Raw genomic sequence first — 115,343 nt, 5'->3', positions numbered from 1 at the left:
GGAACTGACGCGGGTGGTCGAATCCGGCCTCTCCATCTACGGTCACCCCACCTCGACCGCTCCCATGGGTGCCGCCGACTCGCCTCGGGCCGTCGTCGACTCCCGCGGCGCCGTGCACGGACTCGCCGCCCTGCGGGTCGTGGACGCCTCGATCATCCCGTACGTGCCGTCCAGCGTCACGAACCTCACCACGATCATGCTCGCCGAACGCATATCCCACCTCGTCTACAACCACTGACGGCCAGAGGTCGCCGAGAGGCCGCCGCTTCCCCTGGCTGAACTCGGCGGGAGTTCAGCCAGGGAGCCCGCGTCAGGCCGAGTTGATGCGTCTGGGGCTGCTGTGCAGGAACGGACTACAGGTCTTCAGGGTCCTCTGGACCGGACTCGTTTCGAGCATGCGGATGGCGTCCAGAGCGCTGAGCCGGTCGGCCAGGTAGTCGTGCAGTTCGCTGGGACTCTTGCACAGGACGAGGGCCACCAGGTTGGTCGGGCCGGTGGTCGAAGCCAGGAAGGCCAGTTCCCTGTGCTGGATCAGGGTGTTCGCCACCTGGTTCAGGTGCGCGGGGGCGACGGACATCCACAACAGGGCTTGCGTGGTGATGCCGTACACCTCCGCACTGATCTCGACGTCGAAGGTGAGCATGCCGCCCGCCTGCAAGGCCGCGAGCCGGCGCGTGATGGTCGAGGAGGACTGACCGGTCTCGGCGGCGAGGTCCGTGTAGCTGATGCGGCCGTTGTTCTGCAACGCGGCCAGCAGCTGCCAGTCCGCCTGGGTCAGGGCCGAACGGAGCTTGGGCTCGTCGGCCTCATCCGACGAGTCGAGTCCACGGCGCAGTTGTTCCTGCTGCTCGTCGGTGAGCGCGGTGGTGTGCCCCTGCCATGCGGTGGGACCGCCCAAATAGGTGTGCAGCAGGCGGTGCGCCGACACCTCGGCGATGTTGCCCACACGAGGGATCTCGCGGAACAGCAGCGTATGGTGCGCCGCGGAGCTCATGACGAAGCATATTTCGGTCCCCCCGGACACGAGCCGCACCCAGGTGGTGTCGTCCCGCCGGGCCAGGCTGTGCGCGACGCTCTGAGCGGTGTTCGGGCTGGCCGTGAGCCTCAGAATCCATTTGCCGCCCGACGGTTGACGCGGATTCACCACCCCGACGACGCGAAGCGACAGCTCGCTGCTCAGCCGCCCGTAGCGACGGGCGACCGTTTGCGTGGAGACGCCCAGAACCTCGGCGATCCGACTGAACGGCGCCCGGCCGTCAATACGCAGGGCATGAATGATACAGTGATCTAATTCATCGACTGCGGGGACCGTCGGCTCGGAAAAATCGCCTACTGCCCGTCTCGGGCCATGGACGCTCAGCAAGGCTTGCTCAGCAAGGTTTGCAGCACTGGTTTCCCCCGGATAGCCTAGGACAGGACCTGGTCAATGGACTTGACTGTCGGCGACGGCGTTTTTATCACCAGGGCCCCGGCAAGTTCCGTTCCATGGTGATGGTCAGTCAGTTGTCGTGATGAGTCATGCTTTGCCGGACTTGGCGCGCGGGCCTGGAGTCCACCATCGCGGTTCAAGGAAGACGAGTTCGGTATCGAGGCCGAACGATTCGGCAATATCGCATGCAGTCGCTGCCATCACACCAGCCCCCCGACCAGCTCCTGAGCCACGGACCATGACCGTCACCACGAAGTGGATATCAGTAGGTCAAGAGGAGCTCGCCGGACCCTGACTCATCGTCAGGGTTTGTTCGGCGGAATCCACTTGGTCCAATCTTCGGACGAGTGTACATGTTCCCGCTCTTCGTGGGTATGGCGGTCCGTCACAGGGACCGTACCGAACGTGAGCAGTGTGTCCTCGCAGCTCAGGCAAGGTGTCGGGGGTGCCGGGACGGGCCGGGACCCTCGGGTTGTCCCGTCGCTCGAGGGGCCGGCCGAGCCCGCGCGGACGGACTGTCAGGAGTGGCTGAATCGCGCGGCAGCGCGCGGTCCGGGACGGAGGGGAGCAGGGGGCCCGGGCCGACCAGGACGTCGCTGTGCGGGGAGCGGGGCTTGACGGACGGGGACACCGCCCGTGCCGGGGTGTCGGCGGCGGACGGGTAGAGCAGGCCGTGGCGTCCGCGGGCCTCGGCCGCGGCCTCGGCGCGCGGCACCAGGGTGTGCTCGGCCCGGCCGTCCGCACGCAGGGTGGTGACCAGGCACAGACCTTCGAGGAGCCGTGCCGTGCCCAGTTGCCGGGCCGTGCCCCGCGCCCCGGCCGGCACCGCGAGACACACCTCGCCCGCGGTGTCGAACCCGGTGACGGTCAGGCCCTCGGCCCTCAGCCGTCCGGCCACCGAACGGCGTTCCCGGCCCGACCGGAAGCACCACACGTCGCTGTCCTTGCGCACGACGACCGCGGCCGCCGCGGGACCCGTCCCCACGGCCGTCCCGCCCTCGGGTCCCCCGCTCCAGGGAAAGGGCCGGCACAGCACCCGCACCCCCGAGCGCTCCGCCCAGTCCACCGCGCCCTCGTGGACGACCTTGGCGCCGTGACGGGACATCCGGCGCACTCCCTCGTAGCTGATCCGGGTCAGGACACGGGCCTCCGGCACGAGGTGGGGGTCGGCGGTGCACACCCCGGGCACGTCGGAGAAGAGCTCGCACGTGTCCGCGCCGAGGGCCGCGGCCGTCGCCACCGCGGAGAGGTCCGAGCTGTTGCGGCCGAGCATGACGGTCCGCCCGGCCGCGTCGACCGCCTGCCCGCCCGGGACGACCGCGACCGGGCAGTCCGCGAGGGCCCGGCTCAGTGCCCCGGGACTGGCCGAGATCAACTCCGCCCGGTCCCCGGGCCCCTGGGCCAGAAGCCCGGTGGCCGCCGCCGGCACGGGGCACCCGGGGACGCCCTCGGCGTCCAGGGCGGCCGCGAGCAGGGCGACGCTCACCGTCTCGCCCGCGGTGAGGAGCATCGCCGCGGCGCGGGCGGGCGGGTCGGCGGCCAGGGCGTCCAGGGTCTGCTGAAGTCTGCCCGTCGTACCGGACATCGCGCTGACCACGACGACCAGCGGGCGCTTCTCCTCGGCGTGGCGGCGCACCGCGTACCGGGCCACGCGGCGGTAGCCGTCGAGGTCGGCGAAGGCGGAGCCGCCGAACTTCAGCACCAGCGGCCGGCCGTCCGGCGCGGGACGGGCCGTCATCCCAGCCACCCGTTCTTCACCGCGAGCGCGACGATGTCCAGGGCGTTCAGCGCGGCCCCCACCCACAGGTTGTCGGCGACCACCCAGAAGGCGAGGGCCCGGTCGTCCTCCGGCTCGACGCGGACACGGCCGACATGCACCAGCGCGCGGTCCTCGCGCCGGGCGAAGACGCTTCGGGGCATGGGGTACGAGGGGCTGTCGGAGCGGCGGTGGAGGCGCAGGCCGGGGGTCGCGGCCAGCGCCTCCTCGACCGACGCGGTGCTGACGGGCCCGCGCAGCCGCAGGTGAGCGGCCTCGGAGTGGCAGTCGAAGACCGGCACCCGTACCGCGGTGGCGCTCACCCTCAGGTCCGGCAGACCGAGGATCCTGCGGGGCTCACGGACGAGTTTGCGTTCCTCGTGGGTGAACCCGTCCTCGTCCTGGAGGCCGATCTCGGGCACGAGGTTGAAGGCCAGCGGCTGCCCGAAGCGGCCGCCGGAGGCGCCCCGCGTCCGGGGGTCGTCCAGGACGGCCCTCGATCCCTCGGCCAGTTCGCCCAGACCGCGCAGCCCGCCGCCGGACGCCGCCTGATAGGTCGCCACCACGACGCTCTCCAGGCCGGCCAGTTCGTGCACCGGGTGCAGGGCGCGCACCAGTTGGATGGTCGAGCAGTTGGGGTTGGCCACCAGGCCCGACGCCGGCCGGTCGTCGAGTGCGCCGGGATTGACCTGGGGCACCACGAGCGGGACGTCGGGACGCATCCGGAACGCCGAGCTGTTGTCGACGACCAGGACCCCGGCCGAGGCCAGCCGCTCCGCCTCCCGGGCGCTGACCTCCGCACCCGCGGAGAAGACGGCGACGTCCAGACCCCGGGGGTCGAGACCGTCGAGGGTGACCAGGTCCGCCAGGGGCAGGGACAGTCCCAGTTCGGAGCCCAGGTCCCGGCCGACGCTGCGCGCCGATCCCACGGGCACGACCTGTTCCACGGGCACGATCCCGCCGTCGAGCAGGGCCAGGCATTCCCGGCCCACCGCTCCGGTGGCGCCGACTACCGCGATGCGCAGCATTCCCGTCCTCCTGTCGCCCCGTACGGGGCTCAGTACGTGGTCACGTCCGGTGAGCGGCCCCTGAAGGCCCGCCGGTACGCGTGGGGAGTGGTGCCGAGGAAGTGCACGAACTGGTACCGCAGGGCGGCCGCGTTGGCGAATCCCGTACGGGCCGCCACGGCCTCCATCGTCTCGTCGGTGTTCTCCAGCAGCCGCTGGGCGCTCAGCACCCGCTGGGCCAGCAGCCACCGGTAGGGCGTGGTCCCGGTCTCCGCGCGGAAGCGGCGGGCGAACGTGCGCGGTGACATGCAGGCCCGCGCGGACAGCAGCTCGACGCTGATCTCCTGGTCCAGGTTCCGCTCCGCCCAGGTCAGCACCTCGCGCACCCCGTCCTCCCCGTACTGCGCCACCGGCCGTTCGATGTACTGGGCCTGGCCGCCCTCCCGGTGCGGGGGCACCACCATGCGCCGGGCGATGGCGTTGGCGACATCGCTGCCCTGGAGCTTGCGCACGAGGTGGAGACAGGCGTCGATGCCGGCGGAGGTGCCGGCCGAGGTGAGGATCGGGTCCTCGTCGACGTACAGCACTCCGGGTTCGACCCGAGCCTTGGGATAGCGCTCGGTGAGCGCCTCGGCGTACCGCCAGTGGGTGGTGCAGCGGCGTCCGTCGAGGAGCCCCGCGGCCCCCAGGACGAAGGCGCCGACGCAGACACTGACCACCCGGGCGCCGCGGGCCACCGCCTGGCGCAGGGCCTCCAGCAGGGCGGGCGGGAAGTCCCGGGTGTGGAAGTCGTCCCCCACCGGAATGGCGATGAGGTCGGCCTCCTCCAGCCGGTCGAGGCCGTAGGGCGTGCTGATGGTGAACCCGGGCACCGCCCGCACCGACGGGGATTCCGCGGCGACGAGCGCGAAGTCGTAGGCGGGCAGACCCTCTTCGCGGCGGTCGATCCCGAATACCTCACAGACGACACCCAGCTCGAAGGGATGGACGTTGTCGAGCAGGACCGCGGCTACGTTTTTCAGCATGTTTTCCAATGTGGCAGTAATACATGGTGTTCTGACAGTCCCTCCGCTGTCGCATGGCCGGATCGACGCTCATACTCACGGCATGGACCCGGAAGCCGGTGGGATTCACTCATCGGCGCTCAGGGGTGGGACACATCGTCGACGGGCTGGCCGATGGACACGATCCCGCTGCGGATGCCCATGACGACGGCTTGCGTCCGATCGGACGCGCCGACCTTCATGAAGACCGCGGACAGATGGTTCTTCACCGTCTTCTCGGATATCCCGAGCGCCTTGGCCACCCGCCGATTCGAATTCCCCTGGGAGATGAGCACCAGAATCTGACGCTCGCGGGCCGTCAGCACGGCGAGGGCCTGGCGCGTCCCCGGCGCTTCGCCGGCGGCGGGCGGCGGGGCGGCGACGGCCGCGTCGCGGCGGCCGTCGGCCCGTAAGTCCTCGATCAGCTGTTCCTGGGCCTCCAGGGCGTCCCGTGCCTCGCCCAGGGCTTTGTGCACCTTGGCGACACCCTCGGCCAGGGCCGTCACGGGCTGGGCCGGTGCACCGCAGACCGCGCAGCACTGCCGAGTCCTCAGTTCCTCGACCGAACCGCGCACAACAGGCGACATCAGATGAACTCCCTCCACCGAGGTGAATTGACCGAACCGCTCTTCTCCGTAGGGCCGAGGGCGTGTGGAATATCCGGCGTACCGGGTCAGGAAGGAAGCTGGGCGTGGATCGCCACCGTCTTGCACCGCGTGTATTCGCGCAGCGCCTCCAGTCCCTTCTCCACTCCGATTCCCGAGCGGCGGTAACCGCCGAACGGCAGCTCGACTCCCCCGGCCGCGCTGTAGTTGTTCACGAACACCTGCCCCACCCTCAGTCGCTGGGCGAGCCAGTGGGCGCGGGTCACGTCGGAGGTCCACACGCCGGCGGCCAGTCCGTACGTGGTGTGTTCCGCGAGCGCGACGGCCTCCTCCAGCGAGTCGAAGACCGACACGCACAGCACCGGACCGAATATCTCCTCGTTGAAGACCCGGTGCTCCGGGGTGACCTCGTCGAGGACGGTGGGCTCCACGTAGAAGCCGTCGGCGTACGCCTTCCCTCCGGGGACCCCGCCGCCCGTGCGGAGGACGGCGTCACGCCGGCCCCGGGCCAGATGTCCGAGCACCCTGGCGCGCTGTTTCGCGGAGATCAGCGGTCCCATGTCGGGATCGGTCCTGCCCGGCCCGATGGTCAGGGCGCGGAACCGTTCGACGAGCGCGTCCACCAGTTCGCCGTGGACGGAGCGGTGGACGAGCAGCCGGCTGCCGGCCGAGCAGTTCTGTCCCGCGTGCTCGGTGATCGACTCCACGATCTGCGGCACCGCGCGGGCGGCGTCGTAGTCGGGCAGGACGAGGTGCGGGGACTTCCCGCCGAGCTCCAGGGTGACCGGCACGATCGTGCGGGCCGCCGCGGTCATCACGGCCTCGCCCACCTCGCGCGAGCCGGTGAAGGCCAGCCGGTCGAGGCCGGGGTGCGCGGCGAGCGCGGCGCCCGCCTCCGCTCCGAGTCCCGGTACGACGTTCAGGGCTCCCGCCGGAAGGCCCGCCTCCTCGGCGATGGCGGCGAGTCTCAGGGAGGTCAGCGGCGCGTCCTCGGCGGGCTTGAGGACACAGCAGTTTCCGGCCGCGAGGGCGGGGGCAAGGGTTCGGGCGGCGATCTGGAGCGGGTAGTTCCAGGGGATGATGTGCCCGCACACGCCGTACGGTTCGCGCAGCGTGAAGGCAGGGCGGTCCGGCCGCTGCTGGATGGTCTCGCCGCCGAGTCCTTCCACGGCGTTGGCGTAGAAGTCGAAGTAGCGGGCGGCCACGTCGGCGTCGGCCAGCGACTGGCGCAGCGGCTTGCCGGTGTCGAGCGTCTCCAGCGCGGCCAGTTCCTCGCGCCGGGCGCTCAGGATCCCGGCGATGCGGCGGCAGACCCGGGAGCGTTCCTGCGGCGTCGTGAACCGCCAGACGGTCTCGTGGGTGTGCCGGGCCGCTTCCACCGCGGCCCCGACCTCCGCCGGGCCGCACCGGGCCACGCGGGCGACGGTGCGGGCGTCCGAGGGATCGAGGACGTCGATCCACCGGTCCGTGGGAACCTGCTTCCCCGCGATGACGGCCGGGTGTTCCGGTATCGCTGCATCACTCACGGGTGCATCCAGCTCCTTGGCGTGGGGGCGTGCTCGTCCGGTCGGTCAGTGGGTCATGGAGCCGGCGACGACCCGTTCGAGATCGTGTGCGGTGACGTCCCGCGGGCAGCAGACGAGCAGCCGCTGTTGTTTGAGCGCGCCGTCGACGAGGCCGGGGAGGTCCTTGGCTGTGTAGCCGAAGTCCCGTAGCCCGGTGGGTCCTCCGGTGTCGGCCACGATGCTCAGCAGCGTGGCCGGAAGCACGTCCGAACCGTTCGCCGCCGTCACCCCGTTCAGGTTCGCGCCCAGCAACTCGGCGGCGCGCAGATGCCGTTCGGGGGAGGTCGGATAGGTGAACTCGAAGGCGGCGGCGGCCGTGGAGACGACGGCGGCGCCGTGCGGGACCATGGCGTGGTCGACCTCGTACCCGTCCGGCCGGTGGTCCCGCACCATTCCCGCCACGGGATAGGCGCAGGCGTGCGGGATGTGGGTTCCCGCGTTGCCGAATCCCATGCCCGCGAAGCTCGCCGCCCGGCTCATTCCCGTACGGGCCTCCAGGTCAGCGGAGTTGAGCACGGCCCGGCGCAGATAGCGGCCGACAAGGTCCAGGGCCTGTTCCGCCCACACGTCGCTGATCGGATTGGCGCCGATGTACAGCGGCCGGTCCCCGGGCGCGGGGTAGGCGGGGCGCCGGTCGTAGGCGCGGGCCGTGTACGACTCGCAGGCGTGCGTGAGGACGTCGTACCCCGACGATGCGGTGACGGCCGGGGGCAGGGTCAGGGTGTTCACCGGGTCGACGAGCGCGAGCGAGGACATGAGGCGCAGGTCGCTGATGCCGGTCTTCACGTTCAGGTCCGTGACGCCGAGGGCGACCATGGCGGTGCACTCGCTGCCGCTGCCGGCCGTGGTGGGCACGGCCACCAGGGGCCTGAGCGGGCCGGGAACCGGGGCTCCGGCGCCGATCGGGGCGTTCAGGTAGTCGCGTACCTGACGGCCGGGGTGGCTGAGCAGCAGGTTCAGCATCTTGGCGGTGTCGATCGAGCTGCCGCCGCCGAGTCCGACGTAACCGTCCACCCGGAGGGTCTCCAGTTCGCGGGCCGCCTCGGCGACGCTCGTGTCGGTGGGTTCCACCCGGGCCCGGTCGAACACCGTGACCGAGATGCCCTCCTGCTCGATCTGTTTGGCGACCCGGGCGGGCAGGCCGAGGGCCGCCAGGACGGGATCGGTCACCAGCAGCACCGACGCGACGCCGGCCCTGCGCAGCTCGTGTCCGATCTCCCCGGTGGCGCCGACACCGAATTTCAGCGGCGGAGCCTGCCAGGAGATTATTCGTTCCTGCTCCGGAGCCCGACCGCCCCATCCGAGCGATTCCACAGTCCGTCCCCGCCTTCATCGACTTGACTCGGAATTCCGACCGAGAAATTGCATGACGAACGGCGACGCGCACCCAGACGTCTCGGCCTGTTCGGCGAATCGACGTCACCTTCACACAGAATTTCGACCGGGCGTGGGCCACAGTAGCCAGTCGTCCTTCCTCCCGCCATAGGTCCCTTGCCCTATGACAGAAACGGCTCAATCACAACCACCGGCGCATATCGGAAGTCAGCGGATCAACACCCCGCTCCGGCCTCCGCGCCGGCCCGGCCGCGCCCTCGCGTCCAGGGGGTCGGCTGGCAGGAAATCGCGGTTGCGTGTCAGTTCCGCCACTGTCGCCGGAGCCGTCCCGGCCAGCAGAGTTGAGTCATGAAGTCCACTGGGCGGCGGCACGTGATCGTCGTAGACGGCTACCACATCAGGGACGGCGACGACCGGGGCTTCGCCAGCGCCTTCCGGGCCAGGGGCGTGGAGCCGGTCACCGTCATGAGCACCCCACGGCCCCTCGCGAAATTCGTCAAGAAGAACATCTGGTACCCCGACGACTTCGAGGCCGTCCATTATTTCGACGGCGACTTCGAAGCAATGGTAAAGATTGTGGAATCCTATGACCCGGTGGGGATCGTCACCGGCAACGAGAGCGGTGTCGAATTCGCCGCGCGACTCGTGGAACGCCTGATGCCACAGTTCCAGAACGTACCCGGCACCGCCAAATACCAGCGCCACAAAGGGGAGATGGCACGCGCCCTGGAGCGCGCCGGAGTACCCGGTCCGCGCACCCTGTCGACCGCCGACCCCGCCGAGGCCGCGGCCTGGATCGAGTCCAACGGGCTCACCGGCCGGCCGATCATCCTGAAGCCGCCGCACAGCGCCGGGACGGACAACGTGCACTTCGTGCCGGCCGGCGGCGAGTGGCTCGGCCACTTCACCCACATCCTCGGCCGGGTCAACGGGTTCGAGCTGCGCAACGACACCGTGATCGTGCAGGAGTTCCTGGAGGGGCCCGAGTACATCGTCGACCTGTACTCGGTGGACGGGCGGCACGGACTGGTCGACACCTGCGTCTACGCCAAGCACGACCGGGGCCCCCGCTACGGCATCTACGACGTCGCCGACTTCCTGGCCCCCGACCACCCCGACGTGGCCGTCCTCGCCCCGTACGTGATGCGCGCGGCCGACGCCGTCGGCATCCGCAACGGCTCCACCCACGCCGAGGCGATCATGACACCGGACGGGCCGCGCCTGGTGGAGCTGGCCGCCCGCTACTCGGGCAGCTGCATGATGATCTCCGGGTCCCTGGCCACCGGCGACAACCAGATCGAGCGCACCGTACGGCACGTCCTCGACGGGGAGTTCGTGCCGTCGTTCGAACTCGTCAGAGAGGTCCGCACCCTCTGGCTCTGCTCGGACCTGGCGGGCCCCGTGCACCACATGGAGATCCTGGAGGCGATCGCCGACCTCCCCACGACCCACTCCATGGCGATCCCGCCCGAGGGCCGGGACATGCCGCTCACCAACGACGTGACCACCAGCCTGGGCTGGGTCATCCAGGGCGCGGACGACTGGGACGCCATCGAGAAGGACTCGGCCCGCATCCGCGAGCTGGAGAGCGCGTGGAACGCGGCCCGGGCCAAGGACGCGGCCGGCGAACGGGGGACCGCCTGACATGCCGGGCCAGTCGTACGGGGCCCACGTACCCCACCTCCTGCTCATCTGTCCCCGCCACGACGTCCTGGGCAAGTTCGTCGGCCTGCCTGTCGCCCTCACCGTGGTCCACCGCCCCGGCGGGGACCGGGAGTTGGAGGAATCCCTCGCCCTCGCGGTGGTCGACGCCGACTTCACCGACCCCGACGCCCTGCTCGCCGTCGCCCGCGAGGTGCACGTCCGGCGCCCCGTGGACGCGGTGCTCGGGCTCACCGAGCTCTCGCTGCGCCCCGCGAGCGTGGTGGCGAAGGCACTGGGCGCGCGTGGCAACTCACCCGCCACGCTCGCCCTGACCCAGGACAAGGCCGCCATGCGCGCCCGTCTGGCCGACCTGGGCCTGGGCACGGTGGCCCACCGGGTGTGCGCCGACGCGGGCGAGGCCCGCGAGCTGCTCCGCCGCTGTCCGGCCGGTGTGATCCTCAAGCCGGTCGACGGCAACGGCGGCACCGGCGTCCATCTCGTGCGTACGGAGGAGGAGGTGGACCGGGCCTGGGCCTGGACCAGCGGTGCCAGGACCGGCTTCGCCTGGCCGCAGGGCGAGTCGGCCTCCCGGGTGCTGGCCGAGGAGTTCCTGACCGGCCAGGAGTTCAGCGTCGAGTCGCTGTCCGCCGCCGGGCGCCACCGGGTTCTCGCGGTCACCCTCAAACACACCTCGGGCGCACCGCACTTCGTGGAGACCGGGCACGACCTGCCCGCTCCGCTCCCGCCCGGCCCGTACCAAAGGATCGTCGGGGCGGCGCTGGACGCCCTGGGCGCCGTCGGCTACGCCTGGGGTCCCTGTCACACCGAGGTCATGCTCTCCGAGGACGGCGAGCGCGCCACCGTGGTCGAGATCAACGCCCGGCAGGGCGGCGACCAGATCTGGGAGCTGGTCCACCACGTCACCGGCGTCGACATGCTCCAGGGCGCCGTCCTCGCCCTCGCCCACGGCGTCCTGCCGGGGCAGGCCACGGGCCACGCGGGCGGCGCCTCGATCCGCTACCTCACCCCCCGGCCCGGCCGGGTCACCGAGGTGACGGGCCGGGCCGAGGCCCTGGCCATGGAGGGCGTCATCCGCATCGGCGAACTGCCCGCCGTGGGAGCCGAACTGGTCGCGCTCGGCGACTCCTGGAACCGGGCCGGGCACGTCGTCGCCGCGGGCCCCGACCCCAAGGCCGCCGCCGACGCGGCCGACGCCGCGGCCGCCCGGATCGTCGTCCGTACCGACGGGGAGCCCACCCGATGACCTCCGAGAAGGGAGACGGCGTGACGCTCGCCGGGAACTCCGGGGCACGGGCGGAGCGCGACCCCGGGGCGCGCTCCGGCCGGTTCCTCGCGGGCCGGGGTCCGGCGTACGTCGTCATCCTCGGCCGCTTCACCACCAACATCGGCTTCTTCATGGTCGTGCCGTTCCTCGCGGTGCACCTGACCAAGGACGAGGGGCTGAGCAGTTTCCAGACCGGTCTGCTGTTCGCCGTCATGGAGTTCACCCGGCGCGGGCTCGGCATCCCGTCCGGCTGGGTCAGCGACCGCTTCGGCGCCGCCCGGATCCTGACCCTGGGTCTCGCCGTCGAGGCGGGCGCCTACGTCGTGTTCACCGTGGCCGGCGGCAGCTTCGCCTTCTGGGGCGCGGCCGTCGCGCTGCTGGGCGTCGGCGGCTCCCTCAACAACAACGGCGCCCGCAGTGTCCTCGCCTCCAGCAGGTCCGGCGGGGTCGCGGCCAACCTCAGCCGCTACTACGTGTCGATCAACGGGGCCGCCCTGATCGGCCCGTTGATCGGCACCGCGCTGATGGCGGCCGGCGCGATGAAGGCGGGCTTCCTGATCGCGGCCGCGCTGCACCTGGGGTTCGCCGTGACCTCCGCGGTGCTGCTGCGCGGGCTGCACGCCACGAACGCGGCTCCCATCAGGCCCGCCGCCATGGCCGAGGCGCTGCGCGACCGCCCGCTGATGATCTTCTGCTCACTGGCGGTGGGCGGCTGGTTCCTCATCACCCAGTACCGGGTCGCGCTGCCGCTGACCGTCGTCCACCAGAAGCTCTCCTCCGACCTGGTCGGTGTGTTCACCGCGGGCAACGCCGTCGTGGTGATGCTGACCGTGTGGCTGATCGGCGCACGCGTCGAGAGACGCTCCACGATCGGCCGCCTCGACCTGTTCACGGCGTCCGGGGTGCTGCTCGGCGGCGGCTGGCTGCTGTGCGCGGTCGACGGGATCAGCCCGGTCGTCGCCGCCGTGATCGTCACCTCGATCGGCGAGTCGCTCTTCTGCGGCGTGGTCGACGCGGTCGTCGCGGGTCTCGCCACCGAGGGCCGCACCGGCCTGTATCTGGGCTATTCCACGATGGCCTGGGGCGTCGGCGGCATGTTGGGCGGCTTCGTCGGTGGCGGCTTCGACCTGGCGGCCGGCCATGGCGCGCTGACGCTGTTCTGGCTGGTGCTGGCCCTCGTGGGGATCGGGTACGGGGCGGGCACCCGCGTGGTGCGCCGCTCGCTGGCCGAGGCGGTGGACCGGCGCCGCGCCGCGGGGGCCGCCCAGGACGGCACACCCTCCCCGTCCCCCTCACCGTCCGGCTGACCGGCCGGATCACCGGCGCACCGACCGTCGGGACGGCGGCAGCCGACGGGCCGTACGACCGGCCCGCCGTGCGGCCGCGCGCGCCCCGGCGCCCTGTGCGGCCGTACGCCCGTAGGCCCGTAGGCCCGTAAGCCATCACCCGGCACAGCCCCGAACGCCCCGAAACACCGACCGAGAAGGAGGCCGCATGCCGCCCAAGGAGTTACGCGCACAGGTGCGCGAACTGATGGGCCGGGCGCAGGAGGACCTGCGGGACCTGGTCGCGCACCGGTCCGTCGCCGACCCCCGGCAGTACCCGGTGGAGGAGTGCGAGAGTGCCGCCGCCCTGGTCGCCCGGCTGTTCACCGAGGCCGGCGTCCCCGGGACCCGGCTGCTGGACACCCCGGACGGCAGCAAGGCCGTGTTCGGCCATCTCCCGGCCGCCCCCGGCTTCCCGACCGTCCTCCTCTACAGCCACTACGACGTCCAGCCACCGCTCGACGAACCCGCCTGGACCACCCCGGTCTGGACCCTGACCGAGCGTGCCGACGGCCGCTGGTACGGGCGCGGGGCCGCCGACTGCAAGGGCAACATCGTCATGCAGCTCACCGCGCTGCGGGCGCTCGGCGACCTGACCCGGCTCGGGGTGGGCGTCAAGGTCATCTCGGAGGGCGCCGAGGAGCAGAGCACCGGCGGGCTCGCCACACTGATCCGGGAGAACCCCAAGCTCCTGTACGCCGACACCGTCCTGGTCTGCGACACGGGCAACTCCGAGGCGGGCGTGCCCACGGCGACCACCGACCTGCGGGGCGTCGTGCACGCCACCGTCACCGTGCGCTCACTGGCCGGGCCGGTGCACTCCGGGTCCTTCGGCGGCCCGGCCCCCGACCCGCTCAACGCGCTGATCGCGATGCTCGCCACCCTGCACGACGCCGAGGGCAACACCACCGTGGACGGCCTCGACAACGCCGGGCGCTGGCAGGGCGCGGAGTATCCCGCCGAGCGCTACCGCCGTGACATCGCGGTGCGCGAGGGCGTCCGTCTGGTCGGCGACGGCAGTGTGGCGGACATGCTGTGGGCCAGGCCCGCGCTGACCGTGGTCGGCATCGACTGCCCGCCGGTGGTCGGTTCGGCGCCCGCCGTGCTCGGCGAGGTGACCGCCAAGCTCAATCTGCGCATCCCCTACGGAACCGAACCCGACGCCGCCTGGGAGGCGCTCAGGGCGCACCTGGAGCACGCGGCCCCCTGGGAGGTCGAGGTGGACACCGTCCGGCTCTCCTCCAGCCGCCCCTTCCGGGCCCGCACCGACGGCCCGGCCTACGCGGCGCTGGCGGAGGCGCTGCGGGAGGCGTTCGGGCGGGAGCTGACGACGGCGGGGCAGGGCGGTTCGATCCCCACCTGCGACGCGTTGCAGGAGACCTTCCCCGACGCGGAGATCGCGCTGATCGGCGTCGAGGAGCCCCAGTGCCTCATCCACGCGCCCGACGAGAGCGTGGACCCCCAGGAGATCGAACGCATGGCGCTCGCCCTCGCGCTCTTCCTGGAGTCCACGGGAGAGCGGCCGTGACGGAGCTGACGGAACATCAGGTCGCTTTCACCGAGGCCGACATGGCGGATCACCTGAGCCGGCTCGGCCGGGCGGCCCCCGATCTGCACGCGTGCGTCGACCCGGAGCGGGCGCGGGCCTGGGCCCGGCTGCTGGCCGGGGCCACCGACTTCAGGGACGACTTCGGCGACGACGGAGCCGGCGGCCGGGGTTCCTCGTACATCCGCGCGCAGGCCCGCAACCTCACCGCACGCGCCCGGGGCATCCACCATCTGCTCTCCCTGGTGCCGGCCAGGAGCGACCGCAGGCCCGCAGTCGTCGTGGACGTGCTCGGCGGCGACGGACTGGTCCGCAGGGTCGCGAAGGCCCGGCGCCTGACCGGCCTGTCCGTGCTGACCTGCGACGCCTCGCCCTACATGGTGCGTGCCGCCTGGGCGGCCCACTGTCCGGCGCTGGTGCAGCGCGCCGACCGGCTGCTCATGCGCGGCGGCAGCGTCGACGCGGTCCTCGTCGCCTACGGGTCGCACCACATCGCCGCCGAGGACCGCGCCGAACTCGTCCACGAGGCGCACCGGGTGCTGCGGCCGGGCGGGGTGCTGCTGCTCCACGACTTCCTCGTCGGCTCGCCGATGGACACCTGGTTCCGGGACGTGGTCGACCCGTACTCACGGACCGGGCACGATTACGACCACTTCACCCGGGAGGAGTTGCGGGGCTATCTGACGAAGGCGGGCTTCGCGTCGGGTGAGGTGACCGAGATGGCCGATCCGTACGTCGCGACCGCGGCCACGGCCCGGGAGGCCGAACTGGAGCTGGGGCGCTACCTGTTGGACATGTACGGGCTCACCGGGATCGAACGCAGCCACGCGGGGGACGCCGCCCGCCACACCGTGGAGCTGGCCGGGACGGTCTTCCGCGACAAGCGCGCGGACGGCTCCCTGGAGGCGCTCTCGCTGGAGTACGACCCGTCGGTGCGCGAGTGGACCTGCACCGTACCGAGGACGGCGGTCCTCGCGATCGGCCGGAAGGCCGGCTGAGGCGGGGCCGTGACACACGTCGGCGGCGGCCACCCGAGGGGGGTGGCCGCCGCCGACGTTGCGCGGAGAACTCGCGGAGGGTCAGCCGTGCTCGGTGTGCTTGGCGTCGGCGAGACCGGTGAGGGCCTGGTCGAAGACCTCGCGGGCCCGCTGGAGGACCTGTTCGCGCCAACGGGCGTCCTCCGCCGGGCAGAAGGCCTCGCGGATCAGCCGCTTGAGGCCGGAGCGGACCGCCTCGGCGGGGGGCCGGTGCCGGTGCAGCCAGTTGTCGGCGCACAGCGCGAGCAGCACCTCGGGACCCGGCTGGGTGCCGAACTCCAGGGTGATCGCGGTCAGCCGGCCGCTCGCACCGAGGCCGTCCGCCACCGCGGTCGCCGTGTTGCCCACGATCGGCGTGGAGGAGGAGGTGCCCTCGTCGGAGTCGGTGAGCGCGTCGCCGTACCAGCGGCGGGCCCGCTCACGGGCATCCGCGTCGCGGCCGCCGCGGAAGATGGGTTCGCCGGCACCGCGCTCGCCGAGCCCGGTGTGCAGGTCGACGTAGGCGACGTGCCCGGCGCCCGCGATCTGCTCGGCGACCACGGTCTCGAACACCCGCCGGGACCAGGCCGGTGCGTCTCCGCCGTAGAACAGGCCGTCGGGGTGGCGGTACTGGCCGCGGGTCACGGCCTGTTGGAGCCGCTGGGGGCCGAGCCGGTCGCGGAGCGCGGTGAGATCCGCGACGAGCTCGCCGGGTGCGAAGGCGGCGGCCTCGTCCGGCACCAGTGTGCGGTGCACGGCGTCGTACGCGTCGTTGTGCGGCGGGGCCCCGTGGTCGACGAAGTTCCGGTTGAGGTCGATGTTGTCCTCGTTGACGCGCCGCAGATGGGCGAAGCCGTACGGGTTGAGGGCGTGGACGAGCAGCACACCGGTGCCGGCACCGGCCGCGTCCTTCGCCACACCCTCCCGCAGCAGTACGCCGGTCTGGCAGGCGGAGCCGCAGAAGCCCTCGATGCCATGCGTCCCGGAGACCGTCACCAGGAGCTTCGCCGGGTCCCGCGGACCCAGAACGGCGGTGTCCACGTGGAGGGCGCCGCCGTCGGGCCCGAGGTGCCCCGGCAGCGTGAAGGTCCTCCGGCGCGCGCCCGCCTCCTCGGCGGCGGCCAGGAAGGCGGCCCTGGCCCGGGCGTAGTCGGGGGGAAAGGTGTCGGCCATGCTGCCTCGCGTTCCTGGAGTGCCTGACCTGCCTGTACTCAGCTCCGCCCGGAGGGCTCCGGTACCCCGAGGGCGGTGAGGATCGCGTGCGCCCCCGCCGGCGTGGGCACGTGCAGCAGGCACAGCACCCGGTCCCCCGGCTCGGTGTGCTCGGCGAAGTACCGGTTGGCCTCGGGCGCATGGCTCAGCGGCCGTTCCCGGTAGAGGTCGAGCGGACGGCCGATGCCGGGGAGGACCCCGCGCGCCGGGTCGAAGGCGGCGCGGGGCGCGAGCGCCGCGGCCACCTCGGCCGCCAGCGCCTCCTGGCTGTCGTCCTTGCCCGCGAGGTCCGGGTACATGCTGATGTCCGGATGCCCGGCGAACGCCGCCATCGCGCAGTGCACGACGGGGTTGTACGTCTTGAGCGCGATCACCTCGGGGAACGGCCGGCCCTCGGCGAGCAGCCGTTCGAAGTGCAGCGCCCAGCTCTCCCTGAAGACCGTGGCGCCCCGGTACGCGTCCCCGACGAACTGGATCATGATGTGCAGACAGGGCCGTCCCGAGGGGATCCCGGCCCAGCGGGAGGTGAGCAGCGACACGACCCGGTCGCGCTCACGGTCCACCCCCACGACGACGTGGTCGGCGTCGGTCAGCATCTCGCGGCGGAGCGTGAACAGCTGGCGGGTGTGGAGTCCCGGCATGGCGAGGACGAGGCCGTCCACGATCCACTTCTCGGTCGCGGTCGGCAGGTCCCGGCCGGGCGGCAGGGTCAGTACCTCGACCCCGGACCGCCCGCCGGGCCGCGTGGCTCGGTCGTCGTCGGCCACCGCTGCCCGCTCAGACCTCGGCCGCGGTGGGCAGCGGGATCTGGGCGTCGCTCTTGCCGAGCACGGTGAGCTGGTGCAGTTCCACGAAGTAGAGCTTCCACAGCCAGTAGACGTTGTGGAGGTGCTCGACGACCTTGCGCTCGTCGGCCTCCGAGTGGATCAGCGTGGACAGCACGCGCCACACGAAGTCGTCGTGGTCGTCGTCGAGGTCCGTGTTGACGTGCGCGCGGGCGCCCTTGACGTTCTCCTCGCCGAGGACGCCGCCCAGGTTGTCCAGCCAGTCGGGCTGGGTGCGCGTGGTGACGTACTCCACGAAGTACACGCTGGTGATCAGCGCCATCGGGCTGTCCTCGAACTCCATGCCGAACTGGAGGTATCCGGTGAGGAGTTTGGTGGAGAGCAGTGGTTCCGTGGAGTAGATCTGGTCCTTGGTGACGCCGACCTTGGCGAGGTCGGCCGCGAACAGCCGGTCGTGCAGCATCTCGTCGTCGGTGTAGTGCGCCCACGCCTTGGCCTGCACCGGGTCCACCTTGGTGAAGTACTTGATGGCCAGGGCGTCCACGGTCCGCTTGCGGCGCAGCCTCAGGATCGTCTCGATGTTGTGCCGCTTGTAGTAGTCGAGGTTCAGCTCGGAGGCGCTCTTCTGGTGCTGGGCGTAGGGGACGTTCTCGTAGAAGTCCTTGATGAAGGTGTCGAGGACCGCGTCGACCTTCGTGCGCAGTGCGGAGTTGATCGTCATGGCGTGCTTCCCTCCTTGGGGTCAGTGGCAGCCGCAGCTCGCGCTGGAGACGCGCTGCATCCGGCCGCGGCGTACCGCCTTGCGGGCGCCGAGGACGGCGGTACCGTCCGATGTCACCAGTGAGCTGCGGGGGCACAGGAAGGCCAGGGCGAAGCGCGTGGCCGGCGTGATCCCCAGCCCGAGGTTCACGACTCCGGCGGTGCCGCCGTAGACCTCGTTGGGGCCGCAGTTCGCCGGGATGATCTCCGTGGTGGTGTTGATCCCGAAGCCGAGTTCCCAGATGACGCGGTAGCGCGGATCGTCGGTGAGGAGCTTCTCCAGCTCCAGGGCGGCCGGGGCCGCCCCCGGGGCCTGCGGGGTGACGCCCTCGATGCTTCCGGCCCTGACGTGCAGCGTCACGGCGTCGGAGACGAGCGGCGCGAGTGCTTCGAACAGCCTTCGCTGGTCGGCGGCGTCGGCCGGGTCCCGATGGCGGTGGACGATCGGCCAGCCGCGCAGGGTCAGGTCTCCGGTCAGACCGAGCAGCCGCGCCTCCGGTTCGAAGGTGGTGATCTCGGCGGCGGTGACGCTCAGTTTGCCCGAGGGGAAGATCTGCTGGTCCCCCGCCTCCAGGACGCCCGCCTGCATGTTCCACACGCTGTCACCGGCCGTGTGGTCGAACTCGGCCTCGGTGCCGGAGACGTCGTCGACGATCGTCAGCCGGTCGCTGTCGCCCACCAGGTCGAAGAACTCCTCGGCCACGCGGACGTGTTCGGAGGCATCGGTGTGAGCGGCGGTGCGCAGGAAGTAGCGGACGTGTTCGTCGGTCAGCGGCGTGGACCCGGCCGGCAGCACGGCCAGTCTGCGTCCGCCGAGTTCCCGCGGGGTCGGCGAGTCGAGGAACTGCCCGGGGCAGACCGCCAGCACATGGGCGTCCTCGGGGACGCTCCGTTCGATCAGCTCGCCGAGGCGGGTGCCGGGTGGAAGCGTCAGCCGGAGCACCCGGGCATATCCGTCCGCGGAATTCGGGGCACCGTGAATCGGAGAACCCGAATTCTGGGCACCGTGATCCGGAGCACCGGGATTCAGGGAAATGAGCTCGCCGTGCCGTTCGCTCGTGATCAGACAGAATGTCCCGGCCGGCGGGCCGAACTGGTCGAAGTCGCTCGTCGTGAGTTCCAGCGGTGGCACGGGAGACTCCCTGGAGAGAATAAATGAGGGAACCCCGCGGCGGGGTATCGAACACCCCGCCGCGGGTCGGTACTCAGCCCAGGAGCGTGCCCAGGTAGTTGCGGTTCTTCTGCACCTTGATCTTCTTCATGGGGAGTCACCTCCTGTTGGGTTGATTTCCTTGCGTTCACCCCGGCCGGGCGGTCGCGATCCTCTTATGCGAGGGGCACGACCCTTTCCACGGTGGGGTGGTCCGGGTGTCCGATCACCGCGACTCCATTGCTGGTCAGCACGCGGGTGTCGGGCGAGATGATGTCCAGGTGGTACTGGGTGTACGGCGTGAGCCCGAGGCCGAAGTGCAGGCACCCCTCCGTACCGCCGTACACCTCGTTCATGGCGTGGTTGCCGGGCAGGATGTCGTGCGAGACGTTGAGGGCGTGGCCGATCTCCCAGACGATCCGGTACCGGGAGTCGACGGCGAACATCTGCTCCAGCATCGCCACGGCCGGCGCAGCTCCCGCGTCGAGCGCCTCCAGCCGCGTGATCCTGCCGTCCTCGACGGTGGCCTTGATCGCGTTGTCGTGCATCGCCCACAACTGCGCGTGGACACGGGCCTGGTCGGCGCGGGAGAAGGAGGGGGTGCCGTTGTGCAGGATCGGGTAGCCGCGCAGTGTGATCTCGCCCTCGAGCGGCAGCTTCAGCGCCTCGTCGAACTCCCTGATCTCGACGGGCAGCACGCTGATCTCGCCGGACGGGACGATCTGCTGGTCGCCCCAGTCCAGCGGGCCGGCCTGCTGGTTCCACACGAGCCCCTCGCGCAGATGGTCGAGCGTGGCCCGGGTGCCGTGCGCGGGGTCGACGTAGACGAGCTGCTCGGAGTCCTCGGCGAGTTCGAAGAACGTGTCGCAGAACGCCGCCTGGTCGGCCGCCGAGGTCCGCTCCATCACCCCGAGGAAATGCCGGATCTCGTCGAGACCGGTGGGCGTCGAGTTGCACGCCATTCCCATGATCTTCCGGCGGCCCACCAGAGAGGGATCCGGTGACTCGAAGAACCGGTGCGGCGAGACCACGAGCACGTGCGCGGGTTCCGGGATCCTCTTCTCGAGAATGTCCTCGAACCGGTCGCCCGCGTCCAGTGTGATGGTGATGAATTCCCGGTACGGAGCCGTCTCGACGACTTCGAAACGGTTCACCAGCTCGGAATTGGTGATCAGACAGAAGGTGCTTCCGGTGGCTTCACCGAACTGGCTGAAGCGGCCGGGATCAATGGCTATCTGCGCGGACACGATCACTCCCGTCATGACCTTTTCCCTGTTTCTCGCCGTGGTCACCAATGTGACGGCTGAAGGGGGCCCGGGGATATAGGGCTATGGTCCCTGCCCTTTGCCGGCGGCTGGGACTTCCGTCCGTCCCCACGGGTTCCCGGCGCGTCCGCGCGGGCACGGAGCGGTCCCGGCCCGCCCCCTGCGGTCACGCGTGCGAGCGTCAAGGGGGCTAAGTGGGGTAATTCCAAAGGAAGTTGTTGTTCCGCTCGGGTCCCGGGCACCGCCCCGCGCGACCCGTCTCCCCCCCCATGCACGGAGGCTCCACCCATGCTGCGAGGCATCGACGTCAGCGCCTACCAGCCGTCCGCGTACGGCACCGCCGGGCTCTCCTTCGTCTTCGTCAAGGCGACGGAGGGCCATTCGTACGTCAACCCGAAACTCACCGCGCAGGTGAGGACCGCCCGCGATGCGGACTGCGTCGTGGGCTTCTACCACTTCCTGTGGCCCGGGGACATCACCGCCCAGGCCGAGTACTTCGTCGCAAAGGCCTCCGAGCGGGCGGGTGACCTGCTCGCCGTCGACTGGGAGACCACCGGCGACGGCACCCACGCGAGCAACGCGGAGAAGGACCGCTTCATCCGGAAGGTGAAGGAGCTGCGCCCCGACAACCGCGTGGTGCTCTACACGAACCGGGACTTCTGGCTGAACATCGACACCACCTCGTACGCCGGCGACGGTCTGTGGATCGCCGACTACGTGAGCGCGGGCGAGCCCCGTATCCAGGCGAAGTGGCGCTTCCACCAGTACACCGCCGATCCGGTGGACCGGGACGTCGCGGACTTCGGCAGCAAGGCCGCGCTCCGCGCGTGGGCGAACAGCGCCTAGGGATGTGCGGCGCCCAGGAGGCTTCGGCGCGTCCCCGCCCGGGGGCTCCGGCGCCTCCCCGCCCGCCGGGCCCGAACGAGCGGCGGGCGGTCGGCGTCCGGGACCGGAGTACGGTTGCCTTACCGAGCGCACCTCGCACGCCGCCATCCGTCGCGGCGTCGCCCTCGGGGAACGGCAAGGCCGGAGCACACCGCGTCCGGCAGGAAATGAGCCGCCCCACATGAGTCTGATGAGTCTCGGAGTACTGGCCTCCTCCCGCAAGGAGAACGAGTTCCGGTTGCCGCTGCACCCCGGCCACCTCGACCGGATCGCCCCTGACGTGCGCGAGAGGATCTTCCTCGAAACGGGCTACGGCCGGCGCTTCGGCGTCACCGACGACGCGCTGCGGCCCCTCGTGGCCGGATTGCGCTCCCGCGAGGAACTCGTCGCCGAGTGCGACATCCTGCTGCTGCCCAAACCCCTGCACGAGGACGTCGCCGAGCTGCGCGAGGGCCAGGTCCTCTGGGGATGGCCGCACTGCGTGCAGGACGAGAAGATGACCCAGATCGGCATCGACAGACGGCTGACGCTGATCGCCTGGGAAGCCATGAACCACTGGACCTCCACGGGCGCCTTCAGCGTCCACGTGTTCCACAAGAACAACGAACTCGCGGGCTACTGCTCGGTGCTGCACGCCCTGCAACTCGGGGGGCTGACCGGCAGCTACGGACGCCGGCTCCGCGCGGTGGTCATCAGTTTCGGTGCCACGGCACGCGGAGCGGTCACGGGCCTGGGCGCCATGGGGGTCTCCGACGTCACGGTGCTCACCCAGCGCGAGGCCGCGGCGGTGGCCTCGCCGATGCCCTCGGTCGTGATGGGCCACTTCGAGGAGCAGCCGGGCGACCCCTCACGTCTCCAGGCCTCCACTCCGGCCGGACCCGTACCGCTCGCGGAGTACCTGGCCGGGTTCGACATCGTCGTCAACTGCATCCTCCAGGACACCGACGCGCCGCTCACGTTCGTCACCGAGGAGGAGCTCTCCCGGTTCCGGCCGGGCACGTTCTTCATCGACGTCGCCTGCGACGAGGGCATGGGCTTCGCCTGGGCCCGCCCGACCACGTTCGGCGAGCCCATGCCCACCGTCGGCGCGGGCTGCCACTACTACGCGGTGGATCACAGCCCGTCCCACCTGTGGAACTCCGCCACCTGGGAGATCAGCGAGGCGCTCCTCCCCTACCTGCGCAAGGTCATGAGCGGCCCCGCCGCCTGGGACGCCGACATCACGGTCCGCAAGGCCATCGAGATCCGTGACGGGGTCGTCCAGAACCCGAAGATCCTCTCCTTCCAGCACCGCGCCGCCCTCTACCCGCACGCCCCGCGGATTCCGGCGGACACGCTGAGGCAGGCGGTCTAGCGATCGCGTGATGCGGCCCCCCGGGTCACCCGCGGAAGTCCGCCTGCCGCTCCGGGGACGCCTCGGCCAGGGCCTTCGTCACCGCGTCGCGGCCTTCCTGGAGGCCGTAGACGGGGGTGCCCGGCTGCTGGCGCCAGGAGTCGTCCAGACCGCCGGCGTCGACGGTGTCGAAGCCGATCTCCTCGATCAGGTCGCGCACGCGCCGCTTCGCCGCCGCGTCGTCGCCCGCCACCGGCAGGGCCATGCGGTCGGGGGCGCCGGCCGGCCGGGCGCGGTCCAGGATGTCCTGCGCGTAGGTGCCGTTGAATGCCTTGATCACCGTGTGACCGAGCTGCTGGGCGGTCCAGCGGCTCTCGGTGAGACCGCCGTCCTCGATCCCGTCGATCCTGCCGTCGCGCTGCCGGGGGTAGTAGTTGCCGGTGTCGATGACGGCGGCGCCCTCGGCGGCTCCGTCCAGGATGCCGTCCGGCAGGTCGGGCACGGCCTTGAGCGGGATCGTGACGATGACGACGTCCGCGCCCTCGGCCGCCCGCTCGACCGTGACGGGGGTCGCCCCGGTCTCCTCGGCGAGCGCGCCCAGCGTCCGGGGACCGCGGGAGTTGGCGACGGAGACCTCGTGACCGACGGCGGTGAGCCGCCGCGTGAGATTGCCGCCGATGTTGCCCGCGCCGATGATGCCGATCTTCATGAGAGACAGATCCTTCCGGAGGTGATGCTCCTGATGGGCTCACCAACCCCGGGAACGCGGGCGCTATTCCGGACATGACGCGTTCGGGTGACCGCCCTCGCGCGGGCCGCGTACGCGGAAGGGGCGCCCTCCGGAAGACCGGTGGGCGCCCCTTCGGCGGGCGTCACTTGTTCAGGTGGATCCAGAACTCGTCGAACGAGAGGACCTTGTCGCCGTTGAGGTCACGGGTGGCGATGATCGCCTCCGCCACCGACTCGGTGACGTTCCAGTCGCCCCCCTGGGCGAGAGCGGTCTTGAACTCGGCCGCGGTGATGAACCCGTCACCGTCCGTATCGATCCGCTCGAACTGCTTGCGTGCTTCCTCGATGTCGGCCACCGATCCGCCCCTTCGTCGTGCATCACTGCGTGTGTTGCTGCCTGTGTACGGGGGTCAGATTAACGGTCCGGGTGAGCGCGCAGTGCGGCGAGTACCGTCGGACCGATCTCGGCGAGGCCGGCGCCTCCAGGGGCGGAGACTCTAGGAGCACGCGATGGACATCTTGCGGGACCTTCTCGACGCGGCCGCGCGCGGTGTCTTCCCGCCGGCCGACGGCGCCACCACGATCGTCCCGGCGCCCTCGCACCGGGACGCGGGGGTCCTCTCCCTCACCGGGCACTCGGTCGTCTTCACGGACGAGGACCCGGTGTGGGTGCGGTCCGCGCTGCGGGCGGCCGGCAGCGACCCCCTCGCCGCCCCGCTCAGCCCCCGTTTCCTCACGGCCCTGATGGACCGCACGGGCCGCGCCCACGACACGGTGGACGCGCTGCTGGTGGGCACACCCCTGCCCGGCGGGGCGCCGCCCGGCCTGGTGGAGCTCGCCGATCCGGAGCACCCGCGCGTCGCGTACGCGCGCGAGCGCCGCGACGAGGTGCGCGCCTGGGCCGCGGACGGCGGTGTGCTGGTGCTGGGCCGTGGCGTGGCCGGCCGGCTGGAGGTCTCGGTCGAGGTGGCGGACGGGGTACGGCGCCGGGGCCTTGGCCGGCTGCTGGTGACCGCCGCCCGGCACCTCGCGGCGGAGCCGGTGTGGGCGCAGGTGTCGCCGGGCAACGCCCGCAGTGTGCGGGCGTTCCTGGCGGCGGGCTATCGGCCGGTGGGGGCGGAGGCGCTGCTGCTGCCCGGCTGAACGGGTCGCGCGGCGCCCTCTGCCGAACGGGTCAGCGGAAGATGCCGGTGTGGCCGAGCGAGTAGCGGCCGGGCTGGGGGTAGACGGCGAGACCGTGCGGGCCGCTGCCCACGTGGATCCGGGCGATCTGGTGGCCGGTGCGGGTGTCGATGGCGTACACCTCCGAGTTGTAGCGGCCGGAGAGCCACAGGACCTTGCCGTCCGCCGAGACACCGCCCATGTCGGGGCTGCCCCCGTCGGGCAGGTGCCACTTCTTGGTGAGCCGGTTCTGGGTGAAGTCGAAGATGGAGATGGTGCCTTCGCCGCGGTTGGAGATGTACATCTCGCGCGAGTCCCGGCTGACGTAGAGGCCGTGGGCGCCCTTGCCCGTGGGCAGCAGGGTCGGCCGGGTGAACTTGTCGCCGTCGAGGACCCACACGCCGTCGGCCATCATGTCGGCGATGTAGAACCGCTTGCCGTCCGGGGAGATCTTCACGTCCTGCGGCATCGCCCCGTGGAAGGGCAGCTTCTGCTGGCCGATCACCTTCATCCGCTCGGTGTCGACCTTCAGGAGTTCACCGCTGAACTCGCAGGACACGATGAAGTAGCGGCCGTCCGGGGAGAAGTCGGCGTGGTTGACGCCGTAGCAGCTGACCGGCTCCGTCCTGACGGTCTTCATGGTGTGCGCGTCGCGGAAGACGAGCTCGCGGTCGAGGGAGGCCATCACGATCGCGTACTTGCCGTTGGGCGTGAAGTAGAGGTTGTACGGGTCGTGCACGTCGACCGGCTTGCCTGCCTCGCCGGTCTTCGGGTCGATGGGGGTGAGGGTGTTGCCCCGGTCGTTGTTGACCCACAGGGTCTTCAGGTCCCAGGAGGGGACGACGTGCTGGGGCTGGACGCCGACCGGGATCGTCTCGATGACCTTGTACGTCGCCGGGTCGATGACCGAGACCGTGTTGGAGTTGGTGTTGGGCACGTAGACCCGGGACGGGAAGTCCTTGACCACCGGGGAGAGCCGGTTCGGGCGGTCGGCGGCGTAGACGTCCGAGGGGTCGAGCAGGGGTGGCATGCCGGGCAGGCCCTGGGCGGCCGGCTTTCTGACGGGGGCCGGCGGGACGGCCGCCTTGGTGGTGGTGCGGTTCTGGTCCGCGTGGTTCTGGGAGGAGGCGCCGCAGCCCGCGAGGGCGGCGAACGTGGTGAGGGCGGCGCCCGCGATCAGGGCGCGGCGCAGGGAGGAGGGTGGCGTCAGCATCAGCTCAGCAACTCCGTGGTGGTGACCGCGCCGAGGCCGCGGCGGTCGAGTTCGTGCAGAAGGGCGGGGAGGGCGGCGACCGTGTCGGCGTATCCGAAGTGCAGGCTCACGACGGAGCCAGGACGGACCTCGGCCAGCACCTTGCGGGTGACGGCGGCGGCTCCCGGAGAGGTGTAGTCGAGGGAGTCGACGTCGTAGGAGAGCGTGTGCGGGTAGCCCGCGTCGCGGGCGAGGCGCTGGACCAGGGGGGAGGCCCGGGGGCTGCGGGAGGGCCGGAACCAGGTGCCGATCGAGCCGGTGAGCTTCCTGAGACGGTCCGCGCAGCCGCGGATCTCCGCGGCCGCCTCCGCCTCCGTCATGGCGTTGATGTCGAGATGGCGCTGGGTGTGGTTGCCGAGGTCGTGGCCGCCGTCGAGGATCCGGCGGGCGAGGTCCGGGTGCTCGTCCAGCCAGGTGCCCACGGCGAGGACGGTGACCCGGGCGCCGGCCTTCTCGGCCTCGCCGAGCAGGGCCTTCGCCACGGAGGGGTCGCCCTGTCCGTGGAAGGTGAGGGCCACTTTGGACGGACGGGTGCGGGGGCCGTGGGTGATCTCGGGGGGCTGGGAGGGATAGCGGCGGGGTACGGGGGCGAGCGCGGGGGCTCCGCGGGTCGTCGTGGCGTGGGGTGCGCTGGGCGCGGCCGGAGGGGTCGTGAGGTTCTGGGCGTGGGCGGTTCGCGGGGCGGAACAGCCCGCGGTCACTCCGGCGGCGAGGGTTCCTGCGGTGAGCGCGAGTCCCGTGAGCAGGGCAGCGCGCCGGGGCGGGGCGGAGGCTGCGGGGTCTTCGGCGGGCGTGGTCACCGGACCATTTAAGGGTGAATCGGCCGAAAAACCGGCGATTGGTCCGCCTGGGTGGTGGTGCGGGTCGCTTCACGGCTTTCGGTCACGGGGCTTCGGGACACGGGGAGGCATCCCCCACGGGACGCGGGCACGGCACCCACCCGGGGCCACGGGCCGACGTACACAGCACCGCCTCGGGCCACAGGCGCGGGCACGCCGCCCACCTGGGACCACGGGATGACGCTCTCGAGCAGCCCCACCGGGGCCACGGAACGCGGGGCACGGCACCCACCCGGGGCCACGGGCCGACGTACACAGCACCGCCTCGGGCCACAGGCGCGGGCACGCCGCCCACCTGGGACCACGGGATGACGCTCAACGGGCACCCGCACCGGGGCCACAGGGGCGCGGGGCACGGCATTCGCCACGGGGTCATGGACTCCGGGTGACGGCGTCCGCCCCGGGCCCGCCGGGCTCCGGGCGAGGGTGCCGCACAGGGGACCCCGGGTCCGAGAGGGGGACGGAGGGCTGTTTTGGATCAGTCGGCCCGCGTCTGCGATAGTCGGGTCTGCGACCTCCACCCATTGACCCGGGCCACGGTTGTCGCCGGTGGCGCGGTTCACACCCCATTCGTTCCGCGACACCCCGCAAGCCCCGGCTGCCACGCGGCCGGGGCTCACGCGTACCCGGCCGGACGGACCGGCGGACCCGGCGGTCAGCGGTCGACGACGCGCATCTCGAACCAGGTGGTCTTGCCGCGGGGCAGCAGGTCGACGCCCCAGCGGTCGGAGAGCTTGTCGACGAGGAAGAGGCCCCGCCCGCTCAGGTCCATCTCCTGGACCGGCATGAGACAGGGAAGGCCGCGGGAGGGGTCACGGACCTCGACACGGATCCAGCCGCGGCGGCGGCGCATACGGAGTCCGAAGACGCGGGCGCCGGTGTGCCGTACGGCGTTGCCCACGAGTTCGGAGACGAGTAAGACCGCGTCCTCGGTCAGCTTCGGGGACAGACCCCAGTGCCGCAGGACCACGACCTGGGTGAGCCGCCGTGCGGTGGCCGCGGACTCCGGACGGGACGGCAACGGCACCTCGCCCTCGGTGGGATTGCCGAACAACTCCAGTGCCTTGAGCGCCCGTTCGTCCTCGACCGCAGGTGTCCAGCGCGCCGCGGTCGCACTTCCGTGCCGCCGCGGCTGTTCCATGCCCTCCAGCCCCGCCATGCCCCCCATCATGGCCGCCCAGAGCCCCCTCCGGGGCCGTTCCGAAGGAATAGGCCCCCCGGAACGCGACATTCCACCCCATCCGATCGGCATATGCCAGAGGCAGTTCGGCGACCTCCGGAGCCGCTCCGACCTGCCGGAACGTACCGGTCCGGGGCAATCGCCGCCGCGTCGGGACAAGGCGTGCTTAAGGTTGCCTTAAGCCTGGGATAAAGCGCCCCTTCGAGGGACACCGTCCCGACACCCCGTCAACCGTGAGTGGACCAAGGGGAGAAGCGAGGGTGAAAACGGCCGCGCCGGCCCGGGAGGCGGACGCCTCGTCGCGGGCCGGCGCGGCGGACGGTCAGAGGAACTTCGCCTTGCCGGGACCCTCTTCCACGAAGCTCCGCATGCCCCGCTCGCGGTCCTCCGTCGCGAACAGACCGGCGAACCAGTTCCGTTCGATGGCCAGTCCGGTCTCGATGTCCGTCTCCAGGCCCGCGTCGATCGACTCCTTGGCGGCGCGCAGCGCGATGGCCGGGCCCTGGGCGACTCGGGCGGCCCAGGCGTGCGCGGCGGTGTGGACCTCGTCGGCGGGGACGACCCGGTCGACCAGACCGAGCGCGAGGGCCTCGTCGGCCTTGACCATCCGGCCGGTGAAGATGAGGTCCTTGGCCTTGGAGGGGCCGATCAGCCGGGAGAGCCGCTGGGTGCCGCCCGCGCCGGGGATGAGGCCGAGCAGGATCTCGGGCTGGCCCAGCTTGGCGTTGTCCCCGGCGATGCGGTAGTCGGCGCACAGGGCCAGTTCGCAGCCGCCGCCGAGCGCGTATCCGGTGACGGCGGCGACGACGGGCTTGGGGATGCGGGCGACGGCGGTGAAGGAGTCCTGCAAGGCCCGGGACCGTACGACCATCGCGGCGTGGTCCATGGCCTGCATCTCCTTGATGTCCGCGCCCGCCGCGAACACCTTCTCCCCGCCGTACAGCACCACCGCGCGGACGTCGGACCGCCGGGTGGCCTCCTCGGCCAGTTCCTTGAGGCGGTCCTGCGTCGCCACGTCCAGGGCGTTCATGGGAGGGCGGTCCAGGCGGATGGTGCCCACGCCTTCGGCCACTTCGAGATGCACAGTCATGGAAGCAGGTTAGTGGCCGTTAACGGAACCGGGCCGGGTGTGCTGAGTCACAGCACACCCGGCCCGGTGCGAAACGGCCGCGCGACCGGCGCGGAGACGGTCACCCGCTCCGGCGGGACTACCTCACTTCGTCCAGTCGGACCAGGACATGTTCCAGCCGTTGAGGCCGTTGTCCGGGGCGACCGTCCGGTCGTTGGAGTGCTTCACGACGACCACGTCGCCGATCATCGAGTTGTCGAAGAACCAGGCCGACGGCACCTTGCTGTCGTAGCCGCCGCGCACGTCGCGCAGACCGACGCAGCCGTGGCTGGCGTTGAAGTTGCCGAAGGCGCCGCCACCCCAGTAGTTGCCGTGGATGAAGGTGCCCGAGTCGGTCAGGCGCTGGGCGTGCGGCACGTCCTTGATGTCGTACTCGCCGCCGTAGCCGACCGTCTCGCCGTTCATGCGGGTCACCTTGAGGCGCTCGCTGATGACCATCTGGCCGTTCCAGGTGTCGTAACCCGGCTTGCCCGTCGTGATCGGGATGGTCTTGAGGACCTTCCCGTCCCGCTTGACGACCATCTTGTGGGTCTTGGCGTCGACCGTGCTGACCTGGCTGCGGCCGATCGTGAACTTCACGGTCCTGGCCTGCTTGCCGTAGACGCCCGGGCGGCCCTCGACCCCGTCGAGGTTCAGGGTGACGGTGACCTTCGTACCGGCCGCCCAGTAGTGCTCGGGGCGGAAGTCGAGACGGTCGTTGCCGAACCAGTGGCCCTCGACGTCGACCGCGGGCTCGGTCTTGAAGGTGATGGCCTTGCGGACGGCGTCGGGGTGCGTGATGCCCCGGGTGAAGCGGACGGAGAAGGGCATCCCGACGCCGACCTTGGAACCGTCCTCCGGCTGGTAGATGCCGACGAACGTGTTCTTCGGGGTCAGCGTGGTGAACGCCGCCTCCTCGGCGGCCTCACGGCCCGCGGAGTCCTTGGCGACCGCGTGGACCTTGTACTTGGTGGCCGCGGCGAGGTGGGTCGAGGGCGTCCAGGTGGCGCCGCCGTCCGTGATGCTGCCCTCGACGGCGTTGCCCTTGGTGTCCTCGACCTCGACCGCGGTCAGTTTGCCCTTGGCCGCGGTCACCTTGAGGGCGCCGCTGGTCTTCACGTCGGCCGCGCCGTCCTTCGGCGCGATGGTCACCACGGCCTGCGAGGCCTTGGTGTCCGCGCTCGTGGCGCTCTTGCCCTTGCCGTCACCGGAACCTGACCCCTTGTCCGAACTCCCGCCCCCGCCGCAGGCGGTCACGGCGAGCATCAGAACTCCCAGCAGCAGCGCCAGGATTCCCTTGCTCGTGCGTGTCCGCGCGCCAACCGACGCCCCCGATATCGGTCGCCCGTTCAAAATTGTCTCTCCCCTCGCACGGCCTGATCAGGCCCGCACTCCAGCGCGTCCCACGCGCGTATCGCGCTAATTAATCACACGGCCAGGAGCGATGGATCCCCGGGAAGGTCACCGTTCAGTCCCAAACTTCGGCCGTACGGGGCGCGGCTGGAGTCCGCCGTGCGCATACCCGTATATCGGGCTACTTCACCGCCCCACCCGATTTCCACGCCTTCCAGCCCAAGTTCCAGCCGCCCAGCCCGTTGTCGGGGGCGACGGTCTTGTCCTTGCTGTGGACGACCTCGATGACGTCCCCGACGAGGCTGCGGTCGAAGAACCAGCCCGCCGGGGTGTCGGAGCTGCCGCCCTTCACGTCCCGCAGCCCCACGCAGCCGTGGCTCACGTTGGTGTTGCCGAAGGCGTCCGGTGCCCAGTAGTTGCCGTGCAGGAAGGTCCCGGAGTCGGTCAGGCGCATCGCGTGCGGGACGTCGGGGATGTCGTACTCGCCGCCGAAACCGACGGTACGGCTGTTCATCCGGGTCACTTCGAGCATCTCGGTGACGACCATCTTCCCGTTGTACGTCGTCGTCTTCGGCGCCCCGGCCGTGATCGGCACCGTGGCGAGGAGACTGCCGTCGCGCCGCACCTCCATCGTGTGGGCGGCGGCGTCGACGAGGGACGTCTGGTCGCGGCCGACGGTGAACGAGAAGGTCCTGGACTGGAGTCCGTAGACCCCGGGCGCCCCTTCGACGTCACGCAGCCTCAGCGCCACGGTGACCTTCGTGCCCGGCTTCCAGTACCGCTCGGGCCGGAAGTCGACGCGGCCGCCGCCGAACCAGTGCGCGCGGATCTCGACCGCCGGGTGCGCCTCGACGTGGATGGCGCGCTCGACGCCGGCCCTGTTCTCGATCTCGCGGTTGAACTCCAGGGAGACGATCATCCCGGTGCCCACGACGGAGCGGTCCTCCGGGGTGACGTACCCGATGAACCGTTCGCCGGGGACCTCCGTGCGGAACGTCGTGTGCCGGGCCGAGCGGTGTCCGGCGCCGTCCAGGGCCACCGCGTCCACGGTGTACTTGGCGGCGAGGGCGAGCCGGGCGTCGTCGGGCTTCCAGGACAGGCCGTCCTCGCTGATGTGCCCGGGCACCGGTGACTCCTCGGCGTCCTGGGACTTGACGACCTTCACGGACTCCAGACGCCCGTCGGGCACCCGTACGAGCAGTGTCTCCTTCGGGTGTACGCCCTTGCTGTTGTCGTCGGGCGAGACATGGATGGCGTTCTCGGGCGACCGCGGTTTGCCGAACGCCTCCCCGATCCCGCCGGAGGTGCAGCCGGAGGCTCCGGCCAGCAGACCGGCCCAGGTCAGTACGGCGGCCAGCGCGGCCCCTGCGCGCCGAGCGCGCGTCTGTACGTGCTTCACAAGGGACCCAACGACGCCGCCCCTCCCGGGAAACGTGAGTGCGAGCCACGCTCTGGGCAGAACAGTGGGGAGGACGACGCGCCAAGGAGCCGCGGCCGGGACGCCGTGCACCCTTTTCCGTGACGTTCCATGAGCCGTGGGAGGCTGAACGGTGTCGAGCGCACCCGAGCAGGAGGCGGTCCACGAGGGACGCGCCGCGGGCGGCGGGCTGCCCGCGCAGACCGTCACGGACCCGGCGGGACCGTCCGCCGCCGCACCCGCGGTCACGGATCCCGTGGTGGAGCCCGCCGCACCCGCGCTGAACGGCTCACGGCATCCGGCGGCGCCGGCCCTGACCGCCTGGCCGGGTGCCCCCACGCCGCTCGGCGCGCGCTTCCGGGTGGGTCCCGACGGCACCACGGGCACCAACTTCGCGCTGTGGGCGGGCGGCGCGGAGGCCGTCGACCTGTGCCTCTTCGACGAGGGGGGCGCCGAGACCCGCCTCCCGCTCACCGAACTCACCCACGAGATCTGGCACGGCTTCGTCCCCGGAGTGCTCCCCGGCCGCCGCTACGGCTTCCGGGTGCACGGCCGCTGGGACCCGTGGACCGGCGCCCGCTGGAACCCGGCGAAACTGCTGCTCGACCCGTACGCCCGTGCGGTGGACGGCGACTTCGCGCTCCCTCCCGAGGTGTACGGACACGTCCGCGACTGGCCGCAGCAGCAGGTCGCCGACACCGTGCGCGACGACCGCGACTCGGCGCCCCTGGTCCCCAAGGGCGTCGTCGTGCAGGACGACGACGACTGGTCGGACGACCACCGCCCCAAGACCCCCTGGGCGGACTCGGTCATCTACGAACTGCACGTGCGCGGATTCACCCGTCTGCACCCCTCGATCCCCGAGGAGCTGCGCGGCACGTACGCGGGACTGGCGCACCCGGCGGCGATCGAGCACCTGGTGAACCTCGGCGTGACGGCGGTGGAGCTGCTGCCGGTGCACCAGTTCGCGCACGAGGACCATCTGCTGCGCCGGGGCCTGAGGAACTACTGGGGCTACAACTCGATCGGCTACTTCGCCCCGCACGCGGCCTACGCGGCCTCCGGCACCCGGGGCCAGCAGGTCGGCGAGTTCAAGCGGATGGTGCGCGCCCTGCACGCGGCGGGGATCGAGGTCATCCTCGACGTCGTCTACAACCACACCGCGGAGGCGGGCGAGCTCGGCCCGATGCTGTCGCTGCGCGGCATCGACAACCGGGGGTACTACCGCCTCCAGTCGGACGCCCGCCGCTACGCGGACTACACCGGCTGCGGCAACACCCTGCACGTCGTGCAGCCGCAGGTGCTGCGGCTGATCACGGACTCGCTGCGCTACTGGGTCACCGAGATGGGCGTCGACGGCTTCCGGTTCGACCTGGCGGCGGCCCTGGCCCGGTCGATGCACGACGTCGACATGCTCTCGCCGTTCCTCGCCGTCATCGCCCAGGACCCGGTGCTGCGCCGGGTCAAGCTGATCGCCGAGCCCTGGGACGTGGGCTCAGGCGGCTACCAGGTCGGCGCCTTCCCGCCCCTGTGGACGGAGTGGAACGACCGCTACCGCAACGCCGTGCGGGACTTCTGGCGCGGGGCGCTGCCCGACGTACGCGATCTCGGCTACCGCCTGTCCGGGTCGAGCGACCTGTACGCCTGGGGCGGCCGGCGCCCGTACGCCTCCGTCAACTTCGTCACCGCGCACGACGGTTTCACCCTGCGCGACCTGGTGTCGTACGAGCGCAAGCACAACGAGGCGAACGGCGAGGGCAACCGGGACGGCACGGACGACAACCGGGCCTGGAACGGCGGGACGGAGGGAGAGAGCGAGGACGGGGACCTGCGGGCGCTGCGGCGGCGCCAGCTGCGGAACCTGCTGACGACGCTGCTGCTGTCGACGGGCGTGCCGATGCTGGTCGCCGGGGACGAGTTCGGGCGCACCCAGCGGGGCAACAACAACGCCTACTGCCAGGACAACGAGATCAGCTGGGTCGACTGGTCGCAGCTCGACGACCCGCACTGGCGTGCGCTGTTCGAGCTGACGTCCCGTCTGATCGCGCTGCGGCACGCCCATCCGGTGCTGCGCCGCAGGGCGTTCTTCTCCGGGCGGGCGCATTCGGCGGACGGACTGCGGGACCTGGCCTGGTTCACCGCGCGGGGCACGGAGATGACGGAACGGGACTGGTACGCGCCCGCCGCGACCCTCGGCATGTATCTGTCCGGGCGGGACATTCCCGGCCGTGACGCGGTGGGCGCCCCGGTCGTGGACGACAGCTTCCTCGCCGTGCTGCACGCCGGGGACCGGCCTGCCTCCTTCGAACTGCCGGGGACGCCCTGGGCCGCCGGGTACGAGGTGGTCGTGGACACCTCCCGCGAGGACCAGGCCGAGGCTCCCGCGCTCACCCACCGGGCGGGCACCGCGATCACGGTACCGGCCCGGTCCGTGCTGCTGCTGCGGGTCCGCCGGTAGCGCGGCGGCCGGGCGCGGAGGGTCAGCCGAGGATGCCCCGCTCGTACGCCGTCGCCACCGCCGCGGCGCGGTCCTTGACGCCCAACTTGCCGTACACGTGCGTGAGATGGGTCTTCACGGTCGCCTCGCTGATGAACAGTTCGCGGGCGATCTCGCGGTTGGGGGTGCCCCTGGCCACCAGGGCGAGCACCTCGCGTTCCCGGGCCGAGAGGGACTCGGTGGCGGAGGCGGGCGCGCGCACGGCCGAGACCAGGCGGGAGGCGACGGCCGGGGACAGCACGGTCCGGCCCTCGGCGGCGGCCCTGACCGCCGTGAACAGGTCGTCGCGGGGCGCGTCCTTGAGGAGATAGCCGGTGGCGCCCGCCTCGATCGCGGGCAGGGTGTCGGAGTCGGTGTCGTACGTGGTGAGCACGAGGACCCGGGCGCGGGAGCGGCGCCGGGTCAGTTCGGCGATGGCGTCCACTCCCCCACCGCCCGGCATGCGCAGGTCCATCAGGATCACGTCCGGGTCGAGCGCGGCGGCGCGCTCGACCGCCTCGGCCCCGTTCACCGCCTCGCCGACGACCGTGAACCCGGGCGCGGACTCGAACATGCCGCGCAGGCCGTCGCGTACGACGGGATGGTCGTCGACGATCAGCAGCGAGATACGGGTGTCATCGGTCATGGCGCACCAACGGTACGCGAGCCGAGAGCGCCGTGCCGTGGCCCGGTTCGGACTCCACGGCGAGGTGTCCCGCGATGCGTTCGGCGCGGGCGCGCATGCCGTCGAGGCCGAATCCGCCGGTGCCGGTGCGTGCGGGGACGCCGATCGGGTCGAAACCGCGGCCGTCGTCGCGGACGTCGAGGGTGACCTCGTCGCCCATGAAGCTCAGCGTCACGCCGACCCGGGTGGCCGCCGCGTGCCGCGCGGCGTTGGAGAGGGCTTCCTGTGCGATGCGCAGAAGCGTGGCCGCGACCTCGTCGTGGAGCTGCTCGCTGGTACCCGTGACGGTGAACTCGGCGCGTACGCCGGTGCGTTCGCCCCACTCGGCGACCGTTTTCTTCAGCGCCTCCGGCAGACCGTCGTCCGCGAGCGCCACCGGGGCCAGGTTGTGCACCGAGCGGCGGGCCTCGCCGAGGCTGTGCCGGGCGAGCGCCGAGGCGCGTTCGAGGTGGACACGGGCGCCGGCGGGGTCGGGGGCGTTCGCGACGACCTGGAGCTGGGCGATGATGCCGGTCAGTCCCTGGGCGATGGTGTCGTGGATCTCGGCGGCCAGCCGGCGCCGTTCCTCGGCGACCCCGGCCTCCCTTGCCTGGACGAGGAGTTGGGCGTGCAGGGCCGTGTTCTCGTCGAGGGCCCGCTGCAACGCGGCGTTCGTGAGCTCCAGTTCGGCGATGGTCTCGGTGCGCTCACGGACCCGCTGCGCCTCTTGCGTGGTGAGGTGGGCGACCACCATCTGGAGACCGGAGTTGGCGGCCAGGAGCCCCGCGAAGACGACCCACTGGGCTCCGCTCCCGAACGGCATTCCGCCCGCCTGCGCGCCGGCCACGGTGACCGCGCTCGCGAACAGCCCGAGCCGCTGCCGGCGGCGCGGTATCAGTTCGTCGGCGTCCATGTAGCCGCAGGCGGCGTAGAACGCGAAGAACGGGGTGATCCAGGTGAGGGCGAAGGCGAGGGCCCACCGCAGGGCGTAGTACGCCGTCCCGGCCCCGGACGGCGTCCGGCCGCGGCCGGGCCGGCGGGGACGGGTGCCCTGCCACCACAGCTGGAGCAGCACCCCGGCGCCGGACAGGGCCCAGGCCGCGTACCACTTGACCGGAGCGGCGTGCGGATCGGCGGAGGCGACCGCGAGGACGACGCTGATGCCCAGCAGCCCGTAGGGACCCCAGGTGTGGAACTGCTCCCAGCGTCGGTCGAGTTGCCGGTCCGTCACGGTCATGGGCCCAGTCTGCACGGCCGGCCGCCTACTCCCACCGGAACCAGCGGACCGCGGCACCGGTCAGCAGCAGGATCCACACCGCGAGCACGCCGAGGTGGCCCCAGCCCGGCCAGTGACCGGCCGCCGCCTGGTTCAGTGCCTGCGCGGCCGCGCCGAAGGGGGTGCAGCCGACGATCCGGGCCATCAGGTGCGGCATGGACTGCACCGGCAGCCACACGCCCGCGCAGAACATCGACGGGAAGAACACGGCCGATCCGATCGCCCCGGCGATCTTCGTCGTACGGGACAGGGCCGACACCACCGATCCGAGGGCGAGCGCGACCAGGACGGCCGACAGCAGGGCGAGGGCGTAGCCGACGGGCTGTCTCGGCAGTCGTACGCCGAAGGCGATCCTGCCGACCGCGAGCACGAGCAGCGCGGACGCGAGGGCGGCGCCGCCGTACACCGTCGTCTGCGCGGACAGCAGGGCACCGGGGCGGACCGGGGTGGTGGCCATGCGGCGCAGGATGCCGCGCTCCCGGTAGCCGGTGAGGGTCTGCGGCATCGACTGGAGTCCGCCGACGATCAGGCCGAGGAGCACGGCCACCGGGACGTAGACGTCGATGGTGCGCAGCCCGCCGAGATCCGCCTGGTGCTGCCGGAAGGAGGGGATCGAGCCGAGGATCACCAGCAGGAGGGTGGGGAAGAGCAGGATCCAGAACAGGGCGCCGGGTTCACGCCGGAAGAGGCGCAACTCGGTGCGCAGCACTGCGGTGTTCATGCGGTGACCTCCGTAAGGTCCAGGAACGCGTCGTCCAGGGTGGCGTCGGTGACACGGAGTTGGTGGGCGGTGACGCGGTGCCGGGCGAGCAGGGTGATGACCGCGTTCACGGTCTCGTCGGTGCCGGACAGGGTGACGCGGCCGTCCTTGTGCCCGACAGACGCGAGCGCGGGCAGCGCGGCCAGGGCACGCTCGTCCAGCGGCGCGGACGGTGTGAAGCTGATGACGGTGGACCCGGCGGAGCGGCGGATCAGACCGGCCGGGGTGTCCAGCGCGGCCACGCGCCCCTTGTCGATGACCGCGATCCGGTCGCACAGCCGCTGCGCCTCCTCCATGAAGTGCGTGACCAGCAGGACGGTGACGCCCCGGTCGCGGACGTCCTCGATGAGCGCCCAGGTGTCGCGGCGGGCGCGCGGGTCGAGCCCGGTGGTCAGCTCGTCGAGGACGACCACGCGCGGGCTGCCGATGAGCGCGAGCGCGATGAACAGGCGCTGCTTCTGGCCGCCGGAGAGCTTGCCGAAGCCGGTGCCGAGGCGGTCGGTCAGATCGAGGCGTTCGGCGAGCGTCCGCCAGTCGGCCGGGTCCGGGTAGAACGCGGAGTACAGCTCCAGCGCCTCGCGCACGGTGAGTTTCGGCTGGAGTTCGCTCTCCTGGAGCTGGGCGCCGAGGACGCGGCTGGTGGCCTCGCGGTCGGTGAACGGGTCGAGTCCGGCGACCCGGACCCGGCCGGCGTCGGGGACCCGCAGCCCCTCGACGCACTCGACGGTGGTGGTCTTGCCGGCGCCGTTCGGGCCGAGGATCCCGAAGATCTCGCCCTCCTCGACGGTGAGGGAGACGTCGTCGACGACGGCCCTGCCGTTGTAGGACTTGCGCAGTCCGCTCACTTCGATGACTGACATGCTCCGAGAGTCCCAGCGGGGGCCCCGCCGCCACATCGGCCATCACGCTCGGACCTGCATCAGCCGATCGGTTGATGCGACGGTACGACCCCTCGAACGATCCAGGTGCGCCGAAAACTCGGTGGGCACTGTCAGTGGCGAATCGTAGGCTCGGTCCTGATGAGCACCTCCGACGCAGCCACCCCGGATCCCCCCGACCGTTCGACCGTACGCAGCCTGCTGCGCCTGTGGCCGTATGTGCGCCCGGTGCGGGCGCGACTGTTCGGCGCGGCGGCCGTCGCCGTGGTCGCCTCCTGTCTCTCGCTCGTGTTCCCGCTGATCCTGAAGTGGATGGTGGACGGCCCGGTCGCCGGGCACGATCCGGCGGGTGTCTGGCTCGGAGCGCTGTACCTGCTGCTCCTCGGCATCGCCGAGGCCGGTCTGTTCGGGCTGCGCCGCTGGCTGGTGGCCCGTCCGCTGGCCGGGGTCGAGGCGGACATGCGGGCCGGTCTGTACGCCCATCTGCAACGGCTGCCGGTCGCCTTCCACGACCGCTGGGCGTCGGGCCAGCTGCTGTCACGGGCGACCACCGACCTGATGCTGGTCCGCATGTTCCTGGCGTTCCCGCTGACCTTCCTGCTGGTGAACGGGGTGACGATCCTCGCGGGCATCGCGATCATGCTGGCACAGCAGTGGACCCTCGGGCTGGTGCTCCTCGCCCCCGCCGTCCCCGTGATGGTCGTCTGCTGGTCCTTCGAGCGGCGCTACTCGGAGGTGGCGCGGCGGGCCCAGGACCAGGTCGGCGACCTGACGACGGTGGTCGAGGAGAGCGTGCTCGGCATCCGGATCATCAAGGGGTTCGGGCGTCACCGCAGCCAGGCGCGGGCGTTCCGCGAGCTGTCCCGGACGCTGCGCGGCACGGAGCTGGTCAAGGCCCGGCTGCTCGCCTCCATCTGGGGCGTCATCGTCACCCTGCCCGAGTTCGCCATCGGCGCCGCCCTCGTCCTCGGCACGGTCCAGGTCGCCGACGGCGAGCTGTCCGCCGGCACGCTGGTCGCGTTCCTCTCGACCGCGCTCGCGCTGCGCTGGCCCGTCGACTCCATCGGCTTCCTCATCGCGATGAGCCAGGAGGCGGGGACGGCCACGGAACGGTACTTCGAGGTCATGAACGCGACCCCGGAGTCGGACACGCGGACGGCACCGGCCGACGCCGCGGTACGTACCGCCGTACCGGCGAAGGCGCGGGAGTCCGCGGCCGCGGCCGTGCGCGGCGACGGCGCCACGGAGGCGCGGGACGACCGCCGGGCGGCAGGGCACGGCGCCCGAGCCGCCGACGGCGAGGGCGGGCTGCGGTTCCACGGTGTCGAGTTCCGCTATCCCGACGCACCCCCGGACACGCCCCCCGTGCTGGCCCGGATCGACCTGCACGTCCGCCCCGGCGAGAGCATGGCGCTCGTCGGCGCCACCGGCACCGGAAAGACCACCCTCACCGCGCTCGTCCCCCGGCTGCACGAGGTGACGTCCGGACGCATCACCCTGGACGGCCGGGACATCGCCGCCATGCCCCGCGGGGAACTGCGCGAACTCGTCGCCGTCGCCTTCGAGGAACCCACCCTCTTCTCGGCCACCGTCGGCGAGAACGTCCTGATGGGCGCACCCGGGACCGCGGGCCGGGCCGAGCTGGACCGCGCCCTCGCCGTCGCCCAGGCCGAGTTCGCGCACACCCTGCCCGAGGGCACGGACACGCAGGTCGGCGAGCAGGGCCTCAGCCTCTCCGGCGGCCAGCGGCAGCGGCTCGCGCTGGCCCGCGCGGTGGTCGGCCGCCCGCGCTTCCTGGTCCTCGACGACCCGCTGTCGGCGCTGGACGTGCACACCGAGGCGGCGGTCGAGGCCGCGCTGCGCCGGGTGCTGGCGGAGACGACCGCGCTGATCGTGGCCCACCGCCCGTCCACGGTCCTGCTGGCCGACCGGGTGGCCCTGATCTCCGGCGGCCGCATCGCGGCGGTCGGCACCCACCACGAACTGCTGCGCACCCATGCCGAGTACGCCCACCTGATGTCGGGTGCAGAGGAGGACGACCGATGACGGCGGCGCCCACGACCACCGCACCGGGCAAGGAACCGAACGAGGAACGGGACGGGGCCCCGGCCACCCCCGGCACCGGAGCCGACCGCGGCACCGGCACCGGAGACGGCCGTGGCACCGGCACCGGAGACGGCCACTATCCCGGCACGGGGGACGGCCGTGGTCCCGGCGGCGGCGCCGATCCCGGCACCGGAACAGGCCCGGACGGCGGTCCCGGCCGTCGGCGGCGGAAGGACCGGGCGGCCTCCGGGACCGGGGCGCACCAGGACCCCTTCGACCACGACACGCTGCCCGCTCCCCCGGGAGCGACCGCGACGCTGCTGCGCTCGCTGCTCGCCCCGCTCCGGGTCCGGGTGGCCGTCACCACCGTGCTGCTGCTGCTCCAGCAGGCCGCCGTGCAGGCGGGCCCGCTGCTCGTGGCGTACGCCATCGACCGTGCCGTACCGGCCTTCCGGCAGGACGACCACGGACCGCTGATCGCCGTCGGTGTCGCCTACGCGCTGTGCTCGGCGGCCTCCGGCGCCCTCCAGTACGCGTTCATCCTCACCTCGGCGCGGGTCAACCAGGACGTGCTGCTCGATCTGCGCGGCCGGATCTTCCGGCACGCCCAGGCGCTCAGCGTCGACTTCCACGAGCGCTACACCTCGGGCCGGCTGATCTCCCGTTCCACGACGGACGTCGAGTCGCTGCGCGAACTGCTCAGCGAGGGGCTCCAGGAACTCGTCACCGTCATCCTGTCCTTCGTCTACATCTCGGCGATGCTGCTGTGGCTGGACGCCGGCCTGGGCGCGGTCGCGGTGGTCTCCTTCGTGCCGCTGTATCTGCTCATCCGGCGCTACCAGCGGCGCGCGGGCCGCATCTTCGCGGTCCGCTCGACGACGATCGCCGCGGTGATCGTGAAGTTCGCGGAGACGATGAACGGCATCCGGCCGGTGCGCGCGTTCCGCCGGGAGGCAGCCAACGAGGCCGAGTTCGCGGTGCTCAACAAGCGGCACGAGAGGACGAACGGCGACGCCCTGCTGGAGATGGCCCGGTACGTCGTGGGCTCACGGCTCGTCGCCAACACGGCGGTCGCGGGCATCGTGCTGTGGGGTGCCTACCGGGTCGCGTCCGGGTCGCTGGCGCTCGGCGTCCTCGCCGCGGCCGTCCTGTATCTGCGCAGGCTCTACGACCCCATCGACCGCCTCGGCATGTTCCTGAACTCCTACCAGTCCGCGGCGGCCTCGCTGGAGAAGATCGCCGGGCTGCTGGCCCAGACGCCCTCCGTGCCCGAGCCCTCCGCACCCCGGCAGCTGCCCGCCCTCGCCTCCGAACACCCGGGCCGCGCGGTCGAGTTCGAGGACGTCCGGTTCGCGTACCGCACCGGCGGGGAGGTACTGCCCACCTTCTCGCTCACGCTCCCCGCCGGTCAGACGGTCGCCGTGGTCGGCTCGACGGGCGCCGGCAAGTCGACCCTGGCCAAACTCCTGGCCCGGTTCTACGACCCCTCCCAGGGGCGGGTCCTGCTCGACGGCGTCGATCTGCGCGAACTGCCGGTACCCGAACTGCGGCGCGGGGTCGTGATGGTGACCCAGGAGGCGTTCCTGTTCTCGGGCACGGTCGCCGAGAACATCGCGATCGGCCGCCCCGAGGCCTCCCGCGAGGAGATCGAGCAGGCCGCGAAGGCGATCGGCGCGCACGACTTCATCAGCGCCCTGCCCGACGGCTACGACACGGACGTACGCAAGCGCGGCGGCCGTATCTCCGCGGGCCAGCGGCAACTCGTGGCCTTCGCGCGGGCCCTGCTCGCCGACCCGGCCGTGCTGATCCTCGACGAGGCGACCAGCTCCCTGGACATCCCGGGCGAACGGGCGGTGCAGCGCGCCATGTCGACGGTCCTGCGGGGGCGGACGGCGGTGGTCATCGCGCACCGGCTGTCGACGGTGGAGATCGCCGACCGGGTGCTGGTCATGGAGCACGGGCGGATCGTCGAGGACGGCACACCCGGCGAACTCGTCGCGGGCACCGGCCGGTTCGCGGATCTGCACCGGGCGTGGCGCGACAGCCTCGTCTGACGGCGGCGGGGAAGGCGGCGGGCGGGAGAGCGGCCGGCCGAGGGGCGGAATCAGTGACGGAAGAGGGCCGATGATCGACACGTACGCGGATCCGGGGACACCGGACCGCCGGGGCGGCTGGCGGTTCCTGTGGTGGCTGGTCACCCGGCAGACGCGCCGGTCGGTCACCGGGGCGGTGGTCTCCTCCGTGTGGATGGGGCTCATGGCGCTGACGCCGTATCTGCTGTCCCGGGCGATCGACGACGGACTGGCACCGGGCGACGGGGCGGCGCTCGCGGGGTGGACGGCCGCCGTGCTCGCCACGGGCGTGTTCAACGCCGGTCTCGGCGTGGTGCGGCACCGCACCATGACCAAGGTCCGGATGGACGCCAACTTCCGTACGGTCAAGCTCGTGGTCGAGCACGCGGCCCGGCTCGGCGCGGCGCTGGCGCGGCAGACCGGCACGGGGGAGATCGTCACGGTCGGCGTCCGCGACGTGGACACGATCAGCAACTCGCTGACGGTCGTCGGGCCCGGTCTGGCCGCGATCGTCACCTACGGCGTGGTGGCGGCGCTGCTGCTGCCGGTCTCGGTGCAGCTGTCCGCGGTGCTCCTGCTCGGGGTGCCGCTGACGGCCGGGCTCGTCGGGCCGCTCACGCTCCGGCTCCAGGGGACCGAGACGGGCTACCGCGAACGGCAGTCCGTACTGACCGCGCGGATCGGCGACCTCGCGGGCGGCCTGCGTGTCCTCAACGGCCTCGGCGGCAAGGGGCTGTTCGCGGACGCGTTCCGCCGCGACTCGCGCAAGCTGCGCGAACAGGGCTACCGGGTCGGCGCGGTGACCAGCTGGATCCAGGCGCTGGGCATGGGCCTGCCGTCCGTGTTCCTGGCCGTGGTGACCTGGCTCGCGGCCCGGCTGGCGGCCCAGGGGGAGATCTCCGTCGGCCAGTTGGTGTCCGTGTACGGCTACGCGGCGGTCCTGATCCTGCCGGTGTACTTCTTCATCGACTGCGGCTACGAACTCGCGCGGGCCGTGGTGGCCGCGCGGCGCGTCGTGCGGTTCCTGTCCCTGGAGCCGGTCGTCTCGCCCCCGGACGCGCCCGACGCCCCGGGGTCCCCCGCGGTCCTGCACGATCCGGAGTCCGGGGTCCGGGTGGTCCCGGGGAGGCTGACCGCGCTGGCCGGGGCCCGGCCGGAACAGTCCGCGGCCGTGGTCGACCGGCTCGGCCGGTACTCCTCGTCGGACGTGACCTGGGGCGGTGTACGGCTCGACGCGGTCGCCCTGTCCCAGGTGCGGGAGCGGATCCTGGTCGCCGACAACGAGGCCGACCTGTTCGCCGGCACCCTGCGCGAGGTGGTCGGGGGGCGCAGGGAGCCCGCCGAGGAGACGGTCGCCGAGGCCGTGCGCACGGCCGCCGCCGACGACATCGTCCTCGGGCTGCCCGACGGCCTCGACGCGGCCGTCGACGCCCAGGGCCGGAACCTGTCCGGCGGGCAGCGCCAGCGGGTCCGGCTCGTCCGCGCGCTGCTCACCGACCCCGAGGTGCTGCTCGCCCTCGAACCCACCTCGGCACTCGACGCCCACACGGAGGCGAGCGTCGCGGCCCGGCTGCGCGCCGCCCGTTCGGGCCGTACGACCGTCGTGACCAGCACGTCGCCGCTCGTGCTCGACCACGCGGACACCGTCTGCTTCCTGGTCGACGGCAAGGCCGCGGCCACCGGCACCCACCGCGAACTCCTGCGCACGGAACCGGGATACCGCTCGCTGGTGGCCCGCGACACGGAACCGGACGAGGACACGGAGCCGGACGATGAGGCGACGGGGGCCACGGGTCCCGTGGCGGGCGTGGACGAGGAGGTGGCGCTGTGACGGACCGGCTGCCGGTGGCGGGGCCCGCCGAGGTGCGGCGGGCGGCGGCACGGCTGATCCGCGCGGACGGGCGGATGTTCGCCGCCGTCCTCGCCCTCAACGCGCTGGCCGCCGGGGCCGGACTGGTCGGCCCCTGGCTGCTCGGGCGGATGATCGACGACGTGCGCGGGGGCGCCGGTGTGGCGGCGGTGGACGGGCCGGCGCTCGTCATCGTCGCGGCCGCGCTGGTCCAGCTGCTGCTGTCGCGCTGGGCCGGCTTCGTGGGCTACCGCTTCGGCGAGCGGTCCCTCGCGCGGGTGCGGGAGCAGTTCGTGGAGCGGACGCTGACCCTGCCCGCCTCGGTGGTGGAACGGGCGGGCACCGGCGATCTCACCGCACGCGGGACCACCGACGTCACGGTGGTGGGCACCACCCTGCGCGACACGGGACCCCAGCTGCTGATCTCCGGTGCGCAGGCGCTGTTCGTGCTCGTCGCCGTCTTCGCCATCGACCCGCTGCTCGGCGTCTGCGGGGTGCTGGGCCTGACCGGCATCGGGTTCGCGCTGCGCTGGTATCTGCGCCGGGCGCGCGGCGCCTATCTCGCGCAGGGGGCCGCCGGTTCCGAGGTCGCCGAGATCCTCGCGGCCACCGCGTCCGGCGCCCGCACGGTGGAGGCGTTCGGCCTGGGCGGGCTCCGGGTCCGGGCGAGCCGGGACGCGCTGGAGGTCTCCCGGGTGACGCGGATGCGGACGCTGTTCCTGCGCAGCGTGTTCTTCCCGGCCGTGGAGATCTCGTACGTCGTGCCGGTCGTCGCCGTGCTGCTGGTGGGCGGCGCGCTGCACGCCCGGGGGACGCTGAGCCTCGGCACCGTGGTCGCCGCGACGCTCTATCTGCACCGGCTCGCCGAGCCGCTGGACCAGATCCTGAACCGGGTCGAGCAACTCCAGAGCAGCGGGGCCTCGTTCGCCCGCGTGGAGGGTCTCGCGGGCGCGCCGCGCGCCGCCTCGGCCGGATCTCCGGTGCCGGTGGACGACCGGATCGACGTCACCGGGGTGCGGTACGCCTACGAGCGGGGCGGCGAGGTGCTGCGCGGGGTGGATCTGACGGTGCGGCCCGGGGAGCGGCTGGCCGTCGTGGGCCCCTCGGGCGCAGGGAAGACCACGCTGAGCAGACTGCTGGCGGGGGTCGACGCTCCGGGCAGCGGGACGGTGACGGTCGGGCGGGTGCCGGTGGTCGACCTCGACCCGGAGCAGCTGCGGCGGCACGTCGTCCTGGTCACCCAGGAGCACCATGTGTTCCTCGGCACGGTCCGTGACAACCTGCTCATCGCCGAACCGGACGCCACCGACGAGGCGTTGTGGGCGTCGCTCGCCGCGGTGGGGGCGGCCGAGTGGGCCGGGGAGCTCCCGGACGGTCTCGACACCGAGCTGGGTCCCGAGGCCGTGCGCGTCGACGGCTCACGGGCCCAGCAGCTGGCGCTGGCGCGGGTGGTGCTCGCCGACCCGCACACCCTGGTCCTCGACGAGGCCACGGCGCTGCTGGACCCGACGACCGCCCGGCACACGGAGCGCGCCCTGGCCACCGTGCTGGAGGGACGGACCGTCATCGCGATCGCGCACCGGCTGCACACCGCGCACGACGCCGACCGGGTGGCGGTGATGGAGGACGGCCGGCTCACCGAACTGGGCACGCACGACGAGCTGGTGGCGGCCGGAGGACCGTACGCGGCGCTGTGGCACTCGTGGCACGGTGACGCGGAGGAGGCCGGGGGCGTCGGCCCGTCGGAGGGCTGACTCAGCTCTCCCCGCCCCGCGTCGGCCCAAAGGGCGGCCGCCCCTGGGCGGGACCGTCGTCCTCCGTGGCTTCCCCGGGGTGTTCGCCGCCGGGCCCGGCGGCTCCGCGGCGCAGCGCGGCGAGGGCCGCGTCGAGTTCGTCGTCGGCCCGGCGTTGCAGGGCTTCGGGGTCGGGCTCCGGACCGTCCGGCTCTCCGGACGCGGGTGCGGGATCCGTGGCGGGCGGCTCCGCGCCGAGGAGCCGGTCGTGGAGCCATCGGCAGGCCTCGTCCTCGTCGGTGAACCGCTCGAAGACCTCGCGGGTCCCCCGCTCGTGGACGCCCACGCTCCAGTCCCCTTCGCGGCCGTCGAGAAACCAGCGGTCGGCCGCGCGGTGGACGCCGGGGCAGTCCGCGATCTCGTAGGAGGCGGCGGGGACCCCGGCCTCCCGGAGGGCCCTGCACAGGGCGAACCGGTCCATGCGATCGGCCTTCCGCCGGGGCGGAGCCGGCCCCTTTCGTCGCCGGGTCCGGCTTCCGCGCGCGGTCGTGCGCCACCCTCGGGGTGGGCGGGGATCAGGTGCGGGTGCGGACCAGCGTGCCGTTGCTCACGAGGTCCGCCACCGTGGTGCGGGGGATGTCCGGGCAGAACTTGCTCGACGTGACGTACTGGACGCCGAGGCCGGGCTGCTCGAACCCGGGGGCGGTCCTGCCCGCGCAGACGGTCACGTCCTTGGCGAGCCGGTAGGAGTGGTAGTTGTTCGGGTAGCGCGGGTCCATGGTGTCGAGGCTCGACGGCGGGATGGCCCGCTTGCCGTACTTGGTGCCCTTGGGGGCCAGGAAGCGGCCCGCCTCGCTGCCGAAGCGGTCGAGCCGCAGTCCGGCGTGGAGCACCAGCGGGGCGGCGAGCACGGTCCCGTTCCTGTGGGTGTAGCCGTCGTCCGGCGGGTAACGCCAGTCGCCCTGGCCGGAGTCGGCGGTGGGGTCCCACCACTTGTCGAGGAACTGCACGGCGGTGAGACCGCCGAGGCGGTCGTACCGGTCGAGGATGCGTCCCAGGACGCCCCGGGTCGGGAGCCACCTGGGGCCGAGGCGCCAGTCACCGCAGAAGTAGAGACGGCGCAGCCGCGGCGGGATGGGGTCCGGCACGAGCCCCCGGCACACGCGCGAGGGGTCCGACCCGGCGTGTTCGTCCCCCGGTTTCACATGCCCGGGGGCCGGCTTCGGCTCCGGGGTGGCGGACAGGGTGTGGACGCCGGCCGCGCGGCCGGCGTCCGGACGGTCGGGCGCCGCGGACGAGACGGAGGCGCCGAGCATCAGAGAGCCGGTCAGGCCTCCCAGCGCCGCCAGGCTCGCACACCAATGTGACCTTCTCACCAAACCTCCTGCGGGAGTACGTGTCCGGCTCGCACCGCTTCGCCCGGTCCAGGACGCCCGGGACGGGCCGGAATGCCGTGGATCACTCAAACCGCAGGGGCGGGAGGCAGGCGAGCGGACGTGCCGGAAGCCGCTCGAAAGGGTCTGGGCTTCATTCCGTTGCTGACGGCGGGCCGGTCATCTGGCGGTACGGGGCGCCCGGTCAGAGGTCCGCCCGCCCGCCCGGGCCGCGCTCGCTCCTTCACGCCGGGACGAACACCCGAAGGACAGTCCGTATACCGAACATGACTAACCGGACAACGGACCGTTTCCGGCCATTTTCGTGATGTGGTCCTGACAGAAAGGGTTATCTCCTGCCACTCTTCCCTCGGCAACTTCACAGCAACCTCACAGCAAATCCCGCTGTGTTGTGCCGTACGACCCCATGCACCTGGTTCCGCGTACCGCCCAGTTCTGCCCGGACGGGTCCCTCCATCGTCCGGTCTCCCCTGGCCGCGCGACCCGCGGCCATGCAGAAGGAGTCAGTGTTGAGCAGCAGTTCTCCCCACAGACGCACCTCCCACATCACCAAGCGCCGTGTCGCCGGTGTCGCCCTCGTCGGCGTCTCCGCGCTGCTGGCCGCGGCCGTCCAGTCGGGCGCCGCGAGCGCCGCCCCCGAACAGGCCCCCCGGGCGGGCAGGATCAACCCGGGCGCCGTCACGATGAAGCTCAGCGCCTCGCAGCGCGCCGAGCTGATACGCGACGCCGACTCGGCCAAGGCCACCACCGCCCGGGACCTGGGTCTCGGCGCCGGCGAGAGCCTCGTCGCCCGTGACGTCATGAAGGACGCCGACGGCACCGTCCACACCCGCTACGAGCGGACGTACGACGGACTGCCGGTCCTCGGCGGCGACATGGTCGTCGACACCTCCAAGTCCGGCCGGACCGGGCACGTCTACAAGGCGACGAGCGCGTCCCTCAAGGTCGCCACCCTCAAGCCCGCGGTCGCCGCCGGCACGGCGGAGAAGCAGGCGCTGTCCGCCGCGAGGGCCGCCGGTTCGAAGAGCACCACGGCCGACCGCGCGCCCCGCAAGGTGATCTGGGCGGCGAGCGGCAGGCCGACCCTCGCCTACGAGACCGTCGTCGGCGGCCTCCAGGACGACGGCACCCCCAACCAGCTGCACGTCATCACCGACGCGGCCACCGGCAAGAAGCTCTACGAGTACCAGGGCATCGAGACCGGCATCGGCAACACCCAGTACAGCGGCCAGGTGAACCTGACGACCACGCAGTCGGGCTCCAACTTCACGCTCACGGACGGCGCGCGCGGCGGCCACAAGACGTACAACCTGAACCGTGGCACGTCGGGCACCGGCACGCTGTTCTCACAGACGAGCGACACCTGGGGCAACGGCACCACGTCGAACGCCGCCACGGCCGGCGCGGACGCGCACTACGGCGCCGCGGAGACCTGGGACTTCTACAAGAACACCTTCGGCCGCAGCGGCATCAAGAACAACGGCGTCGGAGCGTACTCGCGCGTCCACTACGGCAACGCGTACGTCAACGCGTTCTGGGACGACAGCTGCTTCTGCATGACCTACGGCGACGGGTCGGGGAACAACGACCCGCTGACCGCGCTGGACGTCGCGGGCCACGAGATGAGCCACGGTGTCACCTCCAACACCGCGGGCCTGAACTACTCGGGAGAGTCCGGCGGCCTCAACGAGGCGACCTCCGACATCTTCGGCACCGGCGTGGAGTTCTACGCCAACAACTCGACCGACGTGGGCGACTACCTCATCGGCGAGAAGATCGACATCAACGGCGACGGCACCCCGCTGCGCTACATGGACAAGCCCAGCAAGGACGGCGGCTCCGCCGACAGCTGGTACTCCGGTGTCGGCAACCTCGACGTGCACTACTCCTCGGGTGTCGCCAACCACTTCTTCTACCTGCTGAGCGAGGGCAGCGGCGCCAAGGTCATCAACGGCGTCAGCTACAACTCGCCCACCTCCGACGGGCTCCCCGTCACCGGGATCGGCCGCGACAAGGCGCTCCAGATCTGGTACCGCGCGCTCACCACCAAGTTCACCTCGACCACCAACTACGCGTCGGCGCGCACCGGCACGCTCGCGGCGGCGGGTGAGCTGTACGGCACGACCAGCGCCGAGTACACCGCCGTGGCGAACGCCTGGGCAGCGGTGAACGTCGGTTCACGGCCGGGCGGTGGCGGCGGTGGCGGCACGTCGTTCGAGAACACGACCGACGTATCGATTCCGGACAACGGTCCCGCGGTCACCTCGTCGATCACGGTCACCGGCCGCACCGGCAACGCCCCGTCGAACCTCGCGGTCGCCGTGAACATCGTGCACACCTGGCGCGGTGACCTTCAGATCGACCTGGTCGCCCCGGACGGCTCGACCTACCGTCTGAAGAGCACCAGCTCGTCCGACTCGGCGGACAACGTGAACACGACCTACACGGTCAACGCGTCCTCCGAAGTCGCCAACGGCACCTGGAAACTGAAGGTCCAGGACAAGGCGGCCCAGGACACCGGCTACATCGACAGCTGGAAACTGACCTTCCCGTAGACCGCGACGGAGGTCCGCGAACCACCGGCACACGAGGGCGCCGCCCCGGGGATCCGACTCCCCGGGGCGGCGCCCCCCTTTGCCCGCGCCCGGGTTTGCGTTGACCCGTTCTTGACGGCGCCCGGCCGCCGCCGGAGACCCCAACTGTTCACCTGATCGCCGATTTTCGGCCAAGGTCCTTAAGGCCTCCTGACATGTACGCGCCTGGGATGGCACGCTTCACCCGCACGGCTCACCCGCACCGCAACTTCACAACCGTCCTTCCGGCCCCCACGCCGCTCGGACGTCCCCACAAGAAGGAGCTTGCGTGACTCCCCTCTACGCGCGTCACAAGCGCACCACTCTGGCCATCGCCACCGCTGTCGCCGCCGGAGCCCTGCTCACCACCGGTCTGACCACCGGTGCCGCCGCCCAGACGGCGGCCGCCCCAGCCGGCAAGACCACCCCCCTCGCCGGTTCGCCCGTCCTGCTCTCCGCCTCCGCGCGCACCGCGCTCATCCAGAAGGCCGACGCGGCCCGGACGGAGACGGCCCGCCGCATAGGTCTCGGCGCCAAGGAGAAGCTGGTCGTCAGAGACGTCGTCAAGGACGCCGACGGCACGGTCCACACCCGCTACGAGCGCACGTACAACGGCATTCCGGTCCTCGGCGGCGACCTGGTCGTGCACGAGAAGGCCGGCAGGACCGAGGGCGTGACCAAGGCGACCAAGGCGTCCATCAAGGTCGCCTCGCTCAAGCCGCTGGTCACCACCGCCAAGGCCGAGAAGCAGGCGCTGACCGCGGCCAAGGACGCGGGCTCCGCCAAGACCGCCGCCGACCGCGCGCCCCGCAAGGTGATCTGGGCGGCGAGCGGCAGGCCGACCCTCGCCTACGAGACCGTCGTCGGCGGCCTCCAGGACGACGGCACCCCGAACGAGCTGCACGTCATCACCGACGCGGCCACCGGCAAGAAGCTCTTCGAGTACCAGGGCATCGAGACCGGCACCGGCAAGACCCTCTACTCGGGCACGGTCACCCTCAACACGACCCTGTCGGGCTCGACGTACAGCCTGACCGACGGCACCCGCGGCGGTCACAAGACGTACAACAAGTCGCACAGCACGTCCTCCTCCACGGGCACGCTGTTCACCGACGCGGACGACGTCTGGGGCACCGGCACCGCCTCCAGCTCCACCACCGACCAGACGGCGGCCGCCGACGCCGCCTACGGCGCCCAGGAGACCTGGGACTTCTACAAGAACACCTTCGGCCGCAGCGGCATCAAGAACAACGGCGTCGGAGCGTACTCGCGCGTCCACTACGGCAACGCGTACGTCAACGCGTTCTGGGACGACAGCTGCTTCTGCATGACCTACGGCGACGGCTCGGGCAACACGCACCCGCTGACCTCGCTGGACGTGGCCGGACACGAGATGAGCCACGGCGTCACCGCCAACACCGCCGGCCTGAACTACTCCGGCGAGTCCGGCGGCCTCAACGAGGCCACCTCGGACATCTTCGGCACGGGTGTCGAGTTCTACGCCAACAACTCCTCCGACGTGGGCGACTACCTCATCGGCGAGAAGATCAACATCAACGGCGACGGCACCCCGCTGCGCTACATGGACAAGCCCAGCAAGGACGGCGGCTCCGCCGACAACTGGTCGTCCAGCGTCGGCAACCTCGACGTGCACTACTCGTCCGGTGTCGCGAACCACTTCTTCTACCTCCTCGCGGAGGGCAGCGGCGCCAAGACGATCAACGGAGTCAGCTACAACTCGCCGACGTACAACGGCTCCACGGTCACCGGCATCGGCCGCGCCGCGGCGCTCCAGATCTGGTACAAGGCGCTGACGACGTACTTCACGTCCTCGACCAACTACAAGTCCGCCCGCACCGGGACCCTCTCGGCGGCGGCGGCCCTGTACGGCTCGGGCAGCACCCAGTACAACGCGGTCGCGGCCGCGTGGAGCGCGGTCAACGTCAGCTAGCGCGAACGTAACCGAACCGAGGCGGCACCCGGCACGGAACCGTGCCGGGTGCCGCCCTACGCTTGCCCCCATGCCCTACACGTACGAGGACGTGGGCGCGACCCGCGAGGACCGCTGCCCCCCGGGCTTCCACCGACTGCACGTCCGCTCCCGCATCGGCGAGGGCGAGGCCGTCTTCCGGCGCGCCTCCGAGGCCCTGATGACCTGGGAACTGCACCGGGCCATGGGGATCGGCATGGTCTGCGACGCCGGCAAGGCGGCGCCGGGCGTCGACGTCACGGTCGCGATCGGCCCGATCAAGGCCCCCTGCCGGGTCGTCTGGACCGCCGAGGAACCGCGGCGCACCGCGTGGGCCTACGGAACCCTTTCCGGTCATCCCGAGTGCGGCGAGGAGGCCTTCGTGGTCTCCCGCACCGGTGACGGCACCGTCTGGCTGACGGTCAGCGCCTTCAGCCGGGCGGCCAAGTGGTACGCCCGCGCGGGCGGCGCGGCCACGCGCGGCCTCCAGCGCGTCTACGCCCAGCGCTGCGGCAAGGTGCTCAGACGCCTGTGCGCGGGGCTCGACGACTGAGGCACCCCGCGCGCACCGCCCGGGACCGGCCGACGCGGCGGGGGTGACCCGTCGTCAACGGGCCACCCCCTCTTCGTACGCGGACGGGGTGAGCCGTCGTGCACGGCTCACCCCTTCTCGTGCCGGTCGGGTCGTCGCCTCTCAGCGCATCAGCAGACCCGCGCCCTCCCCCGTCTCCTCCGAGGGCACCGCCACCAGGCCCAGTTCCGCGCCGGAGGCCAGCAGGCGGTGGGACGGCAGGATCCGGACGGTGTAGCCGAAGGAGCCGGTGCGGTCGAGGGACAGCGGGCCCTCGTACGCCCAGCGGCCCTCCAGGTCCGGTCCGCCGCCCGGCTTCAGCGGGACACAGACCGCGTCCGCGATCCGGTCGTCGGTGTCGACCCGGCCCGCGACCGCCTGCACCTCCACGTCCTCCGGGGCGAGCTCGCCGAGGCGTACGCGGACGCGCAGCGACAGCGTGGTGCCCAGCTCGGCCGTCGTGGTCGCCGAGGACGCCTCGACGTGATCGACGGTGATCCGCGGCCAGGCCGCACGGACCCGTGCCTTCCAGGCGGCCAGTTCGGTGGCCGCCTCGGCGGTCAGGGAACGGTGGGCGTGGGCCGCGGGCGCGTACAGGCGCTCCACGTACTCGCGCACCATCCGGCCCGCGAGGACCTTCGGACCGAGTTGGGTCAGCGTCCGGCGGACCATCTCGATCCACCGGTCGGGCAGGTCCTCCTGGCCGCGCTCGTAGAAGCGGGGGGCCACCCGCTGTTCGAGCAGGTCGTACAGGGCGCCGGCCTCCAGCTCGTCCCGCCGGTCGTCGTCGGTCGCGGTGCCGTCGGCGGTCGGGATGGCCCAGCCGAAGTCGGGCTGGAACCACTCGTCCCACCAGCCGTCCAGGACGGAGAGGTTGAGACAGCCGTTGAGCGCGGCCTTCATCCCGCTCGTGCCGCACGCCTCCAGCGGGCGCAGCGGGTTGTTGAGCCAGATGTCGCAGCCCGGGTAGAGCTTCTGCGCCATCGCCATGCCGTAGTCGGGCAGGAAGACGATCCGGTGGCGCACACGGGGGTCGTCCGCGAACCGGACCAGCTCCTGGATGAGCCGCTTCCCGCCGTCGTCCGCGGGGTGCGCCTTGCCGGCGACGACGATCTGCACCGGCCGCTCGGGGTGCAGCAGCAGGTCCATGAGCCGGTCGCGGTCGTTCAGCATGAGGGTCAGCCGTTTGTACGAGGGGACCCGGCGCGCGAAGCCGATGGTGAGGACGTCGGGGTCGAGCACGCCGTCGATCCAGCCGAGTTCGGCCGTGCCGGCGCCGCGCTGGCGCCAGGACGCCCGCAGCCGGTCCCGTACCTCCACCACCAGTTGTTCGCGCAGCACCCTGCGCAGGTCCCAGATCTCCTGGTCGGCGATCTCGGCCACGGCGTCCCAGCGGTCCGAGCCGCCGACGGTCAGCGCGTCCTCGGTGCGCTGCGCGCCGACCTGCCGGGCGCCGAGGCGGAAGACCTCGGGCGCCACCCAGGTCGGGGCGTGGACGCCGTTGGTGACCGAGGTGATCGGCACCTCCTCCGGGTCGAAGCCCGGCCAGAGCCCGGAGAACATCTCCCGGCTGACCTGGCCGTGCAGCAGGGAGACGCCGTTCGCCCGCTGGCCGAGCCGCAGGCCCATCACGGCCATGTTGAAGAGGTTCGGCTCGCCGCCGGGATACGTCTCCATGCCGAGGGCGAGGACGCGTCCCACGTCGATGCGGGGGAGCTCGGCGTCGGCGCCGAAGTGGCGGGCGACCACCTCCCGGTCGAAGCGGTCGATGCCCGCGGGGACCGGGGTGTGGGTGGTGAAGACCGTGCCGGCCCTGACCGCCTCCAGCGCGGAGTCGAAGTCCAGTCCCCGGTCGCCGAGTTCGGCGATCCGCTCCAGGCCGAGGAACCCCGCGTGCCCCTCGTTGGTGTGGAACACCTCGGGCTGCGGGTGCCCGGTCAGCCGGCAGTACGTACGGACCGCCCTGACACCCCCTATGCCGAGCAGCATCTCCTGGAGCAGCCGGTGCTCGCTGCCGCCGCCGTAGAGCCGGTCGGTGACCCCGCGCTCGCCGGCGCCGTTCTCCTCGACGTCGGAGTCGAGCATGAGCAGGGGGACGCGGCCGACCTGGGCCAGCCAGATCCGGGCGCGCAGCGCGCGGCCGCCGGGCAGCGCGAGGGACACCTGGGCGGGCGTGCCGTCCTCCTCGCTCAGCGGCACCACGGGCAGTTCGTTGGGGTCGAGGACCGGGTACTGCTCCTGCTGCCAGCCCTCGCGGGACAGCGACTGGCGGAAGTAGCCGTGCCGGTAGAGCAGGCCCACGCCGATCAGCGGGACACCCAGGTCGCTGGCGGCCTTGAGATGGTCGCCCGCGAGGATGCCGAGGCCCCCCGAGTACTGCGGCAGCGCGGCGGTGAGGCCGAACTCGGGCGAGAAGTAGGCGATGGCGGCGGGCAGGTCGGAGGTCTGTGTCTGGTACCAGCGGTCGCCGCTCATGTACGCGCGCAGGTCGTCGCGGACCTCGGCGAGCCGGTGCAGGAAGCCGCTGTCCGCGGTGAGTTCCGCGAGCCGCCCGGCCGGCACGCTGCCGAGCAGCCGTACGGGGTCGGTGCCGCACTCGGCCCAGCGCTCCGGGTCGACGGACTGGAACAGGTCGCGGGTCCCGGCGTGCCAGGACCAGCGGAGGTTGCGGGCCAGGTCACTGAGCGGGTGAAGGGCTTCGGGGAGAACGGGTCGGACGGTGAATCTGCGGATCGCCTTCACGAATTCCACCTTCACGGAGGACGTACGCGGCTAAGGGACGCACGGCGTTGTGCGGCCTTCGTCACCCACGACGTTAGCGGCGAGGGTGCCTTCGCGACACGGCGCATCGCGGCACGGCCTCCGATCGGAGCCGACCGTGTGACATCGGCGTGAAATCGACGCAACCCTCGCGGACACCTCACGAACGGGATGGCCGATTCCGCCCGCATGGGCGGCCTTGTGGTGCTTCGCACCGCACGAGAGGCTCACCGGGTGACGTACGGCCGGGCCGTGCCCGCAGTGGCCCGCTCCGGCCCCGGTACGTCGAGTTGAGGAGGGGAACTCAGGTCATGGCACGGACGAGGAAGTGGCGTCTGCGCTGGGCGGCGGGTGTCACCGCGGTCATGACGGCCGCGGTGCTTTCGGCCATCGCCCCGCCCGCGCAGGCGGCTCCCGCGGGGCGGATACTCGGCGCGGGGGAGCCCGGGTCCGTCGACGGCAGCTACATCGTGACGCTCAAGGGGGACGGACGGGCTCCGTCGGCGACCGCGGCGACGGCCGTCGCCGCGCGGTACGGAGCGAGAATCAGCCACACCTACGGCACGGTCCTCGACGGCTTCGCCGTGCGGGCCGGCCGAAGAGCGGCCCGGCTGCTCGCCGCGGATCCGCGGGTGGCCTCCGTCGTCCAGGACACCCGGGTCACGCTCGCCGGGGCCACGGACAGCGGCGCGGCGCCGGGCCGCGCCGAGAAGGACCCGCCGTCGTGGGGCCTGGACCGGATCGACCAGAGGGCCCGGCCGCTCGACGGACGGTATACGGCCCCCGGGTCGCAGGGGGCGGGGGTGACCGTCTACGTCATCGACACCGGCATCCGCATCACGCACCGGGATTTCGGGGGCCGGGCGAGCTACGGCTGGGACTTCGTGGACGACGACGCGACGGCGCAGGACGGCAACGGTCACGGCACCCATGTCGCAGGAACGGTCGCCGGAACCTCGTACGGCGTGGCCAAGAGGGCCAGGGTCGTCGCCGTGCGCGTCCTCGACGACCGGGGCGCCGGGTCCACCGCGCAGGTCATCGCGGGCATCGACTGGGTCACCCGGCACGCGAGAAGGCCCGCCGTGGCCAACCTGAGCCTGGGCGGGTACGCCAACGCCCAGCTGGACGCGGCCGTCCGCAACTCCATCGCCTCCGGGGTGACCTACACGGTCGCGGCCGGCAACTACGGGCTGCCCGCCTCGCTCTACTCCCCCGCCCGGGTCGCCCAGGCGCTCACGGTCGGCGCGACCGACCGGAACGACGCGCGGGCGCCCTTCTCGGACACGGGAGCCTCGCTCGACCTCTTCGCGCCGGGGGTGGACATCACGTCGACTTCGTACACCGGCGACATGGCGAGAGCGATCGGTTCCGGTACGTCGATGGCGAGCCCGCACGCGGCCGGGGCGGCGGCGCTGTATCTGGCCGGGCATCCGCGGGCCGCACCGGCCCAGGTGGTGAAAGCGCTGGTGAGACACGCCGTGCCGGGCAAGGTGTCGAACGCGGGCCCCGGTTCGCCGAACAGGCTTCTGAACGTCGGCTGACCCTCGCGCGACGCTGGTGCGACCAGGGTGATTCGGCCACACCGCACCGGCCTCGCCTGCCCGGGAGGAGGCCGGTCTTGTGTGTAGACATACGCGTGAGTAGTTAACAAAGTGCCGGAATGCCCACCCGCATAGGGTGGGAAGGCTCCTCCGGTACGCCCGCAGGCCCCACCTCCCCACACTCATCCGCCCACCCACGTTGACGCGGACAGGAGCGGTCATGCCCGCCACGCACCACACGTCGCCACCCCCGACGACCACCCCCGAAACACCTCCAGCCCGCGCGGCCGGGGACGGGCCCCGTACTCCGGAGAAACCGTCGACCGCACCCGGCGCGTCCGGTTCCGGCGCGCGCCCGGTGGGCGCCGGTGCCTCCGGCCCGCGCACCAGTACGCCCCCGGCCGGTACGCCCGCCCCCGGCACACCTTCGGACGGCACCCCCGCCGTCCCGGAGACGGCGTCCTCGGGCGCGTCCGCCGCGGGGACGCCGGCTCGCCGCGGGGCCGCCGCCGAACCCGGGACCGCCAAGTCCCCCGCCAGGACGGCCAAGACGGCCGCCGCGAAGACGTCCAAGCCGAGCAAGCCGTCCGCCGCGAAGCCGGCCAAGACCTCCAGGCCGGCCGCCGCCAAGACGGTCAAGTCGTCGGCCTCGAAGGCGGCCAAGCCGGGCAGGACGTCGGCCGCGAAGGCGGGGAAGGCCGTCGCGACGCCGGAGAAGACCGCGCCGAAGACGGCCGGGACGGCTCCGAAGGCGGGCCGGGCCGCCGTTCCCGCCACCCGTACCCCCGACGCGGGCGACGGTCCCCTCACCCCGGCCACCGCCCCGGCCACGGCCGTCGGGCGCATCCCCGTCCTGGACGTCCACCCGGTCGTGCAGCAGGGGCGCCGTCCCGCGAAGGCGGTGGTGGGCGAGGAGTTCGAGGTCTCGGCCACGGTCTTCCGCGAGGGCCACGACGCCGTCGCCGCGAATGTCGTCCTGCGCGACCCGGACGGCCGCCCCGGACCCTGGACGCCGATGCGCGAACTGGCTCCCGGCACCGACCGCTGGGGTGCCAGGGTCAGCGCGGGCACGGAGGGCCGCTGGACGTACACGGTGGAGGCCTGGGGCGACCCGGTCAGCACCTGGCGGCATCACGCGGGCATCAAGATCCCGGCCGGTCTCGACACCGAACTGGTGCTGGAGGAGGGCGCCCTGCTGTACGAACGGGCGGCCGCCGGCCTGCCCGAGGGAGCCCGGGGCAGCAGAAGCAGGGACACCGTCCTCGGGGCCGTGGACGCGCTGCGCGACACCGGCCGGCCCGTGGCCTCCCGGCTCGCCGCCGCGCTCACCCCGGAGGTGGACGCCGTGCTCGCGGAGCATCCGCTGCGCGAGCTGGTGACGTCGTCCGAGCCGTTGCCGCTGCTGGTGGAGCGGGAGCGGGCGTTGTTCGGCGCGTGGTACGAGTTCTTCCCGCGTTCGGAGAACGGGCGGGGCGACGCTTCGGAGCACGGTACGTTCCGTACGGCCGCGGGGCGGCTGCCGGCGATCGCGGAGATGGGCTTCGACGTCGTCTACCTCCCGCCGGTCCACCCGATCGGCACCACCCACCGCAAGGGCCCCGACAACACGCTGTCCGCGGGTCCCCAGGACGTGGGGGTGCCCTGGGCGATCGGCTCGCCCGAGGGCGGCCACGACGCGATCCACCCCGCGCTGGGCACCCTGGAGGACTTCGACGCCTTCGTCGCCCGGGCCACGTCCCTGGGCCTGGAGATCGCGCTGGACTTCGCGCTCCAGTGCTCCCCGGACCACCCGTGGGTGGAGAAGCACCCCGAGTGGTTCCACCACCGGCCCGACAACACGATCGCCTACGCCGAGAACCCGCCGAAGAAGTACCAGGACATCTACCCCATCGCCTTCGACCGGGACATGCCAGGACTGGTCCGCGAGACCGTGCGGGTGCTGCGCCACTGGATGGACCACGGAGTACGGATCTTCCGCGTCGACAACCCGCACACCAAACCCGTCGTGTTCTGGGAGCGGGTGATCGCCGACATCAACGGCACCGACCCCGACGTCATCTTCCTGGCCGAGGCCTTCACCCGCCCCGCGATGATGCGCACCCTGGCCGAGATCGGCTTCCAGCAGTCCTACACCTACTTCACCTGGCGCAACACCAAACAGGAACTCACCGAGTACCTCACCGAACTGGCCGGCGACTCCGCCGCCCGCATGCGCCCCAACCTCTTCGTCAACACCCCCGACATCCTCCACGAGTTCCTGCAAACGGGCGGCCGCCCCGCCTTCGAACTCCGCGCCGTCCTCGCCGCCACCCTCTCCCCCACCTGGGGCATCTACAGCGGCTACGAACTCTGCGAGAACACCCCCCTGCGCCCCGGCAGCGAGGAATACCTCCACTCCGAGAAATACCAGCTCCGCCCGCGCGACTGGGAGTCGGCGGAACGGGAGGGCCGGAGCATCGCTCCGCTGGTGCGGGAGCTGAACGCGGTCAGACGGCGGAGTCCCGCGCTGCGCCAACTGCGCGACCTGCACTTCCACCACGCGGACCAGGAGGCGGTGATCGCCTACTCCAAGTCCGTGACCGACGCCCGCGGTTCGAACACGGTTGTGGTGGTGGTCAACCTCGACCCGTACCACACCCAGGAGGCCACGGTCTCGTTGGACATGCCGCAACTCGGCCTGGACTGGCACGAGTCGGTGCCGGTGCGCGACGAGCTCACCGGCGAGACCTACAACTGGGGCAGGACCAACTATGTGCGACTGGAGCCGGGCGTCCGGTCCGCGCACATCCTCACCGTCCTGCGACCGTCCTCACCGCTGATCGGAGGGTCACCCACCACATGATCGTCAACGAGCCCGTCCCGGACACGTTCGAGGACACCCCGGCCAAGGACCGCGATCCCGAGTGGTTCAAACGCGCCGTCTTCTACGAGGTCCTGGTCCGCTCCTTCCAGGACAGCAACGGCGACGGCGTCGGCGACCTCAAGGGCCTGACCGCCAAACTCGACTACCTCCAATGGCTGGGCGTCGACTGCCTCTGGCTGCCCCCCTTCTTCAAGTCACCCCTGCGCGACGGCGGCTACGACGTCTCGGACTACACCGCCGTCCTCCCCGAGTTCGGCGACCTCGCCGACTTCGTCGAGTTCGTCGACGCCGCCCACCAGCGCGGCATGCGCGTGATCATCGACTTCGTCATGAACCACACCAGCGACCAGCACCCGTGGTTCCAGGAGTCCCGCAACGACCCCGACGGCCCCTACGGCGACTACTACGTCTGGGCCGACGACGACAAGCAGTACCAGGACGCCCGGATCATCTTCGTCGACACCGAGGCCTCCAACTGGACCTTCGACCCGGTCCGCAAGCAGTACTACTGGCACCGCTTCTTCTCCCACCAGCCCGACCTCAACTACGAGAACCCCGCCGTCCAGGAGGAGATCATCTCCGCGCTGCGGTTCTGGCTGGATCTCGGGATCGACGGGTTCCGGCTGGACGCGGTGCCGTATCTGTACCAGGTCGAGGGAACCAACTGCGAAAACCTTCCTGCGACCCACGAGTTCCTCAAGCGGGTGCGCAAGGAGATCGACACGCACTACCCGGACACGGTGCTGCTGGCCGAGGCGAACCAGTGGCCCGAGGACGTCGTCGACTACTTCGGCGACTTCCCCTCCGGCGGCGACGAGTGCCACATGGCCTTCCACTTCCCCGTCATGCCCCGCATCTTCATGGCCGTCCGCCGCGAGTCCCGCTACCCCGTCTCCGAGATCCTCGCCAAGACCCCCGCCATCCCCGGCAACTGCCAATGGGGCATCTTCCTGCGCAACCACGACGAGCTCACCCTCGAAATGGTCACCGACGAGGAACGCGACTACATGTACGCCGAATACGCGAAAGACCCGCGTATGCGCGCCAACATCGGCATCCGCCGCCGCCTCGCCCCCCTCCTCGACAACGACCGCAACCAGATCGAACTCTTCACCGCACTCCTGCTCTCCCTCCCCGGCAGCCCGATCCTCTACTACGGCGACGAGATCGGCATGGGCGACAACATCTGGCTCGGCGACCGCGACGCCGTCCGCACCCCCATGCAATGGACCCCCGACCGCAACGCCGGCTTCTCCTCCAGCGACCCCGGCCGCCTCTTCCTCCCCACGATCATGGACCCCGTCTACGGCTACCAGGTCACCAACGTCGAGGCCTCCATGTCCTCGCCCTCCTCGCTGCTCCACTGGACCCGCCGCATGATCGAGATCCGCAAACAGAACAAGGCCTTCGGACTCGGCTCCTACACCGAACTCCCCTCCTCCAACCCCGCCGTCCTCGCCTTCCTGCGGGAGGCGCCCTCGACCGAGGACGAGGGGGACGACGACCTCGTGCTGTGCGTGCACAACTTCTCCCGCTTCGCGCAGCCCACCGAACTGGACCTGCGCGAGTTCAACGGCCGCCACCCCGTCGAACTCATCGGCGGCGTCCGCTTCCCGGCCATCGGAGAACTCCCCTACCTGCTGACCCTCGCGGGCCACGGCTTCTACTGGTTCCGACTCCGGAAGGAAGCCGCCTGACTCCGCACGGGGCGAGTTGAGCGCTTCGGCCGGTGAGCCCCCGCGGAGCGCGCCTAATTCGCGGCGCGCTCCGGGCGGGAGTGAACATCACGAGGGTGTCCAGGTCTGGTGTCACACACCGGGATTGGACACCCTTGTGCCGTGTCCGGAGGAAATCTCCCGGACCCGCTCGACCGAAAAGGCCCCCGGGCGGGGCGGTTTCCACGGCCGTGCCCGGGGCACGCATACGTAACACCCCGACCCCGGGGAAAGGACGCGACCCATGTCGGAAGCCGTCACACGCACCGCACCCCCAGGTCCCGGCCTTCTGGCGTCCCTTGAACCACTGCTGCGCGAATGGCTGCCGCGGCAGCGCTGGTTCGCCGGCAAGGGACGACCGGTCACCGGGCTCTCGCTGGTCACCGCTACCGAGCTGCTGCCACCGAACGGCCCGTTGGGCCTCTACCACCTGCTGGCACGCGCCCACCAGCCACCCGTACCGGGCGCCCCGGCCGTCCCGGGCGACTGCTACCAACTGTTGATCGGCGCACGCGAGGCACTGCCGCCCCGGCTGGCCCCGGCCCTGATCGGGCACCTGACCGAGGGTCCGCTCGCCGGACGCACGGTGTACGAGGCCCTGTCCGACCCCCAGCCCGCCGATGTGCTCCTGGAAGCCCTGCGCTCCCGGGCCCGCATCGGCGTGCTGCGTTTCGAGCGGGACACCGGTCAGGAGATACCGCCCGGTCTCGCACCGCGGATGATCACCGCCGAGCAGTCCAACTCCTCGGTGGTGTACGGGGACACGCTCATCCTCAAGTTACTGCGGCGGATCGTGCCCGGGATCAACCCCGACCTCGAACTGCCGCTGGCCCTGGCCCGTGAGGGCTGCGACCGGGTCCCGGCACCCACCGCCTGGCTCCGGGCGGAACTGTCCGGGCAGTCGTACGTCCTGGGCGTGCTCCAGCCGTTCGTGCGGGGCGCCTGCGACGGCTGGGAACTGGCGCTGCGCGGGCTCGCCAAGGGCGAGGACTTCGCCGCCGAGGCGCGGGCGCTGGGGCGGGCCACCGCCGAAGTGCACACGGCGCTCGCCCGCGCGCTGCCCGTGGTGTCCCTGGGCCACTCCCAGTTGGGGCCGCTGGTCGACGCCATGACCCAGCGCCTGGACGCGGCCGCGCAGGCGGTGCCGCTGCTGCGGCCCCACGCGCCCGGACTGCGCACGGCGTTCGAGGCGCTGGCCGATCTGACCGCCGAGGGGCACACGTGGACGGCCCAGCGCGTCCACGGCGATCTCCACCTAGGCCAGTGTCTGCGCTCCCCCGACGGGCGGTGGTCGCTCATCGACTTCGAGGGCGAACCGTCGAAACCCCTCGCCGAGCGCCGTATGCCCCAGCCCCCGGCCCGCGACATCGCGGGCATGCTCCGTTCCTTCGACTACGCGGCCCACGCCGTGACCCGGCAACCCGGTGCCGCCGGGACGGCGCCGGGGTCCGGCTGGGCCGACAACTGCCGGGCCGCCTACTGCACCGGCTACGCCGAGGTCGGCGGCCTCGACCCCCGTACGGATCCGGTACTGCTGCGGGCCTTCGAGACGGACAAGGCGGTGTACGAGGTCGTGTACGAGGCCCGGCACCGCCCGGACTGGCTCCCGGTTCCGCTGGCGGCGGTACGACGGCTGGCCGCGTCACCCTGATCCCCCCTGCACCGCCCCCGTTCACCCGCCCGAGGAGGCCCCGCCCGTGACGCCCCGCCCCCGGTCCGACGACATCCCGCAGAAGAGCAGCGCCAAGAAACCGCCCGCCGCCACCGGCAGGACGCCTGCCGACAAGACCCCCGCCGAGCCGGTGCCCGCCGGCAGGACGTCCACCGACCGCCCGGCGACGGGGAAGGCGGCCGGGAAGACGGCCGAGGACCGGGACGGCACCGGCGCGACCGGGCCCGTACCGGCCGGGAACGGGCCCGTGCCACCCACCGGCGAGGCCGGTGTCGGTCCCGCGGACCGGCGGCGGCTGCTCGACGGCACGCATCACGATCCGCACGGAGTGCTGGGCGCCCACACGGTCCCGGACGGTGTCGCCTTCCGGGTCTTCCGCCCGTACGCGCTCGGCGTCACCGTCGTCACGGACGAACTGCGCGCCGAGCTGCGCGACGACGGGGACGGCTTCTTCTCGGGGCGGCTGCCGCTGCGCGCGGTCCCGGACGCGTACCGGCTGCTCGTGGCCTACGAGGGGACGGTGGTGGAGACGGAGGACGCGTACCGGTTCCTGCCCGCGCTCGGCGAGCTGGACCTGCATCTGATCGGCGAGGGGCGCCACGAGGAACTGTGGCGGGCGCTCGGCGCCGAGCCGATGGAGCACCAGGGTGTCGCGGGCACGCGCTTCACCGTCTGGGCGCCGAACGCGCGCGGTGTCCGGGTGGCCGGGGGCTTCAACTTCTGGGACGGCACGGGGCATCCGATGCGGTCGCTCGGCTCCTCGGGTGTGTGGGAGCTGTTCGTTCCGGCGGTCGGCGAGGGCGAGCTGTACAAGTTCGACATAGCGCGCCCCGACGGCTCCCGCACCCTGCGCGCCGACCCGATGGCGCGCCGCACCGAGACACCGCCCGCCACGTCGTCGGTCGTCCACGCCTCCCACCACGCGTGGCGGGACGCCGAGTGGATGGGGAAGCGGGCGGAACGGCCGCCCCACGAGGCGCCGTTCTCCGTGTACGAGGTGCATCTCCCCTCCTGGCGGCCGGGCCTGACCTATCGTCAACTCGCCGACCAGCTCCCCGCGTACGTCTCCGACCTCGGGTTCACCCATGTCGAGCTGATGCCCGTCGCCGAGCATCCCTTCGGCGGTTCCTGGGGCTATCAGGTCACGGGGTTCTACGCCCCCACCGCCCGCCTGGGCACCCCCGACGACTTCAAGCACCTCGTCGACGCCCTGCACCGCGCCGGGGTCGGGGTTCTCATGGACTGGGTCCCCGCGCACTTCCCGCGCGACGAGTGGGCGCTCGCCGAGTTCGACGGCCGCCCCCTGTACGAGCACGCCGACCCGCAGCGGGCCGCGCATCCCGACTGGGGCACCCTGGAGTTCGACTACGGCCGCCGTGAGGTCCGCAACTTCCTCGTCGCCAACGCCACCTACTGGTGCGAGGAGTTCCACATCGACGGACTGCGCGTGGACGCCGTCGCCTCCATGCTCTACCTCGACTACTCCCGCGAACCGGGCCAGTGGACGCCCAACGAGCACGGTGGCCGCGAGAACCTGGACGCCGTCGCCTTCCTCCAGGAGATGAACGCGACCGTCTACCGGCGCAACCCCGGGGTCGTCACCGTCGCCGAGGAGTCCACCGCCTGGGACGGTGTCACCCGGGCGACCCATCACACCGGCCCCGGCGGCTTCGGCGGTCTGGGGTTCGGGCTGAAGTGGAACATGGGGTGGATGCACGACTCGCTGGACTACGTGTCGCACGAGCCGGTGCACCGCAAGTACCACCACGACGAGATGACCTTCTCGATGGTGTACGCCTACAGCGAGAACTACGTCCTGCCGATCTCCCACGACGAGGTCGTGCACGGCAAACGTTCGCTCGTGTCCAAGATGCCCGGCGACTGGTGGCAGCAGCGCGCGAACCTGCGTGCCTACCTCGCCTTCATGTGGGCCCACCCCGGCAAGCAACTCCTCTTCATGGGGCAGGAGTTCGCCCAAGGTGCCGAGTGGTCGGAGGCCCACGGACCCGACTGGTGGCTGCTCGACCCGGCCTACGGCGCCGAGGCCGACCACCGCGGGGTCCGGGACCTCGTGCGCGACCTCAACACCGTCTACCGGCACGAACCCGCGCTGTGGGAGCGCGACACCGATCCTTCCGGCTTCGCCTGGATCACCGGAGACTCCGCCGACGACAACGTCTTCGCATTCCTGCGCCACGCGGCCGACGGCACCCCGCTCCTGGCCGTCTCCCACTTCTCCCCCGCCGTCCGCCACGGCTACCGCATCGGCGTCCCCGAGGACATTCCCGCCTGGCGCGAGGTCCTCAACACCGACGACCTGCGCTACGGCGGCAGCGACATCACGGGCGCCGACCCCGTCAAGACGGAACCGACCGGATGGCACGGCCGCGCGGCCAGCGTCCAGCTGACCCTGCCGCCGCTCGCGACGGTGTGGCTGCGTCCGGCCTAGGCCGTGTCCGCTCCGGTCCCCGGTGGCGCGTCCGCCGGGGACCGGGCAGGGCCGTCACACCAGACCGGTGCCCCGCAGCGGGGCGGGCAGTTCACCGGTGTACAGCACGCCCAGCGCCTGGGTGGCCCGGGTCAGTGCCACGTACAGGTCGCTCGTCCCGTACGAGGCCGGCTCGACCACCAGGACGGAGTCGAACTCCAGGCCCTTGGCCTGCCGGGGGTCGAGGAGCACCACCGCGCGGGTGAGATCCGGCTCCGCGCCCGCCGTCACCCCGTCCAGCCGGGCGGCGAGCGCGGTGTGCAGGGGCCGCGGCGCGATCACCGCGAGCCGCCCCTCGGCCGGGGTCAGTTCGGCGACGGCCTTGGCGACCGCGCCGGGCAGATCGTCCCCGGCCTCCCGCGCCCAGGGCCGCACCCCGGTGGACCGGACGGAGCGCGGCGGCTCGAACCCGGGCCGCTCGGCCCGCACCACACCGGCGGCGACGTCCATGATCTCGGACGGGGTGCGGTAGTTGACGCCGAGCCGGGTGTGCTCCCAGCGGTCCTCCACGTACGGGGCGAGGATCTCCTCCCACGATCCGACCCCCGCCGCCTCCGCGGTCTGCGCGGGATCGCCGACGAGCGTCATCGACCGGGTGGGGCTGCGCCGCATCAGCAGCCGCCACGCCATCGGCGACAGCTCCTGCGCCTCGTCGACGATGATGTGGCCGAAGGCCCACGTCCGGTCGGCGGCGGCGCGCTCGGCGGCGCTGCGGTGGTCGTCCTCCTCGTGCCGCCGCGCCATCCGCTCGGCGTCGATGACGTCGTGCGCGGACAGGACCTCGGAGTCCTCCTCGTCCTTGTCCTCGAACTCATAGGTCCGCGAGGCGTAGGAGACGTCCAGCACGCCCTGCGCGTAGGCGATCTGGGTCCGGCGTTCCTGGTCGGCCAGCGCCCGCGCGAGCCGGTCGTCCTCGCCGAGGAGTTCGGCCGCCTCGTCCAGCAGCGGGACGTCCGCGGCGGTCCAGTCGGCGGGACCGGTCAGCGGGCGGTGGATGGCCGCCGCGTCCTCGTCCGGGACGTGGCCGTACGGGTCGGCCAGGAAGTCCGCGACCAGGCGTCGCGGGGTCAGTCTCGGCCACAACTGGTCGATCGCCGACCAGACTTCGGGGTTCTCGGCGAGTTCGTCGCGGATCTGGGTGATGTCGCTCGGGTCGAGGAGGTTGGAGCCGTCGAAGGGGTCCGTGCCGATGCGTTCGGCCAGCATGTCGGTGAGCGTGTTGAGGATGTGGCCCTCGAAGTGCTCGCGGGCCGCGTTGTGGGGCAGGCCGGCCGCGCGGGCGCGTTCCCGGGCGACCCGGACGAGGCCCGCGTCGAGCATCAGGACGTCACGGTCGTGTTCGATCGCGATGACCGGGTCGGGCAGGGCCTGGCGGTCCCGTACGACCCCGGCGAGGACGTCGGCCATGCCGGCGCGGCCCTTCACGGCGGCGGCCCCGGGGGTGTCGGAGGCGGTCGCGTGCACGCCGGGGAAGAGTTCGCCGACGGTCGAGAGCAGCACCCCGGTCTCGCCGAGCGAGGGCAGCACCTCGCCGATGTAGCCGAGGAAGGCGGGGTTGGGGCCGACGATCAGGACGGCCCGCTTGGAGAGCAGCTCGCGGTGCTCGTAGAGCAGGTACGCGGCGCGGTGCAGGGCGACGGCGGTCTTGCCGGTGCCGGGGCCGCCCTCGACGACCATGACGCCCCGGTGCGGGGCACGGATGATCCGGTCCTGCTCGGCCTGGATGGTCTGCACGATGTCGCTCATGCGGCCGGTGCGGGCGGAGTTGAGCGCGGCGAGCAGCACGGCGTCGCCGGTCGGGTCCTCGTGGCCGGTGCGTTCGCGGTCGCCGAGGTCGAGGATCTCGTCGTGCAGGTCGGTGACGTGCCGGCCCGCGGTGCCGATGTGCCGGCGGCGGCGCAGGCCCATCGGGGTGTGGCCGGTGGCCAGGTAGAAGGGGCGGGCGACCGGGGCCCGCCAGTCGATGAGGATCGGGGTGCGCTCGGTGTCGTCGGCGCGGATGCCGATGCGGCCGATGTGGTGGGTGACGCCGGCGGCCGGCCCGCCCTCCACCGGTGACAGGTCGATGCGGCCGAAGCAGAGCGAACCGTCCACGGCGTTGAGCGCGGCCAGCATCCCCGAGCGCTCGGCGACCAGGATGTCCCGTTCGAGCCGGGCCTGCCGGGGCGTGTTGCTCTGGGCGAGCGCGTCCCCGACGGAGGACTCGGTGGCATCGCGCAGGGCGTCCACACGCGCGTACAGCCCGTCGATGAATTCCTGCTCGCTTCGCAGTTCATCGTCGGGGAATTCTGTGTGCGATCCCTTGTTTGACAATTCCACTCCCACCCAGATATACTGCGGCTATCGAACTTCTTCACGTCTTCATTCCTGGAAGTCGTGAATCATTGAATATACGCAGAGAAATCCCCCGGGCGCAATTGCCCAGGGGATTTTTTGTGTGCCGGCCCGTTCGCCGGGTGGGGTCAGAGCACGTCGTCCAGTTCCTGGAGCAGCCGTCGCTTGGCGCGGGCGCCCACCATCGACTTCACGGGCTCCCCGGCACGGAAGACCATGAACGTCGGCATCGAGAGCACTCCGTAGGCGAGCGTCGTCTCCGGATTGGTGTCGACGTCCAGCTGGACCACCTTGAGGCGGTCGCCCTCCTCGAAGGCCAGCTCGCTGAGCACGGGACCCATCTGCCGGCACGGCGGGCACCAGTCGGCCGTGAACTCCACCAGCACGGGCAGATCCGAGCCGATCACCTCCGCCCCGAAGTCCGCGTCCGTCACCTCGGCCACACCTGCCGCTCTGATCATCGCGTCCGCCCTCCCAGTTCGCACACGGGTTCCGGACCACCCGGGACCTCCGCGTCGGCCGCCAGCGCGTCCCGCGCCCGCTCCGCCCGTTCCAGCTGCTCGCCGACCTGCGCGCGCACCGAGCGCAGCTCGTCGATCAGCGCGTCGAGCTCGCCGAGCTTGCGCCGGTAGACCTCCAGGGACGCCGGGCACGAGTCGCCCTCGGGATGACCGGCCCGCAGGCACTCCACGAAGGGCCGCGTCTCCTCCAGGTCGAACCCGAAGTCCTGAAGGGTCCTGATCTGCCGGAGCAGCCGCAGATCGTGCTCGTCGTACGTGCGGTACCCGTTCTCGCCCCGCCGCGCGGGCAGCAGGCCCCGCGACTCGTAGTAGCGCAGGGTCCGCGTGGTCGTCCCGGCCCGTGCGGCCAGCTCGCCGATTCGCATGGCCCCGACGGTAGTCCTTGACGCCGACGTCAAGGCAAGCACGGGCGCCGGACGCCGGGGCGGGGCGGGGCGGGGCGGGTCAGCGCGCGGGGCGGGGCAGCAGCGGCTTGCGGTCCACCGGGGACGACAGCACGATCGAGGTCGTCGTCCGCCCCAGCGCGGAGGTCTGTTCCAGGACGTCCTCCAGATGGACCGTGTCCTCGACGGCGACCTTGAGGATCCAGCAGTCCTCGCCGACGACGTGGTGGGCCTCGGTGATCTCGGGACGGGCCAGCAGTTCCAGCGTCCGCGGGTGCCTGAGCGTGTAGCCGCCGTGCGGGTCGACACGGATGAAGGCCTGGATGCCGTAGCCGAGACGGGACGCCGACACCTGGGCGCCGTATCCCGTGATCGTGCCCGTCGCCTCCAGCCGGCGCACCCGCTCCGCGACCGCGGCCGGGCTCAGCCGGACGCGGCGGCCCAGCTCGCTGAGCTTGATGCGGCCCTCGCTCTGGAGCAGTTCCAGGATCTGCCGGTCGAGCGCGTCCAAGCCCGCCGTCGTTTCACCGGGGACGGCGCGCGGATGCCGTGTTTCCTTCGGTGCGAACGCCGGATCTCCCATGTCTCCCCCTTCGGAACCGGCCCGTGCGACAGGAGAATTATGACCACAGGCCGAAACAGGCCGAAAACAGGGAGAGCGGCATGCGGGAGATCTGCGTCATCGGCGGGAACCGGTATTTCGGAAAGCGTCTCATCGCCCGGCTGGTGGCGGCCGGTGACCGGGTCACCGTCGTCAACCGCGGTTCGTCCGCGCCGCCCGCCGGGACGGTCCATCTGATCGCGGACCGCGACGACGAGCAGTCCCTGCGGGAGGCGCTGGGCCCACGGGTGTTCGACGTGGTCGTCGACCAGGTCTGCTACACACCGCGACAGGCGGAGATCGCCCGCCGGGTCTTCGCGGAGCGCACCCGCCGGTACGTGATGACGTCGACGGTCGAGGTGTACGAGCACGAGGACACGGCGGAACCGGTCGGCGAGGGCGCCGTGGATCCCCGCGCCGTCGCGGTGGACGCCGGACTCCCCTGGGAGGAAACGGAGTTCCTCGACGCCCACTACGGCGAGGGCAAGCGGCAGGCGGAGGCCGTGTTCGCGGCCGCCCCGGCCTTCCCGTACGTGGCGGTGCGCGTCGCCCATGTGCTGGGCGGGGACGACGACTTCACCGGGCGGCTGGAGCACTACGCCGACCGCGTCCGCGCCGGGAGGCCGATCGCCGTGCCCGCCGTGAACCACCCGGCGACCTACATCCACGTCGAGGAGATCGCCGACTTCATGTTCTGGACGGTGGGCGAGGAGTTCACGGGACCCGTCAACGCGGCGTCCCACGGGTCCCTGACGACACGGGAGTTGTGCGAGGCGATCGGCGCGCGCCTCCCGGGGGGCCGGACGGTCCTTGAGCCCGTCGAGACGGGCGAGGTCTCCCCGTTCTCGTTCCGCCGTTCCTACGGCATGGACAACTCCCGGGCGGCCCGGCTCGGTTTCCCCTTCGGCGAGGCGCGGGAGTGGCTGCCGCGTGCCGTGGCCGAGACGCTCGGAACGGACCGCTGACCGGGCCGGGGTCAGACCATGACCCCGGCCGACTCCTCCACTTCCAGCAGGGACGCGCTCTGCCGCTCCGCCTCGAACGCCCTGTGCCCGCCGCGCAGGCCGAACAGCCGCTTGGCGAGGAGGATGTAGAGGACGGCGAGGATGTTCAGGACCAGCGTGGTGATCTTCAGCCAGCTGATGTGCTCGGTGAGTTCGTAGATCTCCAGCGGGAGGAACGCGGCGGTGGCGACGACCGTGAGGTACTCCGCCCAGCGCTTGGCGTACCAGAGCCCGACCGCCTCGACGAGCTCGATCAGCGCGTACGCCAGCAGCAGGCCCGCGACCAGCAGCAGCGTGGAGTGCTTGTAGCCGAAGGTCTTCTGGATGGTGCCGACGACCGGCGAGTGGTCGAGGTCGTAGTGGAAGTGCCGGAAGACCGGCCTGAGCACGTCGAGATACTCGTCGAAGAGCCGGCGCACCGCGTCCTGGCTGTTGCTGAACTTCCACACGGCGGCCGCGACCGCCACGATGAACACCCCGCGCACGGCCCGCTCGATCGCCAGGAAGCGCAGGATGAACAGGTCGCGGAGCACCTTGCCGCGCGGCACGAGCGGCGCCTCGGCCGCGGGGCCGGAGCCGTGCGGGGCGCCGAGGGCGAAGTCGCCGCAGCGCAGGCAGCGCCAGACCTCGCCGAGCGCGGTCTCGGCGTGCAGCCGCACCCGCAGGCGCGGGTCGTCCGGCGCGTAGGTGACGTGCCCCTTGCGCGCACACGTACGCCGGTCCCAGTCGATCTTCATGCTCGGTGTCCTCCGCAGAACGTGCCGTGCCGTGCCGGACGGTCCGGCACGGCACGGTAGTGCATGTTCTACGAGACGGCGGTCCGGGGGGTCACGGTTCCTGCCCCGGTCCCACCCTCGGTCCCACCCTCGCTCGCGCCCTCGTCCCCGACCCGCTTCTCGGCCTCGGCAGGCTTCTCGCCCCGGGCCTCGGCACCGGTCGAAGCCCCGGAGCCCACCCCGGCCTCGCTCCCGGTCCCGGACACGGTTCCCGCTTCGGACACGGTTGCGGCCGCGGACACGGACACGGTTCCGGCCGCGGACTCGGACACCGTTGCGACCTCGGACTCGGACACGGTTCCGGCCTCGGTCTCGGCGTCGACTTCGGCCTCCGCCTCCGTCCGCGCCCTGCGCGGCAGCAGTACCGCCACCAGTACGGTGCCCACGCCCAGGATCACCGCTCCGACGAGGCTGGTGTGGGCCACCGCGTCCGAGAAGGACGAGCCGACCGCGTCGGCCATCTGCCGTGCCCCGTCGGCGAGTTGACCGGCCTGCGTCTTCAACTGGGCCGCCTGCTCGGCGTTCGCCGACTGTGCGGCCTGCTCGCCGAGCTGCCGGGCCTTGTCGCCGATGCCCTGGGCGACGACGTACCCGGCGCCGACCGAGTCCTGCGCCGTGGTCAGGGCGCCCGCCGGGAGCCTGCTGCCCGCGGTCGCGTCGGCGAGGTGCGAGGAGTACGAACTCGCCAGCACCGAGCCGAGGATGGCGATGCCGAGCGAGCCGCCGAGTTCGAGCGAGGTGTCGTTGACGGCGCCGCCGACGCCGAGCTCGGCCTCGGGGAACGCGCCCATGATGGCGTCCGTGCAGGGCGACAGCGCGAGACCGATGGCGAGGCCGAGCATCACGAGGGGCAGGACGAGGTCGCCGTACGCCGAGGAGGCGTCCACCCGGGTGAGCAGCGCGAGCGCCACCGTGCCGCCGACCATGCCCGCGGTGACCGTGAACCTCATGCCGATGCGCGGAGTGAGGTAGCCGGTGAGCGCCGAGCCCACGAAGACGGCCCCGGCGAGCGGCAGCATCCGCACTCCGGTGTCCAGGGCGTCGTAACCGAGGACGAACTGGAGGTGCTGGGTGAGGTAGTAGAAGGCGCCGAAGACGGCCAGGAAGAAGAGGGCGACGGCGAGGTTCGAGCCGGCGAAGCGGCGGTTGGCGAAGCGCCGTACGTCGATGACCGGGCGCGGGTGGCGCAGCTCCCACAGGACGAAGAGGACCAGTCCGGCCCCGGCGACCACGGCGGCGGTCACGGCCTTGACGCCCCAGCCGAAGTGCGGCCCTTCGATGATCATGTAGACGAGCGAGCCGATCCAGACGACCGAGAGGAGCCCGCCGACGTAGTCGATGCGGTGGTGGTGCGCGGCCCTGGACGGCGGCACCAGGACCAGCGCGCCGACGATGGCGAGGGCGGCGATCGGCACGTTGATCAGGAACGTGGACGACCAGCCGTGGTGCTCCAGCAGGGCGCCGGCGACCAGCGGACCCGCGGCGATGGCGAGTCCGGCGGTGGCGGTCCACAGGACGATCGCCTTGGCCCGCTCGGCCCGCGGGAAGGTCGCGGCGAGCAGGGACAGGGTGGCCGGCATGATCAGCGCGGCGCCGACGCCCATGACGGCGCGGGCCGCGATGACCCCGGTGGAACTGCCGACGAGCGAACCGGCGACGGCGCCGCCGCCGAACACGACGAGCCCGAGGACGAGGGCGCCGCGGCGGCTGTACTTGTCGCCGATCGCGCCGAGCAGCAGCATCAGGGCCGCGTAGGGGACGGTGTAGCCGTCGATGACCCATTGCAGGTCGGCGCTGGACAGGCCGAGGTCCCGGGTCATGTCGGGAGCCGCGACCGTGAGGGCGGTGTTCGCCATCACGATGATCAGCAGGCTCAGGCAGAGGACCAGCAGCGCCCACCACCGCCTGGCGTAGGGCCGGTCCATCCTCTCGACCGGTTCGTTCATGACGAGACGCATGGCTACGGGTCGCCCTTCCTTCGTCGACGGGCGCGGAGATCGTCCGCACCAGAACTTGCACAGTGGAGTGCAACTGCACAACTCTGTGCAAGATACGAGATTGCACAGCACTGTGCAAATGAAGGAGGTCGAGACCCCGTGCCCCCAGGACAGGAGGCCGCCCGGTGGCGGGCGGGCAGAATGGCAGCCATGACCACGGGTAACCCGAGCCGCGCCGATGTGAACCGCCGCCGCATCCTGGACGTCGCACTCGCCGAACTGCTGCGTGACCCCGACGCGTCCATGGACCAGATCGCGCGGGCGGCGGGGGTCGTACGGCGTACGGTCTACGGGCATTTCCCGAGCCGCGAGGCACTGGTGGGCACCCTGACCGACGAGGCCGTGGCGGCCGTCGCGGCGGCGCACGCGGCGGGCCGCGAGGGGGTCGTGGACCCGGCCGAGTCGCTGGCCCGCTCGACCCTGGCCGTCTGGGAGATCGCCGACCGCTACCGCCTGCTGGTCGCCCTCGCCCAGCGCAGCGTGACGATGCAGGGCATCAGGGAACGTCTGACGCCGGTGCGCGAGGCCTGCGCGGAGATTCTCCGACGCGGCCTGGAACAGGGTGTGTTCGCCTCGCCGCTGCCTCCGTACGCGCTGGCGTACGTGCACGAGCAGACCCTGTTCGCCCTCATGGAGGCCGTGAACGACGGGCTCCTGGCGGCGGCGGAGGCGGGCGGCTCCGCCACGGTCACGATGCTGACCGCGGCGGGTGTGCCCGTCTCACGCGCCACCGAACTGGTGGCGAAGCTGAGCGGCTGAGCCCCGGAGGAGTCAGGGCCTCCGGGGACTCGGCCGTGCACCGGACGGCCGGGCCCGTGGGGGGATGCCCGGCCGTCCGGGCGTCCCTGGGCCCGTCGGGCGGGGAGTGCCGGACGGGCTCCAGGAGTTCCTGGGACGTGTGCGCAGTTCCTGGGACGTGTCCGCCCTACGCGGTGCTCGGTTCCTTCTCGCCGCCCTGCTCCGGGAGGTCCGCGCGGACGCCGGCGGAGGCGTCGGCGGAGGCATCGGTGTCGGCGTCGTCCAGCAGGGTCCTCTCGTCGAAGGGAAGCTCCCCGGCGAGGACGAGCGCGACCCGCTCCTTGTCGATCTCCTTCGTCCAGGTCCCGATCAGGACGGTCGCCACGGCGTTGCCCGCGAAGTTCGTCAGCGCGCGTGCCTCGCTCATGAACCGGTCGATGCCGACGATGAGCCCGACGCCGTCCACCAGGGCGGGCTTGTGCGACTGGAGGCCGCCGGCCAGCGTGGCCAGGCCGGCGCCGCTCACGCCCGCCGCGCCCTTGGACGCGACCAGCAGGAAGAGCAGGAGCGGGATCTGCTCCCCGACCGCCATCGGCGTGCCCATCGCGTCGGCGATGTAGAGCGAGGCCATGGTCATGTAGATCATCGTGCCGTCGAGGTTGAAGGAGTAGCCGGTCGGGACGGTGATCCCGACCACCGACTTGCCGACGCCCAGATGCTCCATCTTCGCGATGAGCCGCGGCAGGGCGGACTCGGAGGACGAGGTGGACAGGATCAGCAGGAACTCCCGGCCCAGATACCTCAGGAACGTCAGGATGTTCAGGCCCGTCACCACGCGCAGCAGCGTGCCGAGCACGACGAGGACGAAGATCAGGCAGGTGACGTAGAAACCGAGCATCAGCACGGCGAGGCTCTTGAGCGCGTCGACGCCCGCGGAGCCCGTGACGGCGGCGATGGCGCCGAACGCGCCGAGCGGGGCCGCCCACATGACCATGGCGAGGATCCGGAAGACGAGCCGCTGGATGTGCTCCACCCCGCGCAGCACCGGCTGCCCCGCCGCTCCCATCGCCTGGAGGGCGAACCCGGCCAGGAGCGCCACGAGCAGGGTCTGGAGCACCTGGCCCTCGGTGAACGCCGAGATCATCGTGGTCGGGATGATCGAGAGCACGAAGTCGACGGGCGGCAGCGCCTCCGCCGACACCTGGCCCTGCCCGGCCTGCTTGACCGCGTCGGTCATCGCCAGGCTGCTCCCCGGCTCCAGGATGTTGCCGACGACCAGGCCGATGGCGAGCGCGACCAGCGACATCACCAGGAAGTAGCCGAGCGCGATACCGCCGACGGCGCCGACCTTGGCGGCCTTGCGGACCGAGCCGATGCCCAGCACGATCGTGCAGAAGATGATCGGGGAGATCATCATCTTGATCAGGTTCACGAAGCCCGTGCCGATGGGCTTGAGCTCGACGGCGAAGTCGGGGGCGATCAGGCCCACCGCGATCCCGAGGATCACGGCGGCGATCACGGCGATGTACAGATAGTGCGTGCGGTCCCGTCTGGCGGCGGGTGCGGCAGGTGCGGTCTGCGGCGTGCTGGCCACGGCTGCCCTCCTTGACGACGTCGTCGGCATCATCCGGCGTGCGGCTCACGACCGGCGGAACCCGGTGTGCGGCTCACGACCGGGGATCCGGGAGGCAGGGCTCCCGGGGGGATGAGGGGACTATCTCCCGGCGTGTGAGGGCGGTCACCCTTCCGTTCATTGAGTTCACACGCCCCCGGGGCGCCCGCGCCGGGGCCAGGCACACTGAACGGATGCGTCTTCCCCGTGTCCCGCGACCCCGCAGCCTGGCCGGCCAGCTCTTCGGCATGCAGGCCGTGCTCATCGCGGTCCTCGTCGCCGGGTACGCGCTGTTCACCTACGTCGGCGACCGCGGCCAGGCCGAGGAGGCGGCGGGCCGCCAGGCGATGGCGGTCGCGCGCTCGGTCGCGGACGCCCCGTCCGTCCACGCGGCCATCGGCACCGCGGAGCCCACCCGGGCGCTCCAGCCGTACTCCCTGCGCGTCCAGCGGCACACCGGCGTCGACTTCGTGACGATCATGAATCCCCGGGGCATCCGCTGGACCCATCCCGACGAGAAGCTGATAGGCGGACACTTCCTCGGGCACATCGGCCCGGCGCTCGCGGGCAGGTCCTTCACGGAGACGTACACGGGCAGCCTCGGCGCCTCGGTGCGCGCGGTGACCCCGATCCAGCAGGACGGGCGGACCATCGGCCTGGTCAGCGCGGGCATCCGGGTCGAGGCCATCACCGAACGCGTCCAGGACCAGGTGACGGCCCTGATCGGGGCGGCGGCGGGCGCGCTGCTCCTGGGCGCCGTCGGCACCTACGTCATCAACGCCCGGCTGCGGCGCTCCACCCACGGCATGAACGCGGCCGAGCTGAGCCGGATGCACGACTACCACCAGGCCGCGCTGCACGCCGTGCGCGAGGGGCTGCTGATGCTGGACGGCCAGTTCCGGGTGGCGCTCATGAACGACGGCGGGCGCGAACTGCTCGGGGTCACCGACGACGTGGTCGGCCGTTCGGTGGCCGAACTCGGGCTGCCCGCGCCGCTGACGGGCGCGCTGCTGTCGGCGGAGCCCCGCGTGGACGAGGTCCATCCGACGGACACGCGCGTGCTGGTCGTGAACACCTCCCCGGTGTCCGGCGGCGAACGGCGCGGCACGGTGGTCACCCTGCGCGACGTGACCGAACTCCAGGCGCTGACCGGCGAACTGGACTCCGAGCGCGGCTTCTCCCAGGCGCTGCGCTCGCAGGCGCACGAGGCGGCCAACCGGCTGCACACGATGGTCTCCCTCATCGAACTGGGCCGCGCCGAGGAGGCGGTGGAGTTCGCCACCGCCGAACTGGAACTGGCGCAGGCCCTCACCGACGAGGTGATCTCCGCGGTCGGCGAACCGGTCCTGGCGGCGCTGCTGCTGGGCAAGGCCGCGCAGGCGAACGAGCGCGGGGTGGAGCTCGTCGTCTCCGAGGACAGCGGCATCGACGACGGGCTGCTCCCGGCCGCGCTCACCCCGCGCGACCTGGTCACCGTGCTCGGCAATCTGATCGACAACGCGATGGACGCGGCGCAGGCGACGGTGGGCGCGCGCGTCACGGTGACGGCGTTCACCGGGGAGTCGGCCCTGGTGCTGCGGGTCGCCGACACCGGCTCCGGGGTCGACCCCGCGCACACCGAGCGGGTCTTCCAGCACGGCTGGTCCACGAAACCGGCGGGCCCCGGCGGGCGCGGTCTCGGCCTGGCCCTGGCCCGGCAGACGGTGCTCCGCCACGGGGGCACCCTTGAGGTGCGCGAAGGGGCCGCCGGCGGAGCCGAGTTCGAGGTGCGCCTGCCCCTGCCGGCACCGGCCGCCGCCCCGGCTCCCGGCACCGGCCCCACCCCGGACCCGGTCGCGGAAGCCACGCCGGGCACCGGCGCCGTCCCGCGTGCGCGGTCCGTCCAGTCGTCCGAGTCCGTTCTTCCGGGAGGCGGCGCATGAGCGATCCGATCCGCGTGCTCGTCGTCGAGGACGACCCCGTGGCCGCCGACGCGCACGTCCTGTACGTCGGCCGGGTGCCCGGGTTCACGGCGGTGGGCAAGGTCCACACCGGTGCCGAGGCGCGCCGGGCGCTGGACCGCACCCCCGTGGACCTGCTGCTCCTCGACCTGCATCTGCCGGACACACACGGCCTCCGGCTCGCGCGCTCGCTGCGGGCCGCGGGCCATCACGCCGACGTGATAGCGGTGACCTCCGCGCGGGACCTGGCCGTCGTACGGGAGGGGGTGTCGCTCGGGGTCGTGCAGTACGTGCTCAAGCCGTTCACCTTCGCCACCCTGCGCGACCGGCTGATCCGGTACGCGGAGTTCCGCGCGGCGGCCGGTGAGGCCAGCGGACAGGCGGAGGTGGACCGCGCGCTGGCCGCCCTGCGCGCCCCCGGACCGGCGGCGCTGCCCAAGGGCCTGAGCGCGCCGACCCTGGAACGCGTGACCGTGACCCTCAGGGACCACCCCGGCGGGCTGACGGCGGCCGGGGCGGCCGAGGCCGTCGGCATCTCCCGGATCACGGCCCGGCGCTATCTGGAACACCTGGTGGAGGCCGGCCGCGCGGCACGGGCCCCGCAGTACGGGACGGTCGGGCGGCCGGAGCTCCAGTACCGCTGGGTGAGGAGCTGACCTGCCGGTGCGGGTGCCGCCCGGCCGCCCTCTCGTACGACAGGGCGAATTCCGGACCGCGACCGAAACCGTATGTTCCTACAATCTGTGATTGTGGCCGAACAGTCCGTAGTCATCGCTGCCCCCGGCCCATAGCTTGTGCGCGTGCACCGACCGCAAGACCAACAGCCCACCCCGCCCTTCAACGCCCCCGCCGCCCGAAGACTGCGGGCAGCACTCGGAATGGGGCCCGAGCACGTCGCGTACGGTCTGAGAGCCTCGTACGGGCTGCCCTACGCGACACCCGATCTGGTCATAGCCTGGGAGCGCGGCGCGGCGGCGCCGAGCAGTCCCGAACTCACCGCGCTGGCCGGTGTGTTGTGGTGCTCCGCGGGTGAACTCATAGGCGCGCCGCGGACGTTGCGCGAACACCGTCTCGCCCGCGAACTGGCGGCGGAGGACGTGGCACACGCCGTCGGGATCGGACTCCTCGCCTACGAGCGGATGGAGGAGTCGGGGACCTGGCGCGGCAACGACCGGCAGTCGACCGCTCTGGCCCAGGTGCTCGACCTCTCGCTGCCCGACTTCATCACCGTGACGGGCCGCGACGGCCGGCTCGGCGACCTGCTGCGCAGCGCGGTGACGACGCGATGGCAGGCCTATGTGCGCCCGGTCGCGAAGATGGTGCCGCTGGAACGCGGCCTCCTGGAGGCCGTGCTGGAGGAGCTGCACACCGGCTACCAGGGGCAGATGGCCGCGACCCTGAACTGGGGCGGCGGTCCGGCCGCCACCGGATCCGGCGAGTCCGGCCGGGACTTCCTCGACCGGGTCGTCGATCATTTCTGGACAGCCGTCCGCGGCAGCTCGTACTGAGGTCCCGGACCCGCGCGCGACGGCGGCCCGGGCGCACACCGCGCCCGGGCCGCCGTCGGACCGTCTTCCGCATCCGGACTCCGGGTCCGGACCCCGGAGGTCTAGAAGACCGACTCCGCCTCGTCCATCCGGTCCTTCGGCACGGTCTTCAGTTCGGTGGTCGCGTCCGCGAGCGGCACCATCTCGATGTCCGTGCCGCGCAGCGCGGTCATCCTGCCGAAGTCGCCCCGGTGCGCGGCCTCGACGGCGTGCCAGCCGAAGCGGGTGGCGAGGACACGGTCGTACGCGGTCGGCGAGCCGCCGCGCTGGACGTGGCCGAGGATGACCGGCTTGGCCTCCTTGCCGAGGCGGCGCTCCAGCTCGTAGGCGAGGGCCGTGCCGATGCCCTGGAAACGCTCGTGGCCGAACTGGTCGATCTCGCCGTGGCCGTAGTCCATGGTGCCCTCGGCGGGGTGGGCGCCCTCGGCGACACAGATGACGGCGAACCGCTTGCCGCGGGAGAAGCGCTCCTCGACCATCGCGACCAGGTCGGACGGGTCGAAGGGACGCTCGGGCAGACAGATGCCGTGGGCACCGGCGGCCATGCCGGACTCCAGGGCGATCCAGCCCGCGTGCCGGCCCATGACCTCGACGACCATCACACGCTGGTGGGACTCGGCCGTCGTCTTCAGCCGGTCCATGGCCTCCGTGGCGACACCGACGGCGGTGTCGAAGCCGAAGGTGCGGTCCGTCGCGGAGATGTCGTTGTCGATGGTCTTCGGCACACCGACCACCGGCAGGCCCGCGTCCGACAGCATCCGGGCCGCCGTGAGCGTGCCCTCGCCGCCGATCGGGATGAGCGCGTCGATCCCGAACTCGCGTGCCATGTCCTGAGCGTTGTCGCACGCCTCGCGGAGCCGGTCGCGCTGGAGCCGGGAGGAGCCGAGAATGGTGCCGCCACGGGCGAGGATGCCGCTGACGGCGTTGAGGTCGAGGGTGCGGTAGTGGCCGTCGAGGAGCCCGGCGTAGCCGTCCTCGAAGCCGATGACCTCGTCGCCGAAGTTGGTGACCGCTCGGTGCACGACCGACCGGATCACTGCGTTCAGGCCAGGGCAGTCGCCGCCTGCCGTGAGAACTCCGATGCGCATCGTGCTGTGTCTCCCGCTCCCTGCTGGTTCGTGTGAGCCGCTTCGATTGTTTCACGGCCGGGGGTGCGGCGCCGATTCCGTCCACCGCCCGCCGCGCCACAGCACGCCCCCGCCCCGCCGACCGGCACACTTGCCCTGGCGGGCGCCTTAGCCAGCGCCGGAGGTATTGTCAAGAGGGTTCTGCTCACGTTGGTGGGCCCTTTTTCCGAGCCCAGAAATCAGCCTGGCGACGAAGGATGGAGAGCACGCGTGACGCGCAGCGTGTACGTGACCGGGATCGACCGAGGCGACGGCCGGCAGGTCGTCGAACTGGGGGTCATGGAGCTCCTGACCCGCCAGGTCGACCGGGTGGGGGTGTTCCGTCCGCTCGTGCACGACGGTCCCGACCGGCTCTTCGAGCTGCTGCGGGCCCGCTACCGGCTGGCGCAGGACCCCGCGACGGTGTACGGCATGGACTACCGGGAGGCGTCCGCGCTCCAGGCCGAGCAGGGCACCGACGAGCTGGTGTCCACGCTCGTCGACCGGTTCCACCTGGTCGCCCGCGACTACGACGTCGTCCTCGTCCTCGGCACCGACTTCGCCGCCACCCAGCTCCCCGACGAACTGGCGCTCAACGCCCGGCTGGCGAACGAGTTCGCGGCGTCCGTGCTGCCGGTCGTCGGCGGCGGGGGCCAGAGCGCCGAGTCGGTGCGCGCCGAGACCCGCAACGCCTACCGCGCCTACGACGGCCTGGGGTGCGACGTCCTCGCCATGGTGGTCAACCGGGTGGCCCCCGAGGACCGGGCGGAGATCGCGGAACGGCTCGACTCCCGTCTGCCGGTGCCCTGTTACGTCCTCCCGGACGAACCCGCGCTGTCCGCGCCCACGGTCGCCCAGATCACCCACGCGCTCGGCGGCACGGTGCTGCTCGGCGACGACGCGGGGCTCGCCCGTGACGCGCTGGACTTCGTCTTCGGCGGCGCGATGCTGCCGAACTTCCTGTCGGCGCTGACCCCGGGATGCCTCGTGGTCACCCCGGGGGACCGGGCCGACCTGGTGATCGGCTCGCTCGCCGCGCACAGCGCCGGCACCCCGCCGATAGCCGGCATCCTGCTCACCCTGGACGAGAAGCCGAGCAGCGAGATCCTCACGCTGGCGGCCCGCCTCGCGCCCGGCACCCCGGTCGTCTCGGTGACCGGGAACTCCTTCCCCACCGCCGAGGCGCTCTTCGCCCTGGAGGGCAAGCTGAACGCGGCGACGCCGCGCAAGGCGGAGACCGCCCTCGGCCTGTTCGAGCGTCATGTGGACACCGCAGACCTGCTCAAGCGGGTCTCCGCGCCCAGCAGCGACCGGCTCACCCCGATGATGTTCGAGCACCAGCTCCTGGAGCAGGCCCGCTCCGACCGGCGCCGTGTCGTGCTGCCCGAGGGCACCGAGGAGCGGGTGCTGCACGCCGCCGAGGTGCTGCTGCGCCGGGGTGTGTGCGATCTGACCCTGCTCGGGCCCGTCGACCAGATCCGCAAGAAGGCCGCCGACCTCGGCATCGACGTCAGCGCCACCCAGCTGATCGACCCTCAGACGTCGCCGCTGCGGGACTCCTTCGCCGAGAAGTACGCCGAACTGCGGGCCCACAAGGGCGTCACGGTGGAACTGGCCTACGACGTGGTCGCGGACGTGAACTACTTCGGGACGCTGATGGTGCAGGAGGGCCTCGCCGACGGGATGGTGTCGGGGGCCGTGCACTCGACGGCGGCGACGATCCGGCCCGCGTTCGAGATCATCAAGACCCGGCCGGAGTCGAGGATCGTCTCGTCCGTCTTCTTCATGTGCCTGGCCGACAAGGTCCTGGTCTACGGCGACTGCGCGGTCAACCCCGACCCGGACGCCGAGCAGCTGTGCGACATCGCCATCTCCTCGGCCGCGACCGCGGAGCAGTTCGGCGTCGAGCCGCGGATCGCGATGCTGTCGTACTCCACGGGCACCTCGGGTTCGGGCGCCGACGTCGACAAGGTGCGCGAGGCGACCGAGCTGGTGCGCGCGCGCCGCGGCGACCTGCGGATCGAGGGGCCGATCCAGTACGACGCCGCCGTCGAGCCCTCGGTCGCGGCGACCAAGCTGCCGGAGTCGAAGGTCGCGGGACAGGCGTCCGTGCTGATCTTCCCCGACCTCAACACGGGCAACAACACCTACAAGGCCGTGCAGCGTTCGGCCGGCGCGATCGCCGTCGGACCGGTGCTCCAGGGTCTGCGCAAGCCCGTCAACGACCTGTCCCGCGGCGCGCTCGTCCAGGACATCGTCAACACGGTCGCCATCACGGCGATCCAGTCCCAGACCCCCGACCGGAAGGCTGCCGTTCAGTGAGCGACCGTCCCGACCCCTCGGCCGCCGTGCCCGAGGAGCCCGCCTCCCCGCAGGCCGTGCGGATCCTCGTCCTCAACTCCGGCTCGTCGTCGGTGAAGTACCAGCTGCTCGACATGCGTGACGGCACCCGGCTGGCCGTCGGCCTCGTCGAGCGGATCGGCGAGGGGACCTCCCTGCTGCGGCACACCACGCGCACGACGGGCGAGACCCGCGAGCGGGCCGACACGTTCGCCGACCACGAGGCCGCGCTGAAGGCGATGGCCGAGGAACTCGCGGTGGACGGGCTCGGCCTGGACTCCCCCGAACTCGCCGCCATCGGCCACCGGGTGGTGCACGGCGGACGGGCGTTCACCGAGCCGACGGTCATCGACGCGGAGGTCCTCGCGGAGATCGAGCGGCTGATCCCGGTCGCCCCCCTGCACAACCCGGCGAACCTCACCGGCATCCGCACGGCGATGGCGCTGCGCCCCGACCTGCCCCAGGTCGCCATCTTCGACACGGCGTTCCACACGACGATGCCGGAGGCGGCCGCGCGCTACGCGATCGACGTGGCGACGGCCGACGAACACCGCATCCGCCGGTACGGGTTCCACGGCACCTCGCACGCCTACGTCTCCAGGACGACCGCCGAACTCCTCGGCAAGGCGCCCGAGGAGGTCAACGTCATCGTGCTGCACCTGGGCAACGGGGCCTCGGCGTCCGCGGTCAGGGGCGGGCGGTGCGTGGACACCTCGATGGGGCTGACCCCGCTGGAGGGGCTGGTGATGGGAACGCGGTCCGGCGACGTGGACCCGGCCGTCATCTTCCATTTGGAGCGCGTTGGCAACATGTCCACGGACGAGATCGACACTCTTCTCAACAAGAGGAGCGGGCTGATCGGTCTGTGCGGCGACAACGACATGCGGGAGATCCGCCGCCGTGTCGACGAGGGCGACGAGCGGGCCCGGCTCGCCTTCGACATCTATATCCACCGGCTGAAGAAGTACATCGGCGCCTACTACGCGGTCCTGGGCCGCGTGGACGCCGTGGCCTTCACCGCCGGGGTGGGCGAGAACGCCGCCCCGGTGCGCGAGGCCGCGATCAGGGGCCTGGAGGAACTGGGGCTCGCGGTCGACGGCGAACTGAACGCCGTGCGCGGAGGGGAGCCGCGGCTCATCTCGCCGCCGTACGCGCGCGTCGCGGTCGCCGTGGTGCCCACGGACGAGGAACTGGAGATCGCCACACAGACGTACGCACTGGTCGGAAAAGGCGATGCCTGAGCGGGGCGGAGAGCCACGCCTGAGCGACCGCCCGCCCATTTGTATCTTCCGCCAGACGGAATATTCCGTTGCGAAACAAACCGATAGGATCGCCCCATGCGCCGTTCGAAAATCGTCTGTACTCTCGGCCCCGCGGTCGACTCCCACGAGAAGCTGGTCGCGCTGATCCAGGCCGGCATGAACGTGGCCCGTTTCAACTTCAGCCACGGCTCTCACTCCGAGCACCAGGGCCGGTACGACCGTGTCCGGGCCGCCTCGGCCGAGACCGGCATCGCCATCGGTGTCCTCGCCGACCTCCAGGGCCCCAAGATCCGTCTGGAGACCTTCGCCGAAGGTCCCGTCGAGCTGGAGCGTGGCGACGAGTTCGTCATCACGGCCGAGGACGTGCCGGGTGACAAGCACATCTGCGGAACGACCTACAAGGGTCTGCCCGGTGACGTCTCCAAGGGCGACCAGATCCTGATCAACGACGGCAACGTCGAGCTGCGGGTCGTCGAGATCGACGGTCCCCGGGTCAAGACGGTCGTCATCGAGGGCGGTGTCATCTCCGACCACAAGGGCATCAACCTGCCCGGCGCGGCCGTCAACGTGCCCGCGCTGTCGGAGAAGGACGTCGAGGACCTGCGCTTCGCCCTGCGGATGGGCTGCGACATGGTCGCCCTGTCCTTCGTGCGCGACGCCAACGACGTGAACGACGTCCACAAGGTGATGGACGAGGAGGGCCGCCGCGTCCCCGTCATCGCCAAGGTGGAGAAGCCGCAGGCGGTCGACAACATGGAGGGCGTCGTCGCGGCGTTCGACGCCGTCATGGTGGCCCGTGGCGACCTGGCCGTCGAGTACCCGCTGGAGCGCGTTCCGATGGTGCAGAAGCGCCTCGTGGAGCTGTGCCGCCGCAACGCCAAGCCGGTGATCGTGGCGACCCAGATGATGGAGTCGATGATCACCAACTCCCGCCCGACCCGCGCCGAGGCCTCCGACGTGGCCAACGCGATCCTGGACGGCGCGGACGCGGTCATGCTGTCGGCCGAGTCCAGCGTGGGCGCGTACCCGGTCGAGACCGTGAAGACGATGTCGAAGATCGTGGCCGCGGCCGAGGAGGAGCTCCTCTCCAAGGGCCTCCAGCCGCTCGTCCCGGGCAAGAAGCCGCGCACGCAGGGCGGTTCGGTCGCCCGCGCCGCCTGCGAGATCGCCGACTTCCTCGGCGGCAAGGGCCTGGTGGCCTTCACCAAGTCCGGTGACACCGCCCGCCGGCTCTCGCGCTACCGCGCCGCCCAGCCGATCCTGGCCTTCACCACGGACGAGGGCACCCGCAACCAGCTGACGCTGAGCTGGGGCGTCGAGTCGCACGTCGTGCCGTTCGTGAACAGCACCGACGAGATGGTCGACCTGGTCGACCGCGAGCTCCAGAAGCTCAAGCGGTTCAACGAGGGCGACGTCGTCGTGATGACCGCCGGTTCGCCCCCCGGCGTCCCCGGCACCACCAACATGGTCCGGGTGCACCACCTGGGCGAGAGCGGCCACGCCTGATCCCCGCCGCCGTACAGACGCCGAGGGCGCCCCCTGCGAACAGGGGGCGCCCTCGGCGTTTCGTGCGGCTCACGGACGGGCTCTGGACGACTCAGCCGGTCGTGTACTGGTGGAGTCCGGGGACGTGCAGGGTTCCGCCGAACTGACCGGCCTGAATGACCTTCACCTTGGTGAAGTAGATCAGCGGGATGTTCAGCGGCGGAGGGTTGTCGGGGTCGAACGTGACCGGGATGAGCCCGAGCAGATTCCCCGATATGCTCTCCGTGTACATGATCGTCTTGCCGTCGCGGATGGTGGACGTCGAACCGGCCGCGGCCTGCACGTGGTAGGTCTTGCCCGACTGCTTGTCCACCACCGTCTGGTGCAGGTCCCCGATGTCGGTGCCGTCGGATATGACGTACTTCAGCACCTTCTTGACGGTGCCGTCGGCCGTCCTCACCTTGACTATGCCCTGGTAGTCGGCGCCCTTGAGGAGCAGCGAACTGGCGTCGAGGTGCCAGGGATCGGTCGGCAGGGCGACCGAGTTGTCCACACCGCCCGTGTCGTCGGTGGCGACCGGGCAGTCCGCGGGGTTCGTGCTCGCGCTCGCGGACGGGCTGGGCGACTCGGTGACCGCGGCGGCCGTGTCCTTGGCCGCTTCGGTGGCGTCCGAGGCCGCCTTCGACGCGGTGTCGGTGACCTTGTCGGTGGTGTCCTCGACCGTCTTGGTGACCTTGCCGGCCGTGTCCTTGGCCGTGTCCGTGGCGCCCGTGCCGTCCGACGTGCCCGAGCCGGTGCTCGCGCTCGCGCTCGGCGACGCGGACGGCTCCGGGGTGGAGCTCGCCGTCTCGTCGGGCGTGAGGATGTCCTTGATGGCGTCACCGACACCCAGGGGGTCGAGCGGGTTCTTGCTGCTCTCGGACGCCGAGGGGGTCGGCGTGGACGCGGCGCTGTCCGCGGCCTTGTCCTGCGTGCTCGCCGAGGCGGACGGGGTCGCGGTGGGCCCGGCCTTGTCGTCGGAACCTGAATCCGACGAAGAGGTCGTGTCCTTGGCGCCCGAGTCCGACGACGCGGAGGGGCTCGGCGTGGCCTCGGGTGAGGAGGAGCTCGCGCTGGCCGAGGGGGAGGGCGACGCCGTGTCCGGCGCGTCCTTGCCCGTGACGGCCTCGACGCACGCCTGGTACTCCTCGGCCGTGAGGCTCTTGGAGGTGGAGTGGTCGTCGGCCTGCGCGAGCGTCGGGGTGAAGCCCATGCCCATGAGGACCGCCGTCGGCATCGCCGCTATGGCGATCACCTTGCCGGCGGGCATCTGGAACCTGGTGAACAGCGGCTTCCTCGGGGCCGCGTGGCGCGGCCCGGTTCTCACACGGGACTCCTCCACATCAGTCCCGTGGGTCACCTCGTCAGCCGGCACTGTGCCTCCCGTTCGCCCCGTTGGTCGGGCTCGTTCCTGACAGATCGTTCGGGTCGCCCGCGCCGCCCGCCGCCTCGGGCCCGACCGTCTCGGACACCGCGGCCTGCGGCACGTCCTGCTGGTCGAGGGACTTCGACGCGGCGTAGCCCTCCTCGGGTTCCCCGGGAACCCAGGAGACCGCCATGGCGCCGCCGAGAAGGGCGAACAGGAAGCCGATCAGGAAGCCGCCCAGGTTGGCCACCGGAATGGACACCAGGGCGAGGAGGATCGCGGCGACACCCGCGAACGTCCGCACGTGCTTCTGGAACCAGAGGCTGATCCCGAGCACGACGAGGAGCACGCCGATGATCAGGGAACCGGCTCCGGCGGTGGTGGACATCGCCAGCGTCAAGTGCCCGAGGTGCAGGTGCGCGTACGGGAAGTAGGCGATGGGAAAACCGCCGAACACGATGTACAGACCCGCCCAGAACGGGCGATCGCCCCTCCATTCACGGAAGTTCCGCCGGAACACCTGGAGGTAGTGCTCATCGTTCTGGCCGGGCGCGGCAGGAGTCTCGGCGCTCATGGAAACAGCTCCCTGGAACGGCATTGCTGTGAGAAGTACGCGTTGAGTGCTCCGCGTACGACGGGCGGAGCGGCGGGGTGGGCGAAGCGGCCTGAGCCTCCTCGCCCACCCCTGAGGTGCTTAGTAGCACTCGTGGGTGCCCGCGGACACCGACATCTTCAGACCGCTGAGCTTGAACGTGCCGGCGGTGGTCGCCCACGCCGTCTGCTTCACGTCGGTCAGCGTGGCCGACTCGGCCTGCTGGGCGAACCCGTAGGGGTTGGCCTGCTCGCCGCCGCCCTTCATGCCCGGACCCTTGCTGGCGTCCTTGGCGGCAACACCGATGTCGATGTTCTTGAACGTCGCGTCGGCGGCGAGGTCCTGGACATCGATGTACAGGTTGTCGGCGTGCACCGGCGTACCACTGCCGCCGGCCTTCAGCACGAGGCTGACGGAACCGAGCAGCGGGATGTCCGGAGTGACGACGGACTGGCACATGCCGGTGATGTCGGCGCTCTTGAACGCCGACACCGCGACGGGGTGCAGCGCCGCCTTGCCGTCGAGACCGGTGCCCTGGTCGAGGGCGCCGTACTGCGAGAAGCCCTGACCGTCAAGCTTGTCCGCGGACACCTTGAAGGACTGGCCGGAGACACTGAACGAAGCGGCGAGGGCACCCTGCGCGAGGGCGACACCTATCGCTGCCGTGGCTGCCACGCTGGGCACCATGACGACGGCGAACCGCTTCCATCTGGTCCCGCCACGCACCTGGGACATAATTTTTTCCTCCTTCTCGGACGTACATCTCCTGGCCCTGACTGCCACATTGCGGCGGCTCAGCCGGGCAGGGATGGGAGAAGTGCTACGTCCTCGGGAAGGAGAGCGCCTGTACCCGTTGGTGCGGACTGCACCCGAATCACCGGCGATCACCCCCGAGCGACAACCACTGGTCGCGCCTGACACACATCACGCACAACCTGCTGGACAGGCTCCGCCGGACGGCGAAGACCCCCCTGCCCAAGAACCGATCGCACTGCTGTCGGCCCTACTCGGTGGGGACCCAGAAAGTCCGCGGGCCCGATTGGGTGTCGGGGTGCGGGAATGGACCGAGCGTCGCCGATCGTGGTGCATTCTCGCCGCGCGCACAAGGGGGTTCGTTACTGGCTAGTAACGGCGGGATAACCGAAGTACGACCGGGCGGCATCGGGTGGCGACGCAGGGTGGCACCACCGGGGGTGACGCAGTGGTCAAATCCCGGACGGAACCGGACAGTTCAACGGTCTCGACTTACTACGAGTAACAGCGGCCGCGTTTACCAAGTTTTGGTAAAGCGCGGCCACATCCGTCCCTGTCGGCCAATCTTTCACCCGGGCATCACAAGCCCTGGCGTTTACGGACTGGTCAGAACAGCGCCCGGGCGAGCGCCCGTCGCGCCGCGACCACGCGCGGGTCGTCGGCGCCGACCACCTCGAAGAGCTCCAGCAGCCGCACGCGTACGGCGTCCCTGTCGTCGCCCGCCGTGCGCCGCACCGTGTCGATGAGCCGCCCGAAGGCGTCCTCCACGTGGCCGCCGACGAGGTCCAGGTCGGCCCCCGCGATCTGCGCCGCCACGTCGGCGGGCCTGTCCGCGGCGTCCCGGCGCACCTTCTGCGGGTCGAGGCCCTGCACGCGCTGGAGCAACTCGGCCTGCGCCAGGCCCAGTTTGGCCTCCGTGTTGCCCGGGTCGTCGCTCAGCACGTTCTTGTACGCCTGGACGGCACCGCCGAAGTCGCCCGCGTCCAGGGCCTGTACGGCGGCCTCCAGGAGCGCGTCGTACGGTCCGGCCGGCACCTCCCGCGCCACGGGGGGCGCGCCCGCGGTCGCGTCCGCGTCGACCGTCAGACCGGTCAGGCCGAAGCGCTGCTCGGCCACCTGGACGAGCTGGTCGAGGGTCCCGCGGATCTGCGCCTCGGCGGCGGCTCCCTGGAAGAGCGGCAGGGCCTGTCCGGCCACCACCGCGAAGACGGCCGGGATCCCCTGGACCCCGAACTGCTGCATCAGCATCTGATTGGCGTCGACGTCGATCTTCGCGAGGACGAAGCGGCCGTTGTACTCGACGGCCAGCCGCTCCAGGAGCGGGCTCAGCTGCTTGCAGGGCTCGCACCACTCGGCCCAGAAGTCGATGACGACGGGCACCTCGGTGGAGCGCTGGAGGACGTCCAGCTCGAATCCGGCCTCGTCGACGTCGATGACGAGACTCGCGGGTGTCACGGCCCCGCCTCCGCCCTGCCTGGCCGCTTCGGCGCGCGCCTGCTCCGCCTTCGCCTTGGCCTCTTGGGCCGCCTTCACCGCGGCGAGGTCGACGACTCCGCTCATGGACATGTTCCGTGGCTGCATGAGTACATCCTCCCCCTTCCTCGCGCACGTGTGAAAAGCGTCGTGAAAGCCAGGCTGTGTCAGGCCTGTTCGGCGCCGGGTCCCCACCTGGCGCCCGTGCGGTTGTCGCCGCGGTCGAGCTTTCGCTACGAGTCGTAGCGTAACTGTACGGAGGCACGCCCGTGCACCGTCTTCCGGTGATCTCCCTCACGGCTTCACGCAACCGCCGGATATCGGCCGGTGAAGCGGCCGGATATGGTCAACGGCATGCAATGTCGCTCCCAGGCCGCCCGTACGGGCCGCCCCCGCAGCGCCGCCGCGGACGCCGCGATCCTGGAGGCGACGCGCACGGCCCTGGTCGAACTGGGCTGGTCCAAGCTGACCTTGGGGTACGTGGCGACCCTCGCGGGGGTGGCCAAAACGACCCTCTACCGCCGCTGGGCGGGCAAGAACGAACTGGTCGTCGACGCGGTGGCCGAGCTCTTCGACGAGCTGGAGCTCCCGGACCGGGGCAGTCTGGCCGCCGACATCGAGGGTGTGGTGCTCCAGTTCGCGGCGATCCTGGACCGCCCGGAGGCGAAGACGGCGCTGATGGCCGTGGTCGCGGAGTCCACCCGGGACGAGCCGCTGCGCGAGCGCATCCGCACGTCCATCGTCGACCGGCAGAAGCGCCTGGTGATGGAGGGCCGCGCCCGGGCCCAGGCGCGCGGCGAACTGCCCCCGGAGTCGGACCCGGCCGCCGCCGACCGCACCGCCGCGCTGATCTTCGACGTGGTCGCGGGGGCGGTCGTCCATCGCACCCTGGTCAGCGCGGAACCCGCCGACGAGCCCTGGGTGCGCGCCTTCACCCAGGTCCTGCTGTTCGGGCTGACCGGCGCGACGACGCCTACGGCGGACTGAGCCACCGGTCCGGTGGGGGGTCGGGGCCGTGCCGGTGCATCAGGCCGTCGCCGTTGGATGAGGTGTGGGCGTCGGTGGCGACGGCCATCGATGCACCGACACGTCCCCTCACGTCCGTGAGTTTCAGCCCCTCCGGCGTTTGAGGAGCGGGGGTCCGGGGGCGGAGCCCCCGGGTACGGGTTGGGTAGGGGCGGAGGGGGCGAGAGAAGGCCTCTGGCGCGGGCGGACGCTCACCGGTACCGCAAGGGCCCCCGAACCCCTGGCTCGGGCAGAGCCAGGAGCACGGGGGCCCAGGGTCGGTCAGAAGCCTGCCGGCTCGATGTAGATGCCCCACTCGTCCCGCAGGACCCCGCAGATCTCCCCCAGGGTCGCCTCGGCACGAACCGCGTCGAGCATGGGAGCGATCATGTTCGAACCGTCGCGCGCGGCGCCGAGCATGGCGTCCAGCGCCCCCCGCACCGCTCCCTCGTCGCGGCCCGACTTGCGCGAACCCAGCACCCGCACCTGCTCGCGCTCCACCTCGTGGCTGACCCGCAGGATCTCCAGGTCGCCGGTCACGGACCCGTGGTGGACGTTGACACCGACGACCCGCTTGTCGCCCTTCTCCACCGACCGCTGGTACTGGAACGCCGACTCGGCGATCTCGCCGGTGAACCAGCCGTCCTCGATCCCGCGCAGGATGCCGGAGGTGATGGGACCGATGGGGTGCTTCCCGTCCGGGTGCGCCCGCAGCCCGCGCTCCTTGATCTGCTCGAAGATCTTCTCCGCGTCGGCCTCGATCCGGTCGGTGAGCTGCTCGACGTACCAGGAACCGCCCAGCGGGTCGGCGACGTTGGCGACGCCGGTCTCCTCCATCAGCACCTGCTGGGTCCGCAGGGCGATCTCGGCCGCCTGCTCGGAGGGCAGGGCCAGGGTCTCGTCCAGGGCGTTGGTGTGCAGCGAGTTCGTGCCGCCGAGGACCGCCGCGAGCGCCTCCACGGCGGTGCGTACGACGTTGTTGTACGGCTGCTGGGCCGTCAGCGAGACACCGGCGGTCTGCGTGTGGAAGCGCAGCCACTGCGCCTTCTCGGAGGTGGCGCCGTACACGTCCCGCATCCAGCGGGCCCAGATCCGGCGCGCCGCGCGGAACTTGGCGATCTCCTCGAAGAAGTCGACGTGCGCGTCGAAGAAGAAGGAGAGGCCGGGAGCGAAGACGTTCACGTCGAGGCCGCGGGACAGCCCCAGTTCGACGTAGCCGAAGCCGTCCGCCAGCGTGTAGGCGAGCTCCTGAGCGGCCGTGGAGCCGGCCTCGCGGATGTGGTAGCCGGAGACGGACAGCGGCTTGTACGCCGGGATCTTCTCGGCGCAGTGCTCCATCAGGTCGCCGATGAGGCGCAGATGCGGCTCGGGCTGGAAGAGCCACTCCTTCTGCGCGATGTACTCCTTGAAGATGTCGGTCTGGAGCGTGCCGTTCAGCACGGCGGGGTCGATGCCCTGGCGCTCGGCGGCGACCAGGTACATGCAGAAGACCGGCACCGCGGGACCGCTGATCGTCATCGACGTGGTGACGTCACCGAGGGGGATGTCCTGGAAGAGGACCTCCATGTCGGCCGCCGAGTCGATCGCGACACCGCAGTGCCCGACCTCGCCGAGCGAACGGGGGTCGTCCGAGTCGCGGCCCATCAGCGTCGGCATGTCGAAGGCCACGGAGAGTCCTCCGCCGCCGTTGGCGAGGATCATCTTGTAGCGCTCGTTGGTCTGCTCGGCGTTGCCGAACCCGGCGAACTGCCGGATGGTCCAGGTGCGGCCCCGGTAGCCGGTCGCGTACAGCCCGCGGGTGAAGGGGTACTCCCCGGGCCAGCCGATCTGCTCGAAGCCTTCGTAGTTGTCCCCGGGCCGGGGACCGTACACCGGCTCCACGGGATCACCGGAGAGCGTGGTGAAGTCGGCCTCGCGCTTGCGCGAAGCGTCGTAACGGGCCTGCCAGCGTCGGCGGCCTTCCTCGATGGCGTGAGCGTCCATACCCTCGAATTTACTAGGACGTCCTAGTAAATGTCGATGGCAAACCGCCGTACGGTCCCGTACGGCGGTGTGGATCAGGCCTTGGCGACCGCGGGAGCGGTGGCGTCCGCGACCTTGGACTCCAGCTCGTGGCTGATGCGGCGCTCCACGAAGAAGGCGGCCGTGGGGATCGTGCCCGCCAGCAGCACCCAGAGCTGCTTGCCGACCGGCCACTTCGCCTTGGAGCCCAGGTCGAAGGCGAAGATCAGGTAGACGACGTACAGCCAGCCGTGCGCGATCGCGACGACACGGGTGAAGTCCGCGGCCCCGTCGATGCCCATGCCGTACTTGGCGATCATGCTGAGGCACAGCAGAACCAGCAGCACGCCGGTGACGTAGGCCATGACGCGGTAGCGGGTCAACACGCTCTTCTTCATGGCACGAGGGTAACCACCCTTTTTGCGCGATCTTCACGCGCCCCCGCGCCACACCCTCCCCGGGCCGTGGCGCCCCGCCGTGCCCCGGGACTACTCGTCGTCGAAGTCGTGCGCGGCCACCCGCAGCGGCCGCAGCATCGCGAAGATCTCCGCGCACTCCTCGGCGTCGTAGACCCCGAGCCCGAAGTCCATCGCCATCAGGTCGCGGGTGGCCGCGTCGCAGACCTCGCGGCCCTTGTCCGTGATGGAGGCGAGGGTGCCCCGCCCGTCGTTCGGGTTCGGCCGCTTGTCGACGAGCCCCGACCGCACCAGCCGGTCCACCGTGTTCGTGACGGAGGTCGGGTGCACCATGAGCCGCTCGCCGATCTTGGACATCGGCAGCTCGCCCGCCTTGGAGAAGGTGAGCAGGACCAGTGCCTCGTAGCGCGCGAAGGTCAGTCCGTACGGCTTGACGACCGCGTCCACCTCGGCCAGCAGGATCTGGTGCGCGCGCATGATCGAGGTGATCGCGGACATGGACGGCACGGCGCCCCAGCGCTGCTGCCAGTGTTCGTCGGCGCGGGCGATGGGATCGAAGGCAAGACTGAGCGGCTTCGGCACGCCGACGACCTTACCGGCCGGTCACATCGTGGTCAGCCCCGTCTCGCTTTTCGGTACCGGCCTCCGCGGGACCGGGGTACGGGACGGGCTCGGGGCCCGCCTTCACCGGGCTCCGAGCTCCTCCGCGGCCCGGGCCGGGGCTCGTTCGGTACGGCGGGCCGCCACCGCCAGGGCCGCGCAGACCGCGGTTCCGAGGAGGCCCGCGCCCACGATCGTCGCCCGGACCCCGGCGAACTCCGCCGCCACGCCCGACAGGGCCATGCCGACGCCCTGGATCGTCATCAGACCGGCCGAGTTCAGCGTCATCGCCCGCCCGAGCAGCTCGTCGGGCACCGCCCGCACGAACCGCTGGTCGAGGCCGAGGGTGTACGCCGATCCGGCGCCCGCGAGCACCAGCAGGACCAGCGACCAGACCAGACCCGGCCGCAGCGCGTACGCGGCATAGGGCAGCAGCGTGACGCAGACCAGCGGGAGGGTGAGCCGGTCGCGGGTCGCCGGCCGCAGCCGCGACCCGGCGAACAGCTCCCCCGCGATCGTGCCGACGGGCAGCGCGCACATCAGCAGGCCGAGCCCGGCCGTGCCGGCCCCGAGCCCCGCGGCGTACGGCGCCGCCAGCGCCTCCGGAGCCACGACGAACATCGGCGGCACCCAGAACAGCAGGAGCAGCACGAGGATCCGGCGGTCGGCGAGAACCTGACGGGCGCCGCGCAGGGAGTCGCGCACGAGCGCCTGCCCCCGGTCCGCCCGCGCGGGCCGCCGCCGGGTGCCGAAGCGCAACAGGACGGCGGAGAGCAGGAAGGTGCAGACCGTGACGAGGAGCGCGTGACGCGGGGAGACGACGGTGAGCAGCAGACCGCCCGTGCCGAAGCCGGCCAGCAGCGCGCTCTGCGACAGGATGCGCAGCAGGGAGCGGCCGAGCACGAACAGCTCGCCGTCTCCGAGGACGTCCGCGAGGGTCGCCGTCCGGGTCCCCTGGAAGACGGGGGCCACCAGGGCGAGCGCGGCCCGCATGGTGAGCAGTACGGCGACGGGCGCGCCCGGCAGGACCATCACGGCCACGCAGCCCGCGCACACCAGATCGCACACCACCAGGACCCGGCGGGCCGGGAAGCGGTCCGCGACGCCCGCGAGCAGGGTCCCGCCGACCAGGTACGGCAGGAAGCCGAGCGCGAACGTCAGGGCGCTGAGCAGCGGGGAGCCGGTCAGGCCGTAGACGAGGACGGAGAGCGCGATCTCGCTGACGACGAGTCCGAGCAGCGAGAACGCGTGCGCGAGGAACACGGCCCGGAACTCGGGCACGGCGAACACGGGTCCGTAGCCGGTCCGCGCGTCGGCGTCCTTCGTGGCGTCCTTCGCGGCGGGCGTGGTGGCGGGTGCGGCGGTGTTCTCCGACGTGGGCGTCGGCGCGGGCACGGTCGTCGTGCCCTTCGGGTCTTGTTCCGGCATGGGCGTCAGCGTGCCCGGACCTGCTCAGGACCCGTAGAGTTTCGGCTTCAGCCGAATCTTCTGGGGTCGATCCATGCCGTCACTGCTGCACTTCGGGGAGGACGATCTCCTCAACTGCCGCTTCGCGGTGTCACCTCTGTGGGAGACGCAGGAGGCGGTCCGCACGCTCGACCGGCCCGCGCGGCACGGCTATCACGCACCCTGGCTGCGCCGCATGCGCGCGGCGGCCGACGGGCTCGACCTCTCGCCCCTGTGGCTGCTGATGCCCCGGCGCGGCTACTCCCCCGACTGGCTCGGACCGCCACCGCTGGGCCCCGCGGCGAGCTTCGCGGAGGAGATCGCCGCCGTCCGCGCGGCCGACCCGGACCTGGCCCGCGAGGAGAGCGCGCGGTCGCTCGCCGACACCCCCGGCGCCCTGGCGTCACCGCGCGGCCGGGCCCTGCTGGCCGACCCCGTGCGGATGGTGCGGGAGCTGACGGACCTGCTGGAACAGGCCTGGCACACCCTCGTCGAGCCGGACTGGCCACGGTTGCGTGCCCTGCTGGACGCCGATGTCGCCTTCCACTCCCGCCGGCTCGCCGAGGTCGGCCTCGGCGGGCTCCTCCCGGAGCTCGACCGGCGGTTCGGCTGGCGTTCCCACACGCTGACCGTGCAGGTCGGGGGCCGGCACGAACGGCACCTGGCCGGCCGGGGCCTGGTCCTCATGCCGAGCGTGTTCTCGTGGCCGGACGTGATCAGCGGCTTCGAACCCCCGTGGCAGGCGACCCTCGTCTATCCCGCGCGCGGCATCGGCGGGCTGTGGACCGAGCCGGCGGACCGCACCCCGGACGCGCTCGTACGGCTGCTCGGGCGCGGGCGGGCCGGCGTGCTCACGGCGCTGGGCGAACCGGCCGGCACGACCTCGCTCGCGCACCGGCTGGGCCTCGCCCCGTCCTCGGTCTCCGCGCACCTCACCGCCCTGCGCGACGCGGGCCTGCTCGTCTCGCGCCGGTACGGGCGCCAGGTGCTGTACGAGCGCACACCGCTCGGCATCGCGCTGGCGTCGGGCGGCGGCTGACCGGGACGGCGGCGCCACGTCGCTTCCCTGCCGCAATGTCCGCCTGTGCCACGATGGGTGACCGGTCGTCACCTTCGCGCAAGGGAGCAGCATGCCTCGGCTGATCCACGCCCTCGCGGCGCTCGCGGTGCTCGGACTCACGGCGGGCTGCGCGTCCGCGCCCGAGGCGGGACGGACCCCGGTCGCAGGTGGCGCCTCCACGCGAAGGGACGTCGCCGCCCGCTCGCCCTTCTGGGTCGACCCGCGGGGCCCGGCCGCCCGGCAGATCGAGCTGTGGCGCCGGCAGGGCCGGGCCGGGGACGCGGCGGCACTGAGGCGGATCGCGGAGCAGCCCGTCGCCCTGTGGCCGGCCGGCGAGACCGACCCGGGTCCCGCGGTCCGGTCGGCGATCGCCTCGGCGGCCCGCGAGGGGCGGACGGCGCTCTTCGTGGCGTACGACATCCCGCACCGGGACTGCGGCCGGCACTCGGCGGGCGGCGCGGCGGACGCGGACGCCTACCGGCGGTGGATCGGCCGGTTCGCCGACGCCCTCGGTGACGGCCGGGCCCTGGTGGTCCTGGAGCCGGACGCGGTCGCCCACATCGTGGACGGCTGCACGCCCGGCGCGTACCACGACGAACGCGAGCGGCTGCTGGCCGAGGCGGTCGTCCGGCTGAAGCGCCGGCCGGGCACGAAGGTGTATCTGGACGCAGGGAACGCCTCCTGGATCCCCGACTCCGGGCAGCTGGTCGGTCCCCTGGAACGCGCGGGCATCGCGGAGGCCGACGGCTTCGCGCTCAACGTCTCCAACTTCCAGACGGACGCGGCCAGCAAGGAGTACGGCGTCCGTCTCTCCGGCCGGCTCGGCGGCAAGCACTTCGTCGTCGACACCAGCCGCAACGGCAACGGCCCGCTGGATGGGGTCTGGTGCAACCCGCCGGGCCGGGCGCTGGGCACCCCGCCGACGACCGCCACCGGCGAACCCCTCCTCGACGCCTATCTGTGGATCAAGCGGCCCGGCGAGTCGGACGGCGAGTGCGGGGGCGGCCCCGCGGCGGGCCGGTGGTGGCCGGAGTACGCCCTGGAGCTGACCCGGGGGTCCACCGGCTAGAGGGCCGCCGTCCCCCGTCACCCTCCGTCCGGCGTCCCCGGGGATGTCACCGGACGTGGATCCACTTGGCCTCGGACGGTGTGCCCCGGGCGTCCGTCACGAAGAGCATGTACCAGCCGGGCGGCACCAGCGCAGGGTCCGTCGGTACGTCAACGGTGACCGAGTCCGCCGTCTTCGTCAGCCCCAGCTCGATCGACCGCTGCTCGACGTCCGTCGTATGGGTGACGGCACTGGGCCGCATCAGCCGGGCCTTGACGACCCGTTCCGGATGAGCGGTGGCGAACGTGGCCCGGTGGTTCGGGTCGAGCTCCTCGGGACCGGCACCCAGTACCGGACGCCGTGCGCCGTCGCGGTGCAGCGCGGGCGGGGTGAAGATCTCCATCCGCTGCTCGAAGTGGCCCAGCTTGGTGTTCCTCCGGTCGTCGAAGAGCGGGTCCGAGCCGAAGGTCGCGACGCGCCCGTCGGGCAGGAGCAGCGCCTCGGAGTGGTAGTTGCGGCCCACGCGGGGGGACGCGGCCTCGTGGAAGGTGTTGGTCCGGGGGTCGTAGAACTGCGCCTTGAGGATGTTGCTGGCGCCGCGGCCCCGGTAGTCCCGGGAACCGTTGGTGGTGAAGACGGTGTCGTCCGGCATGATCACGCTGTTCAGATAGCGCGTGCCCTGGGGCAGGTCGGGGCCGTCCTCGAACGCCGGACTGCCCTTCCGCAGGTCGACGACGGCGGTGCGCGCGGTGGACTTCGCGGACTCGCCGACGCCTCCGCCGCCGAGGATCATCACCTTCTGGTCCTGGGCGGGGGGCAGCAGGACCGAGGCGGAGGTCTCCGTCCGGTCGGCGTCCCGCAGGCCGGGCACCTTCTGGAACGTGTTCGTCCGCGGGTCCCACAGGCCCGGCTCGCGGCCCTGGTCGGCGGGTCCGTACCCGGCGTTGGAGGCCGGGTAGAAGAGCTTGCCGCCCTCGGTGAGGAACAGGGCCGGATAGGTGGGGAAGTAGCGGTGGGGCCCGGGGCTCCACTTCCGGGTCACGGGGTCGTAGATCTCGGTGTCGCCGGGGTCGATGACGCCGACGTCGTCGAGCCCGGAGACGGCGAGGACCCGTCCGTCGTCCAGTCCCACCAGGGTCGGGTACCAGCGGGCCTTGGCCATCGGGTCGACGGGGATGTACCGCTCGGCCCTCGGGTCGAACTCGTAGGCGGCCCTGATGCCCTGGAAGTCCTGCTTCTCCAGGGTGATCTTCTCCGAGAGGCCGTAGGTGTTGCGGGCGTCCTCACCGCTCAGGCCGACGATCTCGTACTGGGCCTGCCGGTCGGTGACCGACCCCGGTCCCTTCCGCGCGGCCTCGACGAAGACCCGGGCCTCCCCGGCGGTGACCTCGGTCCGCCAGGGCTGCATGACACCGTTGCGGTCATAGGTGACGACCTGGTTCCGCTTCGCCCGCGGGACCCTCACGTCGGCCCTGCTGACGTAGTCGACGCCGGCGGGCGAGCGGAAGACGGTGCCCTTCCTGAGGACGACGTCCTTGTCCGGGTTCTCGTTCTTCACCCGCATGCCGCCGGCGGCCCGTACGACCTCGCCGTCCAGCTTCTCGTAGCGGGCGGTGCCGCCGGCCACGAGCAGCCTGCCGTCCGGGAGCTGGGCGTGTCCCGAGCAGAAGAAGTCGTCCGGTGTGGGGATCCGCTTGAACGTGTTCTTCGCCGGGTCCCACAGGATGGTGTCGAAGGACCCCTGGTCGAACTTCTTCTGTTCGTTGCCCGACCCGGCGACGATGAGCACCTTCCCGGTGTGCAGCAGGGCCGCGTGGATCGCGTTGGTGCGGTACTGCGCGGGGATGTCGACGCCGCTCCAGGAGCCGTACCGCGCCTGGTAGGCGGGCCGGGAGATCTCGTACGCGTGGTAGGTCTCGCCGGCCAGGCCGAGCGCGGCCGGGGCGTTGAGTCCCGCGAGGACGGCGAGGCCCGCGAGACCGAGCAGCGCCTTCCTCCTCTTCTTCGAGGGCCGCTGCGCCTTCGTGGAGGGCCGGTGCGCCATGGCCTAGGTGCCTCCTGTCGTGGAGCCGGTGACGGTGACGGGGGTGGTGTCCGCCACCGCGTCCCGGCTGTCGGGGAGCCGGACGCGGGCGGGCGCCACGGGCCGGGTGCCGCGCTCCCCGGCGAGGGTGCGCAGCCAGACGACGACCGGGGCGAGGGAGATGCCGAGGGCCGGCAGCGCCCAGGCCCGCATGGCCGCGTGGGTGTGGCCGAGGACGGCGGAGGCGCCGAGCGAGAGGGCGAGGAGCGCGGCCCAGCCGAGGTGGACGCGGAAGGTCCCGAGCCGGTCGGGGCTGGCGTCATGGCCCTTCGGGGTGACGACGAATCGGCTGGGGCGGCGCAGCACGGCCTCGCTCAGCGCCTTGAGGTAGACGGGCGCCGACAGGGCCGACATCGCCATGCCGGCCAGACCCGCCGATCCCTCGGGTTCGTGCGGGGAGACGTTGTGCCGCCGGTTCCACAGGTACAGACAGATCTGGAGGGCGGCGGCGTCGCCGTAGAGCATCGACCACTCGGACGCGGTGACCTGCGTACCCGATGCCCCGAACCACAGGAAGAGGAAGCAGCTGAGCATGCCCAGCAGCCAGTTGACGGCCGTCATCGGGTAGTAGAGGAGCATCAGCGTGTACGACAGGAGCCGGCCGCGCGGCATGGAGAACAGCGCGTTGCCGTACTGCCCGAACAGGGTCTCGTAGGTACCGCGCGACCAGCGCGTCTGCTGGGTGAAGAAGTCGGTCCAGGAGGAGGGCCCCTCGCCGACGGCGAGGACGTCCGGCGTGTAGACGGACCGCCAGTGCCGTCCCGTGCGGGGGTTGCGGTTCCGGTGCAGTTCGAACCCGGTGGCCATGTCCTCCGTGATGGAGTCGTACAGCCCGCCGACCTGTCTGAGGGCGGCGATCCGCACGACGTTGTTCGTGCCGACGAACATGGGCGAGCCGTAGCGGTTCCCGGCGCGCTGGATCAGGGCGTGGAAGAGGAACTGCTGGGACTCGGCGGCCTTGGTGACGGGGTTGTCGTAGTTCCCGTACACCTGGGGGCCGACGACGAACGCGACGTCGGGGTCGCGGAAGTAGCCCATCATGCGTTCGAGGAACCCCGGCAGCGGGACGTGGTCGGTGTCGACCGAGGCGAAGAAATCGTAGGCGTGTCCGTAGAGGTCGAGCCACGCGTTGTAGTTGCCGTGCTTGGTACGGGCCCTGTGGCGTCCCTCGGGGCGGTTCCACTCGGGCACCCCGAGCCGGGTGAAGTGCCGGACGCCGAGCTCGGCGCACAGCGCTCCGGCCTGTGCGTCGTCGCCCTCGTCGAGGAGCCAGACGTCCAGGGGGCCGGTGTGGGTGAGGGCGACCGCGGCTTCGAGGGTGGCGCGGACCGTGGCGAGGGGTTCCTTGCCCGGGACGTAGGTGGTGAGGAAGGCGACCCTGGTGCCGTGCGCGGGGCGGACCGGAACGGGGTCGCGGGCGGCCAGCGTCGCGTGGGCGATGCTCAGGACGTTGACGGCCATGAAGAGTTCGATCAGGGCGATGGCGACGAGCATCGTGGTGTCGAGGGCGGTCCGCCAGGGCTCGGCCCCCTCGCGGTGCACCCAGTGCGTGGGCCACACCAGACAGGCGAGGAGCGCGCCGGTGACGATGGGGGCGAGGGCTGTCAGCAGGACCGCGCTCCTGCGGTGCGGCGACCGCGACAGGAGCTTGGTGTACCGCACCCGGTAGCCGGTGGCGGGCGGCTCGGTCAGGGGTCCGGCGAGTCGGCTGTAGGTGTCGTAGTCGTAGCCCGCGGGCCGCACATCGCCCTCCCGTCGTGGAACGACCCGGTGATCGTCCCGGCCGTCTCCCCCACACAAGTGGAGGTCTGACGACGTGTCGAACGGGGCGCGTCCGGTCGGGTACGGCGGGCGGGCGGGCGGGTGGTCTTTCGTCCCGGCGGCCCCCGGGCACGTTCGTCGCGGCCGTCCCCGGGCACGTTCGTCCCGGCCGCCCCGGACACATTCGTCCCGGCCGCCCCGGACACATTCGTCCCGGCCGCCCCGGACACATTCGTCCCGGCCGCCCCGGACACATTCGTCCCGGCCGCCCCGGACACGGAAGAACCCCGGTCCTGGGGACCGGGGTTCTTCGGTTCGAGGCGCACCCCGCGGTCGTGCCGATATGCCGACATACCGTCATGCGGCCATGTGGTCATGCCGACAGGTGCCGCTCCACCGTCTCCACCTTGGAGGTGAGGCCGTCCGTCACGCCGGGACGGATGTCCGCCTTGAGGACGACCGAGACACGGGGCGCGCGCGCCTCGACGGCGGCGACGGCGCGCTTGACGACGTCCATCACCTCGTCCCAGCCACCTTCGATCGAGGTGAACATCGCGTCGGTGCGGTTGGGGAGGCCGGACTCGCGGACCACGCGGACGGCGTCGGCGACGTACTCCCCCACGTCCTCGCCGACACCGAGCGGTGTCACGGAGAAGGCGACGATCATGCCTTCACCGCTCCGTCCGCGAAGGCGCGGGAGGCGACGACAGCTTCCTCGGCCCCGCGCTTGAGCTTGCGCTCGGCGAAGAAACCGCCGGTGGGCAGGACGGACAGGACGAAGTAGAGGACACCGGTGCCGGCGCTCCAGCGGGCGCGGTTCCAGGCGTCCAGCCAGAAGATCACGTACAGGATGAAGAGGACGCCGTGGACCGCGCCCATCACGGGCACGGCGTTGAAGTCCGTGGTCCGCTTCAGCACCGAGCAGACGAGCAGCAGCAGGAAGGACACGGCTTCGGGGGCCGAGACCAGGCGGAGCCGGCGGAGTGCGGTGGCGGTCTTTATGTCCACGGGTCACCTTCGGTGGGATTCGCTGTCGGGGGGAACGCTTCCTTGTGAACGCACGCACAAGCGTCCCGGCCATTGTGGCATCCGGCGGAGGCGATCCCGGGTCCGGGGCCCGGACGGCGCCGGACGGACCCTCCGGCGGAGGAACCCCTAGGGGACGGATCGGGGACGGATCCACCCATGAGCCCTGTCCGCCGACCGGCGGTGCGGTTACCTTCGCACCGTGGCGATGTTTCGACTTCAGGGCAGCAAGGTGCTGGCCGTCGACATGACCGGGGACGCCGTGAAGGCGAAGAACGGCTCCATGGTCGCGTACGACGGGCAGATGGCCTTCAAGAAGCTGAGCGGGGGCGGTGAGGGGCTGCGGGGGATGGTGACCCGGCGTCTCACCGGCGAGCAGATGACGGTGATGGAGGTGAAGGGGCACGGCACCTGCTGGTTCGCGGACCGGGCCTCGGAGATCAACCTGGTGTCCCTCCAGGGGGACAAGCTCTACGTGGAGTCGAGCAATCTGCTCGCCACGGACACCGGCCTGCGCACGGGCACGACGTTCACGGGGCTGCGCGGCGCCTCGCAGGGCAACGGTCTGTTCACGACCACCGTCGAGGGCCACGGCCAGGCGGCGATCACCTCGGACGGGCCCGCGGTGGTGCTGCGGGTCAGCGCGCAGTACCCGCTGACGGTCGACCCGGGCGCCTACATCGCCCATCAGGGCAATGTGCGGCAGTCGCTCCAGTCGGGTGTGACGTTCCGCACGCTGCTGGGCGAGGGCGGCGGCGAGGCGTTCCAGATGCGCTTCGAGGGCGACGGACTGGTCTACGTCCAGCCCAGTGAGCGCAACACGATCGCGGGGGATGTGTGAGATGGCGTTCCGCGAGGTGAACTCCAAGATGGTCGAGGCCACGGTGGTGCCGGGGCAGCGGCTGTTCAGTCAGCGCGGCGCGATGCTCGCGTACAAGGGCGAGGTGTCGTTCACGCCCAACATCCAGGGTGGTCAGGGCGGGGTGATGTCGATGATCGGCCGGCGCCTGGCCAACGAGGCGACGCCGCTCATGACCGTGGAGGGTTCGGGCACGGTGTTCTTCGGGCACGGCGGCCACCACGTCCATGTGATCACCCTCACCGGGGACACGCTCTACGTCGAGGCGGACCGGCTGCTGGCCTTCGACGGGACGCTCCAGCAGGGCACGATGTTCCTGGGCTCGCAGGGCGGCGTCATGGGCATGGTGCGGGGCCAGGTGACGGGCCAGGGGCTCTTCACGACGACGCTCAAGGGGCACGGGGCCGTGGCCGTCATGGCGCACGGCGGCGTCTTCGAGGTCCCGATCACCCCGCAGCGGACGGTGCACGTCGACCCGCAGGCGTACGTGGCGCACCACGGCGACGTGCGCAACAGGCTGTCCACCGCGCTGGGCTGGCGCGACATGGTGGGACGCGGTTCGGGCGAGGCGTTCCAGCTGGAGCTGAGCGGCAGCGGTTCGGTGTACGTCCAGGCATCGGAGGACAAGCTGTGAGCGGGTACGGAGTTCCGGGCGGCCCGGTGATCCACGATCCGATGTCGCTGCCGGTCGACGACAACGTCAACAAGTACACCTTCTGCGTGGAGCTCAAGGGGAGCGAGTGGTTCCTCCAGAAGGGCAAGATGATCGCCTACTACGGATCCATGGAATTCAACGGCATCGGGCACGGTCGACTTGACCGACTTGTCCGCACGTCGTTCCATTCGCCACTGCACGCGAGCGACTGGGTCGTGGCACAGGGCTCGGGCAAGATGCTGCTCGCCGACCGGGCATTCGACGTGAATTCGTACGACCTCGACGACGGCAACCTGACCATTCGCTCGGGCAACTTGCTCGCTTTTCAGCCAAGTCTCGCGCTCAAGCAGTCGATCGTGCCGGGCTTTCTGACACTGATCGGAACCGGCACGTTCGTGGCCGCGTCCAACGGTCCGGTGGTGTTCATGGAACCCCCGATCCGGGTGGACCCGCAGGCCCTCGTCGGATGGGCGGACTGCCCCTCCCCCTGCCACCACTACGACCATGGGTACATGACCGGCGTGATGGGCGGTCTACGTGCGATGACGGGCATCGGCGGAGCCTCGGGCGAGGAGCATCAGTTCGAGTTCGTGGGGGCGGGCACGGTGCTGCTCCAGTCCACCGAGATCCTGATGGCCGAGCAGGCCACGGGGGCGGTCCCGCAGCAGGCCGGGGTGCCGGGCGCGGGAGGGGTGCCCGGTCAGCACGGGCAGCAGGCCGGGGCACCGCGCCTTCCCGGACAGCTGGGGGACCTCCAGCGTCGCTTCGGGCTGTGAGCGGTAGTCTGCGGAGTGTGACGTCGAACGCACATCGAACACGTGCGCACGGTCACACAACCCCTCACTAGTTCGCATTTCAACATTTTAGGTAGACTTCATTCATGGAGACCGAGACGGCCACGCGCTGGCTGACCGATGCGGAGCAGTGCGCCTGGCGCACCCACCTGGAGGTCAACAGGCTGTTGACGTACCAGCTTGAGAGGGACCTTCAGCCGTTCGGGCTGACGATGAACGACTACGAGATCCTGGTGAACCTCTCCGAGTCGGAGGGCGATCGCATGCGGATGAGCGATCTGGCCTCCGCCACCCTCCAGTCCAAGAGCCGGCTCTCGCACCAGATCACGCGCATGGAGAACGCGGACCTGGTGCGCCGCGAGAACTGCGAGTCCGACCGGCGGGGCCTGTACGCGGTCCTCACCGAGCACGGCATGGAGACCATGAAGAAGGTCTCGCCGCACCATGTGGCCTCCGTGCGGCGGCACTTCATCGACCTCGTCTCGCCCGAGGCGCTCGAGGACCTGCACAAGTCGCTGCGCCCGATCGCCGAGCACCTGCTGGGACAGCGCGGCAAGCCGTAGGACCGGGGCCCCCGCATCCCCGGTCGGGTCCCGACGGCCTCCGTCAGCCGGGCAGTTGCGCGCCCTCCGTCACCGCGGACCACGCGCCGTCCGCACCGTGCCCCGCGTCCGCATCCGGACGCGGGGCACGTGCGTTCCGTACGCACACCAGGGCCGCCACCAGGGCCGCCGCCCCCGAGACCGCGAAGCAGGGGCCGAGCGGCAGCCGGCCCACCAGCAGGCCCGCACCGGCGGCTCCCACGGAACTCCCGGCGTTCACCGCGGTGTTGACCCAGGCGCCGGCCCGGGTGCGGAAGCCCGGCGGGGCCGCCGCGTCGGCCGTCAGATAGGCCGTGGTCAGGGCCGGGGCCACGAAGAAGCCGGCGCAGGCCACGGCCACGGCCAGGGTGCCGAGGCCGTCGGCGAGTCCCGCTCCGAGCAGGGTGAGGCCCAGGGCTCCGGCGAGCAGCGGCAGCCGGGCCTCGGGCGCCGCGCGCCAGTCGACCGCGCCGTTCAGCAGACCGCCCAGCGCGCTGCCCAGCGAGAGCGCGGCGAGCACCCAGGCCACCGCGCCCGCGCCGTGACGGTGCTGTTCGGCGAACGCCATAACCAGAAGGTCGACCGCGCCGAGGGAGAGACCGACACCGGCGGCGACGACCACGGGCCGGGCGAGACCCCGGCCGCCCCACCGGCGGCGCCCGCCACGTGCCGCTCGCGCGGCGGCCGGGCGGACGCCCGCCACGACGGGGGACGAGACGAAGGCCAGGGTTCCCGACCACACCAGCAGGGCGCTGAGCGCGACGGCGGCCGCGGGCGGTGCCAGTTGCACGACCGCCCCGACGACCAGCGGCCCGGAGACGAAGAGGATCTCCTCCACGACGCCGTCGAGACTGTACGCCCGCCGCAACAGCCTTTCGTCCCGGACCATTTCACCCCACACGGCACGCATCGTGGGGCCGAGCGGGGGTGTGCAGGCACCGGCGGCGACCGCCACCGCGCCGATCGCCGCCACGGGTGCGCCGGGCCGCCAGGCGGTGACCGCGAACAGGGTGAGCAGGCCCGCGTAGAGCGAGGCCATGGGGATCAGGGCGCGGCGGGCGCCGTACCGGTCGATCAGGGCCGCCCGCGCGGGCGACAGGAACACGCTCATCGCGCCGAACAGCGCCATGACCGTGCCGGCCACGGCGTACGAGCCGGTGGCGCGGGTGGTGGTGAGCATCATGGCCAGGGAGACGAGGCCGTACGAGAGACGGCCGGTCATGGCCGCCAGGAAGGTGCGGCGGGCATGGGGAACGCGGAGGAGCGCGGCGTAGGACGGCCGCGAGGACGACGCAGACATGGGTGGAGTTCCTCAACAGCGAGGCGGGACAGGGGTCGCCTGAGTGCCGCGACGCCACAGCCACGGTGCTGCGTTCACGTCGCGGGCCTGGGCGGGCCCTATGCCAGGAGGAGGAACATGCCGTCAACGTAACAGCGGTGCCCGGCGGTCGGCCAGGCCTTTACGAGCACCGGGCGCACCTCGCCGGGTGCGCACCCCGGCACGTCGAGCCGTCTCCGGAGGGGCGTGCCGTCCCGCGGCGCGCACCGGTGCGGTGCGGGCGCGACGCGCCGCGCCCCGGCGCGCCGGGGGCGGGCCGGGACGCGCACGGCGGGTCAGGTTTCCTTCAGGCCCTCGATCAGGGTGTCCGCGGCCTCGTACGGGTCGAGTTCGCCCGCGACGATGCGTTCCGCGAGGGCGCTCAGGCGGCGGTCGCCGTGGAGGTCGCCGATGCGGCGGCGCAGCGCGGTGACGGCGATCGTCTCGACCTCCTGGGACGCCCGCGCGAGCCGGCGCTCGGCCAGGACGCCGCGCTCCTCCATCCACGCCCGGTGCTTCTCCAGGGCCTCGACGACCTCGTCGATGCCCTCGCCGCGCGCGGCGACGGTCTTGACGATCGGCGGCCGCCAGTCCCCCGGGCCGCGGGACTCGCCGAGGCTGAGCATGTGGTTCAGCTCGCGGGCGGTGGCGTCGGCGCCGTCGCGGTCGGCCTTGTTGACGACGTACACGTCGCCGATCTCCAGGATTCCCGCCTTGGCCGCCTGGATGCCGTCGCCCATGCCGGGGGCGAGGAGGACGACGGAGGTGTCCGCCTGGGAGGCGATCTCCACCTCCGACTGGCCGACGCCCACCGTCTCGACCAGGATCACGTCGCAGCCCGCCGCGTCCAGGACGCGGATCGCCTGGGGGGCCGACCAGGCGAGGCCGCCGAGGTGCCCGCGCGTGGCCATCGAGCGGATGTAGACGCCCGGGTCCGAGGCGTGGTCGGACATGCGGACGCGGTCGCCGAGCAGGGCGCCGCCGGAGAACGGCGAGGACGGGTCGACGGCGAGGACGCCGACCCGCTTGCCCTGCCGGCGGTAGGCAGTCACCAGCGCCGACGTCGACGTCGACTTGCCGACGCCGGGCGAACCGGTGAGCCCCACCACGTACGCGTTGCCGGCCAGCGGGGCCAGCGCCGCCATGACCTCACGGAGCTGCGGTGCCGCTCCCTCCACGAGGGAGATCAGCCGGGCCACCGCCCGCGGCCGCCCTTCCCTGGCCTGGGTCACCAGCGAGGAGACGTCCTGCATCACAGCTCCGTTCACGAGAGGTCGGTCGTGCGAAAGCGGGTCAGGCCTTGGCCACCCGCACGATCAGGGCGTCGCCCTGGCCGCCGCCGCCGCACAGGGCGGCCGCGCCGACGCCGCCGCCGCGCCGCTTCAGTTCGAGGGCCAGGTGCAGCACCAGGCGGGCGCCGGACATGCCGATCGGGTGGCCGAGGGCGATGGCGCCGCCGTTGACGTTCACCTTTTCCGTGGACACCCCGAGGTCCTTCATTGACTGGACAGCGACCGCCGCGAAGGCCTCGTTGATCTCGATCAGGTCGAGGTCCTCGACCCCCAGGCCCTCCTTCTTGAGGGCGTGCAGGATCGCGTTCGAGGGCTGCGACTGGAGCGAGTTGTCGGGGCCGGCCACGTTGCCGTGGGCGCCGATCTCCGCGATCCACTCCAGACCGAGCTCCAGCGCCTTGGCCTTGCTCATCACGACCACGGCGGCGGCGCCGTCCGAGATCTGGGAGGCGCTGCCCGCGGTGATGGTGCCGTCCTTGGCGAAGGCGGGACGCAGCTTGCCGAGGGACTCGGCGGTCGTCTCGGCGCGGATGCCCTCGTCCTTGCTGAAGACGACCGGCTCGCCCTTGCGCTGCGGGATCTCCACGGGTGTGATCTCCGCCTCGAAGAGGCCGTTCTTCTGGGCGGCGGCGGCGCGCTGGTGGGAGAGCGCGGCGATCTCGTCCTGCACGGGACGCTGGATGCCGAGGCGGGTGTTGTGCTTCTCCGTCGACTCGCCCATGGCGATGTTCTCGAAGGCGTCCGTCAGACCGTCGTAGGCCATGGCGTCGAGCATCTCGATGGCGCCGTACTTGAAGCCCTCGCGGGACTTCGGGAGCAGGTGGGGCGCGTTCGTCATGGACTCCTGGCCGCCGGCGACCACGATGTCGAACTCGCCGGCGCGGATCAGCTGGTCGGCGAGGGCGATGGCGTCGAGGCCGGAGAGACACACCTTGTTGATGGTCAGGGCCGGGACGTTCATGGGGATGCCCGCCTTGACGGCGGCCTGGCGTGCCGGGATCTGCCCCGCCCCGGCCTGGAGCACCTGGCCCATGATCACGTACTGCACCTGGTCGCCGCCGATGCCCGCGCGGTCGAGGGCGGCCTTGATCGCGAAGCCGCCGAGGTCGGCCCCGGAGAAGGACTTCAGCGAGCCCAGCAGTCGTCCCATGGGCGTTCGGGCGCCCGCGACGATCACCGAGGTGTTGCTGTTCGTTCCAGACATGAGGTGCGATCCCCTTACCGGCTGCACAGCCGAGGAGTGAACGAGGGTTTACTGAGAATGTACTGAGCGGTAGGCCACCCGTCATCCGGCCCGCAGTGTGATCGCGCGCACGTTGCGTAACCACGCCGGGAGCGCTGCACTGACTCCATGCTGACGCGAATCGACCACATCGGGATCGCCTGTTTCGACCTCGACACGACTGTCGAGTTCTACCGTGCGACGTACGGCTTCGAAGTCTTCCACTCCGAGGTCAACGAGGAGCAGGGTGTCCGGGAGGCCATGCTCAAGATCAACGAGACGTCCGACGGCGGCGCCTCCTACCTCCAGCTGCTGGAACCCACCCGCGAGGACTCCGCCGTGGGCAAGTGGCTGGCCAAGAACGGCGAGGGCGTGCACCACATCGCCTTCGGCACCGCGGACGTCGACGCGGACGCCGCGGACATCCGGAGCAAGGGCGTCCGAGTGCTCTACGACGAGCCGAGGACCGGGTCCATGGGGTCCCGGATCACCTTCCTGCACCCCAAGGATTGCCACGGAGTACTGACAGAACTGGTCACTTCGGCGGCGGTTGAGTCACCTGAGCACTGACCTCCGTATATCTGGGCCGGTAGGGTTGGGCTCGGCCGTCGCCTTTCGCGGGGGACGGCCGTGGTCCCGGCGCCTTCCGGCGAGCGGGACCAAGGGCCGGGGTCCAGGTTTCGGGGGGCGAGCGTCGGGGCAGCAGCCCGTGCTCCGCCGTTGATCTGACACCATTCCCCGGGGGCCCCGTTCGGCCGAAGAACGGTGCTCGTTCGGAATTACATGACCAGGGGACGGATGGGACCGCGCAGTGCGGGGCTACGAACGCCAGGAGCGAGAGCCGGCGGCTGACGTCGACCACCTCTCTCGGTTCGAGGCCGAGATGGAACGGCTGAAGACCGAGCGGGAGAAGGCCGTCCAGCACGCCGAGGACCGCGGCTATCAGGTCGAGGTGCTGCGCGCCAAGCTGCACGAGGCGCGCCGCAGTCTGGCGACCCGTCCTGCCTACGACGGGTCCGACATCGGCTATCAGGCCGAGCAGATGCTCCGCAATGCCCAGATGCAGGCCGACCAGCTGCGCGTCGACGCCGAGCGCGAGATCAGCCAGGCGCGGGCGCAGACCCAGCGTCTCCTCCAGGAGCACGCCGAGCACTCGGCCCGCCTCCAGGCGGAACTGCACCAGGAGGCCGTCACCCGGCGTCAGCAGCTCGACCAGGAACTGGCGGAACGCCGCCAGACCGTCGAGTCGCACGTCAACGAGAACGTGGCGTGGGCCGAGCAGCTGCGCGCCCGCTCCGAGTCCCAGGCCCGCCGCCTGGTGGACGAGTCGCGCGCCGAGGCCGAGCAGGCGCTCGCCGCCGCCCGCGCGGAGGCCGAACGGGTCGCCGCCGAGGCGCGCCAGCGGCTCACCACCGACGCCGAGGCCGCCCGCGCGGAGGCCGAGGCGCTGCTGCGCCGTGCCCGCACGGACGCCGAACGCCTGCTGAACGCCGCCTCCACGCAGGCGCAGGAGGCCACCGACCACGCCGAGCAGCTGCGCAGCTCCACGGCGAGCGAATCGGACAACGCCCGCCGTCAGGCCACCGAGCTGAGCCGGGCCGCCGAGCAGCGGATGAGCGCCGCCGAGACGGCGCTGCGCGAGGCCCAGGCCGAGGCGGACAAGGTCCTCAGCGAGGCCAAGGAAGCCGCGTCGAAGACGATCGCGAGCGCCGAGTCGGTCAACGAACAGCGCACACGGACGGCGAAGGAGCAGATCGCCCGGCTGGTCAGCGAGGCCAACCAGGAGGCCGAGACCACCAAGTCCGAGGCCGAGCAGATCGTCGCGGACGCCCGCAGCAAGGCCGAGACGATCGTCGCGGAGGCAGAGGAGAGCGCGCGCAGCCTCACCGCCGAGGAGACCGCCTCCCAGCTCGCGAAGGCGGCCCGTACCGCCGAGGACGTGCTGAACAAGGCGTCCGAGGAGGCCAAGCGCACCACCAGGGCCGCCGCCGAGGAGGCCGAGCGGATCCGCACCGAGGCGGAGACCGAGGCCGACCGGCTGCGTGCCGAGGCGCACGACATCGCCGAGCAGCTCAAGGGCACGGCGAAGGACGACACCAAGGAGTACCGCGCCAAGACCGTCGAGCTCCAGGAGGAGGCCCGCCGGCTGCGCGGTGACGCGGAGCAGCTGCGTTCGGACGCCGTCGCCGAGGGTGAGCGCATCCGCGCCGAGGCCCGGCGCGAGGCCGTCCAGCAGATCGAGGAGGGCGCGCGGACCGCCGAGGAGTTGCTCGGCAAGGCGAAGGCGGACGCGGACGAACTGCGCCAGGCCGCCACCGCGGACAGCGAGAAGGTCCGCACCGAGGCCATCGAGCGCGCCACGGCGCTGCGCCGGCAGGCCGAGGAGACGCTGGAGCGGACCCGCGCGGAGGCCGACCGGCACCGCGCGGACGCCGAGGAGCGGGCCGAGACGATCGTGGCCGACGCGGAGCGGGTGGCCGAACGGCAGCGCGAGGAGACCGAGCGGGCCATAGAGGCCCGTCAGGCCGAGGCCGCCGAGGGACTGGCCCGGCTGCACACGGAGGCCGAGGAGCGGCTGGCCTCCGCCGAGCAGGCGCTGACCGACGCGCGCGCGGAGGCCGAGCGGATCCGCCGCGAGGCTTCCGAGGAGATCGACCGGCTGCGTTCGGAGTCCGCCGAGCGGATCCGCACGCTCCAGGAGCAGGCCGCGACGGAGGCCGACCGGCTGCGCGACGAGGCCGCGGCGGACGCGTCGGCGTCCCGTGCCGAGGGCGAGGCCATCGCCGTACGGCTGCGTTCGGAGGCCGCGGCGGAGGCCGAGCGGCTGAAGACGGAGGCACAGGACAGCGCCGACCGGGTACGGAGCGAGGCCCAGGCCGCGGCCGAACGTCTGGCGGCCGAGGGCGCCGAGACGCTGGCCGCCGCGCAGGAGGAGGCCGCCCGGCGCCGCCGCGAGGCCGAGGAGACCCTCGGTTCGGCGCGCCAGGAGGCCGACCAGGAGCGCGAGCGGGCCCGCGAGCAGAGCGAGGAGCTCCTCGCGTCCGCGCGCAAGCGGGTCGAGGAGGCCCAGACCGAGGCCGTACGCCTGGTCGAGGAGGCCGACCGGCGCGCCACGGAGATGGTCTCCAACGCCGAGCAGACCGCGCAGCAGGTGCGGGACTCGGTGGCGGGGCTGCACGAAAGCGCCCAGGAGGAGATCACCGGGCTGCGCTCGGCCGCCGAGCACGCGGCGGACCGTACGCGCACCGAGGCGCAGGAAGAAGCGGACCGGGTCCGCGCCGACGCCTACGCCGAGCGCGAGCGGGCCGGCGAGGACGCGGCACGGCTGCGGCGCGAGGCGAACGAGGAGCGGGAGGCCGCGACGGCTCTCGCGGAGCGCACGGTCGCCGAGGCGATCGCGGAGGCGGAGCGGATGCGCTCGGACGCCTCCGAGCACGCCCAGCGGGTGCGCACCGAGGTCTCGGACGCCATCGCGAACGCCGACCAGGACGCCGCGCGCACCCGCGCCGACGCCCGGGAGGACGCGAACCGGATGCGTTCGGACGCGGCCGCGCAGGTGGACACGCTGATCACCGAGGCGACGGCGGAGGCCGAGCGGCTCGGGATCGAGACCGCGGCCGAGGCCGAGCGGGTGCGCGCCGAGGCCGTGGCCAAGGCCGAGAAGCTCATCTCGGACGCGACCGGTGACGCGGAGCGGCTGCGGGCCGAGGCCGCCGAGGCGGTCGGTTCCGCCCAGCAGCACTCCGAGCGGATCCGTACCGAGGCCGAGCGCTTCAAGGTGCGGGCCACGGAGGAGGGCGAGCGGCGCACGGCGGCGGCGCGCGAGGAGGCCGAGCGCCTGCTGGACGAGGCACGCCAGGAGGCCAACAAGAAGCGCTCCGAGGCGGCCGAGCAGGTCGACACGCTCATCACCGAGACGGCGTCCGAGGCGGACAAGCTGCTCGCCGAGGCGCAGCAGAGCGCGCAGAAGACGACGGCGGACGCCGAGTCGCAGGCCGACACGATGGTCGGCGTGGCGCGTGGCGAGGCCGAGCGGCTGGTCTCCGAGGCGACCGTCGAGGGCAACACCCTCGTGGAGCGGGCCCGTACGGACGCGGACGAGCTGCTGGTCGGCGCGCGCCGGGACGCGACGGCGATCCGGGAGCGGGCCGAGGAGCTGCGCGACCGTGTCACCTCCGAGATCGAGGACCTGCACGAGCGGGCGCGCCGCGAGTCGTCCGAGGCGATGAAGAACGCGGGCGACCGGTGCGACGCGCTCATCAAGGCGGCCGAGGAGCAGCTCGCCGAGGCCGAGGCGAAGGCCAAGGACCTCGTGGCGGAGGCGAACTCCGAGGCGAGCAAGGTCCGTATCGCCGCCGTCCGCAAGGCCGAGGGGCTCCTGAAGGAGGCCGAGCTGAAGAAGTCCTCGCTCGTCTCCGAGGCGGAGAAGATCCGGTCCGAGGCGATCCAGGAGGCGAAGGCCGCCGTCGAGGAGGGCAAGCGCGACCTGGAGGTCCTGGTCCGCCGGCGCGAGGACATCAACACGGAGATCTCCCGTGTCCAGGACGTCCTGGAGGCGTTGGAGTCTTTCGAGGCCCCGGCGGGTGCCAAGGACGGCGGAGTGAAGGCGGGTGCGGCCGCGGGGGCGGCGCGTTCGGGCGGCAAGACGTCGGAGAGCTAGGGCCGGTCGGCGCCTCCGGCGTGATCCGCCGGACGGAAGCACCGATTACGTGCCGCGTGGGAGGTTTGTCACAGGTTCTGGCAAGCCTTCCCACAGCCGGCCACCCAAAAGGAGTGTCATTCTCCAGATCAAACACGTATCCGCTCGATGACACACCGCATTGCCCCCTAGGATTCCACCTATCACCTCACCGGTCTCATTCGACAGGATCCCCATGAGCGACACTTCCCCCTACGGCTTCGAGCTTGTGCGGCGTGGATACGACCGCGCGCAGGTGGACGAACGCATCTCGAAGCTCGTCTCCGACCGTGACAGCGCTCTGGCCCGTATCACCGCCCTCGAAAAGCGCATCGAGGAACTCCATCTCGAAACGCAGAACGCCCAGGCGCAGGTGAGCGACGCGGAGCCGTCGTACGCCGGTCTCGGTGCCCGCGTCGAGAAGATCCTCCGCCTCGCCGAGGAGGAGGCCAAGGACCTGCGCGAGGAGGCCCGTCGCGCGTCCGAGCAGCACCGCGAGCTCGCCGAGTCGGCGGCCCAGCAGGTGCGCAACGACGCCGAGTCGTTCGCCTCCGACCGCAAGGCCAAGGCGGAGGACGAGGGCGTCCGGATCGTCGAGAAGGCCAAGAGCGACGCCTCCCAGCTGCGCTCCGACGCGCAGAAGGACGCGGCGTCCAAGCGCGAGGAGGCGGACGCCCTCTTCGAGGAGACCCGCGCCAAGGCCGCGCAGGCCGCCGCCGACTTCGAGACGAACCTCGCCAAGCGCCGCGAGCAGTCGGAGCGCGACCTGGCCTCGCGTCAGGCCAAGGCCGAGAAGCGCCTCGCGGAGATCGAGCACCGCGCCGAGCAGCTCCGTCTCGAGGCCGAGAAGCTGCGCACGGACGCCGAGCGCCGCGCCCGTCAGACGGTGGAGACGGCCCAGCGCCAGGCCGAGGACATCGTGGCCGACGCGAACGCCAAGGCCGACCGCATCCGCTCGGAATCCGAGCGCGAGCTGGCCGCCCTCACCAACCGCCGCGACTCGATCAACGCGCAGCTCACGAACGTCCGCGAGATGCTCGCGACGCTCACGGGCGCCGCGGTGGCCGCCGCCACCGGTCCGGCCGAGGACGAGCCGATCTCCCGCGGGGTTCCGGCGCAGCAGTCCCGGTAACCGCACGGCACGACACCAGGGCCCGCTCCCTCACCGAGGGCGCGGGCCTTGTCGTCGTCGGGGCGGGGCCCCGCCGTCAAGTGGCAGGCCCCCAAGGGCCGCCTTAGCGTGGCCGCATGATCGAGCTCGAGGGGCTGACGAAGCGGTACGGCGAGAAGGTGGCGGTCAACAACCTCACGTTCGCGGTCAGACCGGGCATCGTCACCGGCTTCCTCGGGCCCAACGGCGCCGGGAAGTCCACGACGATGCGGATGATGCTGGGGCTCGACCGTCCCACCGCCGGCGACGTCCGGATCGACGGACAGCACTACGACCGGCTGAAGGACCCGCTGAAGTACATCGGCGCCCTGCTGGACGCGCAGGCCATGCACGGTGGCCGCAGCGCCTTCAACCATCTGCTGTGCCTCGCCCAGAGCAACGGCATCCCGAGGGCGCGCGTGCACGAGGTCCTGGACACCGTCGGCCTCACCGCGGTCGCGCGGAAGAAGGCGAAGGGGTTCTCGCTGGGTATGGGGCAGCGGCTCGGCATCGCCGGGGCGCTGCTGGGGGACCCGCGGATCCTGATGTTCGACGAACCGGTCAACGGCCTGGACCCCGAGGGCATCCACTGGATCCGCAATCTGATGAAGACCCTCGCCTCCCAGGGCCGTACGGTCTTCGTCTCCTCGCACCTCATGAGCGAGATGGCGCTGACCGCCGACCACCTCGTCGTGATCGGCCAGGGCAGGCTGCTCGCCGACACCTCGATGGCCGACTTCATCCGGCAGAACTCGCGCAGTTACGTCCGGGTCCGCTCCCCGCAGCGCGAGCGGCTGCTCGATGTGCTGAAGGGCGCGGGGATCACCGTCGTCCAGACGGGCAGCGGGGCGCTGGAGGTGGACGACGGGGAGCCGGAGCGCATCGGTGAGCTGGCCGCGCAGCACCAGCTCGTCCTGCACGAGCTGAGTCCTCAGCAGGCCTCTCTGGAGGAGGCGTTCATGCAACTGACCGCGGAGTCGGTGGAGTACCACGCGCACACCGACGGGCCCGCGCAGCAGATCGCGTCGAGCCCGGCCGACGTGCCCGTTTCCCCGCAATGGGGCGGCGACTGGAAGAAGGGCTGACCATGGCGGCCACCCAGGTACTCAAGTCCGAGTGGACCAAGATCAGGTCCGTGTCGTCCACGGTGTGGACGCTGAGCCTCGCGGCCGTCGTCACGATCGCCCTCGGTCTG

General features: G+C 71.7%; 91 protein-coding genes and 2 pseudogenes (2 of these 93 running past the window's edge). 42 read left to right on the top strand and 51 right to left on the bottom strand.

Annotated features, from left to right (window positions below; genetic code table 11):
• Positions 1 to 238, top strand: partial view of an FAD-dependent oxidoreductase gene (locus WJM95_RS23060; protein WP_339131697.1) — the end only. Its footprint begins 1,277 nt before the window's first position; the window shows 238 of its 1,515 coding nt (coding positions 1,278–1,515); its start codon lies off the left edge, out of view; its stop codon occupies positions 236 to 238.
• Between the two features lie 72 nt (positions 239 to 310).
• Here WJM95_RS23060 and WJM95_RS23055 read toward each other — a convergent pair whose 3' ends face one another.
• From WJM95_RS23055 to WJM95_RS23020, 8 genes and pseudogenes are all read right to left on the bottom strand, one after another.
• Complete coding sequence (locus tag WJM95_RS23055; protein WP_339135786.1) at positions 311 to 994, bottom strand: Lrp/AsnC family transcriptional regulator; 684 nt, start codon at positions 992 to 994, stop codon at positions 311 to 313.
• 195 nt (positions 995 to 1,189) lie between these two features.
• Positions 1,190 to 1,363: pseudogene (locus WJM95_RS23050) on the bottom strand (AsnC family protein); the annotation flags it as partial.
• A 493-nt stretch (positions 1,364 to 1,856) separates the two neighbouring features.
• Positions 1,857 to 3,167, bottom strand: coding sequence for a hypothetical protein (locus WJM95_RS23045; protein ID WP_339131695.1), 1,311 nt, complete (start codon positions 3,165 to 3,167; stop codon positions 1,857 to 1,859).
• Complete coding sequence (locus WJM95_RS23040; RefSeq protein WP_339131693.1) at positions 3,164 to 4,213, bottom strand: aspartate-semialdehyde dehydrogenase; 1,050 nt, start codon at positions 4,211 to 4,213, stop codon at positions 3,164 to 3,166. The genes WJM95_RS23045 and WJM95_RS23040 overlap by 4 nt, the downstream gene beginning before the upstream one ends.
• Before the next feature lie 29 nt (positions 4,214 to 4,242).
• Complete coding sequence (locus WJM95_RS23035) at positions 4,243 to 5,217, bottom strand: helix-turn-helix domain-containing protein (protein ID WP_339131691.1); 975 nt, start codon at positions 5,215 to 5,217, stop codon at positions 4,243 to 4,245.
• A 119-nt stretch (positions 5,218 to 5,336) separates the two neighbouring features.
• Positions 5,337 to 5,822: a LuxR C-terminal-related transcriptional regulator gene (locus WJM95_RS23030; protein WP_339131689.1), complete on the bottom strand. Its 486-nt coding sequence runs from the start codon at positions 5,820 to 5,822 to the stop codon at positions 5,337 to 5,339.
• Between the two features lie 86 nt (positions 5,823 to 5,908).
• The gene (locus tag WJM95_RS23025) at positions 5,909 to 7,366 is read right to left on the bottom strand and encodes an aldehyde dehydrogenase family protein (protein ID WP_339131687.1); all 1,458 of its coding nucleotides are present in this window, start codon (positions 7,364 to 7,366) and stop codon (positions 5,909 to 5,911) included.
• A gap of 45 nt (positions 7,367 to 7,411) precedes the next feature.
• The gene (locus WJM95_RS23020; RefSeq protein WP_339131686.1) at positions 7,412 to 8,719 is read right to left on the bottom strand and encodes a hydroxyacid-oxoacid transhydrogenase; all 1,308 of its coding nucleotides are present in this window, start codon (positions 8,717 to 8,719) and stop codon (positions 7,412 to 7,414) included.
• A 369-nt stretch (positions 8,720 to 9,088) separates the two neighbouring features.
• On the opposite strand from WJM95_RS23020, the gene WJM95_RS23015 reads away from it, so the two are divergent.
• The 5 genes from WJM95_RS23015 (at position 9,089) to WJM95_RS22995 (ending at position 15,538) form a co-directional block, all read left to right on the top strand.
• Positions 9,089 to 10,384 (top strand): ATP-grasp domain-containing protein, encoded by a 1,296-nt coding sequence (locus WJM95_RS23015; RefSeq protein ID WP_339131685.1) that lies wholly within the window; start codon positions 9,089 to 9,091, stop codon positions 10,382 to 10,384.
• Between the two features lies 1 nt (position 10,385).
• Positions 10,386 to 11,648, top strand: coding sequence for an ATP-grasp domain-containing protein (locus WJM95_RS23010; protein ID WP_339131684.1), 1,263 nt, complete (start codon positions 10,386 to 10,388; stop codon positions 11,646 to 11,648).
• The gene (locus tag WJM95_RS23005) at positions 11,645 to 12,976 is read left to right on the top strand and encodes an MFS transporter (protein ID WP_339131683.1); all 1,332 of its coding nucleotides are present in this window, start codon (positions 11,645 to 11,647) and stop codon (positions 12,974 to 12,976) included. The genes WJM95_RS23010 and WJM95_RS23005 overlap by 4 nt, the downstream gene beginning before the upstream one ends.
• A 187-nt stretch (positions 12,977 to 13,163) precedes the next feature.
• Positions 13,164 to 14,522 (top strand): dipeptidase, encoded by a 1,359-nt coding sequence (locus tag WJM95_RS23000; RefSeq protein ID WP_339131681.1) that lies wholly within the window; start codon positions 13,164 to 13,166, stop codon positions 14,520 to 14,522.
• Entirely contained in the window at positions 14,519 to 15,538 is a 1,020-nt protein-coding gene (locus WJM95_RS22995; RefSeq protein WP_339131679.1) for a class I SAM-dependent methyltransferase, read from the top strand. Before WJM95_RS23000 ends, WJM95_RS22995 begins: the two co-directional genes overlap by 4 nt.
• A gap of 81 nt (positions 15,539 to 15,619) precedes the next feature.
• Here WJM95_RS22995 and WJM95_RS22990 read toward each other — a convergent pair whose 3' ends face one another.
• The 5 genes from WJM95_RS22990 to WJM95_RS22970 all read right to left on the bottom strand — a co-directional run bounded on the left by WJM95_RS22990 (position 15,620) and on the right by WJM95_RS22970 (position 20,724).
• Positions 15,620 to 16,729 (bottom strand): M14 family metallopeptidase, encoded by a 1,110-nt coding sequence (locus WJM95_RS22990; RefSeq protein ID WP_339131678.1) that lies wholly within the window; start codon positions 16,727 to 16,729, stop codon positions 15,620 to 15,622.
• 38 nt (positions 16,730 to 16,767) lie between these two features.
• Positions 16,768 to 17,535, bottom strand: a complete 768-nt coding sequence (locus WJM95_RS22985; RefSeq protein ID WP_339131677.1) for a hypothetical protein — start codon at positions 17,533 to 17,535, stop codon at positions 16,768 to 16,770.
• A 10-nt stretch (positions 17,536 to 17,545) separates the two neighbouring features.
• A complete protein-coding gene (locus tag WJM95_RS22980; protein ID WP_339131675.1) occupies positions 17,546 to 18,274 on the bottom strand; it encodes a hypothetical protein in 729 nt (242 codons plus the stop codon).
• Positions 18,275 to 18,295: 21 nt separating this feature from the next.
• Positions 18,296 to 19,255: a hypothetical protein gene (locus tag WJM95_RS22975; RefSeq protein WP_339131673.1), complete on the bottom strand. Its 960-nt coding sequence runs from the start codon at positions 19,253 to 19,255 to the stop codon at positions 18,296 to 18,298.
• A gap of 383 nt (positions 19,256 to 19,638) precedes the next feature.
• Positions 19,639 to 20,724, bottom strand: coding sequence for a hypothetical protein (locus WJM95_RS22970; protein ID WP_339131671.1), 1,086 nt, complete (start codon positions 20,722 to 20,724; stop codon positions 19,639 to 19,641).
• 291 nt (positions 20,725 to 21,015) lie between these two features.
• Here WJM95_RS22970 and WJM95_RS22965 point away from each other — a divergent pair, with 291 nt between their 5' ends.
• Together WJM95_RS22965 and WJM95_RS22960 are read left to right on the top strand one after the other, a co-directional pair.
• Complete coding sequence (locus WJM95_RS22965) at positions 21,016 to 21,573, top strand: glycoside hydrolase family 25 protein (protein ID WP_339131670.1); 558 nt, start codon at positions 21,016 to 21,018, stop codon at positions 21,571 to 21,573.
• Between the two features lie 220 nt (positions 21,574 to 21,793).
• Complete coding sequence (locus WJM95_RS22960) at positions 21,794 to 22,966, top strand: N(5)-(carboxyethyl)ornithine synthase (RefSeq protein WP_339131669.1); 1,173 nt, start codon at positions 21,794 to 21,796, stop codon at positions 22,964 to 22,966.
• A gap of 25 nt (positions 22,967 to 22,991) precedes the next feature.
• On the opposite strand, the pseudogene WJM95_RS22955 reads toward WJM95_RS22960, so the two are convergent.
• Positions 22,992 to 23,675, bottom strand: a pseudogene (locus tag WJM95_RS22955) (NAD(P)-binding domain-containing protein); the annotation flags it as partial.
• Positions 23,676 to 23,817: 142 nt separating this feature from the next.
• Entirely contained in the window at positions 23,818 to 24,030 is a 213-nt protein-coding gene (locus tag WJM95_RS22950) for an EF-hand domain-containing protein (RefSeq protein ID WP_339131668.1), read from the bottom strand.
• A gap of 154 nt (positions 24,031 to 24,184) precedes the next feature.
• Here WJM95_RS22950 and WJM95_RS22945 point away from each other — a divergent pair, with 154 nt between their 5' ends.
• Positions 24,185 to 24,817 carry a GNAT family N-acetyltransferase gene (locus WJM95_RS22945; RefSeq protein WP_339131667.1) on the top strand — a complete coding sequence of 211 codons (633 nt, stop codon included), beginning with the start codon at positions 24,185 to 24,187 and terminating at the stop codon, positions 24,815 to 24,817.
• 31 nt (positions 24,818 to 24,848) lie between these two features.
• On the opposite strand, the gene WJM95_RS22940 is transcribed toward WJM95_RS22945, so the two are convergent.
• From WJM95_RS22940 to WJM95_RS22915, 6 genes are all read right to left on the bottom strand, one after another.
• Positions 24,849 to 26,048 carry a hypothetical protein gene (locus WJM95_RS22940; RefSeq protein WP_339131665.1) on the bottom strand — a complete coding sequence of 400 codons (1,200 nt, stop codon included), beginning with the start codon at positions 26,046 to 26,048 and terminating at the stop codon, positions 24,849 to 24,851.
• Positions 26,048 to 26,887 carry a polysaccharide deacetylase family protein gene (locus WJM95_RS22935; RefSeq protein ID WP_339131663.1) on the bottom strand — a complete coding sequence of 280 codons (840 nt, stop codon included), beginning with the start codon at positions 26,885 to 26,887 and terminating at the stop codon, positions 26,048 to 26,050. Before WJM95_RS22935 ends, WJM95_RS22940 begins: the two co-directional genes overlap by 1 nt.
• A 694-nt stretch (positions 26,888 to 27,581) precedes the next feature.
• A complete protein-coding gene (locus WJM95_RS22930; protein ID WP_339131662.1) occupies positions 27,582 to 28,085 on the bottom strand; it encodes an ATP-binding protein in 504 nt (167 codons plus the stop codon).
• Positions 28,086 to 28,428: 343 nt separating this feature from the next.
• Positions 28,429 to 29,196 carry an enoyl-CoA hydratase-related protein gene (locus WJM95_RS22925; protein ID WP_339131661.1) on the bottom strand — a complete coding sequence of 256 codons (768 nt, stop codon included), beginning with the start codon at positions 29,194 to 29,196 and terminating at the stop codon, positions 28,429 to 28,431.
• 123 nt (positions 29,197 to 29,319) lie between these two features.
• Positions 29,320 to 30,567: an Ig-like domain-containing protein gene (locus WJM95_RS22920; RefSeq protein ID WP_339131660.1), complete on the bottom strand. Its 1,248-nt coding sequence runs from the start codon at positions 30,565 to 30,567 to the stop codon at positions 29,320 to 29,322.
• Between the two features lie 181 nt (positions 30,568 to 30,748).
• The gene (locus tag WJM95_RS22915; protein WP_339131659.1) at positions 30,749 to 31,966 is read right to left on the bottom strand and encodes an Ig-like domain-containing protein; all 1,218 of its coding nucleotides are present in this window, start codon (positions 31,964 to 31,966) and stop codon (positions 30,749 to 30,751) included.
• Between the two features lie 298 nt (positions 31,967 to 32,264).
• On the opposite strand from WJM95_RS22915, the gene glgX reads away from it, so the two are divergent.
• Entirely contained in the window at positions 32,265 to 34,442 is a 2,178-nt protein-coding gene (gene glgX, locus WJM95_RS22910; protein ID WP_339135784.1) for a glycogen debranching protein GlgX, read from the top strand.
• A 22-nt stretch (positions 34,443 to 34,464) separates the two neighbouring features.
• Here the strand turns inward: glgX and WJM95_RS22905 are convergent, their stop codons facing one another.
• From WJM95_RS22905 to WJM95_RS22890, 4 genes are read right to left on the bottom strand one after another with little or no spacing between them, the layout of a single operon-like run.
• Positions 34,465 to 35,106, bottom strand: coding sequence for a response regulator transcription factor (locus WJM95_RS22905; protein WP_339131658.1), 642 nt, complete (start codon positions 35,104 to 35,106; stop codon positions 34,465 to 34,467).
• The gene (locus tag WJM95_RS22900) at positions 35,096 to 36,361 is read right to left on the bottom strand and encodes a sensor histidine kinase (RefSeq protein WP_339131657.1); all 1,266 of its coding nucleotides are present in this window, start codon (positions 36,359 to 36,361) and stop codon (positions 35,096 to 35,098) included. The genes WJM95_RS22905 and WJM95_RS22900 overlap by 11 nt, the downstream gene beginning before the upstream one ends.
• Before the next feature lie 25 nt (positions 36,362 to 36,386).
• A complete protein-coding gene (locus WJM95_RS22895) occupies positions 36,387 to 37,121 on the bottom strand; it encodes an ABC transporter permease (RefSeq protein WP_339131655.1) in 735 nt (244 codons plus the stop codon).
• A complete protein-coding gene (locus WJM95_RS22890) occupies positions 37,118 to 38,020 on the bottom strand; it encodes an ABC transporter ATP-binding protein (protein ID WP_339131653.1) in 903 nt (300 codons plus the stop codon). The genes WJM95_RS22895 and WJM95_RS22890 overlap by 4 nt, the downstream gene beginning before the upstream one ends.
• A 159-nt stretch (positions 38,021 to 38,179) precedes the next feature.
• On the opposite strand from WJM95_RS22890, the gene WJM95_RS22885 reads away from it, so the two are divergent.
• The 4 genes from WJM95_RS22885 to WJM95_RS22870 all read left to right on the top strand — a co-directional run bounded on the left by WJM95_RS22885 (position 38,180) and on the right by WJM95_RS22870 (position 45,759).
• Complete coding sequence (locus tag WJM95_RS22885) at positions 38,180 to 40,084, top strand: ABC transporter ATP-binding protein (RefSeq protein WP_339131652.1); 1,905 nt, start codon at positions 38,180 to 38,182, stop codon at positions 40,082 to 40,084.
• Positions 40,081 to 42,138, top strand: a complete 2,058-nt coding sequence (locus tag WJM95_RS22880) for an ABC transporter ATP-binding protein (RefSeq protein WP_339131651.1) — start codon at positions 40,081 to 40,083, stop codon at positions 42,136 to 42,138. The genes WJM95_RS22885 and WJM95_RS22880 overlap by 4 nt, the downstream gene beginning before the upstream one ends.
• A gap of 70 nt (positions 42,139 to 42,208) precedes the next feature.
• A complete protein-coding gene (locus WJM95_RS22875) occupies positions 42,209 to 43,987 on the top strand; it encodes an ABC transporter ATP-binding protein (RefSeq protein WP_339131650.1) in 1,779 nt (592 codons plus the stop codon).
• Positions 43,984 to 45,759 carry an ABC transporter ATP-binding protein gene (locus tag WJM95_RS22870; RefSeq protein WP_339131649.1) on the top strand — a complete coding sequence of 592 codons (1,776 nt, stop codon included), beginning with the start codon at positions 43,984 to 43,986 and terminating at the stop codon, positions 45,757 to 45,759. The genes WJM95_RS22875 and WJM95_RS22870 overlap by 4 nt, the downstream gene beginning before the upstream one ends.
• Position 45,760: 1 nt before the next feature.
• Here the strand turns inward: WJM95_RS22870 and WJM95_RS22865 are convergent, their stop codons facing one another.
• Both WJM95_RS22865 and WJM95_RS22860 read right to left on the bottom strand, forming a co-directional pair.
• Positions 45,761 to 46,219 carry a hypothetical protein gene (locus WJM95_RS22865; RefSeq protein WP_339131647.1) on the bottom strand — a complete coding sequence of 153 codons (459 nt, stop codon included), beginning with the start codon at positions 46,217 to 46,219 and terminating at the stop codon, positions 45,761 to 45,763.
• A gap of 94 nt (positions 46,220 to 46,313) precedes the next feature.
• Complete coding sequence (locus WJM95_RS22860; RefSeq protein ID WP_339131646.1) at positions 46,314 to 47,114, bottom strand: TNT domain-containing protein; 801 nt, start codon at positions 47,112 to 47,114, stop codon at positions 46,314 to 46,316.
• A 527-nt stretch (positions 47,115 to 47,641) separates the two neighbouring features.
• Between WJM95_RS22860 and WJM95_RS22855 the strand changes: the two genes are divergently transcribed.
• The 3 genes from WJM95_RS22855 (at position 47,642) to WJM95_RS22845 (ending at position 52,227) form a co-directional block, all read left to right on the top strand.
• Complete coding sequence (locus WJM95_RS22855) at positions 47,642 to 49,687, top strand: M4 family metallopeptidase (RefSeq protein WP_339131644.1); 2,046 nt, start codon at positions 47,642 to 47,644, stop codon at positions 49,685 to 49,687.
• A 307-nt stretch (positions 49,688 to 49,994) separates the two neighbouring features.
• Positions 49,995 to 51,656 carry a M4 family metallopeptidase gene (locus WJM95_RS22850; RefSeq protein ID WP_339131643.1) on the top strand — a complete coding sequence of 554 codons (1,662 nt, stop codon included), beginning with the start codon at positions 49,995 to 49,997 and terminating at the stop codon, positions 51,654 to 51,656.
• A gap of 70 nt (positions 51,657 to 51,726) precedes the next feature.
• Positions 51,727 to 52,227, top strand: a complete 501-nt coding sequence (locus tag WJM95_RS22845) for a DUF1990 domain-containing protein (RefSeq protein WP_339131642.1) — start codon at positions 51,727 to 51,729, stop codon at positions 52,225 to 52,227.
• Positions 52,228 to 52,368: 141 nt separating this feature from the next.
• Here WJM95_RS22845 and glgP read toward each other — a convergent pair whose 3' ends face one another.
• Positions 52,369 to 54,987, bottom strand: coding sequence for an alpha-glucan family phosphorylase (gene glgP / locus WJM95_RS22840; protein ID WP_339131640.1), 2,619 nt, complete (start codon positions 54,985 to 54,987; stop codon positions 52,369 to 52,371).
• Positions 54,988 to 55,316: 329 nt separating this feature from the next.
• On the opposite strand from glgP, the gene WJM95_RS22835 reads away from it, so the two are divergent.
• The 5 genes from WJM95_RS22835 (at position 55,317) to glgB (ending at position 65,245) form a co-directional block, all read left to right on the top strand.
• Entirely contained in the window at positions 55,317 to 56,546 is a 1,230-nt protein-coding gene (locus tag WJM95_RS22835) for a S8 family peptidase (protein ID WP_339131638.1), read from the top strand.
• Positions 56,547 to 57,390: 844 nt separating this feature from the next.
• Positions 57,391 to 59,388, top strand: coding sequence for an alpha-1,4-glucan--maltose-1-phosphate maltosyltransferase (locus tag WJM95_RS22830; protein WP_339135782.1), 1,998 nt, complete (start codon positions 57,391 to 57,393; stop codon positions 59,386 to 59,388).
• A complete protein-coding gene (gene treS / locus WJM95_RS22825) occupies positions 59,385 to 61,106 on the top strand; it encodes a maltose alpha-D-glucosyltransferase (protein WP_339131636.1) in 1,722 nt (573 codons plus the stop codon). The genes WJM95_RS22830 and treS overlap by 4 nt, the downstream gene beginning before the upstream one ends.
• Positions 61,107 to 61,368: 262 nt before the next feature.
• Positions 61,369 to 62,775 (top strand): maltokinase, encoded by a 1,407-nt coding sequence (locus tag WJM95_RS22820; RefSeq protein WP_339131634.1) that lies wholly within the window; start codon positions 61,369 to 61,371, stop codon positions 62,773 to 62,775.
• 46 nt (positions 62,776 to 62,821) lie between these two features.
• The gene (glgB, locus tag WJM95_RS22815) at positions 62,822 to 65,245 is read left to right on the top strand and encodes a 1,4-alpha-glucan branching enzyme (protein ID WP_339131632.1); all 2,424 of its coding nucleotides are present in this window, start codon (positions 62,822 to 62,824) and stop codon (positions 65,243 to 65,245) included.
• Between the two features lie 54 nt (positions 65,246 to 65,299).
• On the opposite strand, the gene WJM95_RS22810 is transcribed toward glgB, so the two are convergent.
• From WJM95_RS22810 to WJM95_RS22795, 4 genes are all read right to left on the bottom strand, one after another.
• Positions 65,300 to 67,555 carry a UvrD-helicase domain-containing protein gene (locus WJM95_RS22810; RefSeq protein WP_339135780.1) on the bottom strand — a complete coding sequence of 752 codons (2,256 nt, stop codon included), beginning with the start codon at positions 67,553 to 67,555 and terminating at the stop codon, positions 65,300 to 65,302.
• A gap of 191 nt (positions 67,556 to 67,746) precedes the next feature.
• Positions 67,747 to 68,079, bottom strand: coding sequence for a thioredoxin domain-containing protein (locus tag WJM95_RS22805; protein WP_339131631.1), 333 nt, complete (start codon positions 68,077 to 68,079; stop codon positions 67,747 to 67,749).
• Positions 68,076 to 68,504 (bottom strand): MerR family transcriptional regulator, encoded by a 429-nt coding sequence (locus WJM95_RS22800; RefSeq protein WP_339131630.1) that lies wholly within the window; start codon positions 68,502 to 68,504, stop codon positions 68,076 to 68,078. The genes WJM95_RS22805 and WJM95_RS22800 overlap by 4 nt, the downstream gene beginning before the upstream one ends.
• A 79-nt stretch (positions 68,505 to 68,583) precedes the next feature.
• Positions 68,584 to 69,105: an Lrp/AsnC family transcriptional regulator gene (locus tag WJM95_RS22795; RefSeq protein ID WP_339131629.1), complete on the bottom strand. Its 522-nt coding sequence runs from the start codon at positions 69,103 to 69,105 to the stop codon at positions 68,584 to 68,586.
• An 80-nt stretch (positions 69,106 to 69,185) separates the two neighbouring features.
• Between WJM95_RS22795 and WJM95_RS22790 the strand changes: the two genes are divergently transcribed.
• Positions 69,186 to 70,088, top strand: a complete 903-nt coding sequence (locus tag WJM95_RS22790; RefSeq protein ID WP_339131628.1) for an NAD-dependent epimerase/dehydratase family protein — start codon at positions 69,186 to 69,188, stop codon at positions 70,086 to 70,088.
• 11 nt (positions 70,089 to 70,099) lie between these two features.
• Here the strand turns inward: WJM95_RS22790 and WJM95_RS22785 are convergent, their stop codons facing one another.
• Entirely contained in the window at positions 70,100 to 70,864 is a 765-nt protein-coding gene (locus WJM95_RS22785) for a DUF2127 domain-containing protein (protein WP_339131627.1), read from the bottom strand.
• Positions 70,865 to 70,932: 68 nt separating this feature from the next.
• Positions 70,933 to 72,861, bottom strand: coding sequence for an MFS transporter (locus WJM95_RS22780; RefSeq protein WP_339131626.1), 1,929 nt, complete (start codon positions 72,859 to 72,861; stop codon positions 70,933 to 70,935).
• Positions 72,862 to 73,041: 180 nt separating this feature from the next.
• Between WJM95_RS22780 and WJM95_RS22775 the strand changes: the two genes are divergently transcribed.
• The gene (locus WJM95_RS22775; protein WP_339135778.1) at positions 73,042 to 73,659 is read left to right on the top strand and encodes a TetR/AcrR family transcriptional regulator; all 618 of its coding nucleotides are present in this window, start codon (positions 73,042 to 73,044) and stop codon (positions 73,657 to 73,659) included.
• 166 nt (positions 73,660 to 73,825) lie between these two features.
• Here WJM95_RS22775 and WJM95_RS22770 read toward each other — a convergent pair whose 3' ends face one another.
• Positions 73,826 to 75,262 carry a cation:dicarboxylase symporter family transporter gene (locus WJM95_RS22770; protein ID WP_339135776.1) on the bottom strand — a complete coding sequence of 479 codons (1,437 nt, stop codon included), beginning with the start codon at positions 75,260 to 75,262 and terminating at the stop codon, positions 73,826 to 73,828.
• Between the two features lie 182 nt (positions 75,263 to 75,444).
• Here WJM95_RS22770 and WJM95_RS22765 point away from each other — a divergent pair, with 182 nt between their 5' ends.
• From WJM95_RS22765 to WJM95_RS22755, 3 genes are all read left to right on the top strand, one after another.
• Complete coding sequence (locus tag WJM95_RS22765) at positions 75,445 to 77,172, top strand: sensor histidine kinase (RefSeq protein ID WP_339131625.1); 1,728 nt, start codon at positions 75,445 to 75,447, stop codon at positions 77,170 to 77,172.
• A complete protein-coding gene (locus tag WJM95_RS22760) occupies positions 77,169 to 77,846 on the top strand; it encodes a response regulator (RefSeq protein WP_339131624.1) in 678 nt (225 codons plus the stop codon). Before WJM95_RS22765 ends, WJM95_RS22760 begins: the two co-directional genes overlap by 4 nt.
• 222 nt (positions 77,847 to 78,068) lie before the next feature.
• Complete coding sequence (locus WJM95_RS22755) at positions 78,069 to 78,698, top strand: helix-turn-helix transcriptional regulator (RefSeq protein ID WP_339135774.1); 630 nt, start codon at positions 78,069 to 78,071, stop codon at positions 78,696 to 78,698.
• A gap of 101 nt (positions 78,699 to 78,799) precedes the next feature.
• Here the strand turns inward: WJM95_RS22755 and WJM95_RS22750 are convergent, their stop codons facing one another.
• A complete protein-coding gene (locus WJM95_RS22750; RefSeq protein ID WP_339131623.1) occupies positions 78,800 to 79,825 on the bottom strand; it encodes an ATP-dependent 6-phosphofructokinase in 1,026 nt (341 codons plus the stop codon).
• A gap of 249 nt (positions 79,826 to 80,074) precedes the next feature.
• Between WJM95_RS22750 and pta the strand changes: the two genes are divergently transcribed.
• The 3 genes from pta to pyk all read left to right on the top strand — a co-directional run bounded on the left by pta (position 80,075) and on the right by pyk (position 84,951).
• On the top strand, positions 80,075 to 82,165 hold the full coding sequence (gene pta / locus WJM95_RS22745; RefSeq protein ID WP_339131622.1) for a phosphate acetyltransferase: 2,091 nt from the start codon (positions 80,075 to 80,077) through the stop codon (positions 82,163 to 82,165).
• Positions 82,166 to 82,191: 26 nt separating this feature from the next.
• The gene (locus WJM95_RS22740) at positions 82,192 to 83,424 is read left to right on the top strand and encodes an acetate kinase (protein ID WP_339135772.1); all 1,233 of its coding nucleotides are present in this window, start codon (positions 82,192 to 82,194) and stop codon (positions 83,422 to 83,424) included.
• 96 nt (positions 83,425 to 83,520) lie between these two features.
• Entirely contained in the window at positions 83,521 to 84,951 is a 1,431-nt protein-coding gene (gene pyk, locus WJM95_RS22735) for a pyruvate kinase (protein ID WP_339131620.1), read from the top strand.
• A 91-nt stretch (positions 84,952 to 85,042) separates the two neighbouring features.
• On the opposite strand, the gene WJM95_RS22730 is transcribed toward pyk, so the two are convergent.
• The 4 genes from WJM95_RS22730 to WJM95_RS22715 all read right to left on the bottom strand — a co-directional run bounded on the left by WJM95_RS22730 (position 85,043) and on the right by WJM95_RS22715 (position 89,261).
• Positions 85,043 to 86,344 (bottom strand): hypothetical protein, encoded by a 1,302-nt coding sequence (locus WJM95_RS22730; protein ID WP_339131618.1) that lies wholly within the window; start codon positions 86,342 to 86,344, stop codon positions 85,043 to 85,045.
• Positions 86,334 to 86,909 (bottom strand): DUF6114 domain-containing protein, encoded by a 576-nt coding sequence (locus tag WJM95_RS22725; RefSeq protein ID WP_339131616.1) that lies wholly within the window; start codon positions 86,907 to 86,909, stop codon positions 86,334 to 86,336. Before WJM95_RS22725 ends, WJM95_RS22730 begins: the two co-directional genes overlap by 11 nt.
• 120 nt (positions 86,910 to 87,029) lie before the next feature.
• Entirely contained in the window at positions 87,030 to 87,665 is a 636-nt protein-coding gene (locus tag WJM95_RS22720) for a DUF6230 family protein (RefSeq protein ID WP_339135770.1), read from the bottom strand.
• A 621-nt stretch (positions 87,666 to 88,286) separates the two neighbouring features.
• Complete coding sequence (locus WJM95_RS22715; protein ID WP_339131615.1) at positions 88,287 to 89,261, bottom strand: tetratricopeptide repeat protein; 975 nt, start codon at positions 89,259 to 89,261, stop codon at positions 88,287 to 88,289.
• Positions 89,262 to 89,507: 246 nt separating this feature from the next.
• Here WJM95_RS22715 and WJM95_RS22710 point away from each other — a divergent pair, with 246 nt between their 5' ends.
• Positions 89,508 to 90,140, top strand: a complete 633-nt coding sequence (locus WJM95_RS22710) for a TetR/AcrR family transcriptional regulator (protein ID WP_339131614.1) — start codon at positions 89,508 to 89,510, stop codon at positions 90,138 to 90,140.
• A 300-nt stretch (positions 90,141 to 90,440) separates the two neighbouring features.
• Here the strand turns inward: WJM95_RS22710 and WJM95_RS22705 are convergent, their stop codons facing one another.
• From WJM95_RS22705 to WJM95_RS22690, 4 genes are all read right to left on the bottom strand, one after another.
• Complete coding sequence (locus tag WJM95_RS22705) at positions 90,441 to 92,141, bottom strand: methylmalonyl-CoA mutase family protein (protein ID WP_339131613.1); 1,701 nt, start codon at positions 92,139 to 92,141, stop codon at positions 90,441 to 90,443.
• 74 nt (positions 92,142 to 92,215) lie between these two features.
• Complete coding sequence (locus WJM95_RS22700; protein WP_339131612.1) at positions 92,216 to 92,557, bottom strand: DUF3817 domain-containing protein; 342 nt, start codon at positions 92,555 to 92,557, stop codon at positions 92,216 to 92,218.
• A 90-nt stretch (positions 92,558 to 92,647) separates the two neighbouring features.
• Positions 92,648 to 93,157 (bottom strand): MarR family transcriptional regulator, encoded by a 510-nt coding sequence (locus WJM95_RS22695; protein WP_339131610.1) that lies wholly within the window; start codon positions 93,155 to 93,157, stop codon positions 92,648 to 92,650.
• Positions 93,158 to 93,259: 102 nt separating this feature from the next.
• Entirely contained in the window at positions 93,260 to 94,603 is a 1,344-nt protein-coding gene (locus tag WJM95_RS22690) for an MFS transporter (protein WP_339131608.1), read from the bottom strand.
• Positions 94,604 to 94,676: 73 nt separating this feature from the next.
• On the opposite strand from WJM95_RS22690, the gene WJM95_RS22685 reads away from it, so the two are divergent.
• Positions 94,677 to 95,660, top strand: a complete 984-nt coding sequence (locus tag WJM95_RS22685; protein ID WP_339131607.1) for a DUF5937 family protein — start codon at positions 94,677 to 94,679, stop codon at positions 95,658 to 95,660.
• Between the two features lie 91 nt (positions 95,661 to 95,751).
• Positions 95,752 to 96,750 carry a glycoside hydrolase family 6 protein gene (locus WJM95_RS22680; RefSeq protein WP_339131606.1) on the top strand — a complete coding sequence of 333 codons (999 nt, stop codon included), beginning with the start codon at positions 95,752 to 95,754 and terminating at the stop codon, positions 96,748 to 96,750.
• A gap of 46 nt (positions 96,751 to 96,796) precedes the next feature.
• Here WJM95_RS22680 and WJM95_RS22675 read toward each other — a convergent pair whose 3' ends face one another.
• The 4 genes from WJM95_RS22675 to WJM95_RS22660 form a co-directional block, all read right to left on the bottom strand.
• Positions 96,797 to 98,773: a kelch motif-containing protein gene (locus WJM95_RS22675; protein WP_339131605.1), complete on the bottom strand. Its 1,977-nt coding sequence runs from the start codon at positions 98,771 to 98,773 to the stop codon at positions 96,797 to 96,799.
• Positions 98,774 to 98,776: 3 nt separating this feature from the next.
• The gene (locus WJM95_RS22670) at positions 98,777 to 100,555 is read right to left on the bottom strand and encodes a cellulose synthase catalytic subunit (protein WP_339131604.1); all 1,779 of its coding nucleotides are present in this window, start codon (positions 100,553 to 100,555) and stop codon (positions 98,777 to 98,779) included.
• A 391-nt stretch (positions 100,556 to 100,946) separates the two neighbouring features.
• Positions 100,947 to 101,240 carry an MTH1187 family thiamine-binding protein gene (locus WJM95_RS22665; RefSeq protein WP_339131603.1) on the bottom strand — a complete coding sequence of 98 codons (294 nt, stop codon included), beginning with the start codon at positions 101,238 to 101,240 and terminating at the stop codon, positions 100,947 to 100,949.
• Positions 101,237 to 101,581, bottom strand: a complete 345-nt coding sequence (locus tag WJM95_RS22660) for a DUF3817 domain-containing protein (RefSeq protein WP_339131602.1) — start codon at positions 101,579 to 101,581, stop codon at positions 101,237 to 101,239. The genes WJM95_RS22665 and WJM95_RS22660 overlap by 4 nt, the downstream gene beginning before the upstream one ends.
• 226 nt (positions 101,582 to 101,807) lie before the next feature.
• Here WJM95_RS22660 and WJM95_RS22655 point away from each other — a divergent pair, with 226 nt between their 5' ends.
• From WJM95_RS22655 to WJM95_RS22640, 4 genes are all read left to right on the top strand, one after another.
• Complete coding sequence (locus WJM95_RS22655) at positions 101,808 to 102,440, top strand: AIM24 family protein (RefSeq protein WP_339135768.1); 633 nt, start codon at positions 101,808 to 101,810, stop codon at positions 102,438 to 102,440.
• A 1-nt stretch (position 102,441) separates the two neighbouring features.
• Positions 102,442 to 103,092, top strand: coding sequence for an AIM24 family protein (locus tag WJM95_RS22650; RefSeq protein WP_339131601.1), 651 nt, complete (start codon positions 102,442 to 102,444; stop codon positions 103,090 to 103,092).
• Complete coding sequence (locus WJM95_RS22645; RefSeq protein ID WP_339131600.1) at positions 103,089 to 103,889, top strand: AIM24 family protein; 801 nt, start codon at positions 103,089 to 103,091, stop codon at positions 103,887 to 103,889. The genes WJM95_RS22650 and WJM95_RS22645 overlap by 4 nt, the downstream gene beginning before the upstream one ends.
• A gap of 104 nt (positions 103,890 to 103,993) precedes the next feature.
• Positions 103,994 to 104,470 (top strand): MarR family transcriptional regulator, encoded by a 477-nt coding sequence (locus WJM95_RS22640; protein WP_339131598.1) that lies wholly within the window; start codon positions 103,994 to 103,996, stop codon positions 104,468 to 104,470.
• A 43-nt stretch (positions 104,471 to 104,513) separates the two neighbouring features.
• Here WJM95_RS22640 and WJM95_RS22635 read toward each other — a convergent pair whose 3' ends face one another.
• From WJM95_RS22635 to WJM95_RS22625, 3 genes are all read right to left on the bottom strand, one after another.
• On the bottom strand, positions 104,514 to 105,788 hold the full coding sequence (locus WJM95_RS22635) for an MFS transporter (RefSeq protein WP_339131596.1): 1,275 nt from the start codon (positions 105,786 to 105,788) through the stop codon (positions 104,514 to 104,516).
• 314 nt (positions 105,789 to 106,102) lie between these two features.
• Positions 106,103 to 107,059: a methylmalonyl Co-A mutase-associated GTPase MeaB gene (meaB, locus tag WJM95_RS22630; protein ID WP_339135766.1), complete on the bottom strand. Its 957-nt coding sequence runs from the start codon at positions 107,057 to 107,059 to the stop codon at positions 106,103 to 106,105.
• Positions 107,060 to 107,099: 40 nt separating this feature from the next.
• Positions 107,100 to 108,302, bottom strand: coding sequence for an acetyl-CoA C-acetyltransferase (locus WJM95_RS22625; RefSeq protein ID WP_339131595.1), 1,203 nt, complete (start codon positions 108,300 to 108,302; stop codon positions 107,100 to 107,102).
• A gap of 147 nt (positions 108,303 to 108,449) precedes the next feature.
• Between WJM95_RS22625 and mce the strand changes: the two genes are divergently transcribed.
• The 5 genes from mce to WJM95_RS22600 form a co-directional block, all read left to right on the top strand.
• On the top strand, positions 108,450 to 108,890 hold the full coding sequence (mce, locus tag WJM95_RS22620) for a methylmalonyl-CoA epimerase (RefSeq protein ID WP_339131594.1): 441 nt from the start codon (positions 108,450 to 108,452) through the stop codon (positions 108,888 to 108,890).
• A 241-nt stretch (positions 108,891 to 109,131) separates the two neighbouring features.
• Positions 109,132 to 112,980, top strand: coding sequence for a polarized growth protein Scy (scy, locus tag WJM95_RS22615; protein ID WP_339131593.1), 3,849 nt, complete (start codon positions 109,132 to 109,134; stop codon positions 112,978 to 112,980).
• 214 nt (positions 112,981 to 113,194) lie between these two features.
• Positions 113,195 to 114,130, top strand: a complete 936-nt coding sequence (locus tag WJM95_RS22610) for a cellulose-binding protein (RefSeq protein WP_339131591.1) — start codon at positions 113,195 to 113,197, stop codon at positions 114,128 to 114,130.
• Between the two features lie 116 nt (positions 114,131 to 114,246).
• Positions 114,247 to 115,233 carry an ABC transporter ATP-binding protein gene (locus tag WJM95_RS22605; RefSeq protein ID WP_339131589.1) on the top strand — a complete coding sequence of 329 codons (987 nt, stop codon included), beginning with the start codon at positions 114,247 to 114,249 and terminating at the stop codon, positions 115,231 to 115,233.
• 2 nt (positions 115,234 to 115,235) lie between these two features.
• A protein-coding gene (locus WJM95_RS22600; protein ID WP_339131587.1) for an ABC transporter permease crosses the window boundary here: on the top strand, positions 115,236 to 115,343 show its 5' end (the start). 660 nt of this gene lie beyond the right edge of the window; the window shows 108 of its 768 coding nt (coding positions 1–108); the start codon lies at positions 115,236 to 115,238; its stop codon lies beyond the right edge, outside the window.

The sequence above is a fragment of the Streptomyces sp. f51 genome, from assembly GCF_037940415.1.
Taxonomy (GTDB): Bacteria; Actinomycetota; Actinomycetes; order Streptomycetales; family Streptomycetaceae; genus Streptomyces.
Note: the sequence above shows the minus strand (reverse complement) of the source record. Positions and strands in the feature narration are given on the sequence as shown.

Excerpts from the sequence above, each read along its gene's own strand:
- WJM95_RS23055 (WP_339135786.1), bottom strand. The coding sequence starts at position 994 with ATGAGCTCCGCGGCGCACCATACGCTGCTGTTCCGCGAGATCCCTCGT.
- WJM95_RS23045 (WP_339131695.1), bottom strand. The coding sequence starts at position 3,167 with ATGACGGCCCGTCCCGCGCCGGACGGCCGGCCGCTGGTGCTGAAGTTC.
- WJM95_RS23040 (WP_339131693.1), bottom strand. The coding sequence starts at position 4,213 with ATGCTGCGCATCGCGGTAGTCGGCGCCACCGGAGCGGTGGGCCGGGAA.
- WJM95_RS23035 (WP_339131691.1), bottom strand. The coding sequence starts at position 5,217 with ATGCTGAAAAACGTAGCCGCGGTCCTGCTCGACAACGTCCATCCCTTC.
- WJM95_RS23030 (WP_339131689.1), bottom strand. The coding sequence starts at position 5,822 with ATGTCGCCTGTTGTGCGCGGTTCGGTCGAGGAACTGAGGACTCGGCAG.
- WJM95_RS23015 (WP_339131685.1), top strand. The coding sequence starts at position 9,089 with ATGAAGTCCACTGGGCGGCGGCACGTGATCGTCGTAGACGGCTACCAC.
- WJM95_RS23010 (WP_339131684.1), top strand. The coding sequence starts at position 10,386 with ATGCCGGGCCAGTCGTACGGGGCCCACGTACCCCACCTCCTGCTCATC.
- WJM95_RS23005 (WP_339131683.1), top strand. The coding sequence starts at position 11,645 with ATGACCTCCGAGAAGGGAGACGGCGTGACGCTCGCCGGGAACTCCGGG.
- WJM95_RS23000 (WP_339131681.1), top strand. The coding sequence starts at position 13,164 with ATGCCGCCCAAGGAGTTACGCGCACAGGTGCGCGAACTGATGGGCCGG.
- WJM95_RS22990 (WP_339131678.1), bottom strand. The coding sequence starts at position 16,729 with ATGGCCGACACCTTTCCCCCCGACTACGCCCGGGCCAGGGCCGCCTTC.
- WJM95_RS22980 (WP_339131675.1), bottom strand. The coding sequence starts at position 18,274 with ATGACGATCAACTCCGCACTGCGCACGAAGGTCGACGCGGTCCTCGAC.
- WJM95_RS22970 (WP_339131671.1), bottom strand. The coding sequence starts at position 20,724 with ATGACGGGAGTGATCGTGTCCGCGCAGATAGCCATTGATCCCGGCCGC.
- WJM95_RS22965 (WP_339131670.1), top strand. The coding sequence starts at position 21,016 with ATGCTGCGAGGCATCGACGTCAGCGCCTACCAGCCGTCCGCGTACGGC.
- WJM95_RS22960 (WP_339131669.1), top strand. The coding sequence starts at position 21,794 with ATGAGTCTGATGAGTCTCGGAGTACTGGCCTCCTCCCGCAAGGAGAAC.
- WJM95_RS22945 (WP_339131667.1), top strand. The coding sequence starts at position 24,185 with ATGGACATCTTGCGGGACCTTCTCGACGCGGCCGCGCGCGGTGTCTTC.
- WJM95_RS22940 (WP_339131665.1), bottom strand. The coding sequence starts at position 26,048 with ATGCTGACGCCACCCTCCTCCCTGCGCCGCGCCCTGATCGCGGGCGCC.
- WJM95_RS22930 (WP_339131662.1), bottom strand. The coding sequence starts at position 28,085 with ATGGCGGGGCTGGAGGGCATGGAACAGCCGCGGCGGCACGGAAGTGCG.
- WJM95_RS22925 (WP_339131661.1), bottom strand. The coding sequence starts at position 29,196 with ATGACTGTGCATCTCGAAGTGGCCGAAGGCGTGGGCACCATCCGCCTG.
- WJM95_RS22905 (WP_339131658.1), bottom strand. The coding sequence starts at position 35,106 with ATGACCGATGACACCCGTATCTCGCTGCTGATCGTCGACGACCATCCC.
- WJM95_RS22900 (WP_339131657.1), bottom strand. The coding sequence starts at position 36,361 with ATGACCGTGACGGACCGGCAACTCGACCGACGCTGGGAGCAGTTCCAC.
- WJM95_RS22895 (WP_339131655.1), bottom strand. The coding sequence starts at position 37,121 with ATGAACACCGCAGTGCTGCGCACCGAGTTGCGCCTCTTCCGGCGTGAA.
- WJM95_RS22890 (WP_339131653.1), bottom strand. The coding sequence starts at position 38,020 with ATGTCAGTCATCGAAGTGAGCGGACTGCGCAAGTCCTACAACGGCAGG.
- WJM95_RS22885 (WP_339131652.1), top strand. The coding sequence starts at position 38,180 with ATGAGCACCTCCGACGCAGCCACCCCGGATCCCCCCGACCGTTCGACC.
- WJM95_RS22880 (WP_339131651.1), top strand. The coding sequence starts at position 40,081 with ATGACGGCGGCGCCCACGACCACCGCACCGGGCAAGGAACCGAACGAG.
- WJM95_RS22875 (WP_339131650.1), top strand. The coding sequence starts at position 42,209 with ATGATCGACACGTACGCGGATCCGGGGACACCGGACCGCCGGGGCGGC.
- WJM95_RS22865 (WP_339131647.1), bottom strand. The coding sequence starts at position 46,219 with ATGGACCGGTTCGCCCTGTGCAGGGCCCTCCGGGAGGCCGGGGTCCCC.
- WJM95_RS22845 (WP_339131642.1), top strand. The coding sequence starts at position 51,727 with ATGCCCTACACGTACGAGGACGTGGGCGCGACCCGCGAGGACCGCTGC.
- WJM95_RS22835 (WP_339131638.1), top strand. The coding sequence starts at position 55,317 with ATGGCACGGACGAGGAAGTGGCGTCTGCGCTGGGCGGCGGGTGTCACC.
- treS (WP_339131636.1), top strand. The coding sequence starts at position 59,385 with ATGATCGTCAACGAGCCCGTCCCGGACACGTTCGAGGACACCCCGGCC.
- WJM95_RS22820 (WP_339131634.1), top strand. The coding sequence starts at position 61,369 with ATGTCGGAAGCCGTCACACGCACCGCACCCCCAGGTCCCGGCCTTCTG.
- WJM95_RS22805 (WP_339131631.1), bottom strand. The coding sequence starts at position 68,079 with ATGATCAGAGCGGCAGGTGTGGCCGAGGTGACGGACGCGGACTTCGGG.
- WJM95_RS22800 (WP_339131630.1), bottom strand. The coding sequence starts at position 68,504 with ATGCGAATCGGCGAGCTGGCCGCACGGGCCGGGACGACCACGCGGACC.
- WJM95_RS22795 (WP_339131629.1), bottom strand. The coding sequence starts at position 69,105 with ATGGGAGATCCGGCGTTCGCACCGAAGGAAACACGGCATCCGCGCGCC.
- WJM95_RS22790 (WP_339131628.1), top strand. The coding sequence starts at position 69,186 with ATGCGGGAGATCTGCGTCATCGGCGGGAACCGGTATTTCGGAAAGCGT.
- WJM95_RS22785 (WP_339131627.1), bottom strand. The coding sequence starts at position 70,864 with ATGAAGATCGACTGGGACCGGCGTACGTGTGCGCGCAAGGGGCACGTC.
- WJM95_RS22780 (WP_339131626.1), bottom strand. The coding sequence starts at position 72,861 with ATGCGTCTCGTCATGAACGAACCGGTCGAGAGGATGGACCGGCCCTAC.
- WJM95_RS22775 (WP_339135778.1), top strand. The coding sequence starts at position 73,042 with ATGGCAGCCATGACCACGGGTAACCCGAGCCGCGCCGATGTGAACCGC.
- WJM95_RS22770 (WP_339135776.1), bottom strand. The coding sequence starts at position 75,262 with ATGCCGACGACGTCGTCAAGGAGGGCAGCCGTGGCCAGCACGCCGCAG.
- WJM95_RS22765 (WP_339131625.1), top strand. The coding sequence starts at position 75,445 with ATGCGTCTTCCCCGTGTCCCGCGACCCCGCAGCCTGGCCGGCCAGCTC.
- WJM95_RS22760 (WP_339131624.1), top strand. The coding sequence starts at position 77,169 with ATGAGCGATCCGATCCGCGTGCTCGTCGTCGAGGACGACCCCGTGGCC.
- WJM95_RS22755 (WP_339135774.1), top strand. The coding sequence starts at position 78,069 with ATGGGGCCCGAGCACGTCGCGTACGGTCTGAGAGCCTCGTACGGGCTG.
- WJM95_RS22750 (WP_339131623.1), bottom strand. The coding sequence starts at position 79,825 with ATGCGCATCGGAGTTCTCACGGCAGGCGGCGACTGCCCTGGCCTGAAC.
- pyk (WP_339131620.1), top strand. The coding sequence starts at position 83,521 with ATGCGCCGTTCGAAAATCGTCTGTACTCTCGGCCCCGCGGTCGACTCC.
- WJM95_RS22725 (WP_339131616.1), bottom strand. The coding sequence starts at position 86,909 with ATGAGCGCCGAGACTCCTGCCGCGCCCGGCCAGAACGATGAGCACTAC.
- WJM95_RS22715 (WP_339131615.1), bottom strand. The coding sequence starts at position 89,261 with ATGCAGCCACGGAACATGTCCATGAGCGGAGTCGTCGACCTCGCCGCG.
- WJM95_RS22710 (WP_339131614.1), top strand. The coding sequence starts at position 89,508 with ATGCAATGTCGCTCCCAGGCCGCCCGTACGGGCCGCCCCCGCAGCGCC.
- WJM95_RS22705 (WP_339131613.1), bottom strand. The coding sequence starts at position 92,141 with ATGGACGCTCACGCCATCGAGGAAGGCCGCCGACGCTGGCAGGCCCGT.
- WJM95_RS22700 (WP_339131612.1), bottom strand. The coding sequence starts at position 92,557 with ATGAAGAAGAGCGTGTTGACCCGCTACCGCGTCATGGCCTACGTCACC.
- WJM95_RS22690 (WP_339131608.1), bottom strand. The coding sequence starts at position 94,603 with ATGCCGGAACAAGACCCGAAGGGCACGACGACCGTGCCCGCGCCGACG.
- WJM95_RS22685 (WP_339131607.1), top strand. The coding sequence starts at position 94,677 with ATGCCGTCACTGCTGCACTTCGGGGAGGACGATCTCCTCAACTGCCGC.
- WJM95_RS22680 (WP_339131606.1), top strand. The coding sequence starts at position 95,752 with ATGCCTCGGCTGATCCACGCCCTCGCGGCGCTCGCGGTGCTCGGACTC.
- WJM95_RS22675 (WP_339131605.1), bottom strand. The coding sequence starts at position 98,773 with ATGGCGCACCGGCCCTCCACGAAGGCGCAGCGGCCCTCGAAGAAGAGG.
- WJM95_RS22665 (WP_339131603.1), bottom strand. The coding sequence starts at position 101,240 with ATGATCGTCGCCTTCTCCGTGACACCGCTCGGTGTCGGCGAGGACGTG.
- WJM95_RS22655 (WP_339135768.1), top strand. The coding sequence starts at position 101,808 with ATGTTTCGACTTCAGGGCAGCAAGGTGCTGGCCGTCGACATGACCGGG.
- WJM95_RS22650 (WP_339131601.1), top strand. The coding sequence starts at position 102,442 with ATGGCGTTCCGCGAGGTGAACTCCAAGATGGTCGAGGCCACGGTGGTG.
- WJM95_RS22640 (WP_339131598.1), top strand. The coding sequence starts at position 103,994 with ATGGAGACCGAGACGGCCACGCGCTGGCTGACCGATGCGGAGCAGTGC.
- WJM95_RS22635 (WP_339131596.1), bottom strand. The coding sequence starts at position 105,788 with ATGTCTGCGTCGTCCTCGCGGCCGTCCTACGCCGCGCTCCTCCGCGTT.
- meaB (WP_339135766.1), bottom strand. The coding sequence starts at position 107,059 with ATGCAGGACGTCTCCTCGCTGGTGACCCAGGCCAGGGAAGGGCGGCCG.
- WJM95_RS22625 (WP_339131595.1), bottom strand. The coding sequence starts at position 108,302 with ATGTCTGGAACGAACAGCAACACCTCGGTGATCGTCGCGGGCGCCCGA.
- mce (WP_339131594.1), top strand. The coding sequence starts at position 108,450 with ATGCTGACGCGAATCGACCACATCGGGATCGCCTGTTTCGACCTCGAC.
- WJM95_RS22610 (WP_339131591.1), top strand. The coding sequence starts at position 113,195 with ATGAGCGACACTTCCCCCTACGGCTTCGAGCTTGTGCGGCGTGGATAC.
- WJM95_RS22605 (WP_339131589.1), top strand. The coding sequence starts at position 114,247 with ATGATCGAGCTCGAGGGGCTGACGAAGCGGTACGGCGAGAAGGTGGCG.